Source organism: Schaalia meyeri, from assembly GCF_900105015.1.
Classification (GTDB): Bacteria; Actinomycetota; Actinomycetes; order Actinomycetales; family Actinomycetaceae; genus Pauljensenia; species Pauljensenia meyeri.
This window is the reverse complement of the sequence record NZ_FNLK01000015.1, coordinates 1-113,436: the sequence shown is the minus strand read 5'-3', so window position 1 is coordinate 113,436 and position 113,436 is coordinate 1. Positions and strand designations below refer to the sequence as shown.

Below are 113,436 nucleotides of genomic sequence, written 5' to 3'. Positions count from 1 at the left end.
CGGAAGCCCATGATGAGCGACCTGCGCGAATCCGGCTCCCTGGAGCAGGATGCGGACATCATCGTTTTGCTGCACCGGCCCGACTACTACGACAGGGAAGACCGCCCCGGCGAGGCCGACATCATCGTCGCCAAGCACCGCTCGGGCGCGACCGCGACCGTGACCGCCCTGTTCCAGGGTGACATGGCGCGCTTCGTCAACTACACGGGCCGCCCGGAGCCGGGCGGCCGGTAGGGGAGAGGCCCAGGCCCGCTACCGGCCAGGCGCCGCCGAGCGCGCCAGGCGCCTTGCCCGAAGGGAGGTGAGCGCCCAGTCGCCGCTCAGGCACCCCAGGGCCAGCCACACGACCCCCATCGCGACCCACCGGATCGTGGGAACGTTTTCCCCGAAGATGAAGAGTGCGACGAAGAGCTGCAGGGTGGGGCCCAGGTACTGCAGGAAACCCATGGTGCCCAGGGTGAGGCCCCTGGCGGCGGAGGCGAACATGATCAGCGGAACCATGGTCAGCGCCCCCGCGCCCACCAGCAGGGCCAGGTGCACGCCCCACGGACGGGTTCCCTGGCCGGACGCCAGCGCGTGGAAGGACGTGGAGGAAGTGGCCACCAGGTACGCGTAGTAGCCCAGCAGGATGGGCGAGACCGCGGCTGTTTCGATGGCCATGCCGGCCAACGGGTCAACGCGAGCGGCCACGTCTTTTTTCACCAGGGAATACAGGCCGAACGTGAGGGCGAGCGTCAGGGATACGATCGGGATGGAGCGCTGTCCGACGATAAGGATGACAACGGCGAGGCAACCCAGGCTAAGGGCGAGCTTGTGGACGGGGGTGACGCGCTCACGCAGCACGATGAGGCCCAGGGCCACGGTGACGAGGGGGTTAACGAAGTACCCGATCGCAGCGTCCGTCGTGTGGCCCGTGAGGATGGCGAACACGTACACGGACCAGTTGACGACGACCAGAGCCCCCGCGACCGTGAGCCGCCACAGCGCCCCCCTGTCCGCGACGAGCGCGCGGATCTTCCCCAGGGAGCCCGTGAGTGCGAGCGCCGCCAGGCAAAAAACCAGGCCCCACACAGCCCGGTGGACGATCACCTCGACGGCCCCGGCGGGGGATAGCCGGAAAAAGTACAGGGGGAAGAAACCCCAGATCACGTAGACGGCGACGCCCAGGGCGAGGGCGCGTGGTTCGTTCTTCCGGGTGCTCATGCCCCCAGTGTACGAAGCGGCCTGGTGCGCGCCTCGCAATGGTGAGGTGCCTGCTGGCCGTGAACAGCGCTCCGGTTGCGGGCGTGGGCGGGGCACACGGACACGGCCTCGTCGATGCCGAGGACCACGCTCAGCGCCTCCAGGTAGCGCTCCTGTTGACCCTCTTCGCCGGCCTTGCGGGCCATGACGGTGGGGTTGTGGACGAGTCGGGCGGCCAGGTGGCGCAGGGCCCGCGCCGCTTTCTCGGGCGAGATGGGATCCTGGCCCAGAAGAGCGATCTCCGCGTCGACGATGTCGAAGACGCGGGCGCGCAGGTGGCGCACGACGGGGTCCATTGAGCGGGCGCCGAGGCCGCGCTCGAAGGAGTCCACCTCCTCGGAGATGATCGCATGGGCGCGATCGAGCGCGTCGACCTGCGCGTCGGGCACCGACCCCTGGATCGTAGGCAGGTCGATGAGGGTGATCCCCGGCAGATCCGCGATGGAGGCGTCCGCGTCGCGGGTGAGCGCCAGGTCCAAAACAACCGTGCGGCCGGCGCGCTGCGCGAGGGAACGGGTCAGGACGGCGGACCCCAGTCCCCGGCAGGTGAGCACCAGGTCCGCGCGGCGAAGGGCGTCCGGGAGGGCGTGCGCATCGACCCAGCCGATGCCTCGTCCCCGTGCGAACTCTTCCGCGCGGCTGGACGTGGAGTAGACGCACACGTCCAGGGCGCCCAGGGCGGCCAGCGTGCTCACAGAGGCGCCCGCGTACGCGCCCGTCCCGACGATGAGGACCCTGGTGTCCTCCCACGCGGGCAGGTGGGCGGCCGCCAGGTTCAGTCCGACGGCGACGACCGAGCGCCCCGCTCCCGCCAAACTGGTTTCGGTGGCGATGCGCCGCGAGGTCGCGGACGCGCGCTCCACGGCGCGACCCAGGTCGCAGCTGAGGGTCCCGTCCTCCCATGCGCAGTGCGCTGCGCGGCGCATCTGCCCCGCGATCTCGCGTTCCCCGACGACCATGGACTCCAGGCCCGCGGCCGTCGCGAACAGGTCGGTGAGGGCGTCGCGCCCCCACAGGTGGCGCAGCTTCACGTCCTTCCTCGCCATCGCCGAGGCCCGGGCCAGCTCGCGCTCGACGGTGTCGCGGAGCGCGCGGGGGTTGGCCGAGGCGGGTGCGTCGATGTAGACGGTGACGCGGTTGCAGGTGCGCAGGACCATGACGCCGCGCGCCTGAGGGCACGCGCGTGCCAGCGTGGGGCCGAGGTCGGTCGCGCCGGAGAGCCGGGCGATGTCGTCGAGGGGGGCGTGGCGGTGGTCCGCTGAAAGCATATGAACAGTCACAACGTTCCCATTTAAGGGCACGAGGGGCGTCGGTGTCCCAACGGCCGACGAACGAGGGTTGGTGACGCCCGTGTCACGATGTTTCGATGGTTGAATATTTGGCATTCTCCCGCGGCAAAGGGGATGGGAAAAAGCATTATTTCAACAGCTGAGGCCGTGGCACAAAATGGTACCCACTAAACTGGACGGTGCCCGATGCGCACGAATTACCGCACGGACCCCTATCTAAAATAAGGAAGAGACATGACGATGCCCCCGCTGCTGGCTGCCTTGACGGGGCGGCGTGGACCCGCCCCCGTGTGGTTCATGCGCCAAGCCGGCCGCTCCCTGCCCGAGTACAGGCAGCTGCGCGCCCGCGTGGGCCTGCCCATGCTCGAGGCCTGCCTGGTCCCCGAGGTCGCCGCCGAGGCGACCGTTCAGCCTGTGCGCCGCCACGGCGTGGACGCCGCCGTCCTCTTCTCCGACATCATGATCCCCCTGCGCCTGGCGGGCGTGGGGGTCGAGATTGAGCCGGGCGTGGGCCCCGTCCTGGACCACCCGTACCGCACGCGCCAGGCAATCGATGAGCTCACCCGTCACTCCTACGGGTCCGGCTCGTGGACCGACGCCGCTGGAAACGCCCGCGATTGCGGTGAGGGCGCCCGAGCGGTGCGCCAGGCCGTCGCCCTGGCCGTGCGCGAACTGGGCGAGACCCCCCTCATCGGATTCGCGGGCGCCCCCTTCACGCTGGCCGCCTACATGGTCGAGGGACGCCCCTCCCGCGACCACCTGGCGGCCCGGGCGCTCGCCGCCTCGGATCCTGGCGCGTGGGACGAGCTCATGGGCTGGTGTGCGCGCGTGACCGGCGACTTCCTCGCCTCCCAGGTCGAGGCCGGCGCCAGCGCCGCCCAGCTCTTTGACTCGTGGGTGGGCTCCCTGTCCCCGCGGGTCTATCGCGACTCGGTCGCGCCGTACTCGCGCCGCGTCGCCTCCCGCCTTGCTCGGGCGCGCGTCCCGGTGACCGGTCGGCGCGCCCCGCTCATTCACTTCGGGACGGGCAGCGCACCGATCCTGGCCGATATGGCTGCCGTCGGGGCGGATTGCGTGGGCGTGGACTGGAAGACGGACCTGGCGTGGGCGATCGAGCAGGTTCCCGGCAAGGCGGTCCAGGGGAATCTGGACCCCGCACTGTTGCAGGCTCCGTGGGACGTTATCGAACAGGCCGTTCGTCATATTCTCGCCACCGGTCGAGCCGCTCCCGGCCACATTTTTAACCTGGGGCACGGCGTCCCCCCGACCACGGACCCGACGGTGCTCACCCACATCGTGGAGCTGGTCCACGACGCGGGCAGGTGAGCCGCGTGGAGACGCATCCAGGCATCCCAACCGCCCCCGGGGCGGTCGTGGTCGGTGGGGGAATCGCGGGCCTTACGGCGGCGTGGGAGCTGGCACGGGCTGGGCAACGCCCCCTCCTGGTCGAGGCCCGCGGCTACCTGGGCGGCCTCATCGCGCGCGGCCGCATCGCAGGGACAGACGTGGACCTGGGCGCGGAGACCTTCGTCATTCGCGGTACCGACGTCTGCTCCATGATCGCCGACCTGGGACTGCGCGCCGCCCTGCCCGCCGGGTCCGGCGCGCGTCTTTTCGCGCCCGCGCGCCAGGGCGGCTGGGAGCTGCGTCCCTTCCTGCGAGAATCCTTCCTGGGGATCCCCGCTCGCCCGGACGCCCCCGACTGCGCCCACGCCTTTGGGGCTGACGGGGTGCGGCGCGCCCTCCTCGACGCGTCCATGGGCCCCTCCGTTGGGATGGACCGGGCCGGGGATACGCTGGCCGGTTTCGTGGCCGCCCGCATGGGGACCCAGGTGCTTGAGCGATCGGTGCGCCCCATCGTGAGCGGCATCTATACCTCCGATCCGTCAATGCTGGCCACCGACGCCGTGGCCCCCGGGTTGCGCGCCGCGACCGCGCGCACCGGCTCCCTGGCTGCGGCGGTCGGCGAGCTCCTGGCCCGCTCGGGGACGCGCCGCGCCCCCGAGGCCTGCGTTGAGGGCGGCATGTTCGTCCTGGTGGACGCCCTGCGCCAGGCGATCGAGGCCGCCGGGGGAACCGTCTGCACCCGGATGGGGGCCCGCACCCTGTCGCGTGACGGCACGGCCTGGAGGTGCGACGTGGGGCCGACCCGCCGGGGACCCACCCCCAGCGCCGAGCCGGTCCCCGACGGGCCGGGCACGGCCATCCGCGCGCCGCGCGTGGTCCTGGCCTGCAGCGCGCAGGCCGCCCTGCGGATCCTGGATGGCGCGGGGATCCCCGCTGGCCCGGACGTGAGCGTTCCCAAGGGCGCGCCCATCGCGCGCCTCACCCTGGCCGTGCGCGCTCCCGAGCTGGACGACGCACCCGTCTCACAGGGCCTGCTGGTCGCCCCCGCGCCCGCGGGCGATCGCCCCGTCGAGGCCAAGGCCCTGTCCCACCTGACCGTCAAGTGGCCGTGGCTTGCGCGCCGGTTCGAGGCCGGCACACACCTGTTGCGCCTGTCCTACGGCCGCTACGGGGAACCCGAACCCGAGGTCGACCTCAGGCGCGCCCTGGGCGACGTCCGAGCCATGACGGGCGTGCGCATCGACCCCGACGCTGTTGTCGATCACCTGTTGGTGCGCTGGAACGGCACGCTCCCACCCCTGCCCCCGGACTACCGTGAGCGGGTCGCTTCCCTGCAGGCCGCTGTCGCCTCGCTGGGGGGCCTGGCCCTGACCGGCGCGTGGGTCGCGGGCACCGGCGTCGCGTCCGTCGTCTCGCACGCGCGCGCGAGCGCGAAAGGACTGTCATGACCGCTCGCACGCTGATCCTGGGCACACGAGGATCTCGGCTGGCCCTGGCCCAATCCGCCGCGGTCGCCCGCGCCGCCTCGCGCGCGGGAGCGGCGATGGGCCTCAACATCACGGTCGAGCTGAAGGTCGTCCGCACCCACGGGGACGTGACCGCGACACCTCTCGCGTCCCTGGGTGGGATCGGAGTGTTCGCCGCCCAGCTGCGCCTGGCCCTGCTGGAAGGCCAGTGTGACCTGGCCGTCCACTCCTTCAAAGACCTGCCCACCGCACCCGTTCCTGGCCTGCGTATCGCGGCCGTCCCGTGCCGAGAAGACCCGCGCGACGCCCTGTGTGCCGCCGACGGGCAGACCCTGGCGGACCTGCCGGAGGGTGCGCGCGTCGGCACCGGGTCGCCGCGCCGCGCCGCCCAGCTGCTCGCCGCCCGCCCGGACCTGCGCATCTGCGACCTGCGCGGCAACGTCCCCACCCGCCTGTCCCGCGTGCGCGGTGTCGATCTGGGCACGGACGTCGGCACCGCGCACACGGCCCTCGGGACGGGTGAGCCACTCGAGGCCGTCGTTCTGGCCCTCGCCGGCCTGAAACGCCTGGGCCTTGGCGGCCACGCCACGCACGTCCTGCCCCCCGAGGCCATGATGCCCGCACCCGCCCAGGGGGCCTTGGCGATCGAGACGCGCGACGACATCGACGCCGAGCTGCGCTCCGTCGTCGCCGCGCTGAACGACCGGGGCACCGCGCTCGCGGCGAGTGCCGAGCGTGCACTCATGGCGTCCCTCGGTGCCGGGTGCGCGGCACCCGTGGGCGCCCTGGCCCGCGTCAACCAGGACGACTCTGCCCTGGTCATCGACGCGCGGATTGTGGCGGTGGACGGGTCCGCGTCGGTCGAGGCCCGTGACACGCTGGCGCTCACGGATAACGCCTGCGAAGCCGACGCCGCCACGGCGGGCAGGCGCTGTGCGCAGAACCTGCTGGCGGCGGGCGGCGCAAACGTGGCCGACCTGCGCGCATCCAAGCCGCTCAGGTCACCCTCGTGAGCGCGCCAGAGGGCACGGACGCGTCCCGGGGGCAGGGCGAGGGCCCGCTGGTCGGCAGGCGCATTCTCCTGGGCCGCCTCAAGGAGCCCGATGCCATCGCGCTGGCCCTGACGGAAGCGGGCGCGCACGTTGACGCGCTGGCCCTGACCGTCTCTTTACCCCTTGAATCCCCACGACTCGACCAAGCGCGCACGGACCTGGGTGGCGGCGCCTACGCCTGGGTGGTTCTCTCCTCGTGGAGAGGCGCCCGCGCGGTTGCGCCCCTCCTCGCCGACGCGCACGCGCGCGGCACTCGCATCGCGACCGTCGGAGCCGCCACCGCCCGGTGGATCAAAGACTGCGGGAAGGTGGCGCCCGACCTGATCGGACAGGGTTCTGCCGCCGCGCTGGTGCGCGCCTTTCCACCGGTCACGGGCAACCAAAGAGGCCGCGTCCTCATCCCCCGATCCGCCATCGCGCCCCCAAACCTGCCCGACGGGCTGAGCGCTCTCGGCTGGAGCGTTGACGCGGTTGACGCCTACACCACGCGGCCCGCAACCCCCGGGGACATCCCGACAGACCTCGCCGATGCCTACCGGAGCGGCCACTTCGATGCGCTCCTGCTCACCGCTTCCTCCCAGGTGCCAGCCCTGCTCACCCTCCTGGGCACGCCGCCTCCCACGACCCCGGTCGCCACCATCGGCGCGCCCACCGCCGACACGGCGCGACGCCAGGGAATCGGCGTGGCCGCCCACGCCGATTCCCCCGGACCCGACGCGGTTGCCCGCGCATTGACCGACATCCTCTCGCCGACCCAAGGACAGCAATGACCACCGTGCCCACATCCGTCACCTCCTACCTGGCCGAGGCCGGGGTGGAGGGTGCCCCCACCCCGACCGTTCGCCCGCGCCGACTGCGCTCCACGCCCGCGATGCGCGGCCTGGTGCGCGAAACTCACGTCGATCCCGCCAAGCTGATATGGCCGGTGTTCGTCCGCGACGACATCGACGAGGCCCGCGAGATCGCCGCCATGCCCGGCCAGTACCAGCACACGATTGATTCCCTGCGCAGGGCCGCCGCCCAGGCCGCCGAGGCTGGGGTCGGCGCGATTGACCTGTTCGGCGTGCCAGCCATGCGGGACTCGACCGGCACCCAGGCGTGGGCCCCGGACGGCATCCTCAACCGCGGACTGGCCGCCGTACGCGCCGAGGTCGGCGACGCCCTGGTCGTGTGCGCCGACACGTGCCTGGACGAGTTCACCGATCACGGGCACTGCGGTCTTCTTGACGGATCGGGTGGCGTCGATAACGACGCCACGTTGCCCCTCTACCAGGCCATGGCCATTTCCCAGGCGCGCGCCGGGGCGCACATGGTGTCCCCCTCGGGCATGATGGACGGGCAGGTGGCCGCGATACGGGCGGCCCTTGATCGGGCGGGGCACGCAGACGTCGCGATCCTGGCCTATTCCGCGAAGTATGCGTCCGCCTACTTCGGGCCCTTCCGCGAGGCTGTTGGATCCACCCTCACAGGTGACCGCCGCACCTACCAGCAGGATCCCGCCAACCGCCGCGAAGGGGTCTTCGAAGCGCTCCTGGACGCCGCGGAGGGGGCCGACATGCTCATGGTGAAACCGGCGGGCCCCTACCTGGACGTCCTGGCCGACGTGGCTGCCGCATCCGACATTCCCGTCGCCGCCTACCAGGTCTCCGGCGAGTACTCGATGGTCGAGGCCGCCGCCGCCAACGGCTGGATCGACCGGGAACGCGTCATCGACGAATCCCTCACCGGCATCTTTCGAGCGGGTGCCGACTCGGTGCTGACCTACTGGGCGCCCGAAGCTGCCCGCCGCTGGCGCTGAGCGCGGGTAGGATGGAAGCGAAACAAACCCAGGCCTCGTCCCGTGAAGGTAGCCGTGACCAGTAACGAAACAGCGTTTTTTCAAGCGAAATCCGTGATACCCGGCGGCGTTGACTCGCCCGTGCGCGCCTTCGGGGGCGTCGGCGGCACCCCGCGTTTTATCGCGAGCGCCAGCGGCGCGACCGTCACCGATATCGAGGGGCGCACCTACGTGGATCTGGTCGGCTCGTGGGGGCCGGCGCTCCTGGGTCACTCCCATCCCCAGGTCGTCGCCGCCGTCCAGGAAGCAGCCTCGCGCGGGCTGTCCTTCGGGGCGCCCACGGAAACCGAGACGTTCCTCGCCCGCGCCGTGCGGGAGCGCGTTCCCTTTGCCCAGCGCGTCCGTTTCGTTTCCACCGGGACCGAGGCGACCATGACAGCGATTCGCCTGGCGCGCGGCGCCACCGGACGCGATCTGATCGTCAAGTTTGCGGGGAATTACCACGGGCACTCAGACGGGCTGCTGGCGGCCGCCGGCTCCGGCGTGGCCACCGGCGGACTGCCCGGATCCGCGGGTGTTCCCGAGGCGATTGCCGCGCAGACGGTCGTGCTGCCCTATAACGATGTTGATGCGCTTCGCGGTTGCTTCGACGAGGCGGGTGGCCGCATCGCTGCCGTCATTTTCGAGGGCGCGCCCGCCAACATGGGTGCCGTGCCCCCGCGCCCGGGATGGAACCGCGAAATCCGTCGCCTGTGTACCGCTCACGGCGCCCTCATGATTCTCGATGAGGTCCTGACGGGCTTCCGCGTTGACCCCGCCGGCTGGTGGGGACTGGAGGCCGTGGCCTCCTGGGTGGATGGCGCCCCAGCGGGCGAGTTCAGCGCCGGGTTCGTCGATGACTCGGCGGTGGGTGGCGCGGATTGGGTGCCTGACCTGGTGACCTTCGGCAAGGTCGTGGGGGGCGGCATGCCGCTGGCCGCCGTGGGTGGCCGCGCGGACGTCATGGATCTTTTGGCGCCTGTGGGACCCGTCTACCAGGCGGGTACGCTGTCGGGCAATCCGCTGGCCACCGCCGCGGGCCTGCGCACCCTTGAGCTGGCCGACCGGGGCGTGTACGACCGTGTGAATGCCTCGGCTCAGGCGATCAGTACCATTGTTTCCGATGCCCTCAGCGCCTGCGGAGTCGCTCACCGCGTCCAGCGCACGGGCTCTCTGTTTTCGTTCATGTTCGGCGAGGTCGCTGCCGCCTTTGGCGTGTACGACTACGAGCAGGCGCGTGCCCAGGAGGCGTGGCGTTACGGTCCGTTCTTCCATTCCTTCCTGTCCTCGGGCATAGCACTGCCGCCCTCAGTGTTCGAGGTTTGGTTCACCTCCGCGGCGCACGGTGACGCCGAGATCGAGGCGATTGCTGCGGCCGCCCCGGCGGCCGCGCGGGCCGCCGCCCAGGCGCGGCCTCCGCGGCTGCCCTGAGGGCGGGTCCGATCGGGTTCGATCAGAGGTTACGCTGGCTCGCCCGCTCATTTGGCTTCTTCGAACATGGTGAAGGTGGGGTCGGGTTCGAAGCAGAAGGTTGCTCCCCCGGGGTTGGGGGTGAACCACACAGTGCCCGAGTAGGCCCGTTTGAGGGTGAAGGTGCCCACTCCCTCGACGGTGGCGGACTCCCCCAGGCTCACTTCCGGCACGTAGGCGATGTCGTTCACGTGATTGCCTTCAATCGTGAATAGGGAAAATCCTGCGGTCTCGACCCCCATGTTGATTTCTCCCCAGGCGTCGAACCTCACCAATGAGTCGTCAGTCAGTGTTCCTAGGTACGTCGCGTTCTGGTGAGGTTCCGCTCCTACCTGGTATTGGCCTTGGCAGGTGATGCGGGTGCCTGTTTGGAATCGTTTCCAGGGCCAGGCGTAGGCGATGTGGGCGTAGGTCCAGGCGATGACGAAGACCAGGGCGAGGATGGTGAACACGGTGCGCTTGCGCGGGGGCTTAACGCTCACGGGACCCGCCCTGCGGTGAGGGTGGTGAGAGTGCTTGTCCTCATTTCACTCGTTGTTTTCCTTCTCGTATGGTGAAGGTGGGGTCGGGTTCGAAGCAGAAGGTTGCTCCCCCGGGGTTGGGGGTGAACCACACAGTGCCCGAGTAGGCCCGTTTGAGGGTGAAGGTGCCCACCCCATCGACGGTGGCGGACTCCCCCAGGCTCACTTCCGGCACGTAGGCGAGGGTGTCTATCTTGCCGTCAATCTCTGCGGATAGGCCGATGCTGGCTGTCTCGACCCCCATGTTGATCCTGCCCCTGGCGCCGAAGAGTACGGGGGAGCCGCCGGAAAGAAATCCCAGTAGGGGAGCCGGAGTGTTTGGTATAGAGCCGACGCTGTATTGGCCTTGGCAGGTGATGCGGGTGCCTGTTTGGAATCGTTTCCAGGGCCAGGCGTAGGCGATGTGGGCGTAGGTCCAGGCGATGACGAAGACCAGGGCGAGGATGGTGAACACGGTGCGCTTGCGCGGGGGCTTAACGCTCACGGGACCCGCCCCACGGTGACGTCGCCGAAGTTGGCGAAGAAGTCCCTCCAGCTCATCGTGAAGGTTGCCTCCGTTCGACTACCGTTGGGGGCATCGTTGTGCCCCCACGGGTTCGTGAGGGTCACGCCGTTGCCGTCCGCTCCGACGACGGTGTAGACGTGGCTGGAGGAGACCTGGATCCTCGTCGGCTCCCCGCCGACGATGACGTCTGCGGGCCCGGTAACGAGGCCGGACTCGGCGACGACCGGCTTGCCCGTGTTGACCGCGGCTATTGCGGCAAACATGGCGGCCGCGTTGGTGGAGTTCGTGAGTGGAATCGGTGCGGTGAGCTTGCCGGAGATGTCCGTCATGGTCAAGGCCGACAGGCTCCCGGAGGCTCCCCACGTGGGGAACTTCCCCCGTGTCCCGCCCATGTGCGATTGGACGAATGCCTTCTCGAAGATGGAGCCGAGGTCAGCGTTGCGGCTCCTCCCGGCGGTATCCCCATGCTCCAGTACGTCCTGGACAAAAACGCGCCTGCGGTTCCTGCCGAACCCGGGGAAGTTCACGTAGAACCCGTCCACCTTGCCGTCGGCGCCGTAGTGCGGGGTAATGAGGCTCGCCAGATACCTGCGTCCCGCCTCGGTCTGGTTATAAGCGTTGAGCGAGGCGAGCAGGTGGCAGTCTCCAATTTGCCCTTGCTTGATACTGAACAGGGTGGATGAAGGATTGCTGAGGTGGGCGAGGATGCTGTTGATCTCTGTGTCTGTTAGGGAACGTGTGTCCCCAATGTCGATGTGCTCGTCTTCGACCGTGTGGATATCCTCCGGCGTGAAATACAGGGCCTCCCTGAGGGAGGCCGCGGTGTTCAGCGCCTGGTTCGACAGCTCGTTCTTCGCGTCGTCGTAGCTCTTTTGCAGGTAGGAAAGTTCCTCCTTAATGGAAGCCTCCTGCATCGCCCTGTCGGCGGGGGTCATCGCCTGGTATTGCTCCCACAGCTCGTCCGCCCGGGCACGGATCCCGTTGACCGAGCCAATGACCCACTCCAGAGTGAAGTAGTAGCTCTTCAGCGCGTTCGCCGCCTGGAGGGTGCCGTCCTCCCAGATGCCAATCTCGCGTTTCTCGACGCTCGCGCTGTTGATGAAGGCGTCTTTCGCCTGTCCCTCCCAGTCGATGCACCGGCTGATGACAGCGTTGACGCCGGTGTACAGCTCCCCGATCTGGCGCGAGCGATTCCTGATTTCGTTCTGACACGACCAGATCGAGCCCAGATCCCCCGTCACAGCCGGAAAGCGCTGCGAAAATCTCGCTTCCATGATTCCCTCGTTTCTACAGCTTCGCTCGAATCGCCTCGAAGACCGCCGCCACTTCGTCGTCGGTTTCCTGCGTCGCATACGCGGTAGCGTGCAGCCCGCTGGCGGTCTTGTTGAGCCACTCCCGTGTGGCCTGACCGCGCCTGTTGTACATGGAGACAAAATACATCAGCGCGTCTCTCACGGCGCTATCTCCACAGTCGAAGGACTCTTCACACTTGTCCAGCCCCAGTTCGCTCATCCCGTCGGATAGCCGACCCATTTCCCCCGAGGCCTCTTCCAACCTGTCTGTGTCCATGCGAAAACCGTTCATCACATCCTCCTCGATGCAGTGGTTGACAAATAGACTCTAATAGGGGGTGAACACGATTCGCAAGTCTCCGGGGGCTCCAATGCCCGGTTTTTCGGCGCTCACATGGACGAGGCGGGGGGAGGCAGGCAAAGAAAAAGCGCGACACCTCGGCGGTGTCACGCTGGGATGGGAGGGGCGCGCGTTCGTCGCCCCGCAGTGTCTCAGGCGCGCGTGCGAGCGATCGAGATGATCGCGGGGGAGACGATCAGGGCGGTCAGGGCGATGACGACCGCCAGGACCATCGATGACACGGAGGCGACCTGCAGGGCGGCGGCCATGCCGAGTCCGGCCAGGACGACGATGAGGGCGACGAAAACGGAAGCCGAGGCGGTGGCCTGGCTGATGGTGGGCGCGGTCTCAGCCTTGACGATGTGGTCCATGGTTCTCCTTGAGTTTGTCTTCGCGCGGAGGCGCGAAGCGCGCCCCGCACGCCAGCGTGTTGTGTGGGCCGGTCGGCCCGCGCCGCCCGGGAGGGCGGCGGCATCAAAAAACGGGGCCGACCTGCGTCGCCCCCGTTGGTGCAGTACCTATTCTACGGCGACGTGGCCGCGCGGTCCATACCCACACAAGTCCTTGTAAGGCACCGCACAGTTGTCGCGTAAAGGGTTGGCAAAAGACTGCCATCGCCGGGAAAACGGGACCGCACACCAAAGCATCGCATCGTTTCGCGCGGGTGCGCGGGGCGCGTCGCGGCGCAAGCCGGGCTATTGCGGGCCGGCCAGCCGCACCGGCACGATGGCCCTCACGTCCTCGCCCTCGAAGGGCACGCAGCCGATCGCCACGTCCACCCCGAACACGTCCGCCAGGGTGGCAGCGTTCATCACGGAGGACGCGGGACCGACCACGGCCTGGTGGGTGGAGGAAAAGAGCGCAACCTGGTCCGCAACCCTCAGGGCGTGAGCCGGGTAGTGCGTGTTCATGATGACGGCCAGCCCCCGATCCTTCACGAGGCGTTCGAGCAACCCCAGGACGATCAGTTGGTTGCGGAAATCCAGTCCGGTCTCCGGTTCATCCAGCACGAGGACCCGCGGGTTCGCGACGAGCGCGCGGGCAATGAGGATCATCTGGAACTGCCCGCCCGACATGGTCGCGCATGGCATCTCCGCCAGGTGCGAGGCGCCGATCTCGTCGAGAACCTCCCGGGCCATCGCCTCCTCGCGAGCCCCCGGCTGGGCCAAGGTGCGCATGTGCGGTGCGCGCCCGACTATGACCATCTCCAGGCCGGTGAGCGCCACGTTGGACGCGTTGCGTGCCTGCGGAACGTAGGACAGCACCCGGCCCAGCGCGCGCGTCGACATGTCGGAAATGTCGGTGCCGTCGATCAAGGTGCGCCCGCTGTCCCACTTTTGCAGGCCGATCATGGTGCGCAGCAGCGTCGTCTTCCCCGCCCCGTTGGGCCCCAGGACGGCCAGCAGGGAACGCTCCGGGACAGTAAAGCTCATGTCACGCAGGATCGGGGCGGGCGCGCCGGGATAGGTGAAGGTCGCGCCCTGAACGCTAATCATCGCGCGCCCCCCGTCCGGCGCAGCAGCACGATAAAGAACGGCGCGCCGATGATGGCCGTCAGGATCGAGATCGGTATCTCCGAGGCGGACAGGGAGCGTGCCAGCGTGTCGATGACGATCATCAGGGCCGACCCCAGCAGCAGGGACGCGGGGATAACGGCGCGATTGTTCTGCCCACACAGCATGCGCGCGCAGTGCGGCACCAGCAAGCCCACCCAGCCGACCTGGCCGCACATCGAGATCACCGAGGCCGTGATGACCGTCGACGCGACGATCAGGATCGCCCGCATCAGGGAGACGTTGACGCCGGCGGAGCGGGCCTCGTCCTCGGAGAGGGACAAGATGTTGAGCTGCCAGCGCAGCGCCACGATCACGGTGACGCCCGCGACGATGAAGGGCGCGCCCAACGCGATCTGGTGGTAGGTGACGGCCGCCAGGGATCCCATGAGCCAGTAGGTGATTTCGGGGAGCTGGCTGGTCGGGTCGGCCGTCAGCTTCAGCAGCGACAGGACGGCGTTAGCGAGGGCCGACACGATGACGCCCCCCAACACCAGCGTGATCACGTTGAAGGAGCCCGTCCTGGTGCGCGAGATCGCGGTCGTGAAAGCCATGGTCCCCAGGCCGACGGTCAGGGCGGCGGCCTGCACGCCGATCAGGTTCCAGTCGAGCAGCAGCGCGATCACGGCGCCGACGCAGGTCCCGGCCGCGACCCCCAGCGTGTCCGGAGTCGCCAGCGGGTTGGAGAACAGTGACTGGAACGACGCACCCGCGACCGACAGGCCCCCGCCGACCAGGATCGCCACGATAATACGGGGTGCGCGCAGGTCGAACACGACGGAGTTGACGCGCGGGGAAACCGCGGGACCTCCCCAAAAGCGTGCCCGCAGGGCGGCGACCACATCCTCCAGTGACACGGAGAACCGTCCGATCATCATCGCCGCGGCCGCGCACGCGACGATCAGCGCGATCAGGGCGGGAATCACCCACGCGCGCAGCCGCCCGTTCCTGGTCAGCAGTGACTTCATAGGTGTCCTCTCCCCGGGGAGCCCGGGAGTAAAACGCATAGCGGAGCCCCGGCCTCGTCGATGAGGAGACGAGGCCGGGGCCGGGCGTCAGGAGGCGGCGTCGGGGTTAACGATCCGGCGCGCCTGTTCGTCGGTGAGCGTGAAGTTGTACATCTTCTGGTAGTAGTCCTTCGTGATGGCAACCAGATCAACGTCGGTGAACTGGTCGGGGTACAAGGATGCGCCGATCCAGTTCGCCACGATCGGGGCGTCTGGGTTGGGGGTGAACCAGTTCCACATGCCCAGGCCGGTCGAATAGACGCGGCCGTTCTTCACGGAGGACAGGGTGGACAGGTCCACCCCCTCAACCGAGTTCGTTAAAACGGTATTCGCCGTCATGTTGGACATTCCCTTGCCGGTGACCAGGAGGACCTGCGGGTCCCACGTGAGGACCTGCTCGAAGGTGACGGGTGTGCGCGATGTGTTGGTGTCGCGCGAGACGTTCGTGTAGTTCAGGGAGTCGGCCCACTCGCCCGTGAACCAGCCCTCTTTGCCTCCCGCGACGGCGAGCTGCCCGTCGGCCGCGCTCATGAGGACCATCGTCGAAACCCGCTGATCCTCCGGGACCTTCGCGGTGCGCGCGCGGGCGTCGGCGACCAGGTTCTGGCCCAGCGCGATCTTGTCGGCCATGTGGCCTTCCTGGTTAAAGACGTCTTCGAGGAGCTCCATCCACTGCGTGTAGGTCTCCGAGGGGTTCCCCATCGTGGTGAAGCCAACGGCGGGGATGCCAGCTTTGCGGAATATCTCGCCGTGTTCCTTGTTGAAGGCGTTGTAGAGGACGACGTCGACGTTGAGGTTCAGCAGGGCCTCGGCGTTGAGCTCGCCCTTGTCGTAGTAGCCGGTCTCCACCTGCATCATCTCGGGGGCCATCTCCGCGGCGATCGTCTGGCTCATGGCCTTGACGCGCGCGGCGCTCATGCCCACCAGGTTGGGTGCCTTGCCGTCGAAGTAGGCGAGGTAGGTGGATTCGATCGGGATCTGGTCGATGGCGACGCGGGTGATCTGAGCGGGCAGGGTGACCTCGTTACCGCCGTGGTCGGTGATCGTCCGGGTCGACGAGGCGCCGGCCCCCTTGGTGGTCGAGTCCGACTGGGCGGTGGTTCCCCCGGTGCCGCCGCAGGCGGTGAGCGTCAGGGCGGTGGTCAGCAGGGCGGTCAGCGCCGCGAGGCGTATCTTCATCGTGTCCTCTCGTGTCTCAGGGATTACGAGGGAAATGCTACACAATATTAGGTAAACCTCACAAGGGTTTTTGGCGCTTTATGACGTGGTGTGTTATCCGCGCCCCTGGGAAGGGCTCGGTTCAACCGCAGAGACGCCGGGCGCCGCGAGCGAAGCGTCAGGGCGCGGTGCCGGGCGGTGTTCGACGAGGGTCGCCGGGGACTTCGTGGCTGTTGACTGGCAAGATCTATTGACTGGCAAGAAGCGTGACATTACCGTTGCATGGATGCTCCCAGATACCTCCTCTGCTCCCGCGCAGGTAAGCGCCTCCGGCCGCCAGCTGGCTTTGAACTGGTGGCGAGTGGTCGCCATGATCTGGAGCGGCCAGGCGTTCTCCATCGTCACCAGCGGGGCGTCCGGGTGGGCGATCATCTGGCACGTTACCACCACCGAGGGTTCGGCCCTGAAGCTCGCCCTCGTCATGGCCCTCTCCCAGCTGCCCCTCGGGCTGCTGGCCCCCCTGGGTGGCCTGGCCGCGGACCGCTACAACCGCCGCACCGTCATGATCGTCTCCGACCTGGGTGCGGGCGTGATGTCGCTGGCGTTGGGGGCCCTGGCGTGGTTCGGGCACGGCACCTTCGCCCTCATATGCCTCTTCGCGGCGCTGCGCAGCTGCTTCCAGGCCTTCCACTTCCCCGCGATGAGCGCGGCCATGCCGATGCTGGTCCCCGAGAAACACCTCATGCGCGTGAATGCCCTCGACCAGGCCATCGGATCGATCGCCAACATCGGTTCTCCGGCGATCGGCATCGCCCTCTACACGGCCTTCGGGCTGCCCTACACCCTGGGCCTGGAGTTCGCAGGGGCGCTCCTGGCGGTGGGCGGCCTGGCACTGGCCAGGATCCCCTCGGTTGAGGCCGAGATGCCCCCGACCATCATGGGGCAGATCCGCCAGGGGTGGAGGGCGCTGAACGTCCACTCGGGCCTGGTCATCCTGATCGTCGCCCTCACCGCCGGGATGATGGTTTTCGCCGCCATTCAGGCGGTGTACCCGCTCATGGCGCAGCAGCACTTCGGCGCCGACGGGGGCATGGTGTCCATCGCCGAGGCGATCACGGGCACCTGCATGCTGGTCGGCGTGGTCATCATGATGGCGTGGGGAGGGGGCCAGCGGTTGGCGCTGCTCATGAGCTGCACGATCGTCATCGTCGGATTCCCCATCGCGGCGACCGGCCTGCTTCCCAAGAGTGGATTCTGGGCGTTCGTGGCGCTCATGGGGTTTGCCTGCGTGTTCCTGGCGTGGTTCCACCCGCCCCTGATGACCCTCATCCAAAGGCACGTCGGAGAGGACAAGGTCGGGCGCGCAGTGGGGTTCTTCCAACTGATGCTTGGGCTGGCGATGCCCCTCGGCGTCGCCCTGGGCGGTGCCATCGCCGATTGGACGGGACTGCCCGCCCTCTTCACCGCCGCGGGCCTCTTCTTCTGCATCCTCGGAGCGGCCATGTACGCCGTTCCTAGCATCCGCGACCTCGACGCTCCCACGCCCGCCGCGTCGCCTGTCGACGGCGAGGGCTAGAACCTCGCGCGGCGGGACCCGGTTGCCGCAGACCCGTAGGTTGATGGCATGTCCTGTACGGGCACCCTGTTGCCCTGTCGCCAACACGTGCGCTACGAGGTGGTTGGGCGTGAACACTCTTTGCTGTGCCTTCACCGCGCGGGAACAACGAGCCGACCATTGTCCGCTCGAGATGACGATAGTGCCCGAACACTAGCGCTGGGATCGGCCACTGCGATTGTATGGGAGACAGGAGAAAGAAAACCCGGGAGCCACGGGTTGCTGGGATACAACCGAGAAGGGATCCACGATGGGAAGCGTGGTTTGTGCGCGTAGCGTGTGGAAGGAGATTCCCCACGAGCGAGGCTTGCTTACGGTCGTCCGTGACTGCTCCTTCGATGCCGGTCCCGGGATGACCTCCCTCGTCGGGCGCTCGGGTGCGGGCAAGACCTCCCTCCTCCACGTCTTGTCGGGTTTGGATGCGCCGACGCGAGGGGCCATCGCGGTGGATGGTGTGGAAGTCTACGCGTTGAGCGAGGCGCGACGCACCCAGTTCATTCGTGACCGCGTGGGTTTCGTTTTTCAGGATGCGAACCTCGTCCCCTACCTGACCCTCGAAGAAAATGCCGTCCTGCCGCTCGAACTCGCCGGCCGAAGGGTCAACGGCGCACAAGCACAACTGGACCTCCTATTTACCCGATTCTCCCTCGCCCGCAGTCGTCGCACCAAGGCCGAAGCTGCATCGGGGGGCGAGGCTCAGCGTTGTGCGATCATCCGAGCGCTCATCACGCAACCGCGGGTGCTCTTCGCCGACGAACCCACCGGAGCGCTGGACTCGGGCAACTCGCAGGTTGTGCTTGAGGCGCTGCGATCCATTGGAGACTCTGGTGCAACGGTCGTCATCGTCACCCACGACCCCGTGATTGCATCGTTGTCCGACCGCGTGGCCTTCATGCGGGACGGGAGGGTCACCCACGTTGCCACAGACCTATCTGCCAGCGAGGTCCTCAAGGGTATGAACGAGCAGCACGAGGAGGTGTCCGATGCTCAGATACGCACGCAGGATCTTGACCAATGACTGGGGTGCCTGGGTTCCTCTCATTGTCGTCATGTCGCTCACGACCGCACTCGTGGGTGTGTGCGCGAACCAATTCGCCTGGACGCGCTCGTCACGCTTCCTTGCCGCAGTGCAGGTCGCGGGCCTGCGAGCTCAGGAGTTCCATATCGTTTCGGTGTCCATCTACTGTTGCGTTGCCCTCATCGCCGCTTTTTCTCTCACCATCATCGGCGCGTCCACAGTCGTACGCTGTGCCCCGGACTTTAGCCGCTGGCGACTCCTGGGAGCAACCCCCGCCCAGGTAGGGGCTACCGCTTTCACTATGACGGCTGCGGCAGGTGGCATCGGCGCGCTCGTTGGTTCCTTTCTCTCGGTGCCTACGTCGTTCGTCCTTATCCCCTGGTTTAACCAGCTGGCCGCTCAGAGCTTTCCGGGTGGAACCGGAGATTTCAATCCGGCCTTCGCACCTTCTCCCAAGGCTTTGATAGCCTCGCTGGCCTTGTCGTGGCTCACCTGCATGCTGGGTTCGCTGGGACCCGTGGTGAGGGCGGTTCGCATGCGGCCTATAGAGGCGCTCCGTTCCTCGCATGCAGGAGCAGCCCGCGTTTCGGGCCATCCGATGGCCGCAACACTGGTTGCCTTACTCGCAGTAGTCCTGGCGATCGTTGGGGCGGGTATCTCGTTGCCGGATGAAACGGGTCGAGGCGGGGCGCTCAGCTCACTGATGCTGTGGCCGGGTGTCCTCCTGTTGGTGGCGGTTGCCCTGTGGGGCGCGAGGGGAGTGAAAGCGGCCATCGCTTGTGTGGGGATGATTCCTGCTCGCATGGGGGCGCCGATGGGGGTTCTCGCAGGCAAAGCGCTGTGCGCGCGAGCAGGGCGTAGCTCCATCACCGTGACTCCCCTTGTCACTGCCGTCGGGGGCGGGTCGCTCCTCCTGTGTGTGATTCGTACTTTTGAGCGCATCATGCGAGCCCAGGGAGTCCAGGAGGCCTTCAACTACACCGATACCGTTGTACTCGTCATCTTGGTGTCTGTCTTCGCTTTGGCGACCGCCACAGCGGTGACGGCTCTCAGTGCCGGTGACCAAGGGCCGGAGATTACAATCCTTCGTACCCTGGGCGTGTCACGTGCTCAAGCATGGCGAATGGTGGTCTGGCAGGCTGCCCTCCTGGCGGCAGCGACCGGGCTGCTTGCCCTCGCCCTCGCCCTGGCTACAGCGGGCATTGGTTTGTTACTCTCCCTACGTCTGTTCGCAGTCCTGGCGTTTTGTCCGCCGGTGGATTTGTGTCTAGCTTTCGCCCTGGCTTCCTTCCTGTCGGTGGTGTCTATCCTTCGGTGGCGACTCGCCGGGTGGATTGGTCCGCGGCCGGCACTGCGTGAGGATACTCGCGGTAAGCAGGCTGTTGCGCGAAAGGGGACCTGATGGGTGGTGACCCAGGAAAGACCAGAGGCTACGTGAGCTGGGTTCCGATCCTGGTCTGTGTGTCCTACGAAGTCGCCCTCTTTGCTTCGTTCATGGTCCCAGGGTTCCCTGGCGGCCCCGTCATTCCCGGTGGCCTGGCCCCCATCTCTGCTATGTTGATTGCGGTTGCGTCGGGAGCTGGAGTTGTCGGCGTCGCTGTTCGCCGTGCGCACCCCGTCGTGGTGGCGGTGGGAGCTGTCGGCCTGTACGTGGTATCCACCGCGTTCGGTGTTGGTGCTTTCCTGGTCCTTCCTGCGATCATCGCTCTCTACTCACTGGGGCGCCACACGTCTGCGCGTGTAGCCGCAGCGGTCGGTGCGGTCTGCTCGGCGGCGACGGCGGTCGGCGCTGCCGCGGGGGTTGTCGAGGGAAAAGGGACGGAGGCATTCGTTTCGTTGACCACGTTCGCGATGGTCTGCTGCTGTGGCATGGTGCTCCGTGCGCGCGAAAGCGCCCACGACACCATGCGTCGTGGCAGGGAAGCGAATCTACGGACTGCGGCAATGGAGCGAGAGCGAAACCTGGCGGTTGCTCAGTCCCGGGTGGCGGCCGAACTCCACGACTCGGTCGGCCATGGACTGACCACGATTATCGCCCTGTCCGAGGGTCTGACCGGGGAAACAGGCGATGCAATGGTCGACGAGGCGCTGGCGGGTATCAATACTGTCGCCCGAGAATGCTTGGCGCAGACGAGAGATGCGGTGCGTGCGCTGAGCCCGGGAGCGCATACCCCCGTGGATCCGGGCAGGCACACGTGGGATGACATCCATTCCGTCATCGCGAATGCCCGACGGACAGGCATGTCGGTGACCTTCCATGAGACTGGTCGTCGTTCGTCGGATACGCGCCAGGCGGCCCTCGCCTTCGCCGTCGCGCGTGAGGGAATCACGAACGCGCTCAGGCATGCGCGGGGAGCCTCAATGATCACGGTGTCGTGGGACCACAAGGACACCGGCTGGGTGGAGGTGTCCGTCCGCGACGACGGACAGCACGAAGCACCCGGCGACGGTGCCGACGGGGGCCCGCCGCTTCCTATCGTCGCGTCGCCCCACTCGGGGCTGTCGATGGTCCGTTCCCGGGTCGTGGAGGCGGGCGGCGTCTGCCAGGCGGGGTGGTCCGGGGCGGGCTGGGCGCTGCACGCGCGCATCCCCTTGTGGTCGAGGGGCGAGGGGGAACATGATGAGGCTGGATCTAGTGCGCGATCGGGGATAGGAGCCGCGTGATGATCCGCGTGATGGTTGTTGATGACCGGCGCCTCTCTCGGATCGGGGTCTCCCTCATGCTCAGGCACGACCCCGATACGGAATTGGTGGCTGAGGCTCAGGACGGATGCGAGGGCTTGGAGAAGCTCGATAGTCTCTCGCTGCGCGGCCAGGAAATGCCTGATGTGGTTTTGATGGATGTGCGTATGCCGAGGCTGGACGGGATAGACGCGACGCGCCTGGTGACTGCACGCTACCCGCAGATCCGGGTGCTTGTCTTGACGACGTACGACCAGGATGATTACGCGTTCGGCGCCCTGGCTGCGGGAGCGTCGGGTTTTCTCCTCAAGGACGCCACCGCCCGACAGCTGTGCGATGCGGTCCATGCGGTTGCCCGCGGTGATGCCGTGCTCACTCCTCGCCTAACAGGCGAACTGATCCGTCGCGCGGCGGCATCTCCGACCTTTGGCGGAGTCGGTGGAACGGGATCGAGTGAGGTGTTTGGGGCACTGACGCCCAGGGAACGCCAAGTGGCCGCTTTGGTTGCTGATGGGCTATCGAATGCTGAGATCGCAGGGAAACTCGTCATCGAGGTCACGAGCGTGCGCAGGTATGTGAGCAGGATCCTGACTAAAACGGGCCTGCGTGACCGGGTGCAGATCGCAGTCGCATGGCACCGAGCTGACACAACCCCTGGTCGGTCTTAAATCCGGCTGGACAATCTGTGGCCGCCGCGACAGTGCGATGAGGGCGCGTCGAGCTTGCGCGCATGCGCGTCCTTACGGGTTAACGTGCGCGTCGGCGGCCTCGGATCAGGGACACCGGGCGGCGCGGATCCTGGGACGCAGGTGAGCATGGGCGCCTATACCCTTGCCCACAGGGAAGTGGGTCAAAGTGAGCGGAAGGAAGGACGCAATGCCCGGGAAACTGGATCTGGAGCGTGCCCTCGTCATCGGGGTCGCCTCCAGCGCGCTCTTCGACTTGAGGTCTTCGGACGCGGTGTTCCGCCAGGATGGCGAGCAGAAGTACCGCGAGTACCAGCGCGACCACCTTGACAACGCACTGGCACCGGGGGTGGCCTTCCCCTTCATCCGCCGCCTCCTGACCCTCAACGACCTCTCCGAGGACGAGCGCCTGGTCGAGGTGGTCATCCTGTCGCGCAACGACCCGGAGACGGGGCTGCGCGTCATGCGCTCGGTTAAGCACCACGGGTTGGACATCACGCGCGCGATCTTCATGCAGGGCCGCTCTCCCTACCGTTTCATGGAACCGCTGCGCATGTCCCTGTTCCTGTCGGCCAACGAGACTGACGTGCGCGAGGCGATCGGGCTGGGTTTCGCGGCTGGCCGCGTCGTGGGGCGCGCGGTGGCGGACGACGGGGGCACCGACCTGCGCATCGCCTTCGACTTCGACGGCGTTCTGGCCGACGACTCCTCCGAGAGGATCTATCAGGAGGGAACGTTGGAGGCGTACCAGGAGAACGAAAGCGCCCTGGCCGACGTGCCCCTCCCCAGGGGCCCGCTGGCGGCCTTCCTGGAAAAGATCAACCACATCCAACGGATTGAGGACGCCAAGCACGACGCCGATCCGGAAGGCTACGAACGCAGGGTCCGCGTCGCCGTCGTGACGGCGCGCAGTGCGCCCGCCCACGAGCGCGCGATTAACTCGATCCGTGGGTGGGGGCTGCGCGTCAACGACGCGTTCTTCCTGGGAGGAATCAACAAGGGACCCATCCTGGGTGTCCTGCAGCCGCATATCTTCTTTGACGACCAGCGCCGCCACGTGGACACGGCCTCGGATTCAACGCCCAGCGTCCACATCCCCTTCGGTGAACTCAACAGGGCGTAGAAGTCCCGTGAGTTCCCCAGCTTCTTCGGTGGCCTGGGCAATGGTAATGGAATGGGGTGATCCCCGGTCCACGGGGCACCACTCCCCGGGTCACACGCGAGATGCAATGCGGGCGGTGGGGCCCGGCGCTCGCAGATCAGGGCGGTGCCTGGGACACTAGGGGCATGAGTTCCACCGCGCGCGACACCCGCCTCCTCACCCCCGTCGAGGTGGCGACCGCCGGTGCGTTGTCGGGTCTGGCCGTCACTTTCGGCCTCATCGCCGCCGTGACCCCCGTTTTTCAGCTGCTCTTCCAGGTCGCCACGGCCGTCCCCCTCGCCATGGTCGCGCTCAAGCTGCGCCCCCGGGCATCGGTGGCCACCTTCGCGTCCACGGTCCTCCTGGCCATCGCCGTCGGAGGCATCGCCACGGCGGGACGATCCTTCCAGGCGGCCCTGGTCGGCCTCATCATCGGCTTTCTGCACGGGAAACGCGCGTCGTGGCTGAGCGTCGGCGCGGTCGCCGTTGGCCTCGGCGCCATCTGGGGCATCGGGACAGACGTGGCCTTCTGGTTTCTCTCCGACCTGCGCGCCCTCGGCCTCGAAAGCATCCAAAAGATGCTGAATGGATTCCTGCGCCTCATCGAACACATCCCGGGCTCCGGGGGCGTCGTCGACGCCGGGCACACACTGGGCCAGTGGATCGTCGACGCCTGGTGGGTCTGGATTCCCATCACCCGCCTCGTCGGCGTTGCCTTCCTGGTCCTGTCCGCCCGATGGCTCCTGGTGGCGATCCTGCGTCGCATCTCCCTCGACGCCGGGTGGGATCCCCTGGTCAACACCCCCACGCGCGGGAGCGACGCCGATCCCGATACCCCCGCCCGGCCGCCGCTGCCCCTGACCCTGACCGACGTCAGCTTCACCTACCCGGGGGTCGATCACCGGGCCCTGAGCGGCATCACCGTGAGCTTCGAGCGCCCCGAATACACCGTCATCGTCGGGCACAACGGATCGGGCAAATCGACCCTCGCGCTGCTCCTGGCCGGAGCCGAACCCGACGAGGGCACGCGCACAGGGGGCGGCGTCCTCGGGGCGGTCGGCGGGACGGCGCTGGTCGGCCAACGCTCCGAACTGCTGGTCCTCGGACAAAGCGTGGCCGAAGACATCACCTGGGGTATGAGCGCCCAGCAGGTGCAGGACCTCGACCTGGATGAGCTTCTCGGACGCGTCGGGCTGTCCACCCTGGCCGACGCCAACCCGCGCTCCCTCTCCGGCGGGCAGCTCCAACGACTGGCGCTCGCGGGAGCCCTCGCCCGCTCGCCCCGCCTGCTCATCTCCGACGAATCCACCGCCATGATCGACCGTGCCGGGCGCGCCGAGATGCTCCACCTGCTCGCCTCTCTGCCCCAGTGGGGAATCGCCGTCGTCCACATCACCCACGACCCCGCCGAGGCCGACCGCGCAGACCGCGTCATCACGATCGACGGCGGTCGCATCCTCTCGGACATCCGGGGCGGGGCCGACCTGTCCGCTGCCGGATACAAGGCCACCCGGCCCAACGGCGACACGGAACCTCGTGTGCCCCCCAACAACCCATCCACCGACCGGGCGCGCGGCGGCGCCTGGGGGAGCGAGGGCGCCTGGGCGCGCGCGGAGCCCTGGGGGAGAGGGCCGTCGTTCATCAACACGGAACACCTGTGGGCCGACCGCGTTGCCCACACCTATGACCTCGGGACCCCCTGGGAGCGGCCAGTCCTGCACGACGTGACCCTCATCCTGGATCCGGGCCAGGCCATGCTCATCACCGGCGACAACGGATCCGGCAAGACCACGCTCTCGCGTATCCTCACCGGACTGCTGACCCCCACCTGGGGAAACGTGACCCTCGGAGGCAACCCCATGGAACGCAGGGTCGGCGACGTCGCCCTTTCCATGCAATTCGCGCGTCTCCAGCTCCAGCGCCCCTCCGTGCGCTCCGATATCCTGGCCGCCGCCGGACACGGCCCCCGAATCGGCGCGACATCCGCGCGCCGCAAGGACGCCCTGCCCCGGTGGGAAGGCGATCACCTGGTCGCCGAGGCGATGAAACTGGTCGGGCTGGACCCGGCCCTGGCCTCGCGCGGCATCGACGACCTCTCCGGCGGTCAGATGCGGCGCGTCGCCCTGGCGGGGCTGCTCGCCGCGCACCCGCGGGTCCTCATCCTCGACGAACCCATGGCCGGCCTGGACACGGAATCACGTGACCTGCTCATCTCCGTCCTTGACCAGCGCCGACGCGCCGGACTGTCCATCCTGGTCATCTCCCACGATCTGGAGGGGATGGACACCCTGTGCGACACCCACCAACACCTGTCCCAGGGGGTGCTCTCGTGACCGACCCCCACAGCGCACCCGGAGACGGCGCCACCGGGGACAGGTTCTTTGCCACCCCAACCGGCCCCGGTGAAACCCCGCCGCGGCCAAGGCCGCGCAGGAGCGCGGGCTTCACGCTGCCTCGTCCCCTGCCGTGGGCGACGCCCCTATCGCGCGCGTGGCCCGGCACCCTCATCGCCTGCTGGACCCTGCTCACCACGTGCGTGATACTGCTGCCACGATGGTCGACGCTCGCGATCGTCGGCTCCCTCCTGGCCGTCGCCTCCGCGATCATCCGCCTGCCGCGCAGCGTCGCCCCCCGCCCGCCCGTGTGGATGATGTCCGGGGTAGTCGGCGGATGCATCGGGGCGTGGCTGGGGGACGGACTTGAGCTGTTCCTGCGCGCTACCACGCTGGCCGTCATCGTCCTGTGGGGATCGTCCCTGATCGCGTGGGTGACCCCCACGGCCGCCCTCGCGGGTGCGCTGCGCTCCTTTCTTGCGCCCCTGCGCCTGGTGGGAGCGCCTGTCAACCAGTGGGCGCTGGTCATGGCCTCTGCCCTGCGAGGTCTGCCCATGCTGCGCGATCAAGCGCAGGCCGTGCTGGATACCGCCAAGCTGCGGCTGGGCACGGACATGGCAACCCTGTCCGTGGGTGGCTACGCTCGCCTGGGCGTCGACGTCATCACCGCGATCCTGTCGGCCGCCTCGCGGGGAGCGGCCGAGACGGGGCGCGCCATGTCCATGCGCGGGTCTATCGCGGCCGCGGAATCGTGCGGGCGCGGCGGTGGCGAAAAAATGCGCCTCGGGTGGGTTGACGCGTGCATTATCGCCGTGACCCTGCTGGGAGTCGCCGGGGTCGTTGCGTGCAGGCTGTTGCGGTAGCCTGCCGGGGTACGCCGACCAGCATCCGCCCGGGGCGGTGGTATTGCTGGACTGTGGGACGAGGGGACGCCGGGGCTGCGGGGTGCGCTGTGCCCTGGGTCATGCGGCGCTGATTTGACGCGGGGGGTGGGATGCCCCTATTCTTTCTGGGTACGCGCGAGTGGCGGAATAGGCAGACGCGCACGGTTCAGGTCCGTGTTCCAGTGATGGAGTGGGGGTTCAACTCCCCCCTCGCGCACGATTAACCGCAGGTCCCACGGGATCTGCGGTTTCGTTTTACCCGGCGCATGCGCCCGGGTGCCGTGGCCTGGGGCGACGCGATCGACGGGGAAGAGGCCGAGTAAAGGAGCGAGCGTCCAGACGGGGCGCGCCCGCCCCGCCCCGGTTTCACATTTTGTGTGTGCTGGCATACACTGATCGGATAGTATCCACGCGAGACGATGAGGTCTTCCCATAATGGCTCGACGCTCCAGGGGCGCGGTGTCTATCAATCCACGCTCCGCCCAGAACATGTCCACGCGGCCGTCCGACTTCTCAAAAAAGAACCCGGTCAAGACCTTCGGTGTCCTGGGTGCGGTGGCCTCCATCGTCATCTGCCTGTTCATCCAGCTGCCGGGCCTGGACGCGGCGGGCACGCGGATGTTCGGCATCTTCCTGGCGGCCATCCTGCTGTGGGTGACGGAGGCCGTGCCCCTGGCGGGCACGGCGGTTCTGGTCATCTTCCTGGAGGTCCTGCTGATCTCCGACCACGCGCTGCTTGACGTCGGGGACGGGGCGCCGACCTACACGAAGTTCTTTGGGGCGCTCGCCAACCCGGTGATCATCCTGTTCCTGGGCGGCTTCATGGTGGCTGACGGCGCGGCGAAGTACAAGCTCGACCGAGCACTGTCGGCGGTCCTCCTCAGGCCCTTCATCGGCAAGCCGCGCCTGACCGTCCTGGGCGTCATGCTGATCACCGCGATCATGAGTATGTTCATGTCCAACACCGCGACGACGGCGACGATGTTCGCCGTCATGATGCCGGTTATCACGGCCCTACCCGAGGGGAAGGCGCGCACGGGCATCGCCCTGTCGATCCCGGTGGCCGCGAACGTGGGCGGCATCGGAACCCCGGTGGGCACGCCTCCGAACGCGATCGCGTTGGGAGCCCTGGAGAACGCGGGGCTGGCCGTGACGTTCCTGCAGTGGATGCTCGCCGCCGTGCCGCTCATGCTGGTGCTGCTGGCCCTGTCGTGGGCATTCATCGCGTGGCGCTACATTCCCGTCGACGCAACCTTCGACATCGACACGTCTGCGCGCTTTGAAAGGTCGCGCAACGCGGTCATCTTCTACGTGGTCGCGGGGCTGACAATCCTGCTGTGGATGACCGAGTCGCTGCACCACGTTTCCGCCAACATCGTCGGCTTCCTGCCGGTCGTGATCCTTTTGATGGCGAAGGTCATGAGCGGAGACGACCTGCGCGCCCTGGACTGGCCCGTCCTGTGGCTGGTCGCGGGCGGAATAGCCCTGGGTTCGGGCGTGGCCGCCACCGGGTTGGACAAGTGGATGCTCGGTTCGATCCAGTGGGCATCGATCCCGGGCGCCTTGCTGATATTCGTGCTGGCCCTCGTAGGGTGGGTGACCTCGAACGTCATCTCGCACTCCGCGTCGGCGAACCTCCTCATCCCGATGGGCATGGGCCTGGCGACGACGGTGTCGACCAGCGCAGCCGAGATCGCCATCGTCATCGCGCTGGGTTGCTCCCTGGGCATGTGCCTGCCCATATCGACCCCGCCGAACGCGATCGCGTACTCGACCGGCACCACCCCGACCCGCGAAATGGCCGTGGTCGGCATCGTCGTGGGCGTCGTCGGCATCATCCTCTTGGCGTTCGTTGCGCCGCTGACGTGGAGCGCGATCGGGGTGATGTGACGTGTCCATGGATGCGGCCGTGGCCGGCTCGGGCGCGCAGGCGCAGCCCAGGCCGGGGCTGGCCCGCGGGTGGACGCGGGGCCCCATGGCCGAGGACGCGTCGGTGCTCGCCCGCACCGACGTGCGCAGCGGCGGGCACCGCGCGGGATACCCCATTCACCTGCTGGTCGTCGGCGACGACTCACGTTCGATAGCGGCGCCGGTCACCCGCGACCTGGCCGACGCGTTCCCCGGGCTGTGCCTGGACCGCGTGGACGGCGCCGGCGACCTGGTGGACTACGGTGCGAGCCTGGGGGCCCAGGACCACGTGCTCATGGGCCTGGTCACCTCCGAAGTGCCCGATATTGACGAGCTGATCGACTGCGCGGCCACGATCCCGGTGCTGCGCGGCATGCAGTGGGTGGTCGTCACGGACGCCGCGCAGCACCGGGACCTCGCCCGGTGCATGCAATCGGGTGCCCTCTCCTCGGTCCTGAAGTCCCCGTGGACGCTGCCGCTGCTGGCCGGCCAGGCGTACTCGACAATGGTGCGTTACCTGCGCGGATGCGGATACTCGGAGGGCCAGATCCGCTCCCTCATCGCCGACCCGCCACCATTCGCGGTGCAGGGGCCGCTCCTAGAGGGCCTGGACCGAGACGAACACGAGGTGGTCATGGAGCTCCTGGCCGGCGTCGAGCGGGTCCTCGGCCAGCGGCCGCGGCTCGTCGTCCCGGGGGGAATCCAGCTGGTGACGCAGGGGGAACCCGTGTGGGCCGTGTATTTGGTGCTCGACGGAAAAGTGTCCCTGCACCGTGATTCCGCGAGGGGCGAGGTGCTGGCGCACCTGGCGTCCTCCGGCCCGCTCATCGGCCTCGTGTCCCTGGCCCGCGCCGAGAACGCGTTCTTCACGGGCACCACGACGGGCGAGGCGACGCTCGTGCGCCTCACGACCGAGCAGCTGCAGATCGTCATCTCCGAGGACCCCTCGATCGGTGCCACGCTGACGGCGTTAGCCATCCGCTCCCTGACCCGCCGCCTCATGCGGGCCGAGGACCTGCACCTGGAGAACGCTATGCTCGCCGAGGACCTTGAGGCCCAAAAGCAGGCGCTGGCCGCCACCCTCGAAGACCTGCGTGCCACCCGGGCCGAGCTGGTCGAACGCGCGCGCTTCGCCATGCTTGGCGAACTCAGCGCGGGGATCGCCCACGAGCTCAACAACCCGGTGACCGCGCTGGTGCGCGCCGCGAAACACCTCCACGAGGACGTCGACTCGGTCCTCGCGTCCCCGGCCGCGGCCTCGTCCCGGGAGGCCATGGCGCGCGCCCTGACCGTGCCGCCGCGCTCCACGTCCGTCGAGCGTGCCCTCATCAGGGAGCTCCTGCCCGTCGTCGCAGACCACACCCTGGCGCGCCGCCTGGTACGCGCGGGGGTGCAGGGGGCCGAAGGGGCACGAACGCTCGCGCGCACCCCCGGAGGCATCGACGCCTACGAGGCCGGGGCGCGCCTGGGAGGTTCCCTGCGCTCGGTGCTGGCCGCCTCCGATCGCGTTATTGAGCTGACGCAGTCCCTCAAGGGATACGCGCGCCCCGATGCTGAGGATCTCAAACCGGTGGACGTGCGCGACGGCATCGACGACGTGTTGCGCTTGACCGCGCACAGGGTGCGGGGCATCCGTATCGACTGCGACTACGAGGACGTGCCGCCCGTCTACGCGCACCCCGCGAAGCTGCAACAGGTGTGGACGAACCTCATCGTCAACGCCGCAGAGGCCATCGAGGACGAATCCGCCGACAAGGCCTCGGCAGCGGAGAACGCGGGCGGCGTGCCCGAGCTGCCGGCGCGCGGCGAGGCCGATGCCCTGATCCGCATCACCGTGCGACCCGCACCGGGGTGCGTGAGCGTCACCATCTGCGACAACGGACCGGGTATAGACCCGGGAATCGTCGACAAGATCATGGAACCCCACTTCACCACCAAGGCGGGGCGCGTCAGATTCGGGCTGGGCATGGGCATGTCCATCGTCCGAACCATCATCGCCGACCACGGGGGCTCCCTCGCGATCGACACCCACCCGGGGTCCACGACCATGCGGATCCTGCTGCCCACACAACCACACGAGGAGGAATCATGACCCTGACAATCCTGTCCCTTGAGGACGAAGCAGACGTGCGTGACGCGCTTGAGCGCGATCTCGAACAGTTCTGGGATCACATCAGGCTTGAGGTCGCCGAGGACGTTGACGACGCGTGGACCGTCGTCGACGAGATCGTCGAGGACGGGGATGAGCTGGCGCTGGTCCTGTCCGATCACCGGCTGCCCGGCAAGTCGGGCGTGGACTTTCTGGTGGAGCTCATGAAGGACGAGCGTTTCGGCGCAACCCGAACGGTGCTGGTGACCGGCCAGGCGGACCAGTCGGACACGATTCGGGCGGTCAATCAGGCTGGCCTGGACTACTACATCGCCAAGCCGTGGAACCCCGACGAGCTGCGCGAGACGGTGCGTGACCAGCTCACCGAGTTCGTCCTGGAAGCCGGGGTTAATCCCCTGCCCTACGTGAGTGTTCTTGACGCGGTGCGTGTCATGGAGGCGATTCGCTGACCCGGCGGCGCTGGGTTGCCGCCGGACCGCGATGGTTGGCGTGGTGGCCGCCGTCGCGTGTGTCAGCTCGGCGGAGGCTGAGCGCCCGGGGCGTTGCACATCGTGACGCCCTGGAAGCCGGCGGCGCCCAGGACCTGGAAGATATCGTCCAGGAGCACCATCGGCTCGGCGGTTGTGGGGGTGATGTGATGGGCGGTATATTGTATTTACGGTATGTATTCGATCCAATGAGGGTGGCGGCATGGAGTTTTCACATGTGCGTATTAAGAACTGGAAGAACTTTCGGGATCTGAGCTTCGATGTAGGCCATAGGCTCTTTATCGTGGGGCCGAATGCTGCCGGTAAATCGAACCTTCTTGACGTCTTTCGTTTTCTTGGGGACATCGTCGCGCCAGGCGGCGGAATGGCCCAGGCCGTGGAACAGCGTGGAGGGCTAAAGAAGGTACGCAGCCTGTTTAGTCGGCAGCACCCTTCTCCGAGCATTGATGTAAAAATGCGGGACGGGGACGATGAATGGCGGTATGTGTTGGTCATTCGCCAGGAGGGGTCCGGACATCGGAGGGTGCTGGTTGAGGAAGAGAGGGTTGAGTTTAATGGGAAGCGGGTGCTAAAGCGCCCGACAAAGGGGGATAAGGAAGATACGGAGCTGCTCACGCAGACGTATTTGGAGCAGAAAGTAACGAACAAAGAGTTTCGCAAGATTGCTGATTTCTTTGCGCAGACCAGGTACTTTCATCCCGTTCCGCAAGTAATTCGGGGACTGACGGGCAATGAGATCAAAGCCGCGGACCCATACGGTTCCGATTTTATTCGGCAAATTAGCGAAACGCCTAAGAGAACGCAGGATGCTAGGCTGAAGCGCGTGCAGGCTGCCCTTCAACGGGCGATTCCGGAGTTCGAGAAGCTGAGGCTGGAAAAAGATTCTATGGGCGTGCCGCATTTGGAAGCAGCATACAAGAATTGGAGGCCGCATGCGGCGTGGCAAAATGAGACGCAGTTTTCTGATGGAACCCTGCGATTACTGGGGCTGCTGTGGACGCTGGTCGCGACTCCTGCGGAGAAATCCAGTGTGTTGCTTCTTGAGGAGCCGGAACTTTCGTTGCATTCCGCGCTTGTATCTAAGCTTCCTTCTGTTTTAGCTGATGCGAGGAAGAACGCGAAGGGAGCCGTTCAGGCCATCTTGTCAAGCCACGCCACTGAGGTGGTGGATGATGAGTCGGTTGGTGCGGAAGAGGTGCTGGTGCTTCTTCCTGGAAAGGACGGAACGAAGGGAAGTCTGCTCAGTGACCGTGAAGATGTTACGTGTTACCTCGATATAGACACCCCTTTCTCAGAGATCATTAGTATTCTCTTGGGCACGGAGGGTACGCCTAGTTTTGGGCTCGGATCATGAGTCATCGGATGTCGGCCTTGGTTTACGTCGAGGGAGAGACTGATGTGCCTGTGGTTTCTGCCGTGATGAAGGCAGCGGGGTGGGGCAGTGATGAGTTTATGGTGTTTGCCAAGGGTGGGTTCCGTGAAGTGGGGAAGATACTGAGAAAACAGGCCGTTAAATCCTCGCCAGTTCCAAGGATCTTTATTATTGATGCTGACGGTCATTGTCCAGTCGAGGTTAGGCGTTCACTCCTTCCTGGGGGAAGCGTGGAGAGTGTTCTCCTGCGTGTTTGTGACAACGAGATCGAGAGCTGGATTCTTGCGGATGACCAGGCTTTCTCACGCTTCTTTAACATGCCTCTCGCGAAGGTGGAGTCCCCGAATGGGGTGGACGCCAAGGAGCGGATGCTGCGCTGTGTATATTGGCTCGGAAAGAGCAATGCGCAAGACTTTGCGCGAGAACCCAGCAAGCACTCAGGGAAGTACAGATTCGGGAGCCGCTATCACATACTTATCAGACGGTTTATTGACGAGGAGTGGGACGCTCGGCGAGCGGCACAGCGGTCTGACAGTCTCAAACGAGCTGTTCAACGTCTTGGCGAGTTGCATGATCGATTTATCGGCGGGGAGTTAGGCTAATGATCATCATCAGGGCATGGGGGATATGTTTTGATCGACGTTGCTCCCTGCCCTACGTGAGTGTTCTTGACGCGGTGCGTGTCATGGAGGCGATTCGCTGACCCGGCGGCGCTGGGTTGCCGCCGGACCGCGATGGTTGGCGTGGTGGCCGCCGTCGCGTGTGTCAGCTCGGCGGAGGCTGAGCGCCCGGGGCGTTGCACATCGTGACGCCCTGGAAGCCGGCGGCGCCCAGGACCTGGAAGATATCGTCCAGGAGCACCATCGGCTCGGCGGTCCCGGCGGCGAACTCCGGGTGGCGGATCTCGATCGCCGCCATGCCCCGCGGATCCGGCACCGGTTCGGTGTCGAAGTGCTGAGACAACAGCGCGTTGGCCTCCTCCAGGTCCGCGGGCGCCCCGAAGACCCAGGTCACGGCCTTGTTGCCCGCCCCCGTGGGGGTGCGGTGAATGTACATGCGCGTCATGAGGATGCGACGCCCGCAGCGCGGGAACACGTCGCCGACCCGCGTGAACAGGGCGATGTCGGCCAGCTCTCCACCCATCGACGAATCGACCAGCGCATACGCGTAGGCGCCGATACCGCGCAGGGTCAGGGCGTCCGCGAGCAGACCCATGACCTCGTCGCCGAAGGGTTCTGGCTGAAAGTACACGCCCTCGCCGATCGTCGGCGCGTCCGGCCCCAGGAGGGAAATGCTGAATCCCGCGTCGGCGAGCGCGTCACGCACGAGGGCAACGTTGTGCTCGGGGAACGGGTGCAGCGCGGCCGCGTTGGTGGCGATACGTTCGATGAACACGTACGTGGAGAAACCAAGCTCAGCCATGCCCCAATTGTACGGGCGCTCACCCGAGGGCGGCGGTCCTCCACTCTCGGATGAGCGGAGGCGGCCGGCCTCGTCACGAGAGGGGAGTCAGCGCAGGCACAGCCCCTGTTCGTGCAGGACCTCAAGGATGGGGGACACGTGCGCGCCACCCACCCCGATGGCGGTACCCACCAGGTGCGTGAAGGATTCCAGGCGCGAACCGCTGCGCAGGTCGTAGTACTCGGTGACCTCGCGGTCGTAGTCGGCCAGCAGCTCCGTGTAGGACTCGACGTGCGGATACGTGTTCTGGCCAGTCATGACCGACAGCGGCAGGCGAGGCTTCATGCCCGGCTCCTGGTCGGGGTGCCCGACGATCATGCCGAGGATCGGGAACGTCAGGGGCGGCAGATTTAGCGCCTCGACGACTCCGCGCGGATCCGCCAGGATGGAACCCAGGTAGACGGTCCCCAGGCCCATGGACTCGGCGGCCACCACCACGTTCTGGGCGGACAGCAGCGCATCCTCCGCCGCCGCGAGGAACAGATTCATCGAAGACAGGGCCTCCGAGGAGACTCCCTGCTCGGCGCGGATACGGCTGTTTCGGTACATGTCGACCAGGAAAATGAACAGGTCGCCGGCGGTTCCACCCACGTAGGGTTGGCCGGAAGCCGCCGCGATCTTTTCGCGGATCTGCGGGTCGGTGATGTGCAGAATCGTGCACGCCTGCAGGTAGGAGGCCGTAGCCGTGTGGCGGGCCACGTCCATGAGGGTGGTGACCTCGGCGTCGGTGAGGGGCTGCTCCTTGTAGGCGCGGATCGTGCGGTGGGCGAGCTGAAGCGCAATGGTGTCGTTCGTCATGTGTTCATTCTACGATTGTCACGTGAAAAGAATCGAGGCTTTCGGACCTTTCGCGTTGCCCTCGGCGGCGGTGCCCGTGGCCGTGCCCTCGCCCGCGGGCGAGCTCAGCGGCCTGCTCGCCGGGCCGAGCGCGTCCTCCCTCGTCGATGGGGTGTGCGCGGCCTCGTCGCCCCGCGCCTGTCAAATCGGCGCGAACAGGGTGCTCCTCGTCCCCGGATACACCGGGTCCAAGGAGGACTACGCCCCCGTCCTGCCCTTCCTGGGCGGTGCCGGCTGGGACGTCCTGGCGTACTCGCAGCGCGGCCAGGGTGGGTCCGCAGCTCCCCCTGGCCTCGGCGCGTACGGGATGAGCGACTTCGTCGGCGACCTCGTCTCGATTGCCGAGGCATGGGCCGGGAAGACGGGGCGCGTGCACCTCGTGGGCCACTCCTTCGGCGGGATCGTCGCGCGCGCGGCCGTCGTGGCGCGCCCGGAGCTGTTCGCGTCGCTCACCCTGTTTTGTTCCGGGCGGGCCGCTTACGAGTGGATGCACACCCTGCCGATCCTGGACCCGCTGCCCGTGGGCGAGGGGGCCCGCGAGCGCGTGCTGCGCGCCTACTTCCCGGACATGAACCTCGCCGAACCCACGGTGGGGTGGGCGGAGTTCCAGCGCGTGCGTGCCCTGGCGACCTCCTCGGAAAATCTGGTGGGGATTGCTCGCATCCTCGTGCAGCTGCGGCCCGACACTGCGGCGCTTGCGGCTACCGGCGTGCCCGTGCACGTCGTCTACGGAGACCGGGACCAGACGTGGCCTCCGTCGTGGTATGCGGCCGAGGCCTGGGACCTGGGGGCGCGGGAGAGCGTGATCCGGGGCGGGGGACACAGCCCGCAGATGCAGTACCCCGAGGAATGGGCGCGCCATGTCGGCGGATTCTGGGGCGACGTGGACACGGGGGCGCTGGTCTGGTCCGTGTGACGGGCCGGGTTGTGACATCGTTCCAAAATCGCGCGTTGTAACGCGTGCGTGTGAGCTTCGACTTACTATTGTGCCCATGAACAAGCGTTCTATCCTCACCGCGGTGCTGGCGCTCGGCCTGGGGCTCACCGCCCTGACCGGCTGCGCCACCGATTCTGATCCCGCTCACTCCTACGTGACGCCGAAGGACGTCAAGACAGTCGAGCGTCCCATCGCGCAGATCGACGACAGGGGCATCAAGGTCCCTGAGAAGCGCGACCTGAAGGTCAAGCTGGCCGACTTAGAAAAGGCCGTGAAGTGGACGATTGAGGTCTCTGATCCGACCGCCCTCGAGGTCGGCAAGTCCGAGAAGAACGTCGTCACCCTGCATCCGCTGCGCGCACTGGGGGAGGACGAGGATGCCGTGACGGTGACCCTGACCGATCCCGATGGGGTCAGCACTGAATTCCCGGTAACCATCACCCCGGGCGCTAACTGAGACCGTCGCCGACACCCTGAAGGGGGCCGGGATCGCTACGATCCCGGCCCCACACCTTGCTGCGGGTGTGTGCAGCGTTGCCTTGGCGCGCCGAGCCCGTCATACGTGTTCGACGTAGCGTTTGATCGCGCCAAGCGGCAGCATCAGATGGTTGTCCGCCCCCGGGCAGGGAACGAATTGCGACGACTGGCTGAGGTAGAAGTCGCGCGCCTGTTGGTCCGCGCAGTGGACCAACAGTGCTGCAAATCCGACTTCACGGCTGAGGACGTAGGCCCGCAATAGGGCATCTTTCAGCAGCGCCGCGCCGATGCCTCGCCCCTGTGCTCGCCGGTCGACGGCCAGACGGGCAAGCAAGAGGCAAGGGCAGGGATCTGGACGGCGCTGCGGCTTTAGTTGAGCCGGGAGCCTGCCGCGCTCCACAGAACCCATGGCGAGAGCGTAGAACCCGACCGTCTCAGGCTCCTGTACCGTGACGAATACGCGCCCGTTCCGCGCTTGTTGGTTCTGCCAAGCGTAGCGGTGGAACCAGTCATCAATCTCGTCGTTCCCCGATTGGAAACGCGCGCGGTCATCCCCGTGGGCGAGGGGGCGTGGCTCCTGTAGGACTGATACGTGCATCAGTGATCAGGGGCGCGCGGGGCTCGTATCGATGTGGGTGCCAAAGGGTGAGGGGCGCTCGAAGAGCTTGCGCAGTTTTGGATCGTCCTTGAGCGGGGCCTGGAGGATTGCTTCAAAGTGCGCGTACTGCTCGTCGTTCAAGACAAATACGCGTTGGTCGGTCAGGCGTCGCTGCGCTTCCAATGCAGCTGCGGACAGGACGAAATCGCTGACGCTGCGAGCTTCCTGTTCTGCTGCGCGGCGAATGAGGGTGTCCTGCGTTTCGGTCAGGCGCAGGTCCAAGCGCCGTGTCTTCGCGGTGCTCATCGGTATCTCTCTCATTTGTACGTATGTTATCCGTACGCAATGTTTACTGTAGCAACGATGAGGAAAGATGGGGGGAGGCTTGTTGCACAAGTATGGGTGATCCATGACATGTGCCTATGTGTCTATCGCTCGTTTTGGTGCTCATGCCGTCCGGTTGCGTGACGACTTAGGCGACAGGTCTGTTTATGTCGCGGCGTTGGATGCGGCGGCTACGGGGAAGGGGTGGGGCCGGGATCGCTACGGTCCCGGCCCCACAGGGGCGTTCACTGGGTGAACTTGTCCTTCAGGTCGGAGGCGACTTCGGTCGCCTTCTCCTTCGCGGCCTCGACAGCCTTGTCGACGTTTTCCTCGCCGACGGTCTCCTTGACCTTCTCGAAGCCCTCTTCGGCCTTCTTGGTCAGGTCTTCCAGACCCATACGGTCCTCCTTGAGTTGTGGTTCCGCCCGCCTGTCCGGGCGGGTGCTGCAATCCTATCGCCGCAGGTCCCAGCAGGCCTTGGGGTGGAAAGGCACATGCAGAGAGCGCAGGAGTGTATCGCCGGTGACTCCCGTGTGGCCATGAGACGGGTCATGCGTGAATGTCCCACGTTCATCGCCGGCGGCTCCCGTGCGGCTCTGGTCCGGGTGGACTCTCGGGTGCCGTGTTGTGGAGCTCCTGGGTCGCTGTGAAACCGTGGCCGCCCCCGCTCGGTCGAAAGCGCCCATATGAGCTTTCTGACGCGGAGCAGGGGTGACACGGGTTTCAATTCGGTGATGCCGATCCGGTGCAGGGGCGGTGCCGGTTTCGCTGTCAGGGAGGGAAGGGCGGTGACAGTCGGGCGGCGACCGTGGGAACGAAAGCGTCGCAGGCGGTATGCGCTGTCACTCGCAGGCGACCCCGTCGTTGTCGCGATCGAGTTGAGAGCGATAACCCGGCTCGCCCCGATAGATGGGAGCAGCACCGGCTCGGCGTGCTTCGGTGCAGTTCTTGTAGTACGTTCCCCCGGATTCTCGTGCGGGTGTCGACTCCCGTGCTTCGGTCGTTTCCTGGGGGATTGGGGCAGCAGGGGGAGCAGCGGGCGCGGGGGGTGGAGTTGGTGAGGGGCGAGGGGGTGTCTGTGTCGGTATTGGAGTTGGCGTCGTGCGTGCGGACGGTGCCGTGCGCGTTGGTGACGGAGTAGGGGCGGGATCCTTGGTGGCGGTGAGCGTAACCGACGTCGAAGGGTCGGTGTTCTTCGAGCCATTCGGATCTTGGGCGGTAACCGTATAGCCGTCGGCGTAGCTCGACTGGGATATCGTGAGCCCCCTTCCATCAAGTGCTGTGATCTGCCTGAAACCCGCTTCCTCGAGCGCCTTCACCGCGCGGGGGAGACTGAGTCCCACCACGGACGGGATGTGCATGCTTGCGCACGACGAGAGGGAGAGGGCGGCAAGAATCGTGCAGACAACTCCAAGAACCCGGAGATCATTGCGTTCTCGATGAGAAACAGCGGACATGTTGGTGACTCCCTCCTGTGGGACTGCTCTAGGGCGCGAGGGCAAACGCTCACACCCTTGCTGAGTATCCTATGTCGCCCTGGTGCGGTGGCGCACGTAGTTGGTCATCGGAGTTCGGCAGGCTCGTCAGTCACAGTCGCGGCGAAGCTGTCGATCGCCACTACGAGGCATCGGCCGGGCGCGAGCCCCACGATGCCCTACGCGGATAGTGGGCAGGTGATGGGCTCGCAGATCGGCTAGTAGGCTACCCGCGAGCGCAGTACCAATCCAGCCGTATACTTCCCTATCCGCACGACGACGGCCGTTCTGCGAACATGCCCCATGACCAAGACCCTGGAGGCAAGCCCGGCGGCGAGGTCGTGGCACCGCAGCGGCGAATCGGGGACCTCTCAGGGGCCGACCCGGGCGGACCCCCATAGAAATGCATGCCGCGTCGGTCCTACTGTCGAATCATGACACACAACACGGCGGGTCTGGTGACCCGAGCACTGACGAAGACATACATGCGCGGGCAGATGCCCGTCCACGCGCTGGCCGGGGTCGATCTGACGCTGCCGCAGGGGACGCAGGTGGCGATCATGGGGCCCTCCGGCTCTGGCAAGACGACACTCCTGCACTGCCTGGCGGGCGTCCTGCGCCCCAGCTCTGGGTCTATCACCCTCGACGGCCAGGAAATGACGGCTATGTCGGAGAAGGGCCTGTCGGACCTGCGCCTGCGGCGGTTCGGTTTCGTCTTCCAGGACGGCCAGCTGCTGCCGGAGCTGCCCACGGAGGAGAACATTGCGATGCCCCTCATGCTGTCGGGCACACCCAAAACTCAGGCTGTTGCTCGCGCCCGGGAGATCCTGAGGAACCTGGGCCTGGACGGTGCCGGCCCGTACCGGCCCGGACAGCTCTCGGGCGGACAGGCGCAGCGCGTCGCGATCGGCCGCGCGCTGGCGACGAACCCGTCGGTGATCTTCGCGGACGAGCCGACGGGTGCCCTCGACCAGGCGACCGGCGGGGAGGTCATGTCCCTGCTGACCAGCGCGTGCGCGTCGACGGGGGCGTCGCTGGTTCTGGTCACCCACGATCCGGCGGTAGCCGGCCGGCTGCCCCACACGATTCACGTGCGTGATGGCCGCGTCTTCCTGACGGGCCCGGGCGCTGGGCCCCAGAAGCCGGCCTCCGCCTCGCCGGAAAGAATCCCGGGTGCCCCCGTGGGGGGCGGCGCCGTGCGTCAGGGGGTCCTGTCATGAGTGCGGTGCGCACCACGGCTGAGGCGCTGCTACGATCCCGCGACCGTGCGACCTCCGTTCTGACGGTCGCCGCTTTCGCCTTGCCGCACGCGGCACTGTTGGCGGTGACGGGCGGAGTGATGGCGTTCATGTCGCGTACCGAGGCGGCGATGGCGAGCGGCCTGGGCGAAGACCCGACCACCATTGAGGGCGCGACGAGCATGTATGTCCCGTTGGCCTTCTTCGCGGCCACACTGATGATCGTCCCGATCATCTCGATGGGTGCGGCAGCTGCGCGCCTGGGCATGAGCAGGCGCGAACGTGACCTCGCCGTGCTGCGGCTGGTGGGCCTGGCACCCGCCCAGACGAAGCTGGCGTGCATCGTCGAGACCTGTGTTTTTGCGGCCGTCGGCGTTGTCGCCGGTTCGATCCTGTACGCGGTGACGCTGCCCGCGTGGGGTGCGCTATCGTTCCAGGGCCGCCCGATGGGTGTCGGCGAGATGTGGGTGGGAGTCGTGGTGCTCCTGGCCGAGGCTGTCGCCATGATCCTCCTGGCCGCGCTCTCCTCGTGGCTGGCGATGCGCAAGGTCGCGATCACCCCCCTGGGTGTGGCGCGGCGGTCCCACACCGGGCAGGTGAGCGCTTTGGGGCCAATCCTGGGGCTGGTTCTCCTGGTCGCGTGGCTCGTTGTGGGTGGCTTCGCCATGAATCTGGGTGCCGCGATCGGAATGGCGATTTTCATGGGATTCCTGGGCGCGATCTTCCTAGTCGTGAACCTGTTGGGCGTCTGGTCGATCAGCGTGATGGGACGCATCATGGCGGGCGCTTCGCGCAGCCCGCAGATGATGGTGGCGGGCAGGCGCCTGGCAGACGACCCGCGCAGCGTGTGGCGCTCCTTCGGGGCGGTGGCCCTGGTTGGCTTCATGGTGGGTGTGCTGTTGCCGGTGAGCGGAGCGGTGTCGACGTCCGGCGACACGGCCATGGACGAGGTTGCCCGCATCGTGACCGGCGACATTCAGCGCGGCATGATGGTGACCTTCGCGATCACCCTGGCCCTGGGTGCCGTGTCGACGGCCGTCAACCAGTCGATCCGCGTCATCGACTCCGCGGAGCAGATGCGCGCCCTGTCCTACATGGGTTCCCCGCGGGGCTTCATGGATCGCAGCCGCCGCCTGGAGGTTGCTGTTCCCGCCTTCGTGATGGTGGGGGGCGCGATGCTGCTGGGCATGCTGTTCATGTCCCCGATGATCATGTCGGGTGCGGTCGCGGGGTTTGTCGCGGCCATCGCCGCGGCGCTCGTGGGTGTCCTCATCATTGTCGCTGCCTCCGAGGCAACCGTTCCCCTGCGCCGCCGCATCCTGGCGAACATGCGCGAGGGGCGTGAATAGGGGAGCGGCCCCATCCGTCCCGTGAGCGTGCGCGGCCCCGGCCTGGCCCCTATCGGCGAGGCCGGGGCCCTGGCGCATAATTCGAGGGAATTAATCGGCCAAAAGCCTATGATTAGCTCCTGATGAATGTTAGGATGACGCTGTTTGTGGTCGTATGACTTCGATGGAGAAAACGTGTATCGCTCGTCTTCCCAGTACTCTCACGCGGGGGGAGTCGGCGGAGCCGCGCGAGGAGCGCGGGTCGCCAGGCCCCGCGCGCGTCGCCGCCGCCCCGCGCCGCCCTCGTACCCGCCCGCCCCGCGCCAGTCCGCCCGTGCGCGCGCCGAGCTGGACGAGGAGATCTTTGCGCTGTCCGCTTCCGCGCGTTCCCCCTGGCAGGCGAAGGGGCGTCGGGGCTCGCGGGTGGTCGCGCTGGTCGTTCCCGTGCTCGCCGTCGTGGCCGTCGCGCTGTGGTGGTGGGCCTGAACCTGATCGCTTGGGGAGAGGGGGTGCGACGATGAACAACCACCCTGGGACACTGCACGGCCGGGTGCCAGATGCGGGGATACCGCAGCCAGTTCCAGGCGTCGGCGGGCCGAATGCAGCCCAAGCTGTGGATCATATTTGGGGGAATCGGCGTGCTCCTCCTCAGCACTCCGGACATCGCTACGTTCCTCATCGATTTAACGCCGGGGGATCATACCGATAATGGCGATGGCTTGTACTGGGTGTCAGGAATCCTCCTGATCGTTACCGTGCTCCCGGGCCGCCCGCTCGCGGGTGTCATTCCGGAAAGGAGGCCCGGCCTCGCGCGTGGGCGTGAGCGCCGCGCTCGCGCGTCGGGCACAATGGAGGCATGAACACCCCCACCGACCCCGCGCGCTACGCGGGCGCCGACCTGCGGCTGGCCGCCGTCGATATGGACGGTACCCTCCTGGATGATGACAAGAACTTCCCGCCCGGAATGGACGAGCTGCTCGACCGGATGGACGCGCGCGGCGTCACCTTCGCGCCCGCGTCCGGCCGTCAGGTGTGGACCCTGCTCGATATGTTTCCCGGACGCCCCGGCATGACCGCCATCGGCGAAAACGGGGCGATCGTCATGCGCGATGGGGTCGAGGTATCTTCCAGCCCGCTCGACGCCCCCACCATGCGCGAGGCCGTCCGCCTGGTGCGTCAGGCCACGTCCGGGCCAGGGGCGATCGACGGCGGCCTGGTCCTGTGCGGGAAGCAATCCGCCTACGTTGAGCGAACCGACGACCGCTTCGTTGATGGCGTGATGCCCTACTATCACCGCACCAAGCGCGTCAACGATCAGATTGCCGTGGTCGACGCCATCGAATCGGGCGCGCTCGATGACGCGATCGTCAAGCTTGCCGTCTACGCCCTCGAGCCGGTCAATGCGCTCGCGGAGGCAACGCTGTCTCGTTTCGCCGACACTCACCAGTACGCGATTTCGGGGGCGAACTGGGCGGACCTGCAGATCCGTGGCGTCGATAAGGGCCGGGCCGTGCGCGAGCTCCAGCGCTTCCTCGGCGTCGATCGGTCCCAGACCGCAGTCTTCGGGGATGCCGGAAATGACCTGTCCATGATGAGCCAGGGTGACCTGTCCTTCGCGATGGCCAACGCCTCGCCCGACGTCGTCCGGGCCGCACGCTTCGTCGCGCCCTCTAACAACGAGGCCGGGGTTGCCCAGGTGCTGCGCTCGCTCCTCGGGTGAGGGCGCCTTGCGGCGGCGGTGCCCATCCGATAGTCTCACGGTTTGACGTAACTATCGGATGGAGGATTCCATGGGTGCACCCGATAACCCCGTTCCCTATCCGGGATCGAATTCCTGCCAGGGATACTCGGCTCAGCCGGTCGGTGAGGCGTACCCGGGAGCGGTGCAGTCTCAGGCACCGTACTTCCAGGGGGCGCAGCCCGGGGTGCAAGCGGGGTGGGGATACCAGAACACGAACACCGGGGTGCCGGGGTACCCGCCGATGGGTGCGTACGGGTACGCCGGGGGCATGCCGGTGCAGCGTCGCTCAAAGAACACGGCGGCACTCGTTATGTTCATCGTGGGGCTACTCTTGAGCGCTTCGCCGGTGCTTGCCTTCCTCATCATTTCCGCCATTCCCGGAGACCACGGCGATGGCGGGGACGGCCTGTGGTGGCTGTGGGTGTTCCTTGTCTTGTACGCGCTTCCGGTCGGCGTAATAACGGTGGTCGTATCCGCTATCGTTGCGCTGACCTCTCGAGCGGTATCGCGCTGACGCTTGATCTTGCGCCCCCTTCGCCGGTCCCCATCCGTGATCTCCGAAATCATGCATGACGGCGAGCTGACGGCCCATGGACTCGCGGCCCCGTGCCAGATTCGAGGGAAGGTTACGGGGCCAGGGCGGCCTCGTACGTACGCTTCATGCGACGCAGCCCGCGCCAGCGCGGCTACAGTGAGGGCTTGAGTCGAAAGCCCTCAACGGGCCCGGTCGATACGAACAATGAGCTGGTCGACTGATACGGGTGTTCCTGCGATGACGATTATCGGTGATACCTGGGGCTGGTTCCGATGTGAATGGGGTTGGCGACGTCCGTGTTAGCGAGGTATGACTCGTCGGTGCCTCGATAGGCGTAGGAGTCGTCGTAGGCGATTTCGGTGGGGGCCACCAGGCCATCTGCGTACTGCTGGACTTCTGCGGGTGTGGGGCTGGTCTCGCCGCCCTTGTCCGCCAGGGGGTTCTCGTCGGGGTACTGGGAGGGATCCGTGTTCACCAAGGCCCCCGCATCGACCGCGCCGTATCCCGTGTACTTGTTCCAACCGCTCTGATCGCTCAGGCCCGTGTGCGTCAGAACCTGCAGGATCTGGTTGCTGGTGGCGTCCGGCCACTTTTGGCGGGCCAGGGCCAGGAAACCGGCGACGAGGGGGGTTGAGTTTGATGTTCCGTTTGTGGGATCGTTGTTGCCTGTTTCGTAGTTGCGGGCCAACATCGGTCCGCCGACCGCGGCGGTGGTAACGCCCCTGCCCCACGAGGAATATTCTGCTCGCTTGCCGTTCGTGTCGATAGCGCTGACGCTGACGACACCGGACCACTTGCCGAAGCTGTCAATTGTTTCGTCGGTCGCGTCGTTACCGGAGGGGCTGACAATGATGACCCCCCGTGCGTTTGCGCGAGCAACTGCCCACTTGAGGGACTTAGTGGTCTGGGTATTCGATGACGACACGCTGATAATCTGCGCGCCATCATTAATCGCGTGATTGATTAACGAGGTCGGGCTGACAGCGCCAACACCGTTCGTTCCTATGCAATCACTGCCAGACTCATCGCCCGCCGAGCTGAAGCTCGTGCGGTAGCTGAGCAGGCGTGCATCCGGGGCAACGCCGTAGTTCTTGGAGACCAGCAGCGAGGCCATGGCCGTGCCGTGGCTTTTTGATCGAAGCGATGATGTGACGGTGCACGGCGTCTTATCGGTGACGGTAGCGCCCGCCAGTTCGGGGGCGCTGGCGTCGACTTCGCCATCCAAGACGGCGATGGTGACGCCTTTGCCGGTGTAGCCCTTGGCTCTGGCTTGGTCGAGGTGGTAGTAGGCGTAGTAGGACTGGTCGGCCGCCGTGATGGTGTCGGCAGCGGCAGCGGGGCCGACGGGCAGAACCGCAGCCGCGGCCGCCAGGGCGGTGGCGCAGGCCCGCACGCGCACACGACGGGCGCGGGCGTGGTTGGTGTTCACCATTGGCGAGGATCCCATCCGTCGTCTTTCCTGGGTGCGGGAGCGATGTCCTGGTCCGACCCGTAGGTCTGCGACATGGGGTTCACGTAACCCTCGGGCAGATCGTCCTCAACGTCATCTTCGTACTTGAAGGCCTCGTACGTGCGCCGCCGCGCCTTCCTGGAGCCCTTGCCCAGCCCGCCGGCCCCGGCGGCTCCGGCACCTCCCATGAAACCGCCCATGCCGACGCGCCCGGCGGTAGACCCTGCCGCACCCGACGCGGGCGTGTCGGCACCAGGCGGGGTGTAGGTGCCGTACCCGGTACCGGAGTAGGTTCCCGCCTGCAGGTTGGTGCCTGCGGCCATACGGCCCGCGGCGCGCGCGCCGAGCGCACCCGCGCCCAGGGCTCCGGCCAGGTGGCCCGCCGTGTCCGATCCGGGTCCACCGTTGATGCGCCACAGGGGATGGTCGCGGTCGGTGGGAGGAGCGGGGGTGTATCCGCCGATGGTGCCCCTGGTGTGGCGGTCCCCGCCGACACGGGTATGCAACAGGTCGATATCCATCAGATCCTGGGGGTTGGTGATCGGGTTGGTGCGCGTTCCCGGCTGCCCCTCGGTGTTAAAGCGGTTGTGGATGCGCCGGGACTGAAGCTTATACGCGTCCCGCATCCGTGCGCCCTCCGCGTCCGGGTCATCGAACCCGGCCGGATACAGACCCGATTTCGCGCTGCGCAAGGAGCTGCGCCCGTAATCAGAATCCCGATCACCCGGATACATCCCCGGATCGTGAGGGGACACCCACTTATAGCCGTCTTCGAGTTGGCGCACCGTCGCAGGCGAGGAGGGTTGGGGCAGGTTGCCAGGACTCCACCGTGCGTCGTCATCCACCAGCTTTTGCTGCTCCTGCACCACCCTGCTGGCCAGGTTGGCCAGGGCCTGCATGGCCTCGTTGAGGCGGGTCAGGATATCGGCGGCGTTGGCCTCGCGCTGGGCATTGGCCTGCGCCGCGATCGCGTCGTACAGGGCCGCGCCCGTGGCCGCCACGGCGTTAAACGGCTTGCCGTAGATCCCGAACTGCTTGAGCACGGGGATCGTCACCTCGGCCATCTGACGCAGAGAATCAAGGCGCGCATCCACCAACACCGGGGACAGACGCTCGGCCTCCTCGCGAGCGTGGCGCATAACGCGACGCATTTCCACCTCAATCTGCGAGGCGGAGAGGAAGGACGCCCGCCATCCGGCCACGCGGTTATCGGCGCGCTGAAGCCAGCCGTTGATGGCCGTGCCGGCCGCTCCCTCGAACCCCTGATAATCGCGGAGGTGTCGAATACTCTCCGATGAGCCGTTGATGGCGTCCATCGCTGTGGAGTGTTCGCCGTCGTATGCCGCCAGCGATTCGTTCGCCTTTGCTGCCTCCACGAACCGCATGAGCCGCTCGTACATCGGGCTGCTAACCATGGTGGTGTCCTTTTCCTGGTCTCAGAAGCCGGAGGGATTGCCGGCGGTCGGCGCATCCGTGGGCTGCGAAGCGGCGTTGCTGATAGAGGAGTCGGCGTTCATGGCGGCGCTGTTGCTCGCCATCTGCTGCACGATGTTCTCTTCCGTCTGGGCGAAGTCCTTTTCGGTCTGTTCGACCCTGTCGCCGAAATCGGTGATGCGGGCCTGCTCCGAAGAGAATCCGTTGGCCGCGCCGCTGTACGCGGCCTGAAGCGCGCGGCGTGCCGCGTCGACACCCGGTTCGTCCCCCCATACGGATGACACCTGCGCCTGCGCAAATGTCTCGGCCACCCTGGCGGCGCTCCCCAGGTGCGCCCCTCCCTGTTCCGCGTCATAGCGCGTCTGTTCGTGTTTCTGGGAGTCGAAACCGACACCGTTCAAAGGACCCTCCAGGAAGTAAAACCGCAAGCCTAGCCTACACAGATCGATGAGACGAACACCATCATATGACCGTCCAGGGAGTCACGCAAAAATGTGTTCGGTAACTATGATCGAGGCGGGGCTCATATTTCCCGGTGGTCGCGGGAGAAACCCGAGGCGGCACGGACGAATGGTGGGGGCCGCAACGTAGTGCGTCGCGGCCCCCACCAGTAAAAGCCTCGTTTAGAGTCCGACCTCACTCGGTCGTTTCAAAGGTGGCCTTCTCCGCCTGGGTCTCCGGCACGAAGGAATCCGTGTCCAGATCCGCCCAGTATTCCTCGGCCCACGGATCCTCAATCGGCTGCGAACGCTTCCACAGGATGTAACCCGCGCCGGCAACCGCGCCGACCAGGGCCGTCAGACCCAGGACGCGCAGCACGCGGCACTTGCGGCGCTTACGCGTCGGCGTCGTCAGGGCCAGGGCAGACGCCTCCGTCGCGCGGCGCGCACGATCCGACAGGGGGCCGCGAGCCGACAGGGCGGCTCCGGCCTGGTTCACCGCGAGCGATGCGCGGGGCAGGTAATCGTCCACCAGGTGCTCGCGGGCGTTCTCAATCGCAGGCCCGGCCGAAGCAGCGGCGGCCTGAGCGCGCGCGGCGGCGGTCTCAATGGCGGGGGTCGCGTGCTCAATCGCGGAGTTCAGCGCGGCCTGAGCGCGAGGGGCGGCCCAATCGACGCCCATATTGGCCAGATCCGCTGCCTTCACGGCAACCTTCCCGGCGTAAATGGCGGCCGCGTCCCGAAGGTGCTGAGACGAAGTGCGCAACTTATCTGCATCGAAAGTCGGCGAAGTAGCCATGATGTCTCCGTTCCTGTCCACAATTGGCGGGGCGCAAACGCGCCACCCACCTCTATTGTGCTACAACCGCCTGTGATCCGCAGCCAACCGCCCCGCCTAAAACGCGGGACGGACAGGAAACACCCAGGAAAAGGTGCGACCATTGTCCCCATGAAAGCAATCTTGCACACCACCGCCGGCGACATCACTGTCGAACTGTTCCCCAACCACGCGCCAAACACGGTTGGTAACTTCGTGTCCCTGGCCAAGGGCGAGCGCGAATGGGTCGACCCCTCGACCGGCCAGAAGACCTCCCGTCCCCTCTACGACGGCACCATCTTCCACCGCGTCATCCCCGGTTTCATGATCCAGGGGGGCGATCCCCTCGGCACCGGTACCGGCGGCCCCGGCTACCAGTTCAACGACGAGATCCACCCCGAGCTGAACTTTGACGAACCCTACCTGCTGGCCATGGCCAACGCCGGCAAGCGCATGGGCAAGGGAACCAACGGCTCCCAGTTCTTCATCACCGTGGCCTCCACCCCGTGGCTGCTCGGCAACCACACGATCTTCGGCAGGGTCACCGACGACGCCTCCAAGCGCGTCGTTGACGCCATCGCCGCGACCGCCACGGGCGCGGGCGACCGCCCCGTCCACGACCAGGTCATCGACTCCATCGAGGTCCTCGACTGACCTTTTCCTCCTCTTCATGGACGAGGCCGGGGCCACCCCCGCTGCCCAAGCGCAGTTGGTGGGGTAAATAGCCCCGGCCTCGTCCCCTACCCGCCATCCGAAAGGGAACCAATGAGCCTGCCGAGTTACGGTCAACGCTCCGATCCGCGCGCCGCCCCCGACTGCCCGCGCCACCCGGGAGAGCGCAGCGTCGATTACTGTAAGCGGTGCAACCGGCCGATCTGCGTGGACTGCGCGGTCCCCACCGAAGTGCGTTCCATCTGCGTGGACTGTGCGGCGTCGAAGCGCAGCTGGTCGGGCCGGGCCTCGCGAGCGGTCGCGACGGGCGCCCCGGTCGTCACCTACACGCTCATGGCTATCTGCGTCCTCATGTTCGCTTTCACCTGGGTGATGCCCCTCGCGGGCTCTGCGCTGACGCTGGTTCCCGCCCGCCTGGCTACTCACCCATGGACCGTCCTCACCAGCGCGTTCCTGCATGGCGGGATCCTGCACATCGGCTTCAACATGCTGACGCTGTACTGGGTGGGGCGGGCCATCGAACCCGCCCTGGGGTGGTGGCGCTACCTGAGCGTCTACCTGGTGAGCGCGCTGGGCGGCTCCGCCTTCGTGGTCGCCTGGTGCCTGATCCAGCCCTCGCAAATCTACGCGGGGACCGTCGGCGCGTCCGGCGCCGTCTTTGGCCTCTTCGGCGCGGTCTTCGTCCTCCAGCGCCTGCACGGCTCAGACACCACATCAATCGTGGTCCTGCTGGCCGTTAACCTGGGGTACGGCTTCATCGCCAGCGGAATCTCGTGGCAGGCCCACATTGGTGGCCTCCTCATCGGGGCGGCCTCCACCTGGGTGCTTACGCGCCTATCCCGCCCGCGCCCGGGCGTCACCGAGGCAGCGCAGAACCGCCGCCAGGTGCTGGCCGCGGTCGGCATGCTCGCCGGTCTTATCGCGCTTAACGCCCTGGTGTTCCGCGCTCTCCTGTTGGCCTATGGAACGTGATCGGCGCGCGGCCGTGCGCCGGGGCCGCGGGCGAGCCGTCTGAGGATGACCTAACATGGTGGAGGGCCTGCTCATCAATGATCGGGCCTTCCCCCATACCCCCGCAGGAGACACAATGACCGGACCCTGGGACCTGTACGATCAACTCATTGACGAGATTCCCGCCGACCTCACCGTCACGCAGATCCACACTGAGGGCAAATGGCGCCGCGTCTCCTCCAGCGAGGACGGGGCGGGCATGGCTTTCGGCATGAACGTCCAGTCCCGACCGCGCGCCGCCTCCGACCCCACCACCCTGGTCGGCCGCCCCCTGCGGGACGTCGCCGCCCTGGCGAAATCCTGGAACTTTGAGGACGCAGGCATCGGCATGGCGGCCGTCAACGCCTACCACTCCCACCCCGAGCGCGCCCTTGCCCGCGGATTTAGCCCCTGCCCGGAAAACAACTGGGCGCGCACCTTCCACCCGTACGCGCCCCTCGTGGTCGGCAAACGAGTCGCCATCATCGGGCACTTCCCCTTCGCGCCCGCGGCCCTGCCCGACGCCGCAGAACTCATCGTCCTAGAGCGCAACGTCCTCGACGGAGACTACCCCGACCCCGCGTGCGAATACCTGCTGCCCGAAATGGACTACGTGTTCATCTCAGGATCCGCGTTCGTCAACAAGACCATGCCGCGCCTGCTTCAGCTGGCCGGAAGCGCCCACACCGTCGTATTGGGCCCATCGACGCCCGCGTCCCCCGCGCTGCTGCGCGCCGGCGCAACGACCGTCATGTCGTTCGCCAGCGCGCACCCAGCTCGCCTCGAAGACGGGCTGGCCGGACGCTCCCTGCTTGGCATGTACGACGCCGGCATGAGGGTCCAGCTCAGCCGCGCTTAACCGGCCAGGCGTTAACGCCAGCGGAGCGTCATCAGGAAGCCGACCAGCATTGTGCCCAATCCCACCGCGATGTTCCACGCGCCCAGCTGCGGCACCGGATAGGTGCCCGACGAAATGTAGTACACGACGACCCATAGCAGGCCCAAGATCATCAGGGTCACGAACGCAGGCGCCCACCAGGCGGGGCTGAGCGGAATACCGTCGGTCCAATTCTGGATCTCGGTATCGTCCATGACCTCGTGCCCATTCTTCTTACGCTTCTTGGATTCGGCCACGTCGGGTCCTCTCTGTACGGCCCGCGCGGGAAGACAAACCGCCCGGCGGTGATGAATTAGTCGCAACACTAGCGTAGTCTCGGACGTGAGAAGTGCCAAAACGCAGCGCCACGGAAGGAGTGAAAGATGCCGAGAATCAGTCGCCACACCGCTGGCGTGCTCGCCGTGACCGTCGCATCGGGCCTCCTCTTTTCCGTCTCCGCGCTCAATGAACGCAAAAACCCCGCGGCCACCTCCGACCTATCGACCCTGGTTCGCACCCGACAGGAACGGGTTGGGGAACTCGAAAACGAGATCTCCTCCCTGGACGCTCAGATTCAGGGCTTCTCCTCCTCGCCGCAATCCGGGGCGCCCGACGAGGACGCATTCACCACCCGATCCACCCGGCCAGTTTCGGGTCCCGGCGTTCAAATCACACTCTTTGACGCGCCCGCCGGAGCGGTACCCCCCGGCGCCACCCCCGACGACCTGGTCATCCACCAGCAGGATCTCGAGGACACCATGAACGCCCTGTGGAGCGGCGGCGCCGAGGCCATGACCGTCCAGGGGGTACGCATCACCAGCCGCACTGTCATCCGCTGCATCGGCAACGTGATCCTCGTCGACGGAACCAGCTTCTCCCCGCCCTATGTGATCCAGGCAATCGGGGATCCCGCCGCCCTGCAAGCGGCGGTTAACTCAAACCCACGTATGGTAAATTACCAGACCTACGTCACCAAGTACGGCCTGGGGTGGGACATGCAAACAAAGGACGCGCTCAACTTTGCGCCCGCCACAACCTCTCTGACCGTCAACTATGCAACCGTGGAGGAAACGAATGGGTGAACACGTCGCCCCCGCCTCGCCGATGAAAAGAAAACGCTCCAGCATCTTTTGGAACATCGTCGGAGTCGTCGGAGAACTGCTCATCACCTTCGCTTTCGTCATCGGCCTATTCTCCGTCTGGCAGCTCTATTGGACCACCTACGAGGTCTCGGGACAGGTCGAGAAAACCATCGCCTCGTACGAGGACGACCACCAGCCCACCAAACGCACCCAGGGCGAAATCCGCACCGACGACCCGCCCGAGTTTGGCCGCGAAGTCGGCGCCGGAGAGGTCTACGGACTGGTCCACGTGCCCACGTGGGACTGGATGAAAATCCCTCTCGCCGAGGGCACCACCAAAGACGTGCTGGACCAAGGCTGGGCCGGACACTACGACATGACCGCCCAACCCGGCGGCGTCGGCAACTTCTCCGTTGCCGGACACCGCCGCACCTACGGCAACAACTTCCGCTGGATCGATCGACTCACCCAGGGCGACAAGGTCGTCGTGGAGGTTGACGACCACTACCTGGTGTACTCCATGGTTTCCTCCGAGATCATCGACGCCACCGACCCCACGCAGATGCGCGTCGTCGCCCCCGTCATCGACGACGTTTCGTGGTCCGAAACCCCCACCGAACGCTGGATGACCATGACCACCTGCCACCCCGAATACGGCAACTGGCAGCGGTTCATCGTCCACCTCAAGTTCGAATCATGGACCCCGAAGGACACGGGCGTCCCCGCCGAGCTCGTTGACGAACCTACGAACTGAAAGGCCCCTCATGTACGCATGGATCTTCCGCCACCTCCCCGGGCCCACCTGGCTGAAAGCCATCGAATTCCTGATCCTTATCGGCGCGGCCGTCGCCGCGCTCTTCACCTGGGTCTACCCCTGGGTCCAGTCATACCTGGAGCTCGGAGACTCCGTGGGCGGTGCCTGACCTGCCCGCGCGGGAAACGGGCCGCGAAAGAGAACCTGGCCTCGTTAATAAAGGAACGATGCGGGCGGGCCTCCTACGCTGGTTCGTGGATAGGAAACGCGCTGCTGGATAGGAAGTGCGTTTCTGGATAGGTTATGCGCTCGTGGATAGCTTATTAACCTATCCAGAAGCTCATAACCTATCCAGATGATTGTTTCCTATCCACGAAGCAATTTCCTATCCAGGTACGCGGCCTCACTTACCCTGCGCGGGGCTTATCCTGCGGGGCGTCACTTCTTTTTGTTCCCGTTGTTGTTGCCGCCCTGAGGCCCCTTGGAGACCTTCAGCTTCACGGTCGAGTTCTTCTCAACCTTCGAGCCTTCGCCGGGTTCGACGGACAGGACCTGTCCGGCCGGCTGATTGTCGGCGACTTCCTCGACGGTCACCTTCAGGCCCAGGGCCTTCAGCTTCGCTTGAGCATCCTCGCTGCCGATTCCGACAACAGTCGGGATCTCAACCTGGGCGCTCTTGCCGTTCGAGACAGACACACCAACCCGGGTGCCCTTCTTGACCTTCGTGCCGGTGGAAGGATCCTGGGAAACGATCCGATCCTTTTCCTTGTCCGAATCGACGCTCGTCACGTTGCCCAGCTCCAGGCCGACGGCCTTCAGCGCGCTCCTGGCCTGGTCCTGGCTCATACCCTCAAGGTCGGGGACCTCAACCTGATCGGAGCCGGAGGACAGGTTGGCGCGGATGGTCTGACCGGCCTTGACTTTGGAGCCGGGGGAGGGGTTGGTTTGCGCGACCTTGCCCTCTGGGACGCTGTTGGATGCAATCCTGTTGGCGTCAAGCTCCCACTTCAGGCCCAGGGCCTCGACGGCCTTGCGGGCGTCGTCGGGGCTCATGCCCACCAGGTTCGACGGCAGAGTCACTGAGTCGGGTCCGGAAGAGATCGTGACGCGCACGGTTGCGCCCTTTTCGGCCTGCGTGCCCGCGGCGGGGTCTGTCGAAGCAACGGAACCCTCCTCGACCGTGTCGGAGGCGATCTTGTCGGGGTTGAGCTCCCACGTGAATCCGGCTGCCTCGATCTGTTCCTTCGCGTTCGCCTGGCTGAGGCCCACGACGTTGGGAACCGCGAGGGTTTCAGGGGTCGCGGCGCGGCGCGTCAGCGCCCACACGGACCCGCCGATCAGGAGCAGGGCGATCACGACGAGGGACACAATGATCGCGGTGCGGCGTTTACGGGCCTTGCTGGCCTCCTTGGCCGCGTCCTGTTGGGGATCGACGGGGGGAAGCGACGTGGAGGTCGCGGCCATCGCTGGGGCGCCCTCATGCGCGCCAATCGCTGACAGGGGTGTGGTCGCAGCCGTCTGCGCGCCCGCCAATCCCGGAGCGGGCAGTACCTGGGTCGCCCACGAGTCGGCGGACGGGGCACCCACGTCCAGTCCGTGGGCCACGCACTGCAGGTCCGAGAGCATCGCCGCGGCGCTGAGATAGCGATCCTCGCGGTTTTTCGCCAGGGCCTTGAGCACCACGCGATCCAGGGGGTCGGGGATATCGGACAGGATTGACGAGGGGGTGGGCGGGATCTGCTCAACGTGCTGATACGCGACGGCGACCGCGGAATCGCCCTTGAAGGGCGGGCGCCCCGTCAGCAGTTCAAAGAGGACGACACCCGTCGAATACAGGTCCGAGCGGGCGTCCACGGTCTCGCCGCGCGCCTGCTCGGGGGACAGGTACTGTGCGGTGCCCACGACGGCGTTCGTCTGCGTCATCGTGGCCTGCGAGTCCGTCAGGGCCCGGGCGATGCCAAAGTCCATGACCTTGATCTTGCCGTCCGAGGTCAGCATGATATTGCCCGGCTTGATGTCCCGGTGCACCAGATGGTTCGCGTGCGAATACTCCAGGGCGGACAGGACGCCCGACACGATCTCGACGGCCTCGTTGATCGGAACGGCCGTGCCATCGGAGATGAGTTCCTTAACCGTGTGCCCCTCGACATACTCCATGACGATGTAGGGCACGGCGACTGAGCGACGGACCGCGTCTTCGACGATCTCTTCGCCCGTGTCGTAGACGGCGACGATGTTCGGGTGATTCAACGACGCCGCTGACTGCGCCTCGCGGCGGAAGCGCGCCTGGAAAATCGAGTCCTGCGCCAGGTCACGCCGCAGCATCTTGATTGCGACGACGCGCGACAGGCGAGTGTCGAAGCCCAGGTGGACCTCGGCCATTCCGCCGCGCCCGATGAGCGAACGGACCTCGTATCGGCCAGCTAGACGGTGGGCCATGGGCTCTGCCATGTCCTAACCTCCTCGATAATGTGTGCCCCCGCACTTGGATGTATCAGGGAGCCAAGCATGTGTCTGATCGTAATAGCTAAGAGCGCAATCAGCGCAATCACGATGATTGCGGCGACAACCGCGCGGATAATATGCCTGGATACTGGGACGGGTGGGGCGACGGCGCTGCGTGAGTACGCTGTTTTCGTCGGCGGGCGCGTGTGCTGTGCCGTTCGGGCGTCAAGCTCGTGCCAGCGCGGCCCCCGCGACGTCTTTTCCGGTTGCGGCTCGTAGACGGAGCGGCGCGGCCGCGTGGAGGGTTTCTTTGTACGAGGCTGGGGCACGGTGCCGTACACCCGGTGCGTTGAACTCGATGCTGAGCGTGACGATGACGAGGCTGACCGCGGCGCGGGTGAGGGTGAGCGCGGCGTAGACGAGGCCGTGGACTCCTTTTTGCGACGGCCGTCCTGGCCGGGGGCGGGATGGGGGAAGCGCTGGGGACCTGATTGGGCGTGCTGACGCTGGGCCTGTTCGGCTTCGCGGCGCTTGCGGGTCTCGCGCAGCTCGCGTTTGCGCTGTTCCTCCTCGCGGGCGACCCGTGCGCGGCGTTGCTCCTCGGCGACGTCCTCGGCCTGGCGGTGTTCGGCGCGCTGGCGCAGGCGCTCGGCCAGGGCGGCCCGTCGGTCCTCCGGCGCGGCAGCAGAGCTGGAGGGGTCGGCGGCGGAACGGGAGGGGCCAGCGGACGACTGGGAGGGGGCGTGCTTTGTCGGAGGCGTTGGACTGGGAGCGGGGTGCGAGGCCCGTGCGTTGCTTCGAGGCGTCGGCCCCTGCGGGCGGTCGGCCGTGGGCTCCCCCGCGGGGGTGGTCGTTGCCCGTGCGGGAGAGGCCGGCCCCTGCGGGCGGTCGGCTGATTTGGGAGAAGCCGCTGCCCCCGCGATCATCGCCGCCCCCGCGGAGGCGGCGGAGCGCACCGGGACCGGGGCCCCCGTGAGGGACGCCGACGCGGCTGCCGAAGCCGCCGGTGCAGCGGCCGCGTGGCGGCCGGTCGAGGTGAGGGAGCGGACCGTGCCCGAAACGGGTGCCGCGTGCTCGCCCGTCTCGGGGTGGAGACGGCGAACTCGCGCAGGCGCGGGCGCGGGTGCCGGGCGTGGGGCAGGGGAAACCTCGGCCTCGTCAAGGACGCGCGGAGCTGAGGCGTGACGGCCCGTGGTTGGGATTGGCGCGGAGGAGGGGGCGATCGTCGTCGCCTCGTCCAGGACGGGCATCGCGTGGCGGCCCGAGACCGAGCGCACCTTGGGGGTCAGGCCGGACGGGGGTTGCAGCATTTCGTCGGGCAGTGTGCGGCGCGTCAGGTGACGAACGGGAGCGACGATCGGCACGGAGGGTTGCACGGGCGTGCGTATTTCGGTGGGGTGCTGTGCGGACTTTGGGAGGGGCAGGGGGCGTGGGGTGACGGAAATGCCCATGGCCTTGGCGGCGCTGGCGATCTCGCGGACGGCGGCTGAACCGGACTCGGGCCGCTTCGCGGGGTCCTTTTCCAGCAGGTGCAGGATCACGTCGGCCAGCGGCGCGGGCACGAAATCCGGCAGGGACGGCACAGGGTCGTTGACGTGTGAGAAAGCGATATCCACCTGAGTCTCGCCGGTGAAGGGGCGGCGCCCGGCTGCGGCCTCGTAGGCGATGACGCCCAGGGCGTACAGGTCACCGATGGGCGTGGCGATTTCACCCATGGCCTGCTCGGGCGGCAGGTACTGGGCGGTGCCCATGACCATGCCCGCGGCCGTCAAGTTGACCTGACCCTTCGCGCGCGAGATGCCAAAATCCGTGAGCTTGACCATGCCGTCGGGGCGGACCAGAATGTTCGCGGGCTTGATGTCGCGGTGGACGACGCCCGCGCGGGCCGCGGCCCCCAGTGCCATCGCGACCTGCACGAGGATCGGCATCAGGTATTCCGGTTCGATGCGGGATCCGCCGCGCAGGTAATCCGTCAGCGGATAGCCGTCGACCAGCTCCATGATGATCCAGCCGATGCCCTCTTCTTGACCGGAATCCTGCGTGTTGGCGATGTTCGGGTGCGAAATAGCCATCGAATTGCGGGCTTCGAGGCGCAGACGCGACAGCGACAGCTCTTCGCCCGTCAGTTCGGGACGCAAGACCTTCGCCGCGACGATGTGCCCGCTGACCCGATCACGGGCTTTCCACACCTCGCCCATGCCGCCCTGGGCGATCGGGGTGAGCAGCGTGTAGCGCCCACCGAGTACCCGCCCGGCGCCGGAAGTCATGCGTGGTGAGCTCACTTTAGCCCCGCTTCCAGGACGGCCCGAGCAATCGGTCCGGCCACTTTTCCGCCGTGCGGGGTGGGGGTGTTGTCGTCGCCCTCGACCAGGACGGCGAAGGCGATCTGCGGCTTATTGGCCGGGGCGAAGCCGACGGCCCACGCGTTCGCGCGGTTGCCGTTGCCGGTCTCTGCAGTGCCGGTCTTTGCGGCGACCGGCACGTTCGGCAGGGCCATCGTCGTGCCGGTGCCGTAGGGCTGGGAGACGACGCCTTCCATCATGGATGTCAGTTTCGAGGCCGTCTCCGCCGAAATCGGGCGTCCCGCGTCCGTCGGGCTGGTCGTGCGCACCACCTGGTTGTCCGCGTCCACGATCGAAGCGATGAGGTGCGGGCTCATCATATGGCCGCCGTTCGCGATGGTCTGAGCGACCTGCGCCATCTGCAGGGGCGTCGTCTGGACCGTGTATTGGCCGATCGAGCTCATCGCCAGCTGCGCGGGGTCCGTGCCCGTGGGGAACACGGAGGGCGTCACCGGCAGCGGGACCTGCGTTTCGCGGCCGAAACCAAAGCGGTTCGTCACGTCCGTGAGCTGCTGGTTCGTCAGCTGCTGGGAGGCCAGGACGAACGTCGTGTTACACGAACGCGCAAAGGCCTCGGCCAGGGTCGGGTTACCGTCGCCGCACCTCGAGGATTCGATGTTGGAAACCTCGGTGTTCGTGCCCGGCAGGGTCGTTGATACGGGCGAGGCCAGGCGCGTTTCTGGGGACGCGACGCCGTTTTCGATCATGGCGATTGTGGTGAGGATCTTGAACGTCGAACCCGGCGCGTAGCGCTCGGAGGTCGCGCGGTTCAGCAGGGGGTTGTCCGGGTCGGAGGACAGGGCAGAGAACGCGTCCGTGACCGAGGTCGCGTCGGAGGAGGCCAGCTGATTCGGGTCGTACGTGGGCGACGAATACATGGCCAGGATCGCTCCCGTTGTCGCGTCCAGCGCGACGACGGCGCCCTTGCGGTCGCCGAGCGCATCGGCCGCTGCCTTTTGCATGGCGGCGTTCAGCGTCAGCTCCACGCCGCCGCCCTGCCGGTTCTGGCCCGTCAGGAGGTTGCGGACCCGCTGGCCCAGCAGGGTCTGCGACTGGCCGTCCAAGACGTCCTCTTCGGCGGCCTCCAGGCCCGTCGATGCGTTTCCGACCGACGAGAAGTACCCCGTGACCGGTGCGTACAGGGGCCCATTGGTGTAGGAGCGCACGTAGCGTTTCGAGTCGCCGTCGCGCTCGGAGACCGCAATCGCCGTCTTGTCAACGATGATGGGCCCGCGGTCTGTTTCGGCCGCGTGCAGGATCGCGCGCTGGTTTCGTGGGTCGCCGTTCAGTGCGGACGCGGAAATAAACTGCGTGTTCGTGATTCCCATGCCCAGCAGGGAGAACATGAGCAGTACGATGACGAAAATCTTGCGAATCTGAGCGTTCACGAGGCTTCACCCGCTCCCACGGCCGGTTGGATACCTGAGTTCCACGGCGCCGGTGTTGACGCCGGGCGCCTGGCCGCGTCCGACACGCGGATCAGCAGCGCGACCGTGATCCACGAGGACACCATCGAGGATCCGCCGGCCGCCAGGAAGGGGGCGGTCAGGCCGGTCAGCGGAATGATCCTGGTGATGCCGCCGAGCACGACGAACAGCTGAATCGCCAGCGAGAAGCTCAGGCCTGTCGCCAGGAGTTTGCCGAAGCCGTCGCGCACCGCCAGCGCGGCGCGCAGGCCGCGCTGGATGAGGATCAGGTACAGGACGAGGATCGCCGCCAGGCCCATCAGTCCCAGCTCCTCGGCGAAGGAGGACAGGATAAAGTCCGAGTTTGCCAGGGGTACCAGCTGCGGGTAGCCGCGCCCCCAGCCCGTGCCCATCAATCCGCCGGAGGCCTGGCCGAAGAGACCCTGCACCAGCTGATACGAGCCGTTGTTGTAAACGTCGGAATCCAGGGCGTTCATCCACACGTTGAAGCGCGTGCGGACGTGGCTGAAGGACTGGACGGCAATGAAGACTGCCGGAATGAACAGCGTGAAGCCGATGACCAGCCATGAGACGCGGTTCGTGGCCACGTACAGCATCGCTACGAACAATCCGAAGAACAGCAGCGAGGTCCCCAGGTCGCGCTGGAGGACCAGGATCGCGATGCCGATCAGCCACACCACCATGATGGGTCCCAGGTCGCGTGCGCGGGGCAGCCGCATTCCTAGGAATTTGCGGCCGCCGATCGCCAGGTTGTCGCGGTTCGTCACCAGGTAGCCGGCGAAGAAGACCGCCAGCGTGATCTTTACCAGTTCGCCCGGCTGTACCGAAATGGGCCCCAGGTGGATCCACACGCGCGCGCCGAAGGTTTCCTGGCCCAGCCCCGGGATCATCGGCAGCAGCAGCAGAAACAGGGAGAGCGCGCCGAAGGTGTATGTGTAGCGGCGCAGCATCCGGTGGTCGCGCAGCGTGATCAGGATGATGGCGGCGATGACGATCGCGATGCCCACGAACAGGGCCTGCCGGAAGCCGACCACGGGCTCTCCCCTGCGGGCGTAGGACAGGTCCAGGCGGTAGATCATTGCCAGCCCCAGGCCGGTCAGTGCAACGGCGATCGGCAGGATCACCGGGTCCGCGTAGGGGGCCAGGAAATGCACCCCGACCTCGGCGATGACGGCCAGCACGACGAGCACGCCCACCTGGGTCAGCAGGTCCGCGGGGATCTCCCCCGTGTAGTTCAGCGAGGTCAGCACGTAGCCAGCGATGCCCACGAACAGGGCCAGCCCCATGAGGGTCAGCTCCAGGAAGCGGCGCGGCCTGGCCGGCGCGATCGATACGGTGGCCATTACGAGGCGCCTCCGCTCTGCGCTCCCGACTGTTTCGCGCCGGACTGGGGGTTCGAGGACGAGGCGTCGGCAATGGAGCGCCTGAGTCCCTCAATATAGGCGTCGATGTCGGCGCGCGAGGAGCGCAGGACCGGGGTGTCCAGGCGCTGTCGGTCCACGGGTGCCAGGTCGGCCAGGGCCACGTTGGATACTTCGACGGCGTGAGAGAGCTGCCATGGGCCAATCGACTGGGGGATGCCCTGGTAGATGACGACGTACCCGTCTTGGCCGATCGCGTAGTACTGGGTTTGCGTCCACATCCAGGACATCCACGAGGCGGCCACCACGAGGACCGTCACGAGCGAGATGAACACGGGCGTCCACCAGGAGGTGGGGGGCTTGAGGTCGTCGGACGCCTCGTCGTCGTCCCCGCCGTTTTCCGAGGACGAGGACCCCAGGGCGGCGGCGCGCGCCGCCGCCCCGTCGCCGCCGCGCGACCTGGCGTTGCGGTCGAGGGCTGCGGCGCCGACGATCTGCGGGGGAGCGGGGGGGAAGGCGCCGGCGGGAACGATGTCGGCGATGACGCACGTGATGTTGTCGGGTCCGCCCCCCAGCAGCGCCAGGCGGACCAGTTCGTCCGCGCATTCGCCGGGGTCCTTGAAGTCGGCCATGACCTGGCCGATGGTTTCGGGGGACACCAGGCCGGAGAGGCCGTCGGAGCACAGCATCCAGCGGTCGCCGACGACGGCCTCGCGGATCGTTTCGTCGGGGGCCACGTCGGCCTGGGCGTCACCGAGGATCTTTAGCACGACGTTGCGGTTGGGGTGGTGTTCCGCTTCCTCCGGCGTGATCTGGCCGGTATCGACCAGGTATTGGACGAAGGAGTGGTCGGTCGTGACCTGCGTGAGGGTGTCGCCGCGCAGCACGTAGGCGCGCGAGTCGCCGATGTGGACCATCGCCAGGCGGTTACCGCTGCGCATGAGCGCGATGCAGGTAGTCCCCAGCCCCTCAAGGTCGCGGTCGCGGCTGGAGCGGTCGGTGAGTTCCTCGTGCGCGTCCAGGAGGGCTTCGCGCAGGAGGGGCAGCATCGAGTCCGCCGGGTGTGAGTCCGTGTCGAGGGGGACCAGGTGCGCCAGGGCAACGGAGGAAGCGATGTCGCCTCCGGCGGGTCCGCCCATGCCGTCGGCGAGGACCAGCAGGTTGGCTCCGGAGTAACCGGAGTCCTGGTTGTTCGAGCGCACCAGGCCCACGTCCGAGCGGGCAGCGTAGTGGAATTGAACGGCGTTTCCTGACATGTCAACCCACCAATTCCAAAGTGGTTTGGCCGATGCGGATAACGTCGCCGATCTTGAGCTGGCGCGGGGTGGTCAGCCGTTCGTCGTCGATGAAGGTGCCGTTTCGGCTGGAGAGGTCTTCGATCCACCAGCCGTCGGACTGGGGGGTGAGCGCCGCGTGGCGGCTGGATGCGTATTCGTCTTCGAGCACCAGGGTGCACGCGGGCGAGCGGCCGATGACGATGGGGGCCTCGCCCAGGGGCAGCATGGTGCCGACCAGCGGCCCGCCGGTGACCAGGAGGTCTTTGGGGGCCAGCGGGTTCGCGGGGGTGGCCTTTTTTTCTTTGCGTTTGTCGCGTGAGGCTTTTCGGCGTGAAGCAGCCTTGTCTCGTCCCTTGCCGCGCGGGGTGACGACGGTGCCGAAGATGTCGCGTCGCAGCGTGTTGACGGCGGCGAGCACGAGGAGCCAGAGCAGCACCAGGAAACCGATGCGGAAGACAGTGAATGCGAGGTCTGTGGTCACTTCATTAAACTCCGCTCTGGTCTGGATGGGTCCAGAAGAGGATCTTGGTGCGTCCGATGACGATCTGGTTGCCGTCGAGCAGGGTTGCGGCGTCGATCCGGTGGCCTTCGACGAAGGATCCGTTGGTGGAGCCGAGGTCCGTGGCGATCACGCCGGAGGGGGTGATGCGCAGTTCGAGGTGGCGACGCGAGACGCCCGAGTCGTTGACAACGATGTCCGCCTCAGAGCCGCGCCCGATGACGGTGACGGGTTCGGTCAGCAGCCACTTGTCGCCGTCGATGTCGATGATGGGGTGTTCGGGGGATGCGGACGAGGCCGTGGCGGGCGCGGCGGGTCCCCTGCGGTTTTCTGCGTCAACCTTCAGGGTGCCGCTGGGTTCCGTGGCGTCTGCGACGAATTCGATCGTGACGGGTCCCAGGAGCGAGTAGCTGTTCGCCGAGGCGTGCTCGGTTGCCTGCTGGGCGAATTCGTCGGCGAGGACGTCCAGTGAGGCTTCGAGGGAGGACAGGTCGGCGCGCGAGGAGTAGACCGTGAAGTGGTTCGCGGCGATGATGCGCGTGGCGGAGACTTCCTGGACGGATTCGTCCATGGCGCGGCGGATCGCCGTGGTGATGTCCACGGGCTTGATCCCCGACCGAAACACGCGCGAGAAGGCGCCGTTGACGCCTCTCTCGACGGCGCTCTCGAAGCGGTCGAAGATGCTCATAGTCGTGCTCTCCTCATTCCCCCGCGCGGTGTGCGCGACGTACGATTTGGGTGGAAGCGAGGCCGCTCCCAGTCACAGTCTAGCCGCCGTGGCAAGTGCCGTGGCTCTATCTACTGGGATGTTTGCGTCGAGATGAGGTTTGTGCGCCCGCGTGCGAGGCGCGTCATGGCGGGGAATACCTCATAACGATGCGCCTGTGACTTCTGGTGTAATTGTTGCATATGTGATTGTAAGTGTGCGGGAGCAAACAAAGTCTGGCTCCGATCGGGCGTCCTCGTCGGCCCGGGTGAGTCCCGTCCAGGCGTCGGGCCTCTCGTGTTGGGCAGGCGGACGCGGGCGCGCCCGCAGAGGCGGACATACCCGCATCGGCGGATGCGCCGATGCCCGCGATCAGTTCACAGCGGGCCGGGCGGGGCTCAGAAGTTCCAGTCCTCGTCCTCGGTGTCCACGACCTCGCCCATCACATAGGACGAGCCGGAACCGGAGAAGAAGTCGTGGTTTTCGTCCGCGTTCGGGCTCAGGGCGGCCAGGATCGCCGGGTTCACGTCCGTCGCATCACGTGGGAACAGGGCCTCGTACCCCAGGTTCATGAGCGCCTTGTTCGCGTTGTAACGCAGGAACTTCTTCACGTCCTCTGTCAGGCCCAGCGGGTCGTACAGGTCTTCCGTGTACTGTTCCTCGTTCTCGTACAGCTCGTACAGCAGCGCGTACGTGTAGTCGCGCAGGTTGTCCTGGCGCTCCTGGCTGGATTCGTTCACGGCGAGCTGATACTTGTAGCCGATGTAGTATCCGTGGACGGCCTCGTCACGGATGATGAGGCGGATGAGATCAGCCGTGTTCGTCAGCTTCGCGTGAGCGCTCCAGTACATGGGCGCGTAGAAGCCCGAGTAGAACAGGAAGGATTCCAGCATGGTCGAGGCGACCTTGCGTTTTTCGGGGTCATTCCCGTCGTAATAGGACTTGACGATCTCGGCCTTTTTTTGCAGCGCCGCGTTTTCGTTCGACCAGCGGAAGGATTCGTTGATCTCCTCCGTGGACAACAGCGTCGAGAAGATCGACGAGTACGACTTCGCGTGCACCGATTCCATGAACGCGATGTTGGTGTAGACGGCCTCCTCGTGGGGGGTGCGCGCGTCCGGGATCAGCGACACGGCGCCGACCGTGCCCTGCAGGGTGTCCAGCAGCGTCAGCCCCGTGAACACGCGGTTCGTCATGAGTTGCTCGTCCTTGGTCAGGGTCTGCCAAGAGGGCAGGTCGTTGCTCAGCGGCACCTTTTCGGGCAGCCAGAAGTTACCCGTCAAACGGTCCCAGACCTCGAGGTCCTTCTCGTCTTGGATCTTGTTCCAGTTGATGGCCTCGAACACGGGCTCGTGCGCCATGGGCTCCTCCTGCTTCGCGTGGATCAAAAGACGAGGCTTGCGGCCCCGCGTGCGTATAGGGTCCAGGGTAGCGCCCGTGGGGCATGGCGTGGCTGTGGCGTCTCGCGCGTTTTACCGCTCCGGGGTCGGACGCGGGACGCGCCGCGGTCGGGGGCCTCATCTTTACATGGAGGGCCGCACAGGGTAGCGGTTGTTATACAGGTCGTTGTATCGCTGGATTTCGTGGAGCGCGTCGGCGGCCGCGTCGTCCGTGCACTGGAAATCGTGTGTGGCGGCCGACAGGCCCAGGCTGATTCCGTTTGCGATCCAGGCGACCTGGCTGATGGTGTTGTTCAGTGCGGCCAGGTGGCTGGTCAGGAGCACGTTGTGGGCGCTGCCGGTGGAAGGGGCGGGCGGGATGGGGATGTCCTTGAGCCGGGTGCTGATGAATCCACCGCCGAAACACTTGGGGGTGCTCATCGATTCACTCCAACGATACGGTGCTGCAACACTCGCCGGTGACGCGTTGCTTGCCGGGCAGCCTACTCCGACCGATCCCCTGTGTGCAACGCGGTGTCAAACATTGGACACGACCGATCGGGTGTCACAGGCTGGCCCGGGGTGCGCTGGCCGCGGTGTTCTCCTGCACCCGAGAGCTTATGAGGCCACCCGGGAGCCGCCCCTCGGCGTGCGGATCAGCAGCATCGCCCGAGCATAATACGCCTGCTCAGCCCGGGTGTGGGGCGCGCCCATCCTCCCGCGATGCCGCGAAAATCCTCACCCCTGGGCGCCTCGGCCGTGGCATTCGCGCGGGCGGTCGTTGTCGCCGGATCGGGTGCCGTCCGCAACACGGTCGCCGACACGGGATCGTCAACGGGTGGTCGGTGGCGGGTTCGCGTCGCATTTTGCCCGTATGCTGACCGTTAAAAATGTTACGGATTTGACACTTGACAATTTTCGGGAAAGGCGCGAAATATCAACAATCAACGATATGGTGTGAGGGTGAGATACAAATCCGCAGAATTCGATGCGACGCCCAGGCCCTACCGCTTGGGTAACGACAGGTTGCGTCGCTACAACCGCGTGCGGGCCGGACAAACGATCGCGGGACGCATCAATCTCGCCATCGTCGTCGTCACCGTCCTCCTCATCGTCTCTGTCAGCTCCATCATCGCCGTCGTCGAAATGGCCGCCATGCCAGAGCCGAGCACCCAAAAGTTCGCCCTCGCAGTCATCATCCTCATCACCGGGGGAGGCCTGGTTCTCCTGGCGCTCCTGGCTGCCCTCATGGTGACAGACCGGCAATGGCGCCGCGAATGGTCCGGGAACGAAGATCTGGTCATCTTTTCCGACTCCCACGTCGCGCTGCGCGCCGCCCGCGCCGACGGCTCCATCATGACCGCCTGCGCGCGCATGCAGCTGGCCTGGTTCGTCGGATTCCTGGCCGTCGCGGGTGTCGCCATCGCCGCCGAATCATCCATGCTGGCAGCCCTGGTTTCCCTGCCCCTGGCCATGGGGCTGATCAACGCGTGGCGCTCTTGGCAGGCGCAACGCCGCATCGTCGCCCGCACGCTGTAAAACGGTGTGTCAGCACACGCACCCCGGCCCCGCCCACGCCTCGGCGCGCCGCCGACCGGGAGCCCCTCGGGGCGGGGGCCGAGGACACTCATCCCCGGCGGGCATGCGCCCACCGGAGGGGCCCAAATTGTCCCGACCACACTGCGCGGTAGGCTGAATGTATGACGAACCCATTGATTGACTCCCTCACAACCATCGTCGCGGAGCGACCGCAGGACCTGCCGCTGCGCGAGCACCTGGCCGAGCTGCTCATCGCGGATGGGCGGGGCGCGGAAGCAGTCCCCCACCTGGGCGTTGTCCTGGCCTCACAGCCGAGCAACGAGCGCGCCGTCGCCCTCATGAGGCAAGCCATCGGTGCTCCCCATATGCCCCTAAGCACCAGCGGAGAAGAGGCCGCCGACGCCCCAGAGACGGGCCCAGGGAACTCCCCTGAGAGCGGCGCCCCGTTCGACGCGCCGGAGACGCAGAACCGGGAGGCGGCGGACGAGAGGCGACCGGCCGACAACACCGTCGAGGAGGCCACGGCCCAGGACTCAGAAGACTTCGACTGGGACAGCGCCGAGCAGCAGGTCGGGGGACCCGCACCGGCGTTCCTCCAAGGAAGCGAGCCCGAGCTGAACGACGGGACGGATGGGGGCAAAGACGGCGTGTGGGAGGTCGAGGCATCCACCGTCACCCTCGCCGACGTGGGCGGGATGCAGGCCGTCAAGGACCGCCTCGCAATGGCGTTCCTGGCGCCCCTGCGCAATCCGGAGATGCGTCGTCTCTACGGCAAGAGCCTCAAGGGCGGCCTCATGCTCTACGGACCCCCGGGATGCGGCAAGACGTACATTGCGCGAGCCCTCGCCGGCGAGATGGGGGCTTCCTTCATGAACATCACCCTCACCGACATCCTCGACCAGTACATTGGCAACTCGGAGGCGAATCTCCACTCCCTCTTCGAGACCGCCCGCGCCCACGCACCCGTGGTTCTCTTCCTCGACGAGATTGATGCGATCGGACAGAAGCGCAGCCAGTCGACCAGCTCCGGATGGCGGGGCGTCACCAACCAGCTGCTCACCGAGATGGACGGCATCGACGGCACGAACGAGGGGGTCTTTATCCTGGCCGCCACGAATGTCCCCTGGGACGTGGATCCGGCGTTGCGCAGGCCCGGTCGCTTCGATCGGTCCGTTGCGGTGCTGCCCCCGGATGAACCCGCCCGGCACGCGATCCTCCATCACCACCTGCGGTCACGTCCCGTGGAGGGGATCGACTTGGCACAGCTGGCGCGCCAGACCGCCGGTTTCACGGGCGCGGACCTGGCGCACCTGGCAGACAGCGCCGTCGAGTACGCGATGATGGACTCCCTGAAGACCGGCAACGTCCGCATGGTCACCATGCAGGACTTCAAGAAGGCCCTGAAGCAGGTGCGGCCCAGCGGCGGCCCCTGGTTTGCCACCGCCCGCAACATCGTCGCCTACGGAAATCGCGACGGGCAGTACGACGAACTCGCCGCCTACATGAAAGCCAACAAGCTGCTGTGAGCACGGTGCGCGGGTATGCCGCGCGCCCGTTCGGCCCCCGCTGACCAACGCCGCCCAACCACCCCGAGGAGGACCGATGCCAGCCGATGACGTCGCTCGCGCTCAGATCGAACGCGCCGAGGCGCTGATTAACCTCGGACGGGAGGAGCAGGCCATCGAACTGCTCGCAACCATCCCCCAGACCGATCCGGAACTGGTCGTCGACGTGAACTGCACCCTCGCCTTCGCTCACCTGAGGCTGAACCAGGGCGCCGAGGCCCATGCCAGCGCGAAACGCGCTGTCCAAGCCGCGCCCGACAGCAATGAGGCGCTGTACTGGTTGGCCGGCACAGAGTCCGACGCCGCGCTGGCGCTGGAGCACGCGTCCAGGTTGGTCGAACGCGCCCCGCAGTGGGGACCCTACCGCGCCCTCCACGCCCGCGTGCTCAGGGGGAACGGGCGGTCGGAGGAGGCGGAACGCGAGGCGCGCGAGGCCGTGCGCCTCGCCCCCGAGGACGTTTTCGTGCTCAACACCTGCGGTTTTGTGCTGCGTAGCTCCCATCCGGACGAGGCGTTGGAGGCATACGGCCGCATCCTTGAGATCGACCCCGGGGACACAGGCGCCCGAGAGGCTATCGCCAAGCTGAAGAGGGTCGATGACGCCGACGAGAGCAGCCGCCTGTACCGCGGGCTTTTGGAGACGAATCCCGAGCGCAGCCACTACGAGAGCCAGCTGCACTGGACACTATTCGGCAATCTGTTCACGCTATCCATCGGCTTGCAGATCGTATACGCGGCCGCTTGGCTGGCCGCGACAGTTTTTTATACGTTCGGCCATCGAACGGCGGCCCTCGTGTGCGGGATGCTGTGGTCGCTGCTAGGGACGCGCGTGATACTCCTGCAATGCAGGAAAGACGCTGCCAAGATCGCCGACGGCACGGAGACCTCCCCCCGCGAGGTGGTCGCGTCGGCGTTCAGGAGGCGTCCCGTCGGAATCTCCATCGCCGCGCTCTCGCTCGTATCGATCAACGTCACGCCCGCAGCGTGGGGCGCCTGGGGGCTCCTCGCTCCGGCCTCCTCCTGGTGGACGGCGGTGGGCGTGCCCATCCTCATCATCTTCTGCGGGTGGTTCGGCGCCATCGTCGCCTGGTTCACCGTGACAAAGCTGGGACGCTAAGGAGGCGCCAAAACAAGGTCCAGCCCAGGCGCGTCGCGGTCGCGAGCGGAGGCGACGAGGCGGGTGCGCGCGCCAGGCTGCGCCTCAGTCCTGAGTCCGCCTGCACGTGACGCACGCGGAGTCGGTGAGCGCCAGCGCGTCCAGCGCAGCCGCGAGTCCCCCGAGAAGGAGCCCCTGCCTGGTGTGGGCGAAACGGGCCCCGCGGGCGCGGCGCCGCTCCCCGCGACGGAACAACCAGCGTTCAACGGCGACCGTGAGGACCGCGGAGCCCACCACCGCGCCCCCAAGCACCGCCAGCTCGGCGGGCTGCGCCTCGGTCACACCCTCCAAAGGATCCTCGCCGGCGGTGGGCGTCCCCTCCGAGCAGTCCGCTTCCTCGTCGTCGTAGGGGGCCAGCTCCGGATCCCCTGGCATCATCGCCACCAGTGACCATCCGATCACCCCCAGCAATCCCGTCTTTACCACCCCGCGCAGCGGGCGCGAGCGCACGTAATCGGGCAGCGCATACCACGCAAAAGTGGCTCCGACGCCGGCCGCGAACCCGGCGATCCGGGTCGCGTTAGCGGCGATGGGGCAGGTGGATGAAGATGACGATGCCATGGCCGGTCCTTTCGATTGGGTGAATGTTCGACCTCAGTTGGCGATCAGGTCGAGCAGATGAGACACGACCGCGCCGCCGGAATAGGCGGAACCGTCGTGCTGGTATTCGTTCGTGATGTAGCAGCGTGCGCCCATCAACTCGCCCGTGTCCAGGGAGAGCTCGCGGGGCACGAACATGTCGTCGTAGTAGACGGCGGCCGCCACGGGCACCGTGTTGGTGGCCAGGACGTCCGGCAGGTACACGGGGGAGGCCTGGGTGGTGGAGGCCAGAATGTCGGCGGCGCCCTTGAGGGGAGCCAGGCCCGGGTCCTCCTCAAAGACGCGGCGCATGAAGTGTTCGCCCGTCAGATAGTACGGCTCCGAGGTGTCCAGTGGGTCCGCGTCCTTGGCGAATCCGGGCACCTCCTCCGCCAGGCGATCCGCCGCCCAGATTGTGGCCGTCCCCTCCAGGTCGGGCGTGGAACACGCGTAGATGTATTCCTGGAACACCCCGTAAATCGGTGCGACACCCACCTGTGCGCCGATAGCCTGAAGGAACTGCGAGGACAGGCGGCGCTGTCCGCCGACATGAGTCCACGGTCCCTCCAACAGGTAGTGCAGCTGGTCCGTGTTCGCCTGCCCGCCCAGCATCATGCCGATCATGCGCGCACGCGCGGGGCTCAGGCGCTCGCCGGTCGGCAGCGTCTCGACCTCGCCCGCCAGGTGCGCGCACAGCTCACGCACGGTACGTTCGTCGCCCGGGTGGCGCTGGAAGTACGCGCGGTTGCGGGCGGCCGTGCGCTCGTAAGTCAGGCGGTAGATGTCATCCACGTGGACCAGGCCGGGCAGCCCGCCCGTGATCAGGCTGGCCTTGAGGCCCTGGGGGGCCAGCGACAGGTACGATGTCGTGATGAATCCGCCGAAGGATTGGCCCAGCGTGGTCCACGGTTCATCCCCGCACAGCTCGTGGCGCAAGGCCTCGGCATCGTAGACGATCTGGTCCTGACGAAAGTGGCGCAGGTAGGCGGCCTTTTCCTGGTCGCTGCCCAGGGAACCGAGCGCCTGGGCGTCCATGCGTGTGGACTGGCCCGTGCCTCGTTGGTCCAGCAGGACCACCCGATAGTCCTGAAGGAGACGGTTTATCCAGCCGCCGCTAAAGGTGCCGAAGCGAGGGCTGGGATAGCCCGGGCCGCCCTGCAAGAACACCGCGTAGGGGGAGTCCTCGTTCCCCTTGCGCACGACCTCGCGCGCGAAAACCTGGATCGTCGGGTTGTCGCCCCCGGCTGGGCGCAGGTGGTCCAGGGGGACCTCCAGGCGGTGCTCATAGACCGTGTGGCCGCGGTGCAAATACGACTGTGTGTGCATGGACACGATTCTAGCGCGCCGCACCAGGCGGCACGGGGGTTCGAGGCGACGGTCCGGGCTTCTTTCCGCGTGATCCTGGGCCTGGCACGTTCCTGCCCCCGTCCTGGTTCCGGGTGTCGCGGGATTGCGACACTCTTGCGACCATATGGTCAAACGGTGCGGGTAGAGTTTTAACAACGGCGCTCGAAGCGTCGGAATGATGATGACGGAACAACACCGGAGGGTGATCAACATGAAGACGCAACGGAGCAAAAAAGCCCGCGGGGTGATCGCGGCCATGGCCGTGCTGCCCCTGGCACTTGGCATGAGCGCCTGCCAGTTCGGCCTGACCACGCAGTCAGGCGGCGACAAGGGCGGGTCTAACCCGGCCGCCTCGGAGTCGAACGGCTCCGCATCGTCCCAGGCGACGGGCGCCCCAAAGCCCCGCACCTCCCAGGTCCAGAGCACCTGGGAGGGCAGTATCAGCGGGAAGTCCTTCCGGGTGGACGTGAACGCGGTCGTCGTCAAGGACGGGGTCACGACGCTGACCATGACCTTCACGAACACCGGTTCCAAGGACATTTCCGCCTGGTATTACAGTTTCGGGGGCAATAAGATGCTCTCCGACGACGTGAAGCTCACCGATCCGCAGAACAACCTCGTCTACACGCCGGGGAAGGGTCCGGACAAGTCCTGCATGTGCAGCAAGCTCGAATCTACTTCTATGAGTCCGGGCGAGTCTCGGACGGTCTTCACGACGTTCAAGGGCCTGCCCGACGGGGTCAACGCCGTCACCGTGTCTGTCCCGAACGTTGCCCCCTTCGAGGGCATCCCGGTGACCAGGGAGTGAGTGCCATGACCGCGATGAGGAGGCGCGTGGGGGCCGCCGCGGCCCTCGCGCTCGCGGCCGCCGTCGGGGCGGGACCCGCCCTGGCCGCGGACGAAGTGACCGCGAACGCAATGACGATCGAGTTCCCCGACCCCGTCAAGGTCATCTTCTCTGTCGGCAGTGTTGACGGGGCGGTGGCGACCACGGAACAGAAGGACGCCACGGTCACCACCTTGTCGGGGGACGTGAACTTCGAGGTCGACTCCGACCAGCTGACCGCCCGGGCGAAACAGGTCCTCGATTCCCTGGCGTCCGACTGGTCCAAGGCCAAGCCCTCCAAGGTCTCCGTGACGGGACACACGGACTCGGTGGCCGACGACGCCCACAATCTCGACCTGTCGAAGCGGCGGGCGAAGGCCGTGGGCGACTACCTGAAGGGCAAGGTCTCCGGCCTGGCGGTCACGACCGACGGGAAGGGTGAATCCGAGCCCATCGGCGACAACGAGACCGACGAGGGGCGCGCCCAGAACCGGCGCGTCGAGATCCGCGCACAGAAGTGAGAACCCGCTCGCTGCACCCCGCCCCCACCAGCACGCCACTGGTGGGGGCGGGGTGTTCACAGCGGGGGCTGGGGAATCCTCGTCGGCGCGGCGCCCGCCTCGTCGGGCAGCGGCAGGGTCATGACGACACTGGTCCCCACGCCCTCGCGAGACGTCAGGCGCACGTGCCCGCCGTGCCGCTCGATGACCAGGCGCACGAGTGCCAATCCCAGCCCCGACCCGGAGCGCCCTGCCGCGTTCGACCCGCGCGCCAGCTCCGCCCACACGGACTCACGCTCCGCCTCGGGAACCCCAATCCCCGTGTCGGCCACCTCGATGCTTACCCCGTCCTCCGAATGGCTGGCGCGCACCTCGATGCTGTCGCCCTCGCCGGAGTACTTCACGGCGTTAAGCACGACGTTCTGGATGGCGGAATACAACAAGTCTGCGTCCCCGACGACGCGGGGCAACGGCCACGGCGCGGTCGGGAAGGCCAGGGTGAAGCTGCGCGCATCCCCCACGCACGAGCGCGCGGCCTCCACGGCGTCGCGCACCGTCTCCTCCAGGTCCACCCGCTCGCGCTCCATAGGCGCGGAGGACAGGTCAGCCAGCTTGCGCAGATCCGTGATGAGCATGCCCATCCGCCGCGCCTGGGCCGACACCAGCGCCGACGCCTCGTCGTCGCCCGAGGCGGTGGCCGCCAGGATCGCCGTCAGGGGATTCTTTAACTCGTGGTCCAGGCGCGCCAGGAACTGCCGGTGCTTCAGGTCACGGCGCGCGTCCGCCTCGGCGGCCCCAGCCAGGCGCGCCTGCGAGAGTGCGGAGGAGACGAGCACCACCCCCACGGCCGCGGCCGACACCAGGACACCGACGAATGCCAGGACGGTGTGCAGGGGCACGGACGACCACACCTCCAGACCCGAGCCGACCAACCACCACACCAGGGCGCAGGGGACGGCGATGGCGGCGGGCGCCAGGCACCACAGGATCCGGTTCCTCATTGGTCGACCTTTCCGATAAACCGGTACCCCACGGAGGGAACGGTTTCGATGAATACCGGATCGGTGGGGTCCTCCCCCAGGGCCGCGCGGATTTCGCGGATCCGGTGATCGACCGCGCGCGTGGACGAGGCGAAGTCGATCCCCCACAGCACCGACAGCAGGCGCTCGCGGGTGTGGAGCTCGCCCGGGTGCGTCATCAGGTAGTCCAGGAGCCCCATCGCCTTGGGGGTCAGTTCCAGTTCCCGGTCAGACAGGAAGGCGCGCCTGGAGAGGCGGTCGAGCACCAGGTCGCCGCTCGTGACGCGCTCGGAGGCCGACAGGGGGCGCGGCGTGTGCAGGGAGCGGCGCAGCACGGCGCGGATACGCGAGACCAGCTCCTGGGGGTCGAAGGGTTTGGACAGGTAGTCGTCGGCGCCCTCGTCCAGCGCGGCTGAGCGCTCGAAGGAGGTGTCGATCTGCGTGAGCAGGATGACCGGGGTCCACGTGCCCCCCGCCCGAATCCGGCGCACCATTTCGCGCCCGTCCATGCGGGGCATCATGATGTCGGAAACGACGATATCGGGGTGGAGCCTGCCGTGGGCGGCCAGCCCCTCCTCCCCGTCGCGGGCAGTGTGGACCGTGAAACCCGAGCGGCGCAGAAAGGGCGCGAGGCCATCGACGATGGCGGCCTCGTCGTCAACCAGCAGGACCGTTGCCGGGGTACCCTCCGCGGGTCCCATTGGGGGAGGCGTTCCGGTACGCGTCGTCACGGCTGTTCTCCTCGGGCTCCGACTGCGATCAGGTGGGCGCCCGCGGGGATGGGTCGGGCGCTGCCTTTCAGGGTAGGCGACGCGCTCGGTGCTTGTCTACGGCCCTCCCCCGGGTGCCGCGACATTGACCCGGGCGGTATGGCCCTCCAGTTGCCCCGCGCGGGAGTACGCCCCGCGGATGGTCATCGCTCAGCCGATCAGCGTCGATTGGTGGTGCACCATGACCAGGCGGTCGCCGCCCGCATCGTCCGCCGGTGCCCACACGCTGGACTCCAGGGACGCGCCGCCCTCCCAGCGCACGCGGTAGCGGGCCAGGAAAGCGCCCCCCAGATCCTGCACGTCGATGCGGCCCACCGACGGCGAGGCCGGGGCGGGACCCGCCAGGGTCGTCGTGGCCGAGCCGCCTGGCCAGATGCGAGTCGTGCGCGCGTCAGTCATCCCCGCCAGCGCCCCCTCATCCCCGTCGGTCCACGCCAGGATGAACGCCCTCTCCCGGGCGACCACCTCACCGGCGCTGAGCAAACCCGAGGGAGCGGAGTCAGTGGGGGAAGCCGAGGGAGCGGGCGCGTCCCCGTCAGCCGCGTTGGGGCCGTCCGCCGCGGTGACTGCGTCTGAAGTGGCCTGGTCCCCCCGTGCGGTCTCCTGCGTGGCTCCCGATGTGGCCCCACCCCTAAATCCCGGCCCCGGCTCGGGCGTTCTCCCCTCCCGGTAGGCCTGCGCGCACGCGCGCGCCAGGTCGTCGGCCCGCTCGTTCATGGGGTGCCCCGCGTGCCCCTTCACCCACTCGAAGGTGACGCGGCGGCCTTCCATGGCGCGGTCGATCTCTTGGATGAGCTCCAGGTTCTTGATGGGCTTCTTGTCGGCCTTCGTCCAGCCGCGCTTCTTCCAGCCCAGGCGCCACTTGGACACGACGTTGATCGCGTACCGCGAGTCCGCCAGGATGTGCAGGTCTTCGCCGGTGTGGGCCGTGGCCTGCATCAGGCGCAGGATCGCGGTCAGCTCGCCCAAGTTGTTGGTGCCCTGGTGCCACCCCCCCGCGTCCCATCTGTCTTCGTCCACGTACCAGGCCCACCCCGCGGGCCCGGGGTTACCCAGGGAGGAACCGTCCGCCGCCGCCGTAATCGTCATGCCATCATCCTATCGGCATCCCCTCGTGCGGATCGCGGGGCGGTGAGGGGGCGGGAGGACCAGGCGTGGGCGGCGTGGCGGAGTGCCTGGCTCTCGCCAGGCCCTCACCGCGTGATGCCCACCTGGCCGAGCGCGAAGGCGAACTCCTCGCAGCGCGCCGCCCACCGCTCCTCGCGCCCGGACGGGCCGGCGTGCCCGGCGACCATCTCGGTGCGCAAGATGATGGGCCGCTCGCGCGGGTCGCGCGCGGGCAGGAGCCCGCCCCTTTCACGCGCACCGGTCAGCTCGGCCCCGGCCTCCCCGCTCACGCTGGCCGCCACGCTCGCCCCGGCCTCCCCCGTTGGGGCCTCGGCCTCGTCCGTGGAGGCAACCACCTGGCCGGTTGCCTCGCGCAGGCGCTGCACCCACTTGGTGGGCTCGACGAACTCCACCCGCGTGTCGTTGACCGAGGTCGTCGCCATGATCGCGGGCAGGAGCGCGCCGTCGGGCACGTTCTCATACGGCGTGTAGCGGCTCATCGCGTCAAAAACGGCGCGCGAGGTGACGGGATTTCCCCATTCCTCCCACTCGCCGACGGTGAGCGGCAGGGACGCATCCAGGATCGTCGTCAGCGCGTCCACGAAGGGCACGCCCGCCAGGACCGCGCGGAAGCGGTCGGGCGCCGCGTTGACGACAGCGCCCATGAGGAGCCCCCCGGCGCTGCGGCCCTCGGCGACCAGGCGCCCGGGCGCAACCCACCCGGACTCAACCAGCCAGTCCGCCACGTCGATAAAGTCCGTGAAAGTGTGCTCCTTGACCAGCTCCTTGCCATCCTCGTACCAGGCGCGACCCATCTCACCCCCGCCGCGCACGTGGGCGATCGCGTAGACGGCGCGCCGCAGGATCGGCAGGCGCAGCGTCTCGAACTCGGGGTCGTAGCTGGCCTCGTAGGAGCCATACCCGATCTGCCAGCCCGCGTGCGTCCCGTCGGGCAGAGCGTCGCGGTGGTGGACCAGGGTCACGGGGATGCGGGTCGCCCCGTCGCGCGCCAGGACCCACACTCGCTCCTCAACGTACTCGGCGGGGTCCCAGCCGGGGGCCGCCTGGACGCGCAGGGTCCGCACGCCCAGCTCTCCCCGGGGCGCGGCCTGGCCTCCCTGGGGCAGTGTCACCTCGGCGACGGTGGGGGGAACGGTTTGCGACTGGTATTCGACGCGCAGGGGGTCCTCCCACGGGGTGGGCACGGTCGCGATGGTGCGCACCGGCGCGGACACGCGGACGCGCCGCCACGAGGGGGTGCTCTCGCGCGTATCCCACACGTCAACCTGCGTGAGCGAGCCGGAACGCAGCGTCAGGGCCACACAGGCGGAGTGCGCCTCGACGTCGATGATGCGCTCGGCCTGGCCGGCGCTGCGCAGCGGCTCCCACGTGTCAAAGGGCGTCAGGGGCGCGGGCTCGGGACCCGGCAGGGGAGTGCCGGGCGCGCGGCACCCCAGGGCAGCGCGGCTGAAGGCATCGGTGGAGGCGACCCCCAAAGCGGCCAACGCATCCGCGTCGCCGCCACCGGGCAGGGGCGCCCGTGCCAGGGACCCCTCCTGGGTCCACCCCGTGTGCACGATGTAGAGGCTATCCCCGGCGGACTCGGCGGACATCAGGGTGCGCGGACGCGCCCCGGCCAGAGGCAGGGGACGCACGCGCGGATGGTCGGGGAGCCACAGCCACGCGCGCCCCGCCGTCGAGGACGACGAGTGGATGATGACGTGGCCTGGGAACCCCGAGGGTGCGAACCCCATCTCGAAGCCCTCGTCCGCCTCAACCAGCAGCAGCTCGTCAGCCGAGGCGTCGGTGCCCACCCGGTGCCACCACACGTCGCACGCGCGCCACGCCCCGTTAACGCCCATGTAAATGAAAGATCGCGAATCCTGCGCCCACGCGAAGCCGTAGCCCGCGTCGGTGACGGCCTGGTCGATGATGCGCCCCGAGGCTTCCTGGATGACCCACGCGTAACGTTCGTCGCCGCTGGTGTCCCGCGCCCACGCGATCAGCCGCCCGTCGGGGGAGGGGCTCAGGTCCGCGATGCGGAAAAACTGCTGGCCGCGCGCCCACTCGTTCTCGTCGATCAGGAGCTCCTCGCCGGCGACGGGGACGCCCGGGAGGGGGACCAGGGGCAGGACAGCCCCGGACTGGTCGCGCTCAACGGGGGCGCGGTGGTGCGTCGCATAGGACTGGCCCTGCGCGAAACGCCGGAAATACCAGTAGTCACCCCGGCGGATCGGCGCGGTCGCGTCCGTGAGGGCGGTCGCCGCCTTCACCTCCTCCACCAGGCCCCGCGCCGCCTCGCGTGTCGGCTCCGTGACGGTGTCCGCCCACGCGTTCTCCGCGTCCAGGTGGGCGCGCACCCGCGGATCCTCCGCGTCGCGCAGCCAATCCCACGGGTCATCAAAACGCTGCCCGAAGTGGTCTCGCACGCGGTACCCATAACGCTTGGGGGCAACCGGGGGAGCCTGGATTGGCGAGGCAGCGGCCGCCCCGCGCTGGTTCGTGTCCGTCATGGGGACCATCATAGGTGGGCGCCCGAGCCGGGCGACAATGCGAAAGCGCGGCGCGAGCGTGCGACACTGGAAGGGTGAGTGGAACACAGCACCAGCCGCGCGGGGAAACCACCGCGATCGCAGCCCCGATCCCCGACCAGGGGAGCGTCCGGGACCGGGGCACCCCGGCCTCGTCAATGAACCTCACCGAACGGGCCCTGGCCTGGGTGCGCGAGTTCATCCAATTCGGCCTGGTCGGAGCCACCGCGTACGTCGTTGACGCCGGACTGTTCAACCTCCTCCAACACGGCCCGCTCGCCGTCCTTTCCGGTCACCCCAACACCGCTCAATTCGTCGCCGCCGCGACCGCCACGGCGTACTCGTGGATCGCCAACCGGCTGTGGACCTACCGCGGGCGCACCCGCGACAACGCCACTCGCGAAGCCGTCCTGTTCTTTTTCGCCAACGCCTGCGGAATCGGCATCTCCCAGTTCTGCCTCCTCTTTACCCACCACATCCTGGGCCTGACCTCCGCGCTCGCCGACAACGTTGCCGCCTACGTCGTCGGATTCGCGCTGGGAACCGCCTTCCGCTTCTTCTTCTACCACTACGTGGTCTTTACCGGGCGTACGCGAGCGTAGGTCAGTTGCCGGGCGGTAGGGTCGAAGCGTGAAGGAAATCCCAGAGCACTACCCGACCCCCCAGCGGTCCATCGACACGATGGTCACCATCGACGACACCGCCATCGTCTTTGAAGGCGGGGGGATGCGCAACGCCTACACCGCCGCGCTGGTCGCCCGGCTCATCGCCGAAGGCATTAACTTTCCCCACGTCTCCGGCGTCTCCGCGGGAGCCAGCCACCTGTGCAACTTCACCTCCCGCGACGCATCCCGCTCGCACGCGACCTTCGTCGACCTGGTTGACGACCCCGAATTCGGCGGGCTCAGGCACTTCCGCAAGGGTCACGGCTACTTCAACGCCGAATACATCTACCAGCGGATCTGCTACCCCGACGGCGCCTTCCCCTTCAACATGGATGCCTTCCTGGCGAACCCCGCGGCCACCTGCGTTGCCGCCTTCAATGCCTCGCGCGGTCAGGTGCGCTGGTTTACCAAGCAGGAGATGCGCGGCCTGGACCAGCTGGGCCCCATCGTGCGCGCCTCCTCCACCCTGCCCGTCCTCATGCCCCCCGTAGAAATCGACGGCGACACATACGTCGATGGCGCGCTGGGACCCAACGGTGGCCTCCCCTTTGACCAGCCCCTGCGCGAGGGCTACCGCAAGCTCCTGGTCGTCCTCACCCGCCCCCGCGACTACGTGAAAAACCCCATGTCCGCCAGCGTCGGGGCCCTCCTGCGCGCCACCTACCGGTCCTACCCCGCCGTTTACGAGGGCGTCGCCCGCCGCCCCGACCGCTACAACGCGGGGCGACGCTTCCTTTTCAAGCTCGAGGAACGCGGGCAGGCCTACGTGTTTGCGCCCGACAACCTGTGGATCAACAACACCGAGTCCCGGCGCGAACGTCTGGAAGCCACCTACCGGGCTGGCCTGGTCCAAGCCGTGCGCGAGATGCCAGCGATCAAGGCGTTCCTGGGGATGTAGGGTCCGGCCGTTGGTTTTCGGGCCGATCTGTTTGTTTGTTGCAGGTGCGCGTGGGCCGGTAACTGTGCTCGCGCTGCGGCATCATGAAACCCGCGTCGCCCCTGCGTGCAAGTAAAGCGGCGAATCGGGTGGATTCACGCATGCGGGGGCGGTGGCGGTTTCACTCGGCTCGGCGAAGCCCCAGGCCCTAGATGTAGTGGCGCTCGGCGGCCAACGACCCCTATATGTGGGGATGCGACACGCCCGAGCGCCATATTGATAGGTGTGACGCTCGACAACTTTTGGGCGATTGTCGGGTGGTTATGCACAGGGTGGTGAAGGCGCCGTCCACAGCCTTCGCTGGGGCCTGTCGGCTGCGTGGCGCAGCGGTGGAGTGCCGCCGGGTTGGCGACAACTCCCGTGTTTGCGCGCATCCGCGTTCCCCTCCCCGGGGCTGCGGCAAGCCCCTGGGCGAGGTCGCTGATCCCGGTCGCTCGCTCCGTCCACAAAATGTTCACCCCTCCTCCACAGTTGGGAGTGTGACACAACATCTAGGGGTCGCTTGCGCACCGGGCCACGAGGTGTAGTGTTGTGGTGTTCGCGGCGACGAGCCGCAGGGAAGCCCGCGAGGGCAGAAAAGAAAGCCCTCAAGGGAAGCAAACGTACGGCCTCAGGCCGCAAGGAGACACGAACATGTCGATCACCGTTTACTCGAAGCCCCGCTGCCCCCAGTGCGACGCCACCTACCGCGCCCTCGACAAGCAGGGCGTCTCTTACGAAAAGATCGACGTCACCCAGGACGCTGACTCCCTGGCCTTCATTAAGGGCCTCGGCTACCAGCAGGCCCCCGTCGTCGTGGCGGGCGAAGATCACTGGTCCGGCTTCCGCCCCGACCGCATCAAGGCCGTCGCCGTGGCCGCAGCCCCCCTGGCCCTGCAGGCCTGAGCCGCGCCGAAAGTCCCGGCTGTCAGGCCGGGACTTTCGTGTATCCGCGCCGTTTTCGGCCAGGCTGTCGCGCGGATTCTGCGAGGGCCGCGAGAACCCGTTTTCGGCGGTACGCCCGCGGCTGCGTCGATCAGCCCACACGGGACACGCGCCCCAGACGCGCGCGCCCCCTCCTCGTCAATGAGACACTGGAAGCCCACCGACCCGACAAGCTGGAAGGACCATCATGGGCAGCGTCGTCTACTTTTCGTCGGCGACGGGCAACACCCGTCGCTTCGTCGAGAAACTCGGCATCCCGGCCGCGCGCATCCCGCTGCTGCCCAGGGAGGATCCGTTGCGCGTCAGCGAGGAATACGTGCTGATCGTGCCCACGTACGGCGGCGGGAATATCAGGGGAGCGGTGCCGAAACAGGTCATCAAGTTCCTGAACGACCCCGACAACCGGGCCCTGTGCAGGGGCGTCATCTCGTCGGGAAATACCAACTTCGGCAAGGCCTACTGCATCGCGGGCGACATCATCGCGGCCAAGCTGGGGGTTCCCCACATGTATAAGTTCGAGCTCCTCGGCACGTCCGAGGATGTCTCCAGAGTTCGCGAAGGACTGGAACAGTTTTGGCAGAAAACTACACCGACACGGGCGTAGAAGAGGCTCCCTCACCGGAGCTGGACTACCACGCGCTGAACGCGCAGCTTAACCTGTACGACGCGGACGGGCGCATCCAATTCGACGCGGATCGTGCGGCTGCCCGCCAGTATTTCCTGCAGCACGTCAACCAGAACACGGTGTTCTTCCACGACCTGGAGGAGAAGCTGAAGTACCTGGTGGACGAGGGCTACTACGAACGCCACGTCCTGGACCAGTACGAATTCGCCGACATCAAGGAGCTGTACAAGCGGGCCTACGCCCACAAGTTCCGTTTCCCCACGTTCCTGGGCGCGTTCAAGTACTACACCTCCTACACGCTCAAGACCTTCGACGGCAAACGCTACCTGGAGCGCTTCGAGGACCGCGTGACGATGGTGTCCATGTACCTGGCGCGCGGTGACATTGAGCTGGCTCGCCAGTTCGTGGATGAGATCATGGCCGGCCGCTTCCAGCCCGCGACCCCGACTTTCCTGAACGCGGGCAAGGCGGCGCGCGGCGAACTGGTCAGCTGCTTCCTGCTGCGCATCGAGGACAACATGGAGTCGATCGCGCGCGGCATCAACTCGGCGCTGCAGCTGTCCAAGCGTGGCGGCGGCGTCGCCCTGCAGCTGACGAACCTGCGCGAGTCGGGCGCCCCCATTAAGAGGATCCAGAACCAGTCCAGCGGCGTCGTCCCGGTCATGAAGCTGCTGGAGGACTCCTTCTCTTACGCCAACCAGCTGGGGGCCCGCCAGGGCGCCGGCGCCGTGTACCTGCATGCCCACCACCCGGACATCATGGCGTTCCTGGACACGAAGCGTGAGAACGCGGACGAGAAGATCCGCATCAAGACCCTCTCCCTGGGCGTGGTCATCCCGGATATTACATTCGAGCTGGCCCGTAAGAACGAGGACATGTACCTCTTCAGCCCCTACGACGTGGAGCGCGTGTACGGGGTGCCGTTCTCTGAAATCTCGGTGACGGAGAAATACCACGAGATGGTGGACGACGGTCGCATTCACAAAAAGAAGATCAACGCGCGTCGATTCTTCCAGACGATCGCGGAGATTCAGTTCGAGTCCGGCTACCCGTACATCGTCTTCGAGGACACGGTGAACGCGGCGAACCCGATCAAGGGCCGCATCACGATGTCGAACCTGTGCTCGGAGATCCTGCAGGTCTCGGAGGCCTCGACATATAACGATGACCTGTCGTATTCGCACGTGGGCAAGGACATTTCCTGCAACCTGGGCTCGCTCAACATCGCCAAGACCATGGATTCCCCGGACTTCTCCAAGACGATCGAGACGGCTGTCCGAGGGTTGACGGCCGTGTCGGACCTGTCGGACATCGGCGCGGTGCCGTCGATCGCCCGCGGCAACGCGATGAGCCACGCCATCGGCCTGGGGCAGATGAACCTGCACGGGTACCTGGCGCGCGAGCACGTGCACTACGGGAGCGAGGAGGCCCTCGACTTCACGAACATGTACTTCATGACGGTGCTTTTCGAGGCGATCAAGGCGTCGTGCACGATCGCGCGCGAGCGCAAGGAGCGTTTCGAGGGCTTCGAGGACTCGACGTACGCGTCCGGCGAGTTCTTCCGCAAGTACATCGACGAGGCGTGGGAGCCGACCACGGACAGGTGCCGCGAGCTGCTTGCGGCCTCGTCGATTCAGGTGCCGACCCGGCAGGATTGGGAGGCGCTGGCGGCGGACGTGGCGCGTTACGGCATGTACAACCAGAACCTGCAGGCGGTTCCTCCGACGGGTTCCATTTCGTACATCAATAATTCGACATCCTCGATTCACCCGATCGTTTCCCGCGTGGAGATCCGCAAGGAAGGTAAGATCGGCCGCGTCTATTACCCGGCGCCCTACATGTCGAACGAGAACCTGGAGTACTACCAGGACGCGTACGAGATCGGTCCGGAGAAGATCATTGACACGTACGCGGTGGCCACCCAGCACGTGGATCAGGGCCTGTCGCTCACGCTGTTCTACCCGGACACGGTGACGACGCGCGACCTGAACAAGTCCTACATTTACGCGTGGAGGAAGGGCATTAAGACCCTGTACTACATGCGCTTGCGCCAGATGGCCCTGGAAGGCACGGCGGTTGAGGGCTGCGTGTCGTGCATGCTGTGAGACTGACTCAGTTTGCGGTGGCGCGGGGGCTGATTTTCGGCCCCCGCGCTGCCTTTTGGCAAAACAGGTCGGGGCCGGGATGGGTGAGGGTGGGCGAACGTCTGGTTCTACGTTCGGTTTTTCTGAATCTACCTCGTATGATGGGGGAGGTATATTTCCCCTATCCGACCGGAGTAAGCGATGAGCGACCCCACGAATCCCTATGGCAACCAGCCTGGCGCGCAGCCCCCGTACGGCAGTCAGCCTGGCGCGCAGCCCCCGTACGGACAGCCCGGTGCACAGCCCCCATACGGCAGCCAGCCTGGTGGGCAGGCATCTTACGGTAGTCAGCCTGGCGCGCAGCCCCCGTACGGCCAGTCCTACGGTCAGCCCGCGTACGGACAGCCCATGTATTCCATCAATCCCGCCGTTGAGCGTGTCCGCTCGAACGCGTCGACGGTGCGCATCATGGGGTTCGTGAGCCTTCTTATCCTGGGTCCGTTTCTGTCGGTGCCGGCCTGGATCTGGGGCAATAGCCTGATGAACGAGGCCCGCTCGCTCGGCGCCCCCGCGGACGTGATGAACGACCTCAGGGGAGCACGCACGACGGCGATGGTGTGCGCCATTATCGAGCTGGCCGGTTTTATCCTCATCTTCATGCTGGCCTTCCTCGGGGCCCTTCTCGACAGCTGATCGGTGATGCCACGTGACGGGATCATGGTCCCGTGAGCGAAGCGGTGAATCCCGGCGGGCCTGCGCCCGCCGGGGGACGTTGGGGTCCCTGCGATGACGCGCAGGGACCCCAACGCGTGCCCCTGAGTGACATCCCGCAGCCCGCGCCGCTCTACGGCCAGCGGCCGGTGGTGTGCCAGGAATAACGCGCCGTTTGTCGCTGTCGGGGTCCGGGGCCCGTTTCCGCAGGGGTAGCACATGGGCTACGATAAACCGCGTATCTGATCAACGAGTCCAGTTGGAGCAACCCATGAGTGATCCCGCAAACCCGTACTCCGCTGCCCCCTCGACAGGGCAGCCCCCCTACGGCCAGCAACAGCCCCAAGGCCAGCAGGGCGCCTACGGCCAGCCCGTCTATGGGCAGCCGGTGTATGCGCTTAATCCCGCGGTCGAGAAGATCCGTTCGAATGCGTCGATGGTGCGCATGCTGTCGTTCCTGAGCTTCCTGTTCGGCGGGGTAATCCTGTCGGCTTGCATGTGGGTTTGGGCGAACAAGATGGTGTCTGAGGCTCAGTCCCTCGGCGCCCCGGCGGACGTTACGACGGAGGTGCAGGGCGCGCGTTCGACCGCCAAGATCGTCACCTTTGTCCACATTGCAGTTGTCGTCGCGGTAATCCTGTTCATGGTCTTGATCGTGATCATGGCGATCCTCGCGGATCCAAATATCTGAACAAGCCTCGCTCGACAGCGGTGCCCGGTGTTTTTTCGGGCACCGCTGTTTTGCGCCGGATGGCGTGCGCTACGATGGGCGGGTACTGTCAGCGATTTGATGTGGAGCATCCCGTGAGCGATCCCGCGAACCCGTACGCTTCCACCCCCTCTGGCGCCCAGCCTCCCTACGCTGCTCAACCCGGCTACGGACAGGCTTCCCCCGGCCAACAGACCCCTTACGGTACTCAGCCCGGTTGCGCACCGGTGAGCCCCAGCAGGTTTGACAGTCTTCGAACGTATTCAACAGTTATTACCATCCTGTCCATTCTCAGCTGGTTTACCCTGCATCTCGCGGTGTCGATACCGGTCATGATATGGGCGATCATTCTGGCCCGGAAGGCGCGGGCGGAGGAGACGCCCGCCGATGTACGGTCCGCAGTGAGGGCGGCGCGACTGGTCTCGATCATCATGGTTGTCCTCCAGGTCATCATCGTTATCGTCGGCATCGCCTTATTTCTCATGAGCCTGGAGGCGTAGTTCTCGCGCGAGCATTCCCTGGGCGCCCGGCCAGCAGGCGGTTCTCCGCCGCCGGTGGTTTCGCCTGTATTCTTAAGGCATGACTCCCCGATACGAAGCCCCCTCCCGCTCAGTCGCCGGAACCGATGCTGACCTGCTGGCCCAGCTGCGTCACGCGGACGGGCGGCCCTACGGCTTCTACAAGAACCTCGCGGGCGCGTGGGACTACGGTGACTTCACCCTCGCGGTCGACCACGTCCAGGCGGACCCCTACGCGCCGCCGTCGGCCCTGCGGGCCTACACGACCCCCCGGGCGATGGGCCTGCCCGAGGCCGCCCTGGCCTCGTCGGACGCGCGCCTGGCGGCCGCGGACTTTCTGGCCCGAGCCTTCGACGAAGCCATCCGCGGTCGCGCAGCGCGCGACCTGTCCATCGCCCGTGCGGGCGCGCTCATCCTGCAACGCTCCTACGCCAGCGTGCTGCCCGATCGCGTTGAGGTGCGCTTCCAGGTGAAGCTCCCCGCGCGCGGGCGCACCATCCTGGGCAAGAGCGCGGCCCGACTCTTTGACGTGGACGTGCCCAACGTCATCATGGATTGCTTCGACTTTATCTCCCAGGACCCGGAAACGACCCGCAAACGTTCCCGCCTGCTGGCGCACGTCGCCACGTACGAGGACTACCGGGCACTCCAGGAACAGCTGGAGGCTAACGGGTGGGTGTCCTTCGTCGCCGACCAATCCCTCCTGGCCCGCCGCTCCGGCGTGTCCGAAGCGCCCCTGGCGGGCGAGGGCGTCGTCGCCTTCACCGCCCCCGACTCCCTGCGCGCCTCGGTGACGCTGCCGCACGCGGGCGAGGTATCCGGCATGGCGATTCCCGCCGGCCTGACGCTGATCGTGGGCGGCGGATACCACGGCAAATCCACGCTGCTTGAGGCCATCGCTCAGGGCGTGTACGCGCACGTGCCCGGGGACGGCCGTGAGCTGGTCGCCACCGACCCCACCGCCACGAAAGTGCGCGCCGCCGACGGTCGAGCCGTCACGGGCGTCGATATTTCCCCGTTCATCACCCACCTGCCGGGTGGGATGGACACCACCAGCTTCTCGACGGAGAACGCGTCGGGATCCACGTCGCAGGCGGCCTCGATCATCGAGTCCCTGGAGCTGGGCGCCCGCGCGCTGCTCATCGACGAGGACACCTCCGCGACGAACCTCCTCATCCGCGACACGCGCATGCGTGACCTGGTGGCCGCCGACAAGGAACCGATCACGCCGCTCGTGGACCGCGTGGCCTCCCTGACCCGGGCCGGTACATCGCTGATCATGGTCGTCGGAGGATCGGGCGCCTTCCTGGACGCCGCCGACCGGGTTCTCATGATGGACAACTACCGCTGCCTGGACGTGACCGACCGTGCTCGCCAGGTCGCCACCGACCTGCCGCGCCCCCGCACCGACGCGCCCGCCATCTGGGAGGCCGCCCCGCGTGTGCCTCGACCGAAAGCCCGCGCGGACCGACCGCGCACCAAGGCATCGGGCACGCAGACCCTGACCCTGGACCGCCAAGCCATCGACATCTCCGACGTGGAGGCGGTCGTCGATCCCGGCCAGGCCGAGGCCATCGCGTGGTGCGTGCGCGGTGTTCTCGAAGAAATGGCCGGAAAACAGTCCCTGCCAGACCTGCTGGCCAAGCTGGGCCGACGCCTGGCCTCCGAGGGCCTGGACGCCGCCTGTAAATTCGGCGCCCGCCCCTACCCGGCGTTCCTCGCACGCCCGCGCCTGATCGACGTGGGCGCGGCGATCAACCGCTACCGCGGACTGGCCCTGCGCTCCCCCCACCCCGAGCACCCCCAGCACGAGTCTCCGACCGGCCCCTGACGCGCCCCCGGGTGCGTTCAGGGGGCAATCAGGGATAACCTCCGTAGCGCCGGGCCGCCCGCGCCGCGCAGGATGGATGCATGAACACAAACACTGTATCCACCCAGGCCCGCGCGGCCACCCAGGAGGCCCAGGCCTCGCCCATCGTCCGACTCGAGGAGGTGTCCAAAATCTATGGGAGCGGGGACGCGCAGGTGCGCGCCCTCGCGGGCGTGAGCGTCGGCTTCGGGGCCGGCGAGTTCACCGCCATCATGGGCCCCTCCGGATCCGGCAAGTCCACGATGATGCACATCCTCGCCGGGCTGGACGCGCCCACCTCAGGTCGCGTCTACGTCGAAGACACCGACATCACGGCCCTGAACGACACCGCCCTGACGAGGCTGCGCCGCGACCGCATCGGCTTCGTGTTCCAGTCCTTCAACCTGGTCCCCACCCTGGACGCGCGCGCCAACATCCTGCTGCCCATGCGCCTGGCCGGCACCTCCCCCGAACGCGACTGGTTTGACCTGATCGTGGCCTCCCTGGGCATCGGGGATCGCCTGAGCCACCGGCCCTACGAAATGTCCGGCGGCCAACAGCAGCGCGTCGCCGTCGCCCGCGCCCTCATGAGCCGCCCCGCCGTCATCGTCGCAGACGAACCCACCGGAAACCTCGACTCCCACTCCACCGGCGAGGTGATGGACCTGCTGCGCCGAGCCGTCGACGAACTGGGCCAAAGCGTCATCATGGTTACCCACGACACCAGGACCGCCGCATACGCGGACCGCGTGCTCGTGTGCCGAGACGGCCAAGTCGTCTTAGACCTGCGCGACTTCACGGCCGACACCCTGGCCGCCTTGCTGCGCTAACCACCCGCGTCGATTCCGCGCGGCATTCCCGCGCCCGCACGATCCCAAGGCTCATACCATGTCTGCAACAAACACGCTCCTGCGCGCCAATCTGCGCTCCCACGGCCGCCGCTACATCTCCACCGGCCTTGCCGTCGCCATCTCCTCCGCCTTCATCATCATCACGCTGGTCGTCATGACCGCCCTGACCGGCGGCCTCAGCGCCGGCGTCTACTCCCGATACCGGGGAGGAACCATCCTCGTCGAACAGGGCACCGACGCCGAGGCCGACTCCGCCTCGCGCGCCGAAGCCGCCCTGCGCGCGACCCCCGGCGTGACCGCCATCAAACACCTCGCCCAGTGGCCCGCCGACGTCCAAACCGATTCGACCCGCGGCCGCCTCTACGTCTCACCCCTGGCCCCCGACCCCTTCACGCCCCCCGACCTGACGGCCGGAAGCCGACCCACCGCCGACGACCAGGTGGCCCTCCCCGAATCCACGGCCTCGTCCCTGAAGGTGACGATCGGTGACACCCTGCGCATCCGCGCGGGCTTCGCCGAGGGCGCCTTTACCACCGTGACCGTCGTCGGCACGACCCGCTCGGATTCCTTCAGCGGGGGGATTCCCACCACATACGTCACCGACGGGGGATTCTCGTCCATCTTTGGCACCACCGCCGGGGCGTTCCTGGTGGCCACCTCCTCCCCCGATACGGACTCAAACGCAAACCCTTCCCAGGCCACCCAGGAGACGTGGGTGGCAACCACGCAGTCCAAGCTCAGTGGGATCCCCGGCATGACGGTGACCAGCGTCCACGAAAAGATCAACGACGACCTGAAGCAGGCACAGCTGGGAGCCGCCGCGATGATGGCGATCATGATGGCATTCCCCGCAATTGCGGCGCTCGTTGCCTCCATCGTGGTTTCTTCGACCTTCCGCGTTGTCCTCACCCAGCGGACCCGCGAACTGGCGCTGCTGCGCATCCTGGGGGCAACGAGGCGTCAGGTGCGTTCGCTGGTCACGCGCGAAGCCTTCGCGATCGGCGCGATCTCATCCGCGATTGGCGTCGCATGCGGTGCGCTGATTGGCGTGCTCGCAGTGGTGGGCACCGGGTTGGCCGATAGCTTCACCTCCGCGCTGGCCTCCCTGTCCATCTTGCAGGTCGTCGGCACCTGGCTGGGTGCCACCATCTTTACGACCTTCGTCGGCATTTTTCCCGCGCGCGCCGCCTCCCGCGTCGCCCCCGTCGCCGCGCTCGCCCCCGTCAACGAGACCGGAGCCGCCGCCCGCAAGAAGCACACCGTACGCTTCGTCCTCGGCCTGCTCATCGCGGCAGGCGGGATAACCCTGGTGGCCGTCGCGTGGCGCATGGCGGATGCTTCCCACAAGTTCCTGGGTTCCTTCGGTGGATCGCTGCTCGCCCTCATCGGCGCGCTCCTGGCGATCTCGGTTCTCTTGCCCGCCCTCACCCGCGGATTCGGTATCGCATTCCCCGGAACGCTGGCCGCCATGGCGCGCGAGAACACCACCCGCAACCCCGGACGAACCTCCGCCACGGGCGCCGCCATCATCATTGGCGTCACCCTGGTCGTCACCATCATGGTGGGAGCCGCCTCCATGCGCACCACCCTGACCAACGCGGTCAACTCAGCCAGGCCCTTTGATCTCATCGCAGTGAGCACGACCGGAACCCTCACTGATGACCAGAGAGCCACCATCGCGGGCACCGAGGGCGTCGCCGCCATCGCGGACCAGTACTCCGCCAGCGGCACCCTCACCACCACGTCGGGCGCACCCGCCTACAAAACGTCCGGGGGCAGCGGCGAGGCGGACATGGACTCGGCGGTCATGATCATCGGGCAGCCGGACTATGCAGCCGTCGCCCACTCCTCCGTCACCCAGATCAGAGACGACCAGGTGAGTGTCGGGGAGGAGTCCCTGGCCGGGCAAACGCTGCGGCTGTGTGGCTCCACCTGCGTGGACCTGACCGCCGTGCACAGCAAGCGCACCGACTACGGGAAAGCCACCGTTTCCGAATCGACCCTGCGGCGCATCGCCGACCCCGTGCGCCAAGCCGTCATCATCAAGCTGGCCGACGGCGCTAACGTCGAGGCGGTCCAAGCCGCCCTGCTCAAAGACTCATCCCTGAGTGTCTCCGGCAGCGCCCTCGAACGCCAGGTGTACTTGAAGACCATCGACAAACTGATGATCGTCCTCGTTGGGCTCCTCGGTGTGTCCGTCCTGGTGTCCCTGGTCGGGGTCGCCAACACCCTGTCCCTGTCCGTCGCGGAACGCACCCGCGAAAACGGGCTGCTGCGAGCGCTGGGCCTCACGCGACGTCAAATGAAGGGGCTCCTGGCCCTCGAAGCCCTGTTCCTGTCGCTCACGGGGGCGCTCATCGGCCTGGCTCTGGGGACCGGCTTCGGCTGGGTCGGTATCAAGGCCCTCCCCATCGAAGGAGCCACCCCCGTGCTGACTGTCCCCTGGGTGCAGCTGGCCGCGGTCTGCGCGATTGCCGTCCTGTCCGCGCTGGTCGCCTCCTGGCTGCCCGGCCGCCGCGCCGCCCGCGTCAGCCCCTCCGAGGCGCTCGCGACGGAGTAGGCAATCGCGCCGGGCTTTGCAGGGTGGCCGGCCCGCTGATTGGGCGGGCCACCCCGCGGTGGGGTGCCTCTGGCAGGTGTACCTGCGCCGCCCTCAGCACTCCACGACGTTGACGGCCAATCCACCCTCGGATGTCTCCTTGTATTTGGAGAGCATGTCGTTACCCGTCTGACGCATCGTTTCGATGACGACGTCCAGGCTCACGGTGTGCCGTCCGTCGCCCCACAGGGCCATGCGTGCCGCGTTGATCGCCTTGACCGCAGCGATAGCGTTGCGCTCGATGCACGGCACCTGCACCAGGCCGGCCACCGGGTCACACGTGAGCCCCAGCGAATGCTCCATCGCGATCTCCGCCGCGTTCTCGACCTGCTGCGGGGTGCCGCCCAGCGCCTGCGCCAGCCCGGCCGCGGCCATCGCCGAGGCCGATCCGACCTCGCCCTGGCAGCCGACCTCGGCCCCCGCAATGGAAGCGTTCGTCTTGATGAGCGCGCCGATAGCCGTCGCCGTGAGCAGGAAATCGTGCACGAGTGTGCGTCGGCGGCCCACCTGCGCGCTCGCAGAGGAGTTGCCGGACGCGGCCTCGCCGGGTGACAGGTCGGGGTCTGCCGGGGACTGTGGCCTCATGCGGATGTGAGCGAGGGGGGCGACCGCACGGTCTTTCGTGGCGGGCCCCGCGGCCACGCCGGGAGTGGAACCGGTCTCCGGGCAGTGGGTCACGAGGTAGCCGAGCACCGCGGGAATGACCCCCGAGGCACCGTTGGTGGGCGCGGTGACGACGCGGTGCCCCGCGGCATTCTCTTCGTTCACGGCCAGCGCAAAGAGGTTCACCCAGTCCATCGCGCGCATGGGGTCGGCCACGGTGGACACCCATGCGCGCGTACCGTCGAAACGATCGCGGCCCGCCGCGGCCGCCTCGGCATTCGGGCCGTTTTCGGCCCGATTCCCCGAAACGGGAGGGGCACCTGTCAGGCGCTGCGCGAGTTTGCCGGCCAGCGCGCGTGCGCGGCGAGGCACGTCCAACCCTCCCGGCAGGATCCCGGTCGCCGAGGCGCCCGCGTCCACGCAGTCAAACATCGTGTCGGCGATGCGGTCGAGGTAGGCGTTCACGGCCTCGCGAGGCCGGACCGCCTCTTCGTTGGCTCGAACCAGCTGCGCGATACTCATGCCCGTCGCGTCGCACCGGGCCAGCAGCTGCGCGCCCGACGTAAAGGGGTGCGGCGCGGGAACGTCGATGCCGACCCCGGCCTGGCTGGTTGCCAGCGACGAAACCTCGGGGCGGTCGGTGTCGTCGTTCGTCTGAATCATGACGAAACCGCCGCCCACCGAATAGTACGTGCGTTGCAGGACGATGCCGCCATCCTCCCCGGATGCCGTGATGGTCAGCGCGTTCACGTGATAGGGGAGAATCGTGCGCGCAGCGAAGCGGACGTCTCGCGCGATGTCGAGCGCAACCTGCGTGCCGCTCGGCAGCGTCAGGTTTCCCGTGCGCGCCAGGGTCGGCACAATGGTGTCAACCGTCTCGATATCGACGGTCTCGGGGTCGTATCCCGCCAGGCCCAGGAGCACCGCGCGGTCCGTGGAGTGACCGCGCCCCGTGGCCCCCAGGGAGCCGAACAGGTCGACCGTGATGTGGGTCGGCGGCGTCAGCGTCGTCAGCTCCGTCGTGAAAGCCAGGCCCGCGCGCATCGGGCCCACCGTGTGGGACGAGGATGGCCCGATGCCGATGCGGAACATGTCGAAGACCGACAGCGGGTGGGGCGCGTCGTGCGCGGCGATCTCGCCGGAGACAATGGCGGCGGGCGTGGGGCGCGTCGGATCGTAGGTGGTGACGGGTGCGCCGAGAGCGACGGGGCGTAGGTCCATAGACTCTATTGTGCAGCAGCTGTCCGCCCCAGTGGCTCAAGAACGACTTGATGGATCGTGAAGGCGGGCGCACCGGCCCCGGGAGAGCGCGCCCGGGACGGGCCGTTCGCCTAACATGGAGGGCATGAATCTGCGTTTCCCCAGGCGCGTTCACGTCGACGCCATCATCCAAGCCGCCATGGATATGGAGGCCGCGCCGCTTTTGCACGAGCTGATGCCCATCGGGGACGACGAGGCACCGCAGGCCGTCCTGGCCGGGACACACAAGACCCAGCGTTTCGCCCTCGGGGAGCTGGGCGGGCGCACCGTCCTGGTCGTCACCTCCGGTATCGGGTTGGCCAACGCCGCCTCCGCGACCGCGCGCGCCCTCACCCTGGCCCACGCGCCCGTGGTCATCGCCGCGGGCACCACCGGCGGGCTCGCCCGCGACATCAACGTCGGCGACATCGCCGCGGGAACCACCGCGATCTACGGGCAGGCCGACGCGACCCCCTTCGGATACGCCCCGGGGCAGGTGCCGCAGATGCCCGTCGAATACTCCTCTTCCGAGGCTGCCGCCGCGCGCCTTAGGGAGCTCGCCGGAATGATCGCCTATCGGGTGCGCGACGGGCGCATCGTGTCCTCCGACTCTTTTTGCACCCCAGAGCACGCCGACCCCATTCGCGAGCGCTTCCCCGACGCGATCGGGGCCGATATGGAGACCTGCGCCATGGCCCAGGTCTGCTGGTCCAGTGGCGTCGACTGGATCTCTTTGCGCGCCGTCTCCGACCTGTGCGACCCCGGCGCCGACCAAGCCTTCCACATGGACGGGCAGCGCGCCGCCTCCCACAGCGCGCGGGCCGTCATGGCCTACCTGGGGCTGCTATGAGCACCCACAGCGATCCCGCGCGCGTCCTCATGGTGTGCACCGGCAACATCTGCCGCTCCACCATGGCCCACGCCATCCTCGAACAGAGCGCCGCGCGCGCAGGTGTGAGCGTCGTCGTGGACAGCGCGGGCATCTCCGACGAGGAACACGGCAACCCCATCGACCGGCGCGCCGCCCGCGTCCTGCGCGACGCCGGATACGACGTCCCCGATCACCGGGCGCGCCAGGTGAACGCGAGCGAGCTGGGGCGGTGGGACATCGTCTTGGCCATGACCGGGCGGCACCTGAGCGCCCTGCGGCGCCTCGCCGAGCGGGCGGGAATCGAGTACCGGGGCGCGCCGCGTGGTCGCGCGGCCGAGGGGGCGCGCGGTGGACCGTGGCCGGGCGTCCCGCTCATCTGCCTGTACCGCGATTGTGACCCCGAGGGCAGCGGCGACGTGCCCGACCCGTGGTACGGCGGCCACCAGGACTTCCTGGACACGCGCGCTGTCATCGAGCGCGTCACGCCGCGCCTGCTGGAGCTGTTGCTCACGAAGGACCCCGGGGGGCGGGGCAGACCGTCGGCCTAGTCCGGCAGAGTCGCGCCCGCCTCGGTGAGCAGCGCACGCACCTGCTCCTCGAGCCCGTTGGTGCCCTGGCCCACCTGGCGCAGCTGCCCGTCTTCCCCGGCCAGGTAATGCGTCGGCCACGCGGCGACCCCGTAGTCCTGGAAGGTCGTCAGATCCGTGTCCAGCGCGACCGGGTAGGTGATGCCCAGGCGCTTGATAGCGCTGGTCACCGTGCCGGGATCGCGGTCTTGGGCATACTGCGGGGAATGCACGCCGATCACGACCAGGCCCGCGTCCTTGTACTTCTCGTAGATCCGCTCGATTTCGGGGATCTCACGCGCACAGATGACGCACGAGCTCGACCAGAAGTCCACCAGCGTGACGGTGCCGTGGGGCTCGCTCAGCGCGCCTCGCCAGTCCGACGAGTTGATGGCCGGCAGCTTCCCGCATCCCTGGCCCGTGCCCCTCGCGCACTGGGCGAAGTCGGTGCGCGCCTCCATCTGTGTTTCGGGCTCGCACACGCCGTCGTCGCAGGTATGCTTGGCCTCGGCCTGCAGGGAAGCCGTGTAGTCGGGGATCAAGCGCTGCAGGGCGGTGGGCGCGTCGGTCGCGATACCGAGCGCCAGGGCGAGCATGGCGACACCGGCGGCCACGCGCAGCGGGCGCTGGCGTTCGCGCAGGAAGCGGGCCGCGACGCCCGAACCCGCCAGGGCGACGACCAGCAGGGGGATCGCCACGCCGACCGCGAAGGAGAACGCTAAGCCGACGATGCGCCACGTGACCTGTCCGGTGTTCGACGCGACGATGATCGAGGTCAGGACCGGCCCCGCGCAGGGCACGAAGGCAGCACCCAGGATCAGGCCCAGGCCGAAGCCCGCCGCGTTGGACGAGGTGCGGGGAGCCAGGCGCGCAAACGGCCTCTCCAGGACCTCCATCACCGAGGGAATGATCATGCCGATGCCGACCGCCCCGAGCAGGACGACGCCGACCCAGCGGATCAGGTTCTGGGGCAGGTGGAGCAGGGCAAGCAGCGCGGAACCCGCGACCGTGATCAGCATGAACGAGGTGACCAGGCCCGCGACGATCAGCAGGGGCCGGCGCGTGGTGCCAGCGCCGCCGCCTTTGCGTACACGCGCGCCGCCCTGACCTCCCAGGTTCACGCCGGGCGCAACCTGGAAGAGCGAGGGGCTCACGCCCGGCTTCCCACCCTCAGAGGCGGATTCGGAGGCGGAGGCTGAGGCGGGGACCGACTGGTCCCCGGATCGTGCGGAATCCCGGCCGCCTGCGGCGCCGAGGAAGAGAGCGGGCAGGACGGGCAGGATGCACGGGGAAATACCCGTGATGAGGCCGCCGAGAAGGCCGAGTAAAATGAACATAGGTTCACCTTATGGTAACGGTGCTGGGCAAATGCGTGTCGTACGCAGTGCGCGTAATCTGGAATAACCCCCGCCGGTGGCCTGTGCGGCGGCGAAAACCCGGCGCCCCTACGGCGTGACGACCAGGTCCGCGCGCTGCTTCGTGCGCTCCACGAGGGCCACGTTCGCGGCGTCCACCGTGCGTACCCAGTGCGCGGCGTCCGACCGGTCGCGGCCAAAACTCACGTGTCGTTCGACCAGGCGCGACGCCAGGGTGTGGAAGGGCGTGTCGATGTAGACGAGCAGATCGATGAGGCCGCGCACGTCCGCCCACCCCGGCAGCTCCAGCCCCAGGTAGTTGCCCTCGGTGATGACGACGCCGCGGGTTTCGATGGGCAGGGAAGCGGCCACGGGCTCGTGCAGGTCGCGGCGATAGTCGGGTGCGAGCACCACGGAATCGGCGCGGCGCACCCGCCCCAGCAGGGCAACGTACCCGCCCACGTCGAAGGTGTCGGGCGCGCCCTTGTGATCGTCCAGATCCCGATCGGCCAGCAGGGCGTTGGACATGTGAAAGCCATCCATGGGGGCCTGCCCCGCGACGGGCACGCCCGCCCGGGGGAGGGCGCGGGTGAGTTCGGCGGCGATCGTCGTCTTGCCGGTGCCGGGCGGCCCGGTCAACCCCAGGACACGCACCGGGTCGCCGAGCGTCGCGCGCGAGGCGACGGCCTGGACGATGCGCGCGACGATCCGCGAGGCCGTGCCCGCCCTGGGTGCCCCCGCGTCCTCGCGCCGGTCCGCGCCAGCCGACGGCGTGGTCACGGCTGGATGACGGGCAGCGTCGACCAGGGGAAGTTGATCCAGCTGGAGGTGTGCGCCCACACGTAGTCGGGATCGATGATGGACGCGGGCTTCTTATAGATGACTGCGCTGCGAGCCTCAACGCGCACGGCGGAGGTGCCGTCCAACGACAGGCCGTGCTCGCTGATGAGGTCCATGACCATCTTGAGGGTCTTGCCCGAGTCGGCAACGTCGTCAATGACCAGAACCTTCTTGCCGTCCATCGCGGACACGTCCATGAGCGGGGGCAGCAGAACGGGCTCGGACAGGGTCTCACCGACGGCGGAATAGAACTCGACGTTCATGGTGCCGATGGCCTTGACGTCCATCGCATAGGCGATGGTGCCGGCGGGAATGAGGCCGCCGCGCGCGATCGCGACGATCAGGTCCGGGAGCCACCCGGAGTCGGCGATTAGCTGCGCGAGTTCGCGAGACGCGTCGCCGAAGCCCTGCCAGGTCAGGACTTCGCGGTCGGCGGCAGTGGTGGCGTCGGGGCTGGCGATGGTTCCCATGTCTTCCTTCTCTCGGGGGTGATGCCCTCAAGGGTATCGCCCGTGGGCGGGTGCGTGCGCGCCCGCGCCGCATCATCGTGCAGATCCACCATCCCCGGTCCGGCGCCGGGGCGCGTCGGCGCCGGACCGGGCGTGTCTGGCCCAATTGTTGAGCGCCGTCAGTTGATCCGGGCGAGCTCACGCTCGTAGGCTCGCCCGGGCGAGGCAGGGGTACCGCACCGCCGCCAGGTGAGGATCAGGGAGGGGTCGAAGCTGGATGAACACGCCCCGCATGAGGACACCCGGCGCGGCGCCCGATAGAGGTGGCGTGTCGCGCCGCAGCGCGGGCAGGTGCCCACCCAGGGGGCCTCGGGCGCGGGCAGGGTCGAGGGGAGCCGCGCGGAGACGGGCGCGCCCAGGGATAGGGCCGCGCGCCTCCACGTGGCGTCGTGGCCGTGGGAGGGGCCGACCAGGGCGTGGGCGATCTCGTGGAGGATGACGCCCCTGATAGTGTCCGGGTCGTACAGGTCGGTGAGCGGTCCAGAAAGGCTGATCGTGCGCGTGGCGTGCGAGCATGCCCCCGCCCGGCGTCGAGCGCGGTCGAAACGGAAGCGCCACGCGTCAAGCCCCGACGCATCCATGAGCCTTCGCGCGAGGAGGCGCGCCTCTATCCGCTTCACCTGGCCCCCGCGAGGACCCCGAGGAGGCGCTTCATGGACACCTTGTTCGGCGTGCCCAGGGTCTGGGCGAACATCGACACCCGCAGCTCCTCGGCCATCCACCTGGCCTGCGTGAGGGCGCGCGCGGCCGAAGCGTCGTATGGCCTGCGTTCCTGCGCCTCGCGGGCGGAGTCGATGTCCGCCTCGGCCAGGTGGATGCGCTCCATGTCCTGCAGGTCCCGCTCCAGCGCCCCCGGCGAGGACGCGGCCCGCTCGATCCGCACCGCCCCGGCGCGCAGGTAGCGGGCCAGGTGCGGCAGGGCACAGGCGGGCGTGGCCGACACGAAGCCCTCGTAGAGCAGGGTCGCCCCGTGGCGGGCGACGTCGCCCGTGGTGGCCCTCAGCGAGGCCTGGGGGTGGGCGCGCACGGTGGCGTCGGCCTCGGCACTGGATTCCAGGGCGCGCACGACGTGGGAGAGGATCTGGTACACGCGGTCCTCGTGCGCCTCGCGTGCACCCGCCTCAAGCGCCGCGAAGGCCTTGGGGTCGCGCACGTTTGCCGGGACGGTCAGCTCGTCCACCAGGGCCAGGGCCGAGGCCAGCTGCGCGTCCGCGACCAGGGCGGCCGTGTCGGGGTAGGGCGCGGCCGCCAGCATGAGGGCCTCGCGCCCCGTCCACCGCGTCGTCACCCGGTTGGTCGCCAGGTTGATGCGGCCCAGCAGCAGGCGCGCCAGCCCCTCGCGGTGGGATCGGTCGGCCTCGGCGGCGCTGGCCATGACGCGCACGCCGGCGGCGGGGGAGGCCGCAAAGCCCTGCGGCACCAGGGAGGGGAAGGCTCGCAGCGTCATGGCGCCCGCGTTTTGGGTGATCGAACGCGGCAGGGTCGGCATGTCGGAGATGGCGTCGGCGTGGAACGCGGGATCCTCGCGGGGGGATGAGGCCGCATTCCCCTCGTGCGCACCATCGCGCGAGGGGGTGGGGCTGTTTTTCCCGCCGCTTCCTGCCGGGGCGCCCTTTCCCCGGCTTGATCCCGCCGCCCGGGCGCGGCCGCGCGTGCTCTTCCCCGCGCGCGTCCGCTTTTCGCCCGCCTCTTCCAGGGCCGCGCGCACCGCGGTGCGCACCGCGGCGTTCGCGGCGGTGGCCAAGGACCGCTGCAGGTACGCCAGATCCTTGCCCGCGCCCAGCTCGCGGCCCGAGGAGTCGACGACCACGAAGGTCATGCGCAGGTGGTCGGGCAATCGGGCGCGCGCGTGCTCCAGGTCGACCTCGCTCAGGTCGACGCCGCGCAGGACCCGCACGGCGCGGGCCAGCGCGTCAAAAACGCTGCCGTCCGTGAGGGGCCGCCGCTCCCGCGCCTCTGCCGCCCCTCCCGCGGCGCCCGTTCCCTCACGGGTCGGCCCCTGCCCGGCTTTCACCCGCCGCGTGTCCTTCGCGGGACGCTCGGCCTGCTTCGCGGGGGAGCTGCGCACCTTGGCGCGGCCCGACGAGGCGCCCCAGGCCGCCAGGCGGCCCATCGCGGCGTCCAGGCTCAGGGGGTCGGCCTGGTCCTTTCGGGCGCGTGCCTCCTCAACCCGCGCGGGCGCCTCTGCCACCGGCTCGTCCCCGGCCGCCTCGATCCAGCGCGCCACCGATGCGGCCACGTCCGGCGCGGGCGCCAGCAGGCGGCGAACACCCTTTGGCAGGGCGCGGATCGCCTCGGTCAGCAGCTCCTCGCGCATGCCCGGAACCAGCCAGTCCGTGCCCGCGTCGCTCACGCGCTCAAGCACCTCGATCGGGATGCGCATCGATACGCCGTCGCGGGCGCTGCCCGGCGCGAACTCGTAGCTCAGCGCCAGCGACACCTCCCCGCACCGCCATCGATCCGGGAAGCCCTGGCCCGACGTGGCGTCGCGCGGCATCAGCAGCGACGCGGGGTATGTCAGCGCCTCCGGGTGGGCGCGGCGCTCGTCCTTCCACCAGCGGTTAAACGCCGCAGCGCTCGCCACGTTTTCGGGGATCCGGTCGTCGAAGAAACGGAAGCGCGCCTGCTCGTCCGCGACCAGCCCGTGGGTGCGGCTGCGGCGCTCAACCTCGCGCGCCTGCTCCACCAAGGCCTCGTTCTTGCGCTGAAAAGCGTGTCGCTCCCGCCACTGGCCATCCACCAGCGCGTGACGAATAAACATCTCGCGGGCCAGCTCCCGCGCGTTCCTCCCCTCGCGCACCGACGCCAGATGTGCGAAAGGGCGCGGCTCGAACGACCCCGACGAGCGGGGATCCTGCGACGCCGACACCAGGCCCGCCGCGGCCGCCTCCAACGACCCGGCGCGCGGAGCGTGCGAACGGGAGGCAGCCCCGGCCCGGTCGATGACCGTCTCGCCCAGGCGGCCCAGCAAAACCTCACGGTTTGCCGCCAGCGTCAACCCGTAGAGCGTCACGCGCTCGCGGACCAGCGCGGCGCCCTTCGCGATCGACCAGAACGGTTCCGAGTACGAGCGTTTGAGCAGGCCGCGCGCCGCCGGCTCCACCCACTCCGGGCGGATCCGCGCCACCGTGCGGGCAAAAAGCCGCGAGGTCTCCACCAGCTCCGCCGTCATCACCCAGTGAGGGTGACCCGACACCCCCGACCCCGGCCAGATCGTGAAGTGCGTGCCCCGCGCGCCCTCGTAGTCGCGCTTCGTTTCGTCCCACGAACCCAGGTAAGACAGCAGGCCCACCAGCAGCGAGCGGTGCACCTGGTCAGCGTCCACGCTGGCGCTCCCCGCTTCAAAGGCCAGCACCGCACGCACGGCCGCGTCCTGGGCGCCCCCGAGGCGGGCGGCCTCTACGACGTCGCCCGCAGACGGCTCCCCCACCGGTTCCGCACCGATCCCCAGCACCCGCGCCATCTGGCGCAGCTGCCCCACCACGTCGCGCCACTCGCGCCACCTCAGGTAGTGGAAAAACTCTGCCCGGCACATGCGCCGGAACGCCGACCCCGACAGGTCGCGCGCCTGCACCGCCAGGTAACGCCACAGGTTCAGGTAGGTGATGAAGTCCGAATGCGGGTCCGCCAGCCGCGCGTGCGAGGCGTCCGCCTCGCCCTGGCGATCCGCCGGGCGCTCGCGCACATCCTGGATGGACAGGGCGGCGACGATGACCAGCACCTCCGACGCACACCCCAGGCGCTGGGCCTCCAGCAGCATGCGCCCCAGGCGCGGGTCGATCGGCAGCCGCGCCAGGTCCCGGCCCGTGGCCGTCAGCCGGTAGCGGGACGAGGAACGCCCCGCCTCGGCGGCCATCTCCCGCTTCCCGGTCGCGCCGGTCGCGGCCCCGGTGGCCTCATCCGCCGCGAGCGCTCCGGGGTCTGCCGAGTCTCCCGGCGAGCCCGCGCGTTTTGCCTGTGCCCCGCCCGCCGCCAGGGCGCCGATCTCGACCAGCAGCGCAACGCCGTCGCGTACCGCCCGGCGATCCGGCGCGTCCAAGAACGGAAAGTCCTCCACTGTCCCCAGGCCCAGGGACGCCATCTGCAGGATGACGCTGGCCAGGGATGTGCGCAGGATCTCCGGCTCCGTGAAACGCGGGCGGGCGGCGTAGTCCGCCTGCGAGTACAGCCGGATGGCCACGCCCTCGGCGACGCGTCCGCAGCGCCCCGCGCGCTGGTTCGCGCTGGCCTGGCTGACCGGCTCGATCGGCAGGCGCTGGACCTTCGTCTTGTTCGAATACCGCGAAATGCGCGCCAAACCCGGGTCGATCACGTAGCGGATCCCCGGAACCGTCAGCGATGTTTCCGCCACGTTCGTCGCCAAGACGACGCGGCGCAGCCGGTGCGGTTCGAACACGCGGTGCTGCTCGGCGGCCGTCAGCCGCGCGTACAGCGGCAGGATCTCGATATCCCCGCTGCGCGCGCCCTTGTCGTCTCCCGCGCGACGGCCTCGGCCCTTCAAGTGGTCCAGGAGAGCGGCCTCCGTGTCGCGGATGTCGCGCTCGCCGGGCAGGAACACCAGGATGTCGCCCTCGCCCGTGGCGCTCAGCTCGTCCACCGCGTGACAGATGGCCGTCTCCACGTCGATGTCTTCGCCCGCGCCGTAGCCCAGGGTGGCCAGCTCGTCGTCCGGGTCCTCCAGGACCAGCTGGAGCGGGCCCTCGGTGGGGAACTCGTCGGCAGGGGTTCGGCCGGTCGCGTCCGGGCGGGGACGGGCCTCCCCCGCCGCGCCCTGGGATGCGGCCGCCTCCGACGTGTACGAGGACGACCCCGACGGACCCAGGGGACGGTAGCGGACTTCCACCGGGTAGGTGCGGCCCGACACCTCAATCACGGGGGCCGCTCGAATCAGGCGGCCCTGGCCGGGCGTCCCCTCCCACGCGCCGAAATGGCGGGCGAAACGATCCGAATCGATCGTCGCCGACGTGATGATCACCTTCAGGTCCGGGCGTGCGGGCAGCAGGCGCGCCACGTACCCCAGGATGAAATCGATGTTGAGGCTTCGCTCGTGGGCCTCGTCAATGATGAGAGTGTCGTAGCGGCGCAGCATCGGATCCGACTGGATTTCAGCCAGGAGGATGCCGTCCGTCATCAGCTTCACCAGGGTGGTGGGTCCCACCTCGTCTGTGAAACGCACCTGGTAGCCCACGACCTGGCCGGGGGCGCGCCCCACCGACTGGCCCAGCTCGTGGGCGATGCGATCCGCGACCGAGCGCGCCGCCAGCCTGCGCGGCTGCGTGTGCCCGATCATTCCTGCCACGCCGCGGCCCAGCTGCATGCAGATCTTCGGCAGCTGCGTCGTTTTGCCCGAACCCGTCTCGCCCGAGACGATGACGACCTGGTGGTCGCGGATGGCGGCGGCGATCTCGTCGCGGCGCGCGCTCACCGGCAGGTCCGGAAAGGAAATCAACGGGATCGCGGCCGCGCGCTGCGCCAGCTGCTCCGGGGTAAAGGGCTTGAAGGCGCGGGTGTGGGCGCTCGCGGGGCGTCCGCTACCCCGGCGGTTCGCGTGGGGCGCGGGTGAACCCGGCTTGCGGGGACGAGAATCAGGCATGATACGGCCAGTCTAGTCGCTCCGATGGGGGCTGGGCCGACCGCCGTCAAGTTGTGGCTGCCCGGAGCGTTCGTTCGGCCGTATCTTTGCTGGATTCACAGACGCGGATGACCGAGCCACGTCTGCCTGCTTCCTACAGGTCTTCGTCGAAGCGGGTGCGCGGCGCCTTCAGGTCAAGCGCCACCAGGTCGCACGCCAGCGCGTCAATCTGATCCCCGTCGTGGATCTGCGCCCGCCAGGACGGTCGGATCGCCTCGACCCCAAAGAAGGCGCCGCCCAACTGCCCGTAGATCGCGGCGTTCGTGTCCGCGTCCCCGCCCAGGTTCGCCAGGGCCAGGACGGCCTCGTCGAAGGATGAGAAGTCCAGCAGGCCGTGGACGGCCAGGCGCAGCCCGTCGATGATGTACCCGCTGGTCGAGGCCTCCCACGAGGCGCGCGTCGTCGGGTCTGCGCTGATCACCCGCGCGGCGACATCGTCGAGGGACACACCCGTCGACGCCCAGGAGACGTCAACGATTCGATCGGGTTCCCACCCGAGGAGCGCCCCCACGAGCAGGGCTGCGAAAACCTCGGTGCCGGCCTCGGCCTCGACGGAGTAGTGTGTCTCCCGCGCGCTCAGGCCCGCGGTTGCGACCACCTCGCGTGGGTCGCGCGAGGGGAAGCCGGCGATCACCACGGGAGCCAGACGCATGATCGAGCCGTTGCCGGCGCTGGTCGTGCGCGGCGCGCCCCTGGGTACGCGGGGCTCGTCGCGGAAGGCATCCAGCGCGTGGTTCACCTGGTTTCCAATGTCGAAGCACCGTCCCGTCGAGGAGCGGTAGCCCTCGCAACGCCAGCGCTCGTAGCGCTCCATGACGTCGAAGGAGTCGTAGCGCCCCTGCGCCAGCAGCGAATCTGCCAGACACAGCGCCATCGATGTGTCATCGGTCCACTGTCCGGGCTTCAAGACAAACACGCCTCCCCCGACCATGTCCGTGATCGGCGGGAACGTGCCCGTCGGCTGGAACTCGTTCGTGGTGCCCAGCGCGTCGCCGACCGCCAGGCCGACCAGCGCGCCGCGCGCCCGAGAAAGAAACGACATCATGCGCCCAGTGTGACACGGCGGTCCCCCACCTGGCGGCAGCCCTCGCGTGGAGTCGGCCCTCACCTGGAGCAAACCCCCATCTGGACCCAGCCCGCCCAGACGGGCGACGCGGCCCGCGCCCGGTGCTGAGCGCTCGCGACCTCACCGCACGCGATGCGGCCCCCGCCGAGCGAGCCCGGGCCTCGGCCCAGGCGGTGTGCCCCTGATGCCGCCGCGGCTTTCCGACCGCCCACGCATCGGGTCCGCGCGGGGCGGCGTTGCGGGCGCAGCGCCGAACACCCGCGATGATCGCCCTACGCGACCGTCGTGCCGAAGAGCAGGCCGAGCAGGTAGGTGACGCCGGCCGCCCCGTAGCCCACGAGGAGCTGCCGCAGGGCCCGCGGCGCGGGTGCCTGGCCGGAAAGCACGCCGACGACTCCGCCCGTGAACAGGAGCGCGGCCCCCACGACGACGCAGGCGACAAGGACCGCGGTCGGGCCGGTCAGGCCCAGCACGTAGGGGATCAGGGGGAAGAACGCGCCCGCCGCAAAGAAACCGAAGGAAGACAGCGCCGCCTTGGCGGGCGTACCGACCTGTTCGCCCGCGCCGTCGGATTCGGCGGGGCCGCTCAGCGCGGCGCGCACCGCGATCGCGCCGGAATCGCCGGTTGCGGGCTTGGCGAGCTTCGCGAAAACCTGTGCGGCGTGTGCTTCCGCTTCTTCCGCGCTCTCGCCTCGTGCCCGGAACACCAGGGCCAGTTCGTTCGCGTCCACGTCCAGGTCGGGCACCGCCTGGTGAGCGTCGGGGTCGGGGATCGAGGCGTCCAACAGCTCGCGCTGGCTGCACACGCTGACCCACTCCCCGGCGGCCATCGACAGGGCGCCGGCGAGCAGGCCCGAGACGCCGGTGAGCAGCACCACGCGGGTATCTATGCCGGTCGCTGCGATGCCCAGCACCAGGGCGAGGTTAGAGACCAAGCCGTCGTTGGCGCCGAAGACCGCGGCGCGGAACGTGCCCGCGAGGGCCTCGCGGGACTTGGCGGCCAGGGAACGGATGACCTCGGCGTGGATGTGTTCGTCGGCGAGCATGTGCGCGGGCACGTCATCGATGTTGCGCGAGGAACGCTGCTCGGCGCGCTGGGCCATCGCCAGGATAAAGATCGTGCCGAAAAGCTGGGCCAGGACCGCGGCAGCCCGCGTGCGCAGGGGAGGCTTGGGGGCGGGGAGGGCGCGCTCGCCCAGGCGCGCGAGCCAGTACTCCTCGTGACGACGTTCGGCCTCCTCAAGCTGCAGGAGGACCGCGCGTTCCTCACCGGTGCGTCGCTCGGACAGGTCGCGGTAGGTGCGCGCCTCCATGCGCTCCTCGGCCAGGTGCTTGCGCCAGCGCTTGACCTGGGCGTGCGTGGGCTCCCGGTCGGCGGGCGTGGGGTCCTCGCTCATGGACGAGGCCGTGGCTTTCATCGCGTTCAACGTTGCGTTGGCGTGGAACCGGGCTGGGGGACCTGCGCGTCCGCGGGCGTTGCTTGCGCGGCCCCCGTGATTTGCGGTGCGGGCGCGGCGGGCGTTGCCTGCGCGGCGGGCGTGCCAAAGAGGCGTTCCTTGACCGCGTCGGCTACCTTATCGGTCACCTGCTCGCCGCCCGCGCGCACAATGTCGGACATTTTTTGCCCCGCCGCGTCCAGGGGGCGGGCGACGACGGGGAAGCGGCGGAGCTTCGAGACGCCGGCGCGAATCTGTTCGTAGCGCCCGCGTCCGGCGCGGGTCCCCAGGACGTATCCGATGCCGAATCCGATGAGGATCCCGATCTTGGTTCCCATGTCTTCCTTCTCTCGCTGCGTGTGGCGGGTCTATGGACGCGGCCCGCTTCTGTGGGCGTCGCGCGTTCGCGGTGGGTGCGGGTGCTCCTGTCGGTGCACATCGACTTTTATCTTAGTGGGGGTGGTTGTCGGCTCGCACGCCCCGGTTGGTCGGTGGAGTATTTTCTCGGTTACGCGCGTCCAGTCGGTGGCCTGTCACATGTGTGCACAGTGTGGGAGCTCTCTTCACACGGCAGGAGCGAAGCGCTATGTTTGACCCGTGAGCCGGATAACGATTCAAACACCCCGGGGTGTGTCCCTGTCCGGGACATTCACACGTCCCGTGGACTGCCGCGACGCTGCGGTGATTTTCTCTCACACCTTTTTGTCGGATAGTCATGCGTCGGGCATGTTTGACGTGCTGGGTCGCGCGATGCGCCGCGCCGGGTACGCGACGCTCACCTTTGACTTTTCAGGCCACGGGGGCTCCGGGGATGAGATCATCGCATTTGACCCGCTGATTGAGGATTTCCGGTCGGCCTCGGGCTGGCTGGCCGACCAGGGTTTTGAGCGCCAGGTGTGCGTGGGCCACGAGTTTGGCGCGACCGTCGCCCTGCGCGCCTGCCCGCCCGCCGTGCAGACCTACGTGCTGGTGTCTCCGGTGCTCGGCCCCCTGTCGTATGACTGGCATGACGTGTTTTCCGACGTGCAGCTGTCGGATTTGGAGCTCCACGGCACCACGACCATCCCCGACGATTCGGAGTCGGTGCGCCGACAGTTCACGATCTCGAAGCGCACGCTCGCCGACATGTCAATGGTGTCCGCACAGGAGGTCCTGCACGGGCTGAGTGTCCCTGTCCTCATCACCCATGATTCCTTCGACTCGGAAACAGGGCTGCTGGATCGTACGCGCGACGCGTTCCATATGCTGCCCGACGGCTCCCTCGTCGAAATGATTGTCCCGCCGGACTCGGTCGCGGGCGAGTACACGCCGCCCGGCGGTATGCCCGCCGCGGGCGAGGTCGTGGAACGCGCGATGCACGTTTCCAACTCGGCGAACCTGCCGACCCTGCCGGACGTCGCATCGCAGTGGGTCTCACGCTGGGTGCCCGTGAGCCGGTAGGTCCCGCCCATGCGCGCGGCTGGCCGCCTGGGCTTCGCGGTCGACCGTTCCGAACTGGGCTTGCGTGTGGCAATCTTGCTGGTGTTCGTGGGTGGTGGCGGGGCCTGGCCGTGCTTCGAGATCGATCACTCCGAGCCGTTAAGCTCGCGTGTGGCGATCGAGCGGGCGGGCCGCCGCCCACGGACACAAAAGAGCAGCAAGCAAGCCACGCGGCTGCCGGGCAGGTACTCCGGCAGCCCCGCCCGCAACTACCAGCCGCGCACTATCTTTGCCAGCTTTGGGGAGTCCAGCCACTGCCTGGTCCCGAAGGAGGACACGGATACCGCCGCGACCGCCGACGCGAAGCGGATGAGGCGCTCCGGTTCCTGGTCCCCCGCCCGCTCAATCGCCCACGCGAAGGCCCCGTGAAACGCGTCCCCCGCGCCCATCGTTGACGCGCCTGTGACCTCGCGGACGGGAACCTCGCCGCACAATCCGTCCCACCAGTACTGCACGGGACGCTCCCCGCGCGTGCGCACAGTGCGGGTGATGCCGAATCCGCGCAGGAAATCCGCGACCTGCTGCCCGTGCGGGCGTGCGAAAAGCGGCGGGGCGAAGTCCTCGGACACGACGGCGACGTCCACGAAGCCCAGCAGGGGCGCCAGCCAGTCCTTCCACGAGCCGCCGTCCAGGATGCGCGGGTGGGGTGGGCGAGCTTCGAGCCGCGCGAAGGGATCCTCGCCGCCCACGTCGGGCACGCCCAGGGTCAGCGCCGCTCGCGCCAAAGAGGGGTTGTGCCCGTCGATCAGGACTACGCCGACGCTGCCGGGGAGTCTCCCTGCGGCGAGCGCGGGATCCGCGTCCAGTCGCGCGTTCGTCGAGGCCACCATGCGCCCGTCTGGGTGTTCGATGATCGAGGACACGGCCGGGGCGCCCTGGACCGTGTCCCGGACCCGTGCTTGGCCGCGCCCCGCATCGGCGGCCGCGCGGTCCGGTCCCGCGGGCGTTGGTAATCGCGTGCCGCCGCGCGCCGTCGCGTCCACGACGTTCACCCCGACGGATGCCAGATCCGCGGCCAGGAAGGCCGCCACCGGCCCCTCGCCGAGGGCCGTCAGCAGGGTGGGCGAATCCCCGCAGGGCGCCTTGGTGGGCGCGGGTGTCGAGGCCTCGGCTGGCGAAGGGGACGGGCGCGCCGCCAGGGCGTCAAGCGCCGCGTAGGTGACCGCCGCGTTGGTCGCTGGGCCCCGGCGGCCATCGTGAAGCCCGTGGAGGTAACCTTGCGCGCCGGGTCGGGCACGTGGTCGAGTCGATGCAGGACATCCAGGGTCGTGAGCCCGGCGAAGAGAGCGGTCATAGGAACATTGTTGCACCCGCGAGCGGTATCGTGGCTGATCACGGAGTTCGCTCACGGGGGCGCAAACCCTGTAACATGATGAAAAACGACCGTCATCAACTTTCCCGGACCGCCATGCACCCGCTAGACGCCTTGAACGACTCTCTGCCTGAAATTGTCCGAGCCATCGACCTTATGGGGGTGCTGCTCAACGGTGTCCTCGGCGGCAAGGTCGCCCGCGAGCGCAACTTCGACGCTGTCGGATTCTGTATCCTGGCGATCATGACCGCGCTCGCGGGGGGCATGATTCGTGACCTCCTGCTGGCCACGCGCGCTGGTGCCCCCGTGGCGATCACCGACCCCTACTACCTGGGATTCGCCATCATCGGCGCCCTTGTCGCGATGGCGTTTCGCATGGACTCACGCACCTGGTCGATTCTGCTGGTCATCGCGGATGGCATGGTGCTCGGCTGCTGGAGCGCGACCGGTGCGATCAAAACGCTGGACGCGGGATTCGCGGTCATGCCCGCAATCCTGCTGGGCATGCTGACGGCCATCGGGGGTGGCATGGTTCGCGATATCTTTGCCGGTCTGGTGCCCCGCGTGTTTGGCGGCAACAACCTGTACGCCACCCCGGCCTTTGCCTGCTCGGTCGTCACCGTCGGATTCTGGCACCTGCATCAGCCGGTGCTCGGCATGGGGGCGTCCATCATCGTGGGCCTCGTGTTCACGGGCATGGCGCACTGGCGCCGCTGGAGGCTGCCGCAGACACGCGAATGGACCATCACTCTCACGTATTCGCAGCTGAAAGCCCTGCGCAGAGGCAGGCGCTAGTATGGCCGTGTGAGTCCAGAATCAGCGCCCGTCTCCTCAACCGATCCCGCGCCCGCCGCGGCTGGTGCGCCCGCCGCCGGGCGCAAGCCGTTTAAGACGTGGCACCTGTCCATGATGGCGTTGGGTCTCGCGATCGGCGCGGGCTTTTTCCTGGGGACGGGTTCCGCGATCCACCAGGCCGGCCCCGCGGTCATCGTGTCCTATCTGCTGGCTGCCGGGATCGTCGTGTCCGTGATGCTGGCCCTGGCCGAGCTGGCGTCCTCCCTGCCCACGACGGGGTCCTTTTCTTCGTACGCCGAGGCGGGGATCGGCCGGTGGGCGGGGTTTACGATCGGGTGGCTGTACTGGGTCATGCTGATCATGGTGACCGGCATCGAAGTGACGGGCGCGGCGACGATCTTCGTCGACTGGTTCCCGGCGGTGCCGCAGTGGGTCGTCGCCCTGGTGATCGTGGTTGTCATCGGCGGAATTAACTTGCTGGCGGCCGGGCAGTACGGCGAGATCGAGGCGTGGCTGTCCATGGTGAAGGTCGTCGCGATTGTTGCTTTCCTGTGCGTGGGTGCGTGGCTGGTCGCGCAAGCCGCGGTCGCTGGGCCGGCGCCTGGCCGCGAGGGCATCTGGCAGAACATCATCGGCCACGGGGGTTTTGCGCCCAGCGGCATCCCCGGCATCGCGGTCGGGCTGCTCGCCGTCATCACCTCTTTCGGTGGCCTGGAGATCGTCACGATCGCCGCGGCCGAGGCCGAGGACCCCAGCCGGGCCATGGCCGGCGCGATCCGCTCCGTCATCACCCGCATCCTCGTGTTTTACATCGGGTCGGTCATCCTGCTGATCGCCCTGCTGCGCTGGGACAGCGATGAGATGAAGACCAACGCGTTCGCGGCCGTCCTGTCGATGGCGGGCGTGCCGGCGGTGGGGACCGTCATGAACGTCATCATCTTTATGGCGCTCATTTCCGCGTTTTCCGCGAACATCTACGCCTCGTCTCGCATGGCGTATTCGCTGTCCGCGCGCGACATGGGGTGGCGCTGGCTGCTGGGTGCCCGGGCCTTAGCCTCGGGCCGCGTGGGACCCTCCGCCCAGGCGGTCCTGGAGGGCGGCGACGAGGCCTTTGCTGCCGAGATGGCTGGCGACATGGAGGCGGGTCGCACCCCGAAGCGCGCGGTCGGGCTGGTCGTCGTCCTGGCGCTGCTCGCGGTCTGGGGCAACTGGTATTTGCCCGGCGGCATTCTCACGATCCTCATCAACGCGATCGGCATGGTGTTGCTGATCGTGTGGACCTTCATCATCATTTCGCTGATGCGCCTGCATTCCTCCCTGGAGCGTTCCGGCTCCCTGGTGATTCGCATGCCGGGCTGGCCGTGGCTGCCGTGGGTGGTCCTGGTCGGACTGGGCGGGGTCGGCGTCCTCATGCTCATGAGCGCCGAAGGCCGCGCCCAGCTGGTGTCCATGGGCGCTCTGACGCTCATCATCGTGTGTATCTACTTTGTGCGCCAGCTCGTGCGAGCGCGCTCGCGGGCGTAGCGGCCGTCCACAGGCGGGTCGCGCGCGGTACGCAGATGCGGATGGCCGGGCGCATCATGGAGGGTTCTCGAACGAGGGGTTCGGGGTGCCCGGGCTGTCGGGCCGTCGCGCGATGATGGAGGAGAAGACGTGGCTCGCAAACGCCGCAGGAGCATTGGGGACGTGATCGGTCTGCTGCTGATCCTTCTCGCCCTGGCGTGGGCGTTCGCGCCCGGCCTCGGATGGGATTTGCTGGATATGCGCTCGCGCATCGGGTGGCCGCCGCCACGCAGGGGCCTGGCCCTGTCCTCCCTGCCAGATAGCGAGGCGGCCCGTCAGCTGCATGCTCTCGCGGTGCGCGCGGAGGGGGATGGGGAGCAGGTGCCCGACTATGACCGCGGGGCTTTTGGGCAGCGCTGGGCGGATACGGATCACAACGGCTGCGACACGCGCAACGACATCCTGGTCCGCGACCTGGCGCGCCCCACCTTCAAGGCGGGAACTCACGACTGCGTGGTCCTCACCGGCACCCTCGCCGAACCCTACACGGGTAAAACGATCGAGTTTCGCAGGGGCGAAAAGACCTCGTCGCTGGTCCAGATCGACCACGTCGTGGCCCTGGCGGACGCGTGGCGCTCAGGCGCGTGGCAGTGGGATGCGCACCGCCGCCAAGAATTCGCGAACGACCGCGAAAATCTCTTGGCCGTCGATGGGGACGCCAACCAGGACAAGTCGGACGCCTCAGCCGACCGGTGGTTGCCGCCCAACGCGGCCTTTCGATGCGACTACGTGAAGCGCCAGATTGCCGTCAAGAGCACGTACGGGTTGAGCGTCACCCAGGACGAACAGGACGCGATGGCTACGCAGCTGTCATCCTGCCCCGTCTGACCCTCCGCCCGCTGTCCCCCGGTCCCGCCGCGTGCGCGCGGGAAATTGACCGGTGGTCACCGGCTGGTTTTCGTGCTTTTCTTAGCGCGTGCCCATGCCTGGTGAGAGTGATGGCACCGGCGTGACGGCGTGACTCGGCCCGAAAATGCCGGTATTGTCGTCCCCTGGACGAAGGGGGTGACATGTACGCGGCAATCAGCTGGGCCTGGGACCTGGGGCTCTACGCGTCCGTCTGTGTGCTGGCCTGTGGCCTGTGGTGGGTGATCGGCCGCTGCCAGGACCGCGTGCGCGCCCGCGGCGCGATTCCCGTTACCCGCGAGAGTTCCGAGACACGCGAAATCCCCGAGACGTGCGAGAGCCACCGGATCGGGGTTCCGGCCGTATCGATGTGGAGGCTACCGCGTGCCCTGCCCCTCGCGTGGATCCTGTACCTGGCGGGCCTGGCTATCTTCACCCTGTTGCCCCTGCCCGCCGACCCGGCCGCGGCGTGCGCCGCTATCATCCACCGGGATAACTACGCCCCCTTCGGGTCGCTGTTGGCGGTGGCCAATCAACTTCACGCCGGTGAAACCCTGCGTGCCGCGCTCTACGCCCTGTCGATCCTGCTGAATATCGTGCTCTTTGTGCCCCTCGGGTTCCTGGCCGAGGCCACGTGGCGCATCCGGCGCGAACTGATCAGCGTCCCGCCCCCGTCCGGACGCTTCGTCCGCGTCGTGCCGGTTCGGCGTGTCCTGGTGTGGGTGGCCATCGGGTGTGCGCTGTCGTGCCTGATTGAGTTGACCCAGTACACGGGGCTGTTCGGCGTCGTGTCCTGCACGTACCGCGTCGTCGACATTGACGACGTCATCACGAATACGCTCGGCACCTACCTGGGGGTGCGGCTCCTGCCCGGCCTCGTGCGCCGGTCGCGGTTCGTGCGCGGCTAGGGTGTGGCTCCAAAGGGGTGCGGGTGCGCGTTGCCAACACTGCGAGGGGGTTGTCGACGCCGCGAGGGGGTTGTCGACGCCGCGAGGGGGATATAACGCGCGTCGGTATCGATAACGCGCGTCGGCGTCGGTGCCGGGAACCGCAGTCCGAGGCGCTTTCCTTGACCGTCACGTGATTGAGCGGGGGATCACGGCGCAAGCGGCGGCCCACGCGAGTCGCCCGTCGGCGTCAGAGCCAGCCGGACTCGGTGGCGATGCGCACCGCCTCCGCGCGGGTGCGCGCCTCGGTCTTGAGCATCGCGGAGGACACGTGGTTGCGAACGGTCCCCTGGGACAGTCGCATCTCCCGGGCGATGTCGGCGATGGTGCCGCCGGTGGACACCGCGCGCAGCACGTCAGACTCGCGTTCGGTCAGCGGGGACGTCCCGCGCGACAGGGTCTCCACGGCGAGCGTCGGATCCACGACCCGCAGCCCCTGGGCCACGCGGCGCACGGCGTCCGCCAGCTGGTCCACGGGTGCGTCCTTGACCATGAAACCGGTGGCGCCCGCGTCGAGCGCCCGCTGCAGGTAGCCGGGTCGGCCGAAAGTGGTCACCATGAGCACGCGCGTTGCCGGGAAACGGCGGCGGATCGTCTCGGTGGCGGTGATCCCGTCCATGACGGGCATCTCGATGTCGAGGATCGCCACATCGACGCAGTCCTCACCGGCGCCGCCCTTGCCCGTGCTCTGCGCCGCCAGGGCGAGCGCCTCGACGGCCTCGCGCCCATTCGACGCCTGGGCGACGACCGTGATGTCCGGTTCCAAGTCGAGCAACGAGGCCAGGGCGCCGCAGATCATGGCCTGGTCGTCGGCTACAAGGACGCGGATGCTCATAGGTTGCCCTTCACGGTCGGTTGCGGTGCGTCCACGATAGCAAAACGCTCATGGGCAGCTGGGGGGCTGTCGGCCTCGGCCCCGTGGAAGGCGAGAGCCACGCACCAGGTGGACCCGGTCGGCCCCCACACGACGGTCCCCTCCGTCGCGGCGCGTTCCCGCAGCCCCTCAAGCCCCGTGCCCGAACCGGAGGAGGACCGTGAGAACGAGGCGGAGTACCCGTCGTTCGTGACGGAGACCCCAGTGGGGGACAGAGTGATCCACACGCGCGTGGGGTGGGCGTGCGCGATGGCATTCGTGACGCCCTCGCGTATCACGTGCCCCGCCAGGGAGGAGCGGATGCCCGCGGGGGGCTCCCCGGTGTTGGTGATGATCACGTCGATGCGGGCGACCGCCAGCAGGCTGCGGGCGGATTCCAGCTCCTCGCGGGGCGACAGGCGGCGGTTCTCGGCGACGATCGCGCGCACGTCGGAGAGGGCGGACTGGGACATGTCGATCAGGTCGTCCACCTGCGCGGCTGCCTCCTCGGCGTGTCCCGCGTCCAGGAAGCGGGCTGCCAGTTGCGCTTTTATGTGGATCGCGGTCAACGAGTGGCCGAGGATGTCGTGGAGGTCCCCGGACAGGCGCAGGCGCTCACGGTCCTTGGCCACCAGGAGGGCCTGCTGGTGGACGAGGCGTTCCTCGTTGTCCCTGTCAATGGCGTGGCGCGCCTTGGTGGTCACGATGACGGGGAAGAGCACGTACAGACCGTAGTAGAAGGGGTAGCCGTCGGCAGACGCCTGGGCGCACGCCAGTGCCACCAATGCGGCGGTCCCCGAGGGGTAGATGCGGCGGGGCGACTGGAGGACCCACGCGCTGGCCTGGTACGACAGCATGGGGAAGGTCCCGGGCGCTCCCATGATGTGGTTGAACGCGAAGGCCGCCAGTTCTGCGCCCAGCAGGAAGGAGTGCGTGGCGGTGAACCTGGTCGTCAGGCGCTCGCTCTGGCGGGGGACGGGGTTGACGATCCACGTGGCCAGGTAGGTGCAGCCGATGAGGACGGAGGTGGTGAGCATGCCGGCGCCCCGCAGGGTGTCCAGCCCCTCGTCGAGGGCGGAGCTGATGGGGAAGGCGAGGAAGACGAGGAAGGGCAGCGACCACGTGAGCGAGTAGATGGTGGGGTGGCGCGCGATGAAGTCGCGGAGCGTGCGGGCGTTGATCGGGCGCACTGCGGCGCGGGGGGTGCTGGTGGTCGTCATGGTGGCATTGTTCCACGGCCGGGGTTTGGCCACGGGCTGGGGGAGGGGGTTGGCAGGGGGGGCACTGCGCGGCGCCGGGGGCTCCGGGTGGGGCGGCCCACCGGCGCCGACGGCCTTATCGCGCGGTGTCGCGGCGCTGCGCCCATGCGGCCAGGACCACGAAGAACAGGGTCCACACGACCAGGTTCGCCACGTAGGACCATTTGAAGGTCTCCCACCCGTAGACGGGCAGCAGCGTGAGGTTCGCGATGCCGTACATGGGCGCGTAGGGGGCGATGGTCTGGAAGAAGGAGCCCATCTGGTCGATGGGGATGAACATGCCGGACAGGAACCCGCTGAAGACGGTGACCGCGCTGGACGCGGCGAACGCGCCATCGGAGCGCACCGCGAAGGCCATCGCCAGGCCCTGCGCGGAGGCCAGGATGGAGGACGCCAGGATCAGCAGGGGGGTTTGGATCCACGCCGAGGCGTACATCTTGGACCCCGTCGCCGCTCCGATGCCGTAGGTGATGGCCGTGACGACCAGGGCGATCCCCATGGAGGCGCAGATGCGCGCGCAGGTGTTGGCGAGGGGGCTCAGCGGAGTGGTCGCGTAGAGGCGGGAGATGCCCGATGTCCTCTCCAGGGCGGTATTGGTGGCCAGGGACGCGACTGTCAGGAAGACGCCGTAGAGGGTCATCGACACGAGGACGGTGGCCGCGACGTTCCCGTTGACCGTCCACGCGTCGGAGTAGGACTGGCCGGTGCCGAACATGAAGTACATGCCGATGGGCAGCAGGATGGCGAAACCGATGGAGAAGGGGTTGGTGAGGTTCTTCCAGAAGGAGTACCAGCCCAGCAGCGCCGCTCCGTTCCAGCCGGATGCGGGTTCTCGGGAGATGGTGATCGTGGTCATTGCCGTTTCTTTCGACTTGTGGGGCTCAGGCTGTGAGTTCGGTGAAGACGTCCTCCAGGGTGGAGGCCGTCACTGAGATGTCGTGCGCTCCGGGGTGGGCCAGCGCGATGCGGGCTGCGTCGTCCATGTCCTTCCCGGTGGCGTGGACGCGCCCGGCCTCGTAGGAGGCCTGCCACTGGGGGTTGGCGTTGCGGAGTTCCTCGACGAGGCCGGGGCCGGAGTCCTCGGGGACGGCGATGGACATGTGGGTGGTGCGCCCGCGCTGGCGCAGCTCGTCGGTGGGGGCATCGGCGACGATGCGGCCCGCTTTGAGGATGATGGTGCGCTGGGCGAAGTCCTGTGCCTCGGCGAGGTAGTGGGTGGCGAAGAGGATCGTGCGCCCTTCGGCGGCCTGGGCGCGCATGAGCTCCCAGAACTCGCGGCGGGCGGTGGCGTCCATCCCGGCGGTGGGTTCGTCGAGGACCAGCAGGTAGGGGTCGGGCAGTAGTGCGAGCGCGAGGCGCACCCGCTGGCACTCGCCCCCGGAGAGTTTGCGGATGGGGCGCGGGGCGAGGGCGCTGAGTCTGGTCTCGTCGAGGATCTGGTCGACGGGCAGGTGGTGGGGGTGGGTCCGCGCGAAGAGGCCCACAGCCTCCTTCACGGTGTAGTCCATGGGGAGAGCGCCGCTCTGGTGGACGACGCCGACCAGGGAGCGGCGCATGGCGTCGCGGGCAGTCAGGTCGAAGAGGGTCGAGTTGCCCTTGGTGGGGGGTGTCATGCCGAGGAGCATGTCGATGAGGGTGGTCTTCCCGGCGCCGTTG

General features: G+C 67.6%; 107 protein-coding genes, 1 tRNA gene and 1 pseudogene (1 of these 109 only partly in view). 59 read left to right on the top strand and 50 right to left on the bottom strand.

Annotated features, from left to right (window positions below; all coding sequences use genetic code 11):
- Positions 1–234, top strand: the 3' portion of a protein-coding gene (gene dnaB / locus BLT68_RS08635; protein ID WP_050695486.1) for a replicative DNA helicase. It extends 1,116 nt beyond the left edge of the window; the window shows 234 of its 1,350 coding nt (coding positions 1,117–1,350); its start codon lies off the left edge, out of view; its stop codon occupies positions 232–234.
- Between the two features lie 18 nt (positions 235–252).
- Here the strand turns inward: dnaB and rarD are convergent, their stop codons facing one another.
- Complete coding sequence (rarD, locus tag BLT68_RS08630; protein ID WP_074633703.1) at positions 253–1,203, bottom strand: EamA family transporter RarD; 951 nt, start codon at positions 1,201–1,203, stop codon at positions 253–255.
- A complete protein-coding gene (locus tag BLT68_RS08625) occupies positions 1,200–2,510 on the bottom strand; it encodes a glutamyl-tRNA reductase (RefSeq protein WP_083332404.1) in 1,311 nt (436 codons plus the stop codon). Before BLT68_RS08625 ends, rarD begins: the two co-directional genes overlap by 4 nt.
- A gap of 255 nt (positions 2,511–2,765) precedes the next feature.
- Here BLT68_RS08625 and hemE point away from each other — a divergent pair, with 255 nt between their 5' ends.
- Genes hemE through hemL form a run of 6 tightly spaced genes read left to right on the top strand, consistent with a single transcriptional unit; the run spans position 2,766 to position 9,643 of the window.
- A complete protein-coding gene (gene hemE, locus BLT68_RS08620; RefSeq protein ID WP_074633702.1) occupies positions 2,766–3,857 on the top strand; it encodes a uroporphyrinogen decarboxylase in 1,092 nt (363 codons plus the stop codon).
- Between the two features lie 5 nt (positions 3,858–3,862).
- Positions 3,863–5,326, top strand: coding sequence for a protoporphyrinogen/coproporphyrinogen oxidase (locus BLT68_RS08615; RefSeq protein ID WP_083332403.1), 1,464 nt, complete (start codon positions 3,863–3,865; stop codon positions 5,324–5,326).
- Positions 5,323–6,357, top strand: coding sequence for a hydroxymethylbilane synthase (gene hemC, locus BLT68_RS08610; RefSeq protein WP_074633699.1), 1,035 nt, complete (start codon positions 5,323–5,325; stop codon positions 6,355–6,357). Before BLT68_RS08615 ends, hemC begins: the two co-directional genes overlap by 4 nt.
- Entirely contained in the window at positions 6,354–7,166 is an 813-nt protein-coding gene (locus tag BLT68_RS08605; protein WP_074633697.1) for a uroporphyrinogen-III synthase, read from the top strand. The genes hemC and BLT68_RS08605 overlap by 4 nt, the downstream gene beginning before the upstream one ends.
- Complete coding sequence (hemB, locus tag BLT68_RS08600) at positions 7,163–8,194, top strand: porphobilinogen synthase (protein ID WP_074633696.1); 1,032 nt, start codon at positions 7,163–7,165, stop codon at positions 8,192–8,194. Before BLT68_RS08605 ends, hemB begins: the two co-directional genes overlap by 4 nt.
- A 54-nt stretch (positions 8,195–8,248) precedes the next feature.
- A complete protein-coding gene (gene hemL / locus BLT68_RS08595; protein WP_074633755.1) occupies positions 8,249–9,643 on the top strand; it encodes a glutamate-1-semialdehyde 2,1-aminomutase in 1,395 nt (464 codons plus the stop codon).
- Positions 9,644–9,690: 47 nt separating this feature from the next.
- Here the strand turns inward: hemL and BLT68_RS08590 are convergent, their stop codons facing one another.
- The 8 genes from BLT68_RS08590 to BLT68_RS08555 form a co-directional block, all read right to left on the bottom strand.
- Complete coding sequence (locus BLT68_RS08590; protein WP_074633694.1) at positions 9,691–10,164, bottom strand: DNA-binding protein; 474 nt, start codon at positions 10,162–10,164, stop codon at positions 9,691–9,693.
- Between the two features lie 40 nt (positions 10,165–10,204).
- Positions 10,205–10,687: a DNA-binding protein gene (locus BLT68_RS08585; protein WP_074633693.1), complete on the bottom strand. Its 483-nt coding sequence runs from the start codon at positions 10,685–10,687 to the stop codon at positions 10,205–10,207.
- Positions 10,684–11,982, bottom strand: a complete 1,299-nt coding sequence (locus tag BLT68_RS08580; protein ID WP_074633691.1) for a C2 family cysteine protease — start codon at positions 11,980–11,982, stop codon at positions 10,684–10,686. The genes BLT68_RS08585 and BLT68_RS08580 overlap by 4 nt, the downstream gene beginning before the upstream one ends.
- A gap of 13 nt (positions 11,983–11,995) precedes the next feature.
- Complete coding sequence (locus tag BLT68_RS08575) at positions 11,996–12,292, bottom strand: protein HldE (RefSeq protein WP_074633690.1); 297 nt, start codon at positions 12,290–12,292, stop codon at positions 11,996–11,998.
- A gap of 200 nt (positions 12,293–12,492) precedes the next feature.
- A complete protein-coding gene (locus tag BLT68_RS08570; RefSeq protein WP_074633688.1) occupies positions 12,493–12,711 on the bottom strand; it encodes a hypothetical protein in 219 nt (72 codons plus the stop codon).
- Positions 12,712–13,035: 324 nt separating this feature from the next.
- Positions 13,036–13,836: an ABC transporter ATP-binding protein gene (locus BLT68_RS08565; RefSeq protein ID WP_074633687.1), complete on the bottom strand. Its 801-nt coding sequence runs from the start codon at positions 13,834–13,836 to the stop codon at positions 13,036–13,038.
- Positions 13,833–14,861 carry a FecCD family ABC transporter permease gene (locus tag BLT68_RS08560; protein ID WP_074633685.1) on the bottom strand — a complete coding sequence of 343 codons (1,029 nt, stop codon included), beginning with the start codon at positions 14,859–14,861 and terminating at the stop codon, positions 13,833–13,835. Before BLT68_RS08560 ends, BLT68_RS08565 begins: the two co-directional genes overlap by 4 nt.
- A gap of 87 nt (positions 14,862–14,948) precedes the next feature.
- On the bottom strand, positions 14,949–16,079 hold the full coding sequence (locus BLT68_RS08555; RefSeq protein ID WP_074633684.1) for an ABC transporter substrate-binding protein: 1,131 nt from the start codon (positions 16,077–16,079) through the stop codon (positions 14,949–14,951).
- 265 nt (positions 16,080–16,344) lie between these two features.
- Between BLT68_RS08555 and BLT68_RS08550 the strand changes: the two genes are divergently transcribed.
- The 14 genes from BLT68_RS08550 (at position 16,345) to BLT68_RS08485 (ending at position 32,897) form a co-directional block, all read left to right on the top strand.
- Complete coding sequence (locus BLT68_RS08550; RefSeq protein ID WP_165603254.1) at positions 16,345–17,634, top strand: MFS transporter; 1,290 nt, start codon at positions 16,345–16,347, stop codon at positions 17,632–17,634.
- Positions 17,635–17,923: 289 nt separating this feature from the next.
- Positions 17,924–18,691 carry an ABC transporter ATP-binding protein gene (locus BLT68_RS08545; RefSeq protein WP_074633682.1) on the top strand — a complete coding sequence of 256 codons (768 nt, stop codon included), beginning with the start codon at positions 17,924–17,926 and terminating at the stop codon, positions 18,689–18,691.
- Complete coding sequence (locus BLT68_RS08540) at positions 18,657–20,093, top strand: ABC transporter permease (protein WP_074633681.1); 1,437 nt, start codon at positions 18,657–18,659, stop codon at positions 20,091–20,093. The genes BLT68_RS08545 and BLT68_RS08540 overlap by 35 nt, the downstream gene beginning before the upstream one ends.
- Positions 20,093–21,355, top strand: coding sequence for a sensor histidine kinase (locus BLT68_RS08535; RefSeq protein WP_074633679.1), 1,263 nt, complete (start codon positions 20,093–20,095; stop codon positions 21,353–21,355). Before BLT68_RS08540 ends, BLT68_RS08535 begins: the two co-directional genes overlap by 1 nt.
- The gene (locus BLT68_RS08530) at positions 21,355–22,041 is read left to right on the top strand and encodes a response regulator transcription factor (RefSeq protein WP_074633678.1); all 687 of its coding nucleotides are present in this window, start codon (positions 21,355–21,357) and stop codon (positions 22,039–22,041) included. Before BLT68_RS08535 ends, BLT68_RS08530 begins: the two co-directional genes overlap by 1 nt.
- A 208-nt stretch (positions 22,042–22,249) precedes the next feature.
- Positions 22,250–23,182: a 5'-nucleotidase gene (locus tag BLT68_RS08525; protein WP_074633676.1), complete on the top strand. Its 933-nt coding sequence runs from the start codon at positions 22,250–22,252 to the stop codon at positions 23,180–23,182.
- A gap of 164 nt (positions 23,183–23,346) precedes the next feature.
- On the top strand, positions 23,347–25,533 hold the full coding sequence (locus tag BLT68_RS08520) for an ABC transporter ATP-binding protein (protein ID WP_074633675.1): 2,187 nt from the start codon (positions 23,347–23,349) through the stop codon (positions 25,531–25,533).
- Entirely contained in the window at positions 25,530–26,396 is an 867-nt protein-coding gene (locus BLT68_RS08515; RefSeq protein WP_083332402.1) for an energy-coupling factor transporter transmembrane component T, read from the top strand. Before BLT68_RS08520 ends, BLT68_RS08515 begins: the two co-directional genes overlap by 4 nt.
- 154 nt (positions 26,397–26,550) lie before the next feature.
- A tRNA-Leu gene (locus BLT68_RS08510) sits at positions 26,551–26,634 on the top strand.
- 272 nt (positions 26,635–26,906) lie between these two features.
- Entirely contained in the window at positions 26,907–28,307 is a 1,401-nt protein-coding gene (locus BLT68_RS08505) for an SLC13 family permease (RefSeq protein WP_074633750.1), read from the top strand.
- A 7-nt stretch (positions 28,308–28,314) separates the two neighbouring features.
- Positions 28,315–30,417 carry a sensor histidine kinase gene (locus tag BLT68_RS08500; protein ID WP_074633749.1) on the top strand — a complete coding sequence of 701 codons (2,103 nt, stop codon included), beginning with the start codon at positions 28,315–28,317 and terminating at the stop codon, positions 30,415–30,417.
- A complete protein-coding gene (locus BLT68_RS08495; protein WP_074633673.1) occupies positions 30,414–30,884 on the top strand; it encodes a response regulator in 471 nt (156 codons plus the stop codon). The genes BLT68_RS08500 and BLT68_RS08495 overlap by 4 nt, the downstream gene beginning before the upstream one ends.
- Before the next feature lie 241 nt (positions 30,885–31,125).
- A complete protein-coding gene (locus BLT68_RS08490; protein ID WP_074633672.1) occupies positions 31,126–32,277 on the top strand; it encodes an AAA family ATPase in 1,152 nt (383 codons plus the stop codon).
- Between the two features lie 8 nt (positions 32,278–32,285).
- Entirely contained in the window at positions 32,286–32,897 is a 612-nt protein-coding gene (locus BLT68_RS08485) for a hypothetical protein (RefSeq protein WP_232618736.1), read from the top strand.
- Positions 32,898–33,060: 163 nt separating this feature from the next.
- Here the strand turns inward: BLT68_RS08485 and BLT68_RS08480 are convergent, their stop codons facing one another.
- Together BLT68_RS08480 and BLT68_RS08475 are read right to left on the bottom strand one after the other, a co-directional pair.
- Positions 33,061–33,717, bottom strand: a complete 657-nt coding sequence (locus BLT68_RS08480; RefSeq protein ID WP_074633668.1) for a hypothetical protein — start codon at positions 33,715–33,717, stop codon at positions 33,061–33,063.
- A gap of 87 nt (positions 33,718–33,804) precedes the next feature.
- Positions 33,805–34,554 carry an NADPH-dependent oxidoreductase gene (locus BLT68_RS08475; RefSeq protein ID WP_074633667.1) on the bottom strand — a complete coding sequence of 250 codons (750 nt, stop codon included), beginning with the start codon at positions 34,552–34,554 and terminating at the stop codon, positions 33,805–33,807.
- 22 nt (positions 34,555–34,576) lie between these two features.
- Here BLT68_RS08475 and BLT68_RS08470 point away from each other — a divergent pair, with 22 nt between their 5' ends.
- Together BLT68_RS08470 and BLT68_RS08465 are read left to right on the top strand one after the other, a co-directional pair.
- The gene (locus tag BLT68_RS08470; protein WP_074633665.1) at positions 34,577–35,509 is read left to right on the top strand and encodes an alpha/beta fold hydrolase; all 933 of its coding nucleotides are present in this window, start codon (positions 34,577–34,579) and stop codon (positions 35,507–35,509) included.
- Positions 35,510–35,585: 76 nt separating this feature from the next.
- The gene (locus BLT68_RS08465; protein ID WP_074633663.1) at positions 35,586–35,987 is read left to right on the top strand and encodes a hypothetical protein; all 402 of its coding nucleotides are present in this window, start codon (positions 35,586–35,588) and stop codon (positions 35,985–35,987) included.
- Positions 35,988–36,086: 99 nt separating this feature from the next.
- Here the strand turns inward: BLT68_RS08465 and BLT68_RS08460 are convergent, their stop codons facing one another.
- From BLT68_RS08460 to BLT68_RS08450, 4 genes are all read right to left on the bottom strand, one after another.
- Complete coding sequence (locus tag BLT68_RS08460) at positions 36,087–36,605, bottom strand: GNAT family N-acetyltransferase (protein WP_074633662.1); 519 nt, start codon at positions 36,603–36,605, stop codon at positions 36,087–36,089.
- 6 nt (positions 36,606–36,611) lie between these two features.
- Positions 36,612–36,911, bottom strand: coding sequence for a type II toxin-antitoxin system TacA family antitoxin (locus tag BLT68_RS08455; protein WP_074633661.1), 300 nt, complete (start codon positions 36,909–36,911; stop codon positions 36,612–36,614).
- Positions 36,912–37,174: 263 nt separating this feature from the next.
- Positions 37,175–37,327, bottom strand: coding sequence for a hypothetical protein (locus BLT68_RS09275; protein ID WP_165603253.1), 153 nt, complete (start codon positions 37,325–37,327; stop codon positions 37,175–37,177).
- 444 nt (positions 37,328–37,771) lie between these two features.
- Positions 37,772–38,290 carry an excalibur calcium-binding domain-containing protein gene (locus BLT68_RS08450; protein ID WP_074633656.1) on the bottom strand — a complete coding sequence of 173 codons (519 nt, stop codon included), beginning with the start codon at positions 38,288–38,290 and terminating at the stop codon, positions 37,772–37,774.
- 548 nt (positions 38,291–38,838) lie between these two features.
- Between BLT68_RS08450 and BLT68_RS08445 the strand changes: the two genes are divergently transcribed.
- The 6 genes from BLT68_RS08445 to BLT68_RS08420 all read left to right on the top strand — a co-directional run bounded on the left by BLT68_RS08445 (position 38,839) and on the right by BLT68_RS08420 (position 43,225).
- Positions 38,839–39,624 carry an ABC transporter ATP-binding protein gene (locus BLT68_RS08445; RefSeq protein ID WP_074633654.1) on the top strand — a complete coding sequence of 262 codons (786 nt, stop codon included), beginning with the start codon at positions 38,839–38,841 and terminating at the stop codon, positions 39,622–39,624.
- Positions 39,621–40,991: an FtsX-like permease family protein gene (locus BLT68_RS08440; protein ID WP_074633652.1), complete on the top strand. Its 1,371-nt coding sequence runs from the start codon at positions 39,621–39,623 to the stop codon at positions 40,989–40,991. The genes BLT68_RS08445 and BLT68_RS08440 overlap by 4 nt, the downstream gene beginning before the upstream one ends.
- 174 nt (positions 40,992–41,165) lie before the next feature.
- Entirely contained in the window at positions 41,166–41,456 is a 291-nt protein-coding gene (locus BLT68_RS08435; RefSeq protein WP_074633651.1) for a hypothetical protein, read from the top strand.
- A 152-nt stretch (positions 41,457–41,608) separates the two neighbouring features.
- Positions 41,609–41,830 (top strand): hypothetical protein, encoded by a 222-nt coding sequence (locus BLT68_RS08430; protein ID WP_131800102.1) that lies wholly within the window; start codon positions 41,609–41,611, stop codon positions 41,828–41,830.
- A complete protein-coding gene (locus BLT68_RS08425; RefSeq protein WP_050695454.1) occupies positions 41,827–42,690 on the top strand; it encodes an HAD hydrolase family protein in 864 nt (287 codons plus the stop codon). The genes BLT68_RS08430 and BLT68_RS08425 overlap by 4 nt, the downstream gene beginning before the upstream one ends.
- A 70-nt stretch (positions 42,691–42,760) precedes the next feature.
- Entirely contained in the window at positions 42,761–43,225 is a 465-nt protein-coding gene (locus BLT68_RS08420) for a hypothetical protein (RefSeq protein WP_083332400.1), read from the top strand.
- 265 nt (positions 43,226–43,490) lie between these two features.
- Here BLT68_RS08420 and BLT68_RS08415 read toward each other — a convergent pair whose 3' ends face one another.
- From BLT68_RS08415 to BLT68_RS08400, 4 genes are all read right to left on the bottom strand, one after another.
- Positions 43,491–44,693 (bottom strand): S8 family peptidase, encoded by a 1,203-nt coding sequence (locus BLT68_RS08415; RefSeq protein WP_232618737.1) that lies wholly within the window; start codon positions 44,691–44,693, stop codon positions 43,491–43,493.
- Positions 44,672–46,111, bottom strand: coding sequence for a hypothetical protein (locus BLT68_RS08410; RefSeq protein WP_050695451.1), 1,440 nt, complete (start codon positions 46,109–46,111; stop codon positions 44,672–44,674). The genes BLT68_RS08415 and BLT68_RS08410 overlap by 22 nt, the downstream gene beginning before the upstream one ends.
- Positions 46,112–46,132: 21 nt before the next feature.
- On the bottom strand, positions 46,133–46,531 hold the full coding sequence (locus BLT68_RS08405; RefSeq protein ID WP_050695450.1) for a hypothetical protein: 399 nt from the start codon (positions 46,529–46,531) through the stop codon (positions 46,133–46,135).
- Positions 46,532–46,766: 235 nt separating this feature from the next.
- Complete coding sequence (locus BLT68_RS08400; protein ID WP_050695449.1) at positions 46,767–47,369, bottom strand: hypothetical protein; 603 nt, start codon at positions 47,367–47,369, stop codon at positions 46,767–46,769.
- 150 nt (positions 47,370–47,519) lie between these two features.
- Between BLT68_RS08400 and BLT68_RS08395 the strand changes: the two genes are divergently transcribed.
- The 3 genes from BLT68_RS08395 to BLT68_RS08385 all read left to right on the top strand — a co-directional run bounded on the left by BLT68_RS08395 (position 47,520) and on the right by BLT68_RS08385 (position 49,908).
- Complete coding sequence (locus BLT68_RS08395; RefSeq protein WP_074633648.1) at positions 47,520–48,041, top strand: peptidylprolyl isomerase; 522 nt, start codon at positions 47,520–47,522, stop codon at positions 48,039–48,041.
- Positions 48,042–48,152: 111 nt separating this feature from the next.
- Positions 48,153–49,031 carry a rhomboid family intramembrane serine protease gene (locus BLT68_RS08390; RefSeq protein WP_074633646.1) on the top strand — a complete coding sequence of 293 codons (879 nt, stop codon included), beginning with the start codon at positions 48,153–48,155 and terminating at the stop codon, positions 49,029–49,031.
- A gap of 115 nt (positions 49,032–49,146) precedes the next feature.
- Entirely contained in the window at positions 49,147–49,908 is a 762-nt protein-coding gene (locus BLT68_RS08385) for a Rossmann-like domain-containing protein (RefSeq protein ID WP_074633745.1), read from the top strand.
- 11 nt (positions 49,909–49,919) lie between these two features.
- On the opposite strand, the gene BLT68_RS08380 is transcribed toward BLT68_RS08385, so the two are convergent.
- Positions 49,920–50,183 carry a cell division protein CrgA gene (locus BLT68_RS08380; RefSeq protein WP_050695446.1) on the bottom strand — a complete coding sequence of 88 codons (264 nt, stop codon included), beginning with the start codon at positions 50,181–50,183 and terminating at the stop codon, positions 49,920–49,922.
- 126 nt (positions 50,184–50,309) lie between these two features.
- Between BLT68_RS08380 and BLT68_RS08375 the strand changes: the two genes are divergently transcribed.
- Genes BLT68_RS08375 through BLT68_RS09270 form a run of 3 tightly spaced genes read left to right on the top strand, consistent with a single transcriptional unit; the run spans position 50,310 to position 51,931 of the window.
- Positions 50,310–51,008 carry a DUF881 domain-containing protein gene (locus tag BLT68_RS08375; protein ID WP_050695445.1) on the top strand — a complete coding sequence of 233 codons (699 nt, stop codon included), beginning with the start codon at positions 50,310–50,312 and terminating at the stop codon, positions 51,006–51,008.
- Positions 51,001–51,762 (top strand): class E sortase, encoded by a 762-nt coding sequence (locus BLT68_RS08370; protein WP_050695444.1) that lies wholly within the window; start codon positions 51,001–51,003, stop codon positions 51,760–51,762. The genes BLT68_RS08375 and BLT68_RS08370 overlap by 8 nt, the downstream gene beginning before the upstream one ends.
- Before the next feature lie 10 nt (positions 51,763–51,772).
- A complete protein-coding gene (locus tag BLT68_RS09270) occupies positions 51,773–51,931 on the top strand; it encodes a hypothetical protein (RefSeq protein WP_165603252.1) in 159 nt (52 codons plus the stop codon).
- 269 nt (positions 51,932–52,200) lie between these two features.
- Here the strand turns inward: BLT68_RS09270 and pknB are convergent, their stop codons facing one another.
- The 9 genes from pknB to BLT68_RS08325 form a co-directional block, all read right to left on the bottom strand.
- The gene (gene pknB, locus BLT68_RS08365; protein ID WP_074633645.1) at positions 52,201–54,213 is read right to left on the bottom strand and encodes a Stk1 family PASTA domain-containing Ser/Thr kinase; all 2,013 of its coding nucleotides are present in this window, start codon (positions 54,211–54,213) and stop codon (positions 52,201–52,203) included.
- Positions 54,186–56,474: a serine/threonine-protein kinase gene (locus tag BLT68_RS08360; RefSeq protein ID WP_074633643.1), complete on the bottom strand. Its 2,289-nt coding sequence runs from the start codon at positions 56,472–56,474 to the stop codon at positions 54,186–54,188. Before BLT68_RS08360 ends, pknB begins: the two co-directional genes overlap by 28 nt.
- A gap of 11 nt (positions 56,475–56,485) precedes the next feature.
- The gene (locus tag BLT68_RS08355) at positions 56,486–57,937 is read right to left on the bottom strand and encodes a peptidoglycan D,D-transpeptidase FtsI family protein (RefSeq protein ID WP_050695441.1); all 1,452 of its coding nucleotides are present in this window, start codon (positions 57,935–57,937) and stop codon (positions 56,486–56,488) included.
- Entirely contained in the window at positions 57,934–59,319 is a 1,386-nt protein-coding gene (locus tag BLT68_RS08350) for an FtsW/RodA/SpoVE family cell cycle protein (RefSeq protein ID WP_074633641.1), read from the bottom strand. The genes BLT68_RS08355 and BLT68_RS08350 overlap by 4 nt, the downstream gene beginning before the upstream one ends.
- Positions 59,319–60,593 carry a PP2C family protein-serine/threonine phosphatase gene (locus tag BLT68_RS08345; protein ID WP_074633640.1) on the bottom strand — a complete coding sequence of 425 codons (1,275 nt, stop codon included), beginning with the start codon at positions 60,591–60,593 and terminating at the stop codon, positions 59,319–59,321. The genes BLT68_RS08350 and BLT68_RS08345 overlap by 1 nt, the downstream gene beginning before the upstream one ends.
- Position 60,594: 1 nt before the next feature.
- Positions 60,595–61,095, bottom strand: a complete 501-nt coding sequence (locus BLT68_RS08340; RefSeq protein WP_050695438.1) for an FHA domain-containing protein FhaB/FipA — start codon at positions 61,093–61,095, stop codon at positions 60,595–60,597.
- A gap of 4 nt (positions 61,096–61,099) precedes the next feature.
- Positions 61,100–61,801: an FhaA domain-containing protein gene (locus BLT68_RS08335; RefSeq protein ID WP_050695437.1), complete on the bottom strand. Its 702-nt coding sequence runs from the start codon at positions 61,799–61,801 to the stop codon at positions 61,100–61,102.
- A 416-nt stretch (positions 61,802–62,217) separates the two neighbouring features.
- On the bottom strand, positions 62,218–63,180 hold the full coding sequence (gene nrdF / locus BLT68_RS08330; protein ID WP_050695436.1) for a class 1b ribonucleoside-diphosphate reductase subunit beta: 963 nt from the start codon (positions 63,178–63,180) through the stop codon (positions 62,218–62,220).
- A gap of 162 nt (positions 63,181–63,342) precedes the next feature.
- Entirely contained in the window at positions 63,343–63,639 is a 297-nt protein-coding gene (locus BLT68_RS08325; protein ID WP_074633638.1) for a hypothetical protein, read from the bottom strand.
- A gap of 282 nt (positions 63,640–63,921) precedes the next feature.
- Between BLT68_RS08325 and BLT68_RS09265 the strand changes: the two genes are divergently transcribed.
- From BLT68_RS09265 to BLT68_RS08310, 4 genes are all read left to right on the top strand, one after another.
- The gene (locus BLT68_RS09265; protein ID WP_165603251.1) at positions 63,922–64,086 is read left to right on the top strand and encodes a hypothetical protein; all 165 of its coding nucleotides are present in this window, start codon (positions 63,922–63,924) and stop codon (positions 64,084–64,086) included.
- Between the two features lie 75 nt (positions 64,087–64,161).
- Complete coding sequence (locus tag BLT68_RS08320) at positions 64,162–64,737, top strand: hypothetical protein (protein WP_074633744.1); 576 nt, start codon at positions 64,162–64,164, stop codon at positions 64,735–64,737.
- A 161-nt stretch (positions 64,738–64,898) separates the two neighbouring features.
- Positions 64,899–66,263 carry an ATP-binding protein gene (locus BLT68_RS08315; RefSeq protein WP_074633637.1) on the top strand — a complete coding sequence of 455 codons (1,365 nt, stop codon included), beginning with the start codon at positions 64,899–64,901 and terminating at the stop codon, positions 66,261–66,263.
- A 76-nt stretch (positions 66,264–66,339) separates the two neighbouring features.
- Complete coding sequence (locus BLT68_RS08310) at positions 66,340–67,419, top strand: tetratricopeptide repeat protein (protein WP_074633635.1); 1,080 nt, start codon at positions 66,340–66,342, stop codon at positions 67,417–67,419.
- A gap of 84 nt (positions 67,420–67,503) precedes the next feature.
- Here BLT68_RS08310 and BLT68_RS08305 read toward each other — a convergent pair whose 3' ends face one another.
- Complete coding sequence (locus BLT68_RS08305) at positions 67,504–68,019, bottom strand: hypothetical protein (RefSeq protein WP_050695430.1); 516 nt, start codon at positions 68,017–68,019, stop codon at positions 67,504–67,506.
- A 33-nt stretch (positions 68,020–68,052) separates the two neighbouring features.
- Entirely contained in the window at positions 68,053–69,363 is a 1,311-nt protein-coding gene (locus BLT68_RS08300) for an alpha/beta fold hydrolase (protein WP_050695429.1), read from the bottom strand.
- A gap of 232 nt (positions 69,364–69,595) precedes the next feature.
- Here BLT68_RS08300 and BLT68_RS08295 point away from each other — a divergent pair, with 232 nt between their 5' ends.
- Together BLT68_RS08295 and BLT68_RS08290 are read left to right on the top strand one after the other, a co-directional pair.
- Complete coding sequence (locus BLT68_RS08295; protein ID WP_232618738.1) at positions 69,596–70,192, top strand: hypothetical protein; 597 nt, start codon at positions 69,596–69,598, stop codon at positions 70,190–70,192.
- Positions 70,193–70,197: 5 nt separating this feature from the next.
- On the top strand, positions 70,198–70,731 hold the full coding sequence (locus BLT68_RS08290) for an OmpA family protein (RefSeq protein ID WP_074633632.1): 534 nt from the start codon (positions 70,198–70,200) through the stop codon (positions 70,729–70,731).
- A 56-nt stretch (positions 70,732–70,787) separates the two neighbouring features.
- Here the strand turns inward: BLT68_RS08290 and BLT68_RS08285 are convergent, their stop codons facing one another.
- From BLT68_RS08285 to BLT68_RS08270, 4 genes are all read right to left on the bottom strand, one after another.
- Complete coding sequence (locus tag BLT68_RS08285) at positions 70,788–71,711, bottom strand: sensor histidine kinase (protein ID WP_050695426.1); 924 nt, start codon at positions 71,709–71,711, stop codon at positions 70,788–70,790.
- On the bottom strand, positions 71,708–72,460 hold the full coding sequence (locus BLT68_RS08280; RefSeq protein ID WP_198482564.1) for a response regulator transcription factor: 753 nt from the start codon (positions 72,458–72,460) through the stop codon (positions 71,708–71,710). Before BLT68_RS08280 ends, BLT68_RS08285 begins: the two co-directional genes overlap by 4 nt.
- A gap of 189 nt (positions 72,461–72,649) precedes the next feature.
- Positions 72,650–73,588, bottom strand: a complete 939-nt coding sequence (locus BLT68_RS08275) for an RNase H family protein (protein WP_074633629.1) — start codon at positions 73,586–73,588, stop codon at positions 72,650–72,652.
- A 104-nt stretch (positions 73,589–73,692) separates the two neighbouring features.
- A complete protein-coding gene (locus tag BLT68_RS08270) occupies positions 73,693–76,128 on the bottom strand; it encodes a S9 family peptidase (RefSeq protein ID WP_074633742.1) in 2,436 nt (811 codons plus the stop codon).
- Positions 76,129–76,295: 167 nt separating this feature from the next.
- Here BLT68_RS08270 and BLT68_RS08265 point away from each other — a divergent pair, with 167 nt between their 5' ends.
- The 11 genes from BLT68_RS08265 (at position 76,296) to BLT68_RS08220 (ending at position 88,570) form a co-directional block, all read left to right on the top strand.
- On the top strand, positions 76,296–76,739 hold the full coding sequence (locus tag BLT68_RS08265) for a GtrA family protein (protein WP_131800105.1): 444 nt from the start codon (positions 76,296–76,298) through the stop codon (positions 76,737–76,739).
- Positions 76,740–76,767: 28 nt separating this feature from the next.
- A complete protein-coding gene (locus BLT68_RS08260) occupies positions 76,768–77,700 on the top strand; it encodes a patatin-like phospholipase family protein (protein ID WP_074633626.1) in 933 nt (310 codons plus the stop codon).
- Positions 77,701–78,372: 672 nt separating this feature from the next.
- Complete coding sequence (gene nrdH / locus BLT68_RS08255; protein ID WP_050695423.1) at positions 78,373–78,624, top strand: glutaredoxin-like protein NrdH; 252 nt, start codon at positions 78,373–78,375, stop codon at positions 78,622–78,624.
- Positions 78,625–78,850: 226 nt separating this feature from the next.
- Positions 78,851–79,267, top strand: a complete 417-nt coding sequence (nrdI, locus tag BLT68_RS08250; protein WP_050695422.1) for a class Ib ribonucleoside-diphosphate reductase assembly flavoprotein NrdI — start codon at positions 78,851–78,853, stop codon at positions 79,265–79,267.
- On the top strand, positions 79,237–81,393 hold the full coding sequence (nrdE, locus tag BLT68_RS08245) for a class 1b ribonucleoside-diphosphate reductase subunit alpha (RefSeq protein WP_050695421.1): 2,157 nt from the start codon (positions 79,237–79,239) through the stop codon (positions 81,391–81,393). Before nrdI ends, nrdE begins: the two co-directional genes overlap by 31 nt.
- Positions 81,394–81,780: 387 nt before the next feature.
- Entirely contained in the window at positions 81,781–82,065 is a 285-nt protein-coding gene (locus tag BLT68_RS09455; protein ID WP_232618739.1) for a hypothetical protein, read from the top strand.
- A 289-nt stretch (positions 82,066–82,354) separates the two neighbouring features.
- The gene (locus BLT68_RS08235; RefSeq protein ID WP_050695419.1) at positions 82,355–82,774 is read left to right on the top strand and encodes a hypothetical protein; all 420 of its coding nucleotides are present in this window, start codon (positions 82,355–82,357) and stop codon (positions 82,772–82,774) included.
- A 113-nt stretch (positions 82,775–82,887) separates the two neighbouring features.
- The gene (locus tag BLT68_RS09185) at positions 82,888–83,292 is read left to right on the top strand and encodes a hypothetical protein (protein ID WP_131800101.1); all 405 of its coding nucleotides are present in this window, start codon (positions 82,888–82,890) and stop codon (positions 83,290–83,292) included.
- 79 nt (positions 83,293–83,371) lie between these two features.
- Positions 83,372–85,141: an ABC-ATPase domain-containing protein gene (locus BLT68_RS08230; RefSeq protein WP_050695417.1), complete on the top strand. Its 1,770-nt coding sequence runs from the start codon at positions 83,372–83,374 to the stop codon at positions 85,139–85,141.
- A gap of 80 nt (positions 85,142–85,221) precedes the next feature.
- Entirely contained in the window at positions 85,222–85,989 is a 768-nt protein-coding gene (locus BLT68_RS08225; protein WP_074633623.1) for an ABC transporter ATP-binding protein, read from the top strand.
- 58 nt (positions 85,990–86,047) lie between these two features.
- A complete protein-coding gene (locus BLT68_RS08220) occupies positions 86,048–88,570 on the top strand; it encodes an ABC transporter permease (RefSeq protein ID WP_074633621.1) in 2,523 nt (840 codons plus the stop codon).
- 93 nt (positions 88,571–88,663) lie between these two features.
- Here BLT68_RS08220 and BLT68_RS08215 read toward each other — a convergent pair whose 3' ends face one another.
- Positions 88,664–90,433 carry an L-serine ammonia-lyase, iron-sulfur-dependent, subunit alpha gene (locus tag BLT68_RS08215; RefSeq protein WP_050695414.1) on the bottom strand — a complete coding sequence of 590 codons (1,770 nt, stop codon included), beginning with the start codon at positions 90,431–90,433 and terminating at the stop codon, positions 88,664–88,666.
- A 124-nt stretch (positions 90,434–90,557) separates the two neighbouring features.
- Between BLT68_RS08215 and mtnN the strand changes: the two genes are divergently transcribed.
- Positions 90,558–91,301: a 5'-methylthioadenosine/S-adenosylhomocysteine nucleosidase gene (gene mtnN / locus BLT68_RS08210; protein ID WP_074633620.1), complete on the top strand. Its 744-nt coding sequence runs from the start codon at positions 90,558–90,560 to the stop codon at positions 91,299–91,301.
- The gene (locus tag BLT68_RS08205; protein ID WP_070779265.1) at positions 91,298–91,870 is read left to right on the top strand and encodes a low molecular weight protein-tyrosine-phosphatase; all 573 of its coding nucleotides are present in this window, start codon (positions 91,298–91,300) and stop codon (positions 91,868–91,870) included. Before mtnN ends, BLT68_RS08205 begins: the two co-directional genes overlap by 4 nt.
- On the opposite strand, the gene BLT68_RS08200 is transcribed toward BLT68_RS08205, so the two are convergent.
- The 8 genes from BLT68_RS08200 to BLT68_RS08165 all read right to left on the bottom strand — a co-directional run bounded on the left by BLT68_RS08200 (position 91,867) and on the right by BLT68_RS08165 (position 103,064).
- Positions 91,867–93,225: a cytochrome c biogenesis protein/redoxin gene (locus BLT68_RS08200; protein ID WP_070779264.1), complete on the bottom strand. Its 1,359-nt coding sequence runs from the start codon at positions 93,223–93,225 to the stop codon at positions 91,867–91,869. The two genes, BLT68_RS08205 and BLT68_RS08200, sit on opposite strands and share 4 nt — an antisense overlap.
- Positions 93,226–93,333: 108 nt before the next feature.
- Positions 93,334–93,951, bottom strand: a complete 618-nt coding sequence (locus BLT68_RS08195; RefSeq protein WP_232618800.1) for an AAA family ATPase — start codon at positions 93,949–93,951, stop codon at positions 93,334–93,336.
- A 68-nt stretch (positions 93,952–94,019) separates the two neighbouring features.
- On the bottom strand, positions 94,020–94,553 hold the full coding sequence (locus tag BLT68_RS08190; RefSeq protein ID WP_050695409.1) for a phosphoribosyltransferase: 534 nt from the start codon (positions 94,551–94,553) through the stop codon (positions 94,020–94,022).
- Positions 94,554–94,711: 158 nt separating this feature from the next.
- Positions 94,712–95,212, bottom strand: a complete 501-nt coding sequence (locus BLT68_RS08185) for a SprT-like domain-containing protein (protein ID WP_074633617.1) — start codon at positions 95,210–95,212, stop codon at positions 94,712–94,714.
- Positions 95,209–100,185 (bottom strand): DUF3418 domain-containing protein, encoded by a 4,977-nt coding sequence (locus BLT68_RS08180; RefSeq protein WP_232618740.1) that lies wholly within the window; start codon positions 100,183–100,185, stop codon positions 95,209–95,211. The genes BLT68_RS08185 and BLT68_RS08180 overlap by 4 nt, the downstream gene beginning before the upstream one ends.
- 133 nt (positions 100,186–100,318) lie before the next feature.
- Complete coding sequence (locus BLT68_RS08175; protein ID WP_074633615.1) at positions 100,319–101,269, bottom strand: ADP-ribosylglycohydrolase family protein; 951 nt, start codon at positions 101,267–101,269, stop codon at positions 100,319–100,321.
- Positions 101,270–101,562: 293 nt separating this feature from the next.
- Positions 101,563–102,708: a VIT1/CCC1 transporter family protein gene (locus tag BLT68_RS08170; RefSeq protein ID WP_050695406.1), complete on the bottom strand. Its 1,146-nt coding sequence runs from the start codon at positions 102,706–102,708 to the stop codon at positions 101,563–101,565.
- Positions 102,709–102,713: 5 nt separating this feature from the next.
- Entirely contained in the window at positions 102,714–103,064 is a 351-nt protein-coding gene (locus tag BLT68_RS08165) for a hypothetical protein (protein WP_050695405.1), read from the bottom strand.
- Positions 103,065–103,323: 259 nt separating this feature from the next.
- Here BLT68_RS08165 and BLT68_RS08160 point away from each other — a divergent pair, with 259 nt between their 5' ends.
- Positions 103,324–104,166 (top strand): alpha/beta hydrolase, encoded by an 843-nt coding sequence (locus BLT68_RS08160; RefSeq protein ID WP_050695404.1) that lies wholly within the window; start codon positions 103,324–103,326, stop codon positions 104,164–104,166.
- A gap of 248 nt (positions 104,167–104,414) precedes the next feature.
- Here BLT68_RS08160 and BLT68_RS08155 read toward each other — a convergent pair.
- Positions 104,415–105,499 (bottom strand): annotated as a pseudogene (locus BLT68_RS08155) (PfkB family carbohydrate kinase).
- 114 nt (positions 105,500–105,613) lie between these two features.
- Between BLT68_RS08155 and BLT68_RS08150 the strand changes: the two are divergent.
- The 4 genes from BLT68_RS08150 to BLT68_RS08135 all read left to right on the top strand — a co-directional run bounded on the left by BLT68_RS08150 (position 105,614) and on the right by BLT68_RS08135 (position 109,629).
- Entirely contained in the window at positions 105,614–106,312 is a 699-nt protein-coding gene (locus BLT68_RS08150) for a trimeric intracellular cation channel family protein (RefSeq protein ID WP_050695402.1), read from the top strand.
- A gap of 111 nt (positions 106,313–106,423) precedes the next feature.
- Positions 106,424–107,836, top strand: coding sequence for an amino acid permease (locus BLT68_RS08145; RefSeq protein ID WP_232618801.1), 1,413 nt, complete (start codon positions 106,424–106,426; stop codon positions 107,834–107,836).
- A gap of 129 nt (positions 107,837–107,965) precedes the next feature.
- Positions 107,966–108,703, top strand: a complete 738-nt coding sequence (locus BLT68_RS08140; protein WP_074633612.1) for an HNH endonuclease family protein — start codon at positions 107,966–107,968, stop codon at positions 108,701–108,703.
- 182 nt (positions 108,704–108,885) lie between these two features.
- Positions 108,886–109,629: a VanZ family protein gene (locus BLT68_RS08135; RefSeq protein ID WP_074633610.1), complete on the top strand. Its 744-nt coding sequence runs from the start codon at positions 108,886–108,888 to the stop codon at positions 109,627–109,629.
- Positions 109,630–109,858: 229 nt separating this feature from the next.
- On the opposite strand, the gene BLT68_RS08130 is transcribed toward BLT68_RS08135, so the two are convergent.
- The 4 genes from BLT68_RS08130 to BLT68_RS08115 all read right to left on the bottom strand — a co-directional run.
- Positions 109,859–110,503, bottom strand: a complete 645-nt coding sequence (locus BLT68_RS08130) for a response regulator transcription factor (protein WP_050695399.1) — start codon at positions 110,501–110,503, stop codon at positions 109,859–109,861.
- Positions 110,500–111,741 (bottom strand): histidine kinase, encoded by a 1,242-nt coding sequence (locus tag BLT68_RS08125; protein WP_050695398.1) that lies wholly within the window; start codon positions 111,739–111,741, stop codon positions 110,500–110,502. The genes BLT68_RS08130 and BLT68_RS08125 overlap by 4 nt, the downstream gene beginning before the upstream one ends.
- Before the next feature lie 115 nt (positions 111,742–111,856).
- A complete protein-coding gene (locus BLT68_RS08120; protein ID WP_050695397.1) occupies positions 111,857–112,636 on the bottom strand; it encodes an ABC transporter permease in 780 nt (259 codons plus the stop codon).
- A gap of 25 nt (positions 112,637–112,661) precedes the next feature.
- A partial coding sequence (locus tag BLT68_RS08115) for an ABC transporter ATP-binding protein (RefSeq protein ID WP_074633609.1) occupies positions 112,662–113,436 on the bottom strand: 775 nt, incomplete at its 5' end.

What these genes read in the sequence shown, in the direction of transcription:
- BLT68_RS08425 (WP_050695454.1), top strand. Translation starts at nt 41,827, where the DNA reads ATGAACACCCCCACCGACCCCGCGCGCTACGCGGGCGCCGACCTGCGG.
- BLT68_RS08540 (WP_074633681.1), top strand. Translation starts at nt 18,657, where the DNA reads ATGCTCAGATACGCACGCAGGATCTTGACCAATGACTGGGGTGCCTGG.
- BLT68_RS08570 (WP_074633688.1), bottom strand. Translation starts at nt 12,711, where the DNA reads ATGGACCACATCGTCAAGGCTGAGACCGCGCCCACCATCAGCCAGGCC.
- BLT68_RS08465 (WP_074633663.1), top strand. Translation starts at nt 35,586, where the DNA reads ATGAACAAGCGTTCTATCCTCACCGCGGTGCTGGCGCTCGGCCTGGGG.
- BLT68_RS08180 (WP_232618740.1), bottom strand. Translation starts at nt 100,185, where the DNA reads ATGCCTGATTCTCGTCCCCGCAAGCCGGGTTCACCCGCGCCCCACGCG.
- nrdI (WP_050695422.1), top strand. Translation starts at nt 78,851, where the DNA reads ATGGGCAGCGTCGTCTACTTTTCGTCGGCGACGGGCAACACCCGTCGC.
- BLT68_RS08150 (WP_050695402.1), top strand. Translation starts at nt 105,614, where the DNA reads ATGCACCCGCTAGACGCCTTGAACGACTCTCTGCCTGAAATTGTCCGA.
- BLT68_RS08400 (WP_050695449.1), bottom strand. Translation starts at nt 47,369, where the DNA reads ATGGCTACTTCGCCGACTTTCGATGCAGATAAGTTGCGCACTTCGTCT.
- BLT68_RS08270 (WP_074633742.1), bottom strand. Translation starts at nt 76,128, where the DNA reads ATGGTCCCCATGACGGACACGAACCAGCGCGGGGCGGCCGCTGCCTCG.
- BLT68_RS08310 (WP_074633635.1), top strand. Translation starts at nt 66,340, where the DNA reads ATGCCAGCCGATGACGTCGCTCGCGCTCAGATCGAACGCGCCGAGGCG.
- BLT68_RS08125 (WP_050695398.1), bottom strand. Translation starts at nt 111,741, where the DNA reads ATGACGACCACCAGCACCCCCCGCGCCGCAGTGCGCCCGATCAACGCC.
- BLT68_RS08550 (WP_165603254.1), top strand. Translation starts at nt 16,345, where the DNA reads ATGCTCCCAGATACCTCCTCTGCTCCCGCGCAGGTAAGCGCCTCCGGC.
- BLT68_RS08225 (WP_074633623.1), top strand. Translation starts at nt 85,222, where the DNA reads ATGAACACAAACACTGTATCCACCCAGGCCCGCGCGGCCACCCAGGAG.
- BLT68_RS08390 (WP_074633646.1), top strand. Translation starts at nt 48,153, where the DNA reads ATGAGCCTGCCGAGTTACGGTCAACGCTCCGATCCGCGCGCCGCCCCC.
- BLT68_RS08305 (WP_050695430.1), bottom strand. Translation starts at nt 68,019, where the DNA reads ATGGCATCGTCATCTTCATCCACCTGCCCCATCGCCGCTAACGCGACC.
- BLT68_RS08450 (WP_074633656.1), bottom strand. Translation starts at nt 38,290, where the DNA reads ATGCACATCCCGTCCGTGGTGGGACTCAGTCTCCCCCGCGCGGTGAAG.
- BLT68_RS08360 (WP_074633643.1), bottom strand. Translation starts at nt 56,474, where the DNA reads ATGACTTCCGGCGCCGGGCGGGTACTCGGTGGGCGCTACACGCTGCTC.
- BLT68_RS08410 (WP_050695451.1), bottom strand. Translation starts at nt 46,111, where the DNA reads ATGGTTAGCAGCCCGATGTACGAGCGGCTCATGCGGTTCGTGGAGGCA.
- hemB (WP_074633696.1), top strand. Translation starts at nt 7,163, where the DNA reads ATGACCACCGTGCCCACATCCGTCACCTCCTACCTGGCCGAGGCCGGG.
- BLT68_RS08395 (WP_074633648.1), top strand. Translation starts at nt 47,520, where the DNA reads ATGAAAGCAATCTTGCACACCACCGCCGGCGACATCACTGTCGAACTG.
- BLT68_RS08440 (WP_074633652.1), top strand. Translation starts at nt 39,621, where the DNA reads ATGAGTGCGGTGCGCACCACGGCTGAGGCGCTGCTACGATCCCGCGAC.
- nrdH (WP_050695423.1), top strand. Translation starts at nt 78,373, where the DNA reads ATGTCGATCACCGTTTACTCGAAGCCCCGCTGCCCCCAGTGCGACGCC.
- BLT68_RS08175 (WP_074633615.1), bottom strand. Translation starts at nt 101,269, where the DNA reads ATGATGTCGTTTCTTTCTCGGGCGCGCGGCGCGCTGGTCGGCCTGGCG.
- BLT68_RS08535 (WP_074633679.1), top strand. Translation starts at nt 20,093, where the DNA reads ATGGGTGGTGACCCAGGAAAGACCAGAGGCTACGTGAGCTGGGTTCCG.
- nrdF (WP_050695436.1), bottom strand. Translation starts at nt 63,180, where the DNA reads ATGGCGCACGAGCCCGTGTTCGAGGCCATCAACTGGAACAAGATCCAA.
- BLT68_RS09265 (WP_165603251.1), top strand. Translation starts at nt 63,922, where the DNA reads ATGCCGCGAAAATCCTCACCCCTGGGCGCCTCGGCCGTGGCATTCGCG.
- BLT68_RS08290 (WP_074633632.1), top strand. Translation starts at nt 70,198, where the DNA reads ATGACCGCGATGAGGAGGCGCGTGGGGGCCGCCGCGGCCCTCGCGCTC.
- BLT68_RS08215 (WP_050695414.1), bottom strand. Translation starts at nt 90,433, where the DNA reads ATGGACCTACGCCCCGTCGCTCTCGGCGCACCCGTCACCACCTACGAT.
- BLT68_RS08375 (WP_050695445.1), top strand. Translation starts at nt 50,310, where the DNA reads ATGCCGAGAATCAGTCGCCACACCGCTGGCGTGCTCGCCGTGACCGTC.
- BLT68_RS08205 (WP_070779265.1), top strand. Translation starts at nt 91,298, where the DNA reads ATGAGCACCCACAGCGATCCCGCGCGCGTCCTCATGGTGTGCACCGGC.
- BLT68_RS08415 (WP_232618737.1), bottom strand. Translation starts at nt 44,693, where the DNA reads ATGGGATCCTCGCCAATGGTGAACACCAACCACGCCCGCGCCCGTCGT.
- BLT68_RS08520 (WP_074633675.1), top strand. Translation starts at nt 23,347, where the DNA reads ATGAGTTCCACCGCGCGCGACACCCGCCTCCTCACCCCCGTCGAGGTG.
- BLT68_RS08325 (WP_074633638.1), bottom strand. Translation starts at nt 63,639, where the DNA reads ATGAGCACCCCCAAGTGTTTCGGCGGTGGATTCATCAGCACCCGGCTC.
- BLT68_RS09455 (WP_232618739.1), top strand. Translation starts at nt 81,781, where the DNA reads ATGTATTCCATCAATCCCGCCGTTGAGCGTGTCCGCTCGAACGCGTCG.
- BLT68_RS08230 (WP_050695417.1), top strand. Translation starts at nt 83,372, where the DNA reads ATGACTCCCCGATACGAAGCCCCCTCCCGCTCAGTCGCCGGAACCGAT.
- BLT68_RS08545 (WP_074633682.1), top strand. Translation starts at nt 17,924, where the DNA reads ATGGGAAGCGTGGTTTGTGCGCGTAGCGTGTGGAAGGAGATTCCCCAC.
- BLT68_RS08220 (WP_074633621.1), top strand. Translation starts at nt 86,048, where the DNA reads ATGTCTGCAACAAACACGCTCCTGCGCGCCAATCTGCGCTCCCACGGC.
- BLT68_RS08500 (WP_074633749.1), top strand. Translation starts at nt 28,315, where the DNA reads ATGGATGCGGCCGTGGCCGGCTCGGGCGCGCAGGCGCAGCCCAGGCCG.
- pknB (WP_074633645.1), bottom strand. Translation starts at nt 54,213, where the DNA reads ATGGCAGAGCCCATGGCCCACCGTCTAGCTGGCCGATACGAGGTCCGT.
- BLT68_RS09270 (WP_165603252.1), top strand. Translation starts at nt 51,773, where the DNA reads ATGTACGCATGGATCTTCCGCCACCTCCCCGGGCCCACCTGGCTGAAA.
- BLT68_RS08565 (WP_074633687.1), bottom strand. Translation starts at nt 13,836, where the DNA reads ATGATTAGCGTTCAGGGCGCGACCTTCACCTATCCCGGCGCGCCCGCC.
- BLT68_RS08460 (WP_074633662.1), bottom strand. Translation starts at nt 36,605, where the DNA reads ATGCACGTATCAGTCCTACAGGAGCCACGCCCCCTCGCCCACGGGGAT.
- BLT68_RS08525 (WP_074633676.1), top strand. Translation starts at nt 22,250, where the DNA reads ATGCCCGGGAAACTGGATCTGGAGCGTGCCCTCGTCATCGGGGTCGCC.
- BLT68_RS08580 (WP_074633691.1), bottom strand. Translation starts at nt 11,982, where the DNA reads ATGGAAGCGAGATTTTCGCAGCGCTTTCCGGCTGTGACGGGGGATCTG.
- BLT68_RS08275 (WP_074633629.1), bottom strand. Translation starts at nt 73,588, where the DNA reads ATGACGATTACGGCGGCGGCGGACGGTTCCTCCCTGGGTAACCCCGGG.
- BLT68_RS08200 (WP_070779264.1), bottom strand. Translation starts at nt 93,225, where the DNA reads ATGTTCATTTTACTCGGCCTTCTCGGCGGCCTCATCACGGGTATTTCC.
- BLT68_RS08445 (WP_074633654.1), top strand. Translation starts at nt 38,839, where the DNA reads ATGACACACAACACGGCGGGTCTGGTGACCCGAGCACTGACGAAGACA.
- BLT68_RS08495 (WP_074633673.1), top strand. Translation starts at nt 30,414, where the DNA reads ATGACCCTGACAATCCTGTCCCTTGAGGACGAAGCAGACGTGCGTGAC.
- BLT68_RS08300 (WP_050695429.1), bottom strand. Translation starts at nt 69,363, where the DNA reads ATGCACACACAGTCGTATTTGCACCGCGGCCACACGGTCTATGAGCAC.
- BLT68_RS08490 (WP_074633672.1), top strand. Translation starts at nt 31,126, where the DNA reads ATGGAGTTTTCACATGTGCGTATTAAGAACTGGAAGAACTTTCGGGAT.
- BLT68_RS08295 (WP_232618738.1), top strand. Translation starts at nt 69,596, where the DNA reads ATGAAGACGCAACGGAGCAAAAAAGCCCGCGGGGTGATCGCGGCCATG.
- hemE (WP_074633702.1), top strand. Translation starts at nt 2,766, where the DNA reads ATGACGATGCCCCCGCTGCTGGCTGCCTTGACGGGGCGGCGTGGACCC.
- BLT68_RS08315 (WP_074633637.1), top strand. Translation starts at nt 64,899, where the DNA reads ATGACGAACCCATTGATTGACTCCCTCACAACCATCGTCGCGGAGCGA.
- BLT68_RS08575 (WP_074633690.1), bottom strand. Translation starts at nt 12,292, where the DNA reads ATGAACGGTTTTCGCATGGACACAGACAGGTTGGAAGAGGCCTCGGGG.
- BLT68_RS08285 (WP_050695426.1), bottom strand. Translation starts at nt 71,711, where the DNA reads ATGAGGAACCGGATCCTGTGGTGCCTGGCGCCCGCCGCCATCGCCGTC.
- BLT68_RS08170 (WP_050695406.1), bottom strand. Translation starts at nt 102,708, where the DNA reads ATGAAAGCCACGGCCTCGTCCATGAGCGAGGACCCCACGCCCGCCGAC.
- BLT68_RS08625 (WP_083332404.1), bottom strand. Translation starts at nt 2,510, where the DNA reads ATGCTTTCAGCGGACCACCGCCACGCCCCCCTCGACGACATCGCCCGG.
- BLT68_RS08475 (WP_074633667.1), bottom strand. Translation starts at nt 34,554, where the DNA reads ATGACGAACGACACCATTGCGCTTCAGCTCGCCCACCGCACGATCCGC.
- BLT68_RS09275 (WP_165603253.1), bottom strand. Translation starts at nt 37,327, where the DNA reads ATGGGTCTGGAAGACCTGACCAAGAAGGCCGAAGAGGGCTTCGAGAAG.
- mtnN (WP_074633620.1), top strand. Translation starts at nt 90,558, where the DNA reads ATGAATCTGCGTTTCCCCAGGCGCGTTCACGTCGACGCCATCATCCAA.
- BLT68_RS08350 (WP_074633641.1), bottom strand. Translation starts at nt 59,319, where the DNA reads ATGGCCACCGTATCGATCGCGCCGGCCAGGCCGCGCCGCTTCCTGGAG.
- BLT68_RS08135 (WP_074633610.1), top strand. Translation starts at nt 108,886, where the DNA reads ATGTACGCGGCAATCAGCTGGGCCTGGGACCTGGGGCTCTACGCGTCC.
- BLT68_RS08530 (WP_074633678.1), top strand. Translation starts at nt 21,355, where the DNA reads ATGATCCGCGTGATGGTTGTTGATGACCGGCGCCTCTCTCGGATCGGG.
- BLT68_RS08485 (WP_232618736.1), top strand. Translation starts at nt 32,286, where the DNA reads ATGTCGGCCTTGGTTTACGTCGAGGGAGAGACTGATGTGCCTGTGGTT.
- BLT68_RS08265 (WP_131800105.1), top strand. Translation starts at nt 76,296, where the DNA reads ATGAACCTCACCGAACGGGCCCTGGCCTGGGTGCGCGAGTTCATCCAA.
- BLT68_RS08455 (WP_074633661.1), bottom strand. Translation starts at nt 36,911, where the DNA reads ATGAGCACCGCGAAGACACGGCGCTTGGACCTGCGCCTGACCGAAACG.
- BLT68_RS08420 (WP_083332400.1), top strand. Translation starts at nt 42,761, where the DNA reads ATGGGTGCACCCGATAACCCCGTTCCCTATCCGGGATCGAATTCCTGC.
- BLT68_RS08345 (WP_074633640.1), bottom strand. Translation starts at nt 60,593, where the DNA reads ATGTCAGGAAACGCCGTTCAATTCCACTACGCTGCCCGCTCGGACGTG.
- BLT68_RS08235 (WP_050695419.1), top strand. Translation starts at nt 82,355, where the DNA reads ATGAGTGATCCCGCAAACCCGTACTCCGCTGCCCCCTCGACAGGGCAG.
- BLT68_RS08130 (WP_050695399.1), bottom strand. Translation starts at nt 110,503, where the DNA reads ATGAGCATCCGCGTCCTTGTAGCCGACGACCAGGCCATGATCTGCGGC.
- rarD (WP_074633703.1), bottom strand. Translation starts at nt 1,203, where the DNA reads ATGAGCACCCGGAAGAACGAACCACGCGCCCTCGCCCTGGGCGTCGCC.
- BLT68_RS08165 (WP_050695405.1), bottom strand. Translation starts at nt 103,064, where the DNA reads ATGGGAACCAAGATCGGGATCCTCATCGGATTCGGCATCGGATACGTC.
- BLT68_RS08190 (WP_050695409.1), bottom strand. Translation starts at nt 94,553, where the DNA reads ATGGGAACCATCGCCAGCCCCGACGCCACCACTGCCGCCGACCGCGAA.
- BLT68_RS08385 (WP_074633745.1), top strand. Translation starts at nt 49,147, where the DNA reads ATGACCGGACCCTGGGACCTGTACGATCAACTCATTGACGAGATTCCC.
- BLT68_RS08555 (WP_074633684.1), bottom strand. Translation starts at nt 16,079, where the DNA reads ATGAAGATACGCCTCGCGGCGCTGACCGCCCTGCTGACCACCGCCCTG.
- hemC (WP_074633699.1), top strand. Translation starts at nt 5,323, where the DNA reads ATGACCGCTCGCACGCTGATCCTGGGCACACGAGGATCTCGGCTGGCC.
- BLT68_RS08480 (WP_074633668.1), bottom strand. Translation starts at nt 33,717, where the DNA reads ATGGCTGAGCTTGGTTTCTCCACGTACGTGTTCATCGAACGTATCGCC.
- BLT68_RS08145 (WP_232618801.1), top strand. Translation starts at nt 106,424, where the DNA reads ATGATGGCGTTGGGTCTCGCGATCGGCGCGGGCTTTTTCCTGGGGACG.
- BLT68_RS08335 (WP_050695437.1), bottom strand. Translation starts at nt 61,801, where the DNA reads ATGAGCATCTTCGACCGCTTCGAGAGCGCCGTCGAGAGAGGCGTCAAC.
- BLT68_RS08505 (WP_074633750.1), top strand. Translation starts at nt 26,907, where the DNA reads ATGTCCACGCGGCCGTCCGACTTCTCAAAAAAGAACCCGGTCAAGACC.
- BLT68_RS08560 (WP_074633685.1), bottom strand. Translation starts at nt 14,861, where the DNA reads ATGAAGTCACTGCTGACCAGGAACGGGCGGCTGCGCGCGTGGGTGATT.
- BLT68_RS08120 (WP_050695397.1), bottom strand. Translation starts at nt 112,636, where the DNA reads ATGACCACGATCACCATCTCCCGAGAACCCGCATCCGGCTGGAACGGA.
- BLT68_RS08370 (WP_050695444.1), top strand. Translation starts at nt 51,001, where the DNA reads ATGGGTGAACACGTCGCCCCCGCCTCGCCGATGAAAAGAAAACGCTCC.